The 115,096-nt window shown below is 56.1% G+C and carries 102 protein-coding genes and 1 tRNA gene (1 of these 103 only partly in view); 62 read left to right on the top strand and 41 right to left on the bottom strand.

Going from position 1 to position 115,096, the window contains the following annotated elements; genetic code table 11:
- The 4 genes from ABWV47_RS09385 to leuC all read right to left on the bottom strand — a co-directional run.
- On the bottom strand, window positions 1–447 hold the 5' portion of the coding sequence (locus ABWV47_RS09385; RefSeq protein ID WP_353311047.1) for a hypothetical protein. It extends 399 nt beyond the left edge of the window; the window shows 447 of its 846 coding nt (coding positions 1–447); its start codon is at window positions 445–447; the stop codon falls past the left edge of the window.
- A 340-nt stretch (window positions 448–787) separates the two neighbouring features.
- Entirely contained in the window at window positions 788–1,321 is a 534-nt protein-coding gene (locus tag ABWV47_RS09380) for a GNAT family N-acetyltransferase (protein WP_353311045.1), read from the bottom strand.
- A 91-nt stretch (window positions 1,322–1,412) separates the two neighbouring features.
- Window positions 1,413–2,018: a 3-isopropylmalate dehydratase small subunit gene (gene leuD, locus ABWV47_RS09375; RefSeq protein ID WP_353311043.1), complete on the bottom strand. Its 606-nt coding sequence runs from the start codon at window positions 2,016–2,018 to the stop codon at window positions 1,413–1,415.
- Window positions 2,018–3,424, bottom strand: coding sequence for a 3-isopropylmalate dehydratase large subunit (gene leuC, locus ABWV47_RS09370; RefSeq protein ID WP_353311041.1), 1,407 nt, complete (start codon window positions 3,422–3,424; stop codon window positions 2,018–2,020). Before leuC ends, leuD begins: the two co-directional genes overlap by 1 nt.
- Window positions 3,425–3,846: 422 nt before the next feature.
- On the opposite strand from leuC, the gene ABWV47_RS09365 reads away from it, so the two are divergent.
- The 3 genes from ABWV47_RS09365 to rlmH all read left to right on the top strand — a co-directional run bounded on the left by ABWV47_RS09365 (window position 3,847) and on the right by rlmH (window position 6,281).
- Window positions 3,847–5,130 carry a mechanosensitive ion channel family protein gene (locus ABWV47_RS09365; RefSeq protein ID WP_353312072.1) on the top strand — a complete coding sequence of 428 codons (1,284 nt, stop codon included), beginning with the start codon at window positions 3,847–3,849 and terminating at the stop codon, window positions 5,128–5,130.
- Between the two features lie 211 nt (window positions 5,131–5,341).
- Entirely contained in the window at window positions 5,342–5,758 is a 417-nt protein-coding gene (rsfS, locus tag ABWV47_RS09360; protein WP_422062865.1) for a ribosome silencing factor, read from the top strand.
- A 46-nt stretch (window positions 5,759–5,804) separates the two neighbouring features.
- Window positions 5,805–6,281 carry a 23S rRNA (pseudouridine(1915)-N(3))-methyltransferase RlmH gene (gene rlmH, locus ABWV47_RS09355; protein WP_353311039.1) on the top strand — a complete coding sequence of 159 codons (477 nt, stop codon included), beginning with the start codon at window positions 5,805–5,807 and terminating at the stop codon, window positions 6,279–6,281.
- Window positions 6,282–6,333: 52 nt separating this feature from the next.
- Here the strand turns inward: rlmH and ABWV47_RS09350 are convergent, their stop codons facing one another.
- On the bottom strand, window positions 6,334–7,032 hold the full coding sequence (locus ABWV47_RS09350; protein ID WP_353311037.1) for a DUF599 domain-containing protein: 699 nt from the start codon (window positions 7,030–7,032) through the stop codon (window positions 6,334–6,336).
- A gap of 84 nt (window positions 7,033–7,116) precedes the next feature.
- On the opposite strand from ABWV47_RS09350, the gene ABWV47_RS09345 reads away from it, so the two are divergent.
- The 7 genes from ABWV47_RS09345 to ABWV47_RS09315 all read left to right on the top strand — a co-directional run bounded on the left by ABWV47_RS09345 (window position 7,117) and on the right by ABWV47_RS09315 (window position 14,798).
- Window positions 7,117–8,556, top strand: coding sequence for an FAD-linked oxidase C-terminal domain-containing protein (locus ABWV47_RS09345; RefSeq protein ID WP_353311035.1), 1,440 nt, complete (start codon window positions 7,117–7,119; stop codon window positions 8,554–8,556).
- A gap of 75 nt (window positions 8,557–8,631) precedes the next feature.
- Window positions 8,632–9,768, top strand: a complete 1,137-nt coding sequence (locus tag ABWV47_RS09340; protein ID WP_353311033.1) for an FAD-binding protein — start codon at window positions 8,632–8,634, stop codon at window positions 9,766–9,768.
- Window positions 9,769–9,772: 4 nt separating this feature from the next.
- Complete coding sequence (gene glcF, locus ABWV47_RS09335; RefSeq protein WP_353311031.1) at window positions 9,773–11,095, top strand: glycolate oxidase subunit GlcF; 1,323 nt, start codon at window positions 9,773–9,775, stop codon at window positions 11,093–11,095.
- A gap of 83 nt (window positions 11,096–11,178) precedes the next feature.
- Complete coding sequence (locus ABWV47_RS09330) at window positions 11,179–12,000, top strand: trypsin-like serine peptidase (RefSeq protein ID WP_422062870.1); 822 nt, start codon at window positions 11,179–11,181, stop codon at window positions 11,998–12,000.
- Between the two features lie 37 nt (window positions 12,001–12,037).
- A complete protein-coding gene (locus tag ABWV47_RS09325) occupies window positions 12,038–12,865 on the top strand; it encodes a trypsin-like serine peptidase (protein WP_353311029.1) in 828 nt (275 codons plus the stop codon).
- A 121-nt stretch (window positions 12,866–12,986) separates the two neighbouring features.
- Window positions 12,987–13,460 carry an Hsp20 family protein gene (locus tag ABWV47_RS09320; protein ID WP_353311027.1) on the top strand — a complete coding sequence of 158 codons (474 nt, stop codon included), beginning with the start codon at window positions 12,987–12,989 and terminating at the stop codon, window positions 13,458–13,460.
- A 135-nt stretch (window positions 13,461–13,595) separates the two neighbouring features.
- Window positions 13,596–14,798, top strand: coding sequence for an MFS transporter (locus ABWV47_RS09315; RefSeq protein WP_353311025.1), 1,203 nt, complete (start codon window positions 13,596–13,598; stop codon window positions 14,796–14,798).
- 53 nt (window positions 14,799–14,851) lie between these two features.
- Here the strand turns inward: ABWV47_RS09315 and ABWV47_RS09310 are convergent, their stop codons facing one another.
- On the bottom strand, window positions 14,852–17,035 hold the full coding sequence (locus tag ABWV47_RS09310) for an esterase-like activity of phytase family protein (RefSeq protein ID WP_353311023.1): 2,184 nt from the start codon (window positions 17,033–17,035) through the stop codon (window positions 14,852–14,854).
- A gap of 165 nt (window positions 17,036–17,200) precedes the next feature.
- On the opposite strand from ABWV47_RS09310, the gene ABWV47_RS09305 reads away from it, so the two are divergent.
- The gene (locus ABWV47_RS09305; protein ID WP_353311022.1) at window positions 17,201–17,980 is read left to right on the top strand and encodes a hormone-sensitive lipase; all 780 of its coding nucleotides are present in this window, start codon (window positions 17,201–17,203) and stop codon (window positions 17,978–17,980) included.
- Here ABWV47_RS09305 and ABWV47_RS09300 read toward each other — a convergent pair.
- On the bottom strand, window positions 17,977–18,948 hold the full coding sequence (locus ABWV47_RS09300; protein ID WP_353311020.1) for a P1 family peptidase: 972 nt from the start codon (window positions 18,946–18,948) through the stop codon (window positions 17,977–17,979). The two genes, ABWV47_RS09305 and ABWV47_RS09300, sit on opposite strands and share 4 nt — an antisense overlap.
- 211 nt (window positions 18,949–19,159) lie before the next feature.
- On the opposite strand from ABWV47_RS09300, the gene ABWV47_RS09295 reads away from it, so the two are divergent.
- Complete coding sequence (locus tag ABWV47_RS09295) at window positions 19,160–20,368, top strand: aminopeptidase P family protein (protein ID WP_353311018.1); 1,209 nt, start codon at window positions 19,160–19,162, stop codon at window positions 20,366–20,368.
- An 82-nt stretch (window positions 20,369–20,450) separates the two neighbouring features.
- Here the strand turns inward: ABWV47_RS09295 and ABWV47_RS09290 are convergent, their stop codons facing one another.
- Complete coding sequence (locus ABWV47_RS09290) at window positions 20,451–20,876, bottom strand: organic hydroperoxide resistance protein (protein ID WP_353311016.1); 426 nt, start codon at window positions 20,874–20,876, stop codon at window positions 20,451–20,453.
- Window positions 20,877–20,997: 121 nt separating this feature from the next.
- Here ABWV47_RS09290 and ABWV47_RS09285 point away from each other — a divergent pair, with 121 nt between their 5' ends.
- The 10 genes from ABWV47_RS09285 to ABWV47_RS09240 all read left to right on the top strand — a co-directional run bounded on the left by ABWV47_RS09285 (window position 20,998) and on the right by ABWV47_RS09240 (window position 30,285).
- The gene (locus tag ABWV47_RS09285; RefSeq protein ID WP_353311014.1) at window positions 20,998–21,462 is read left to right on the top strand and encodes a MarR family winged helix-turn-helix transcriptional regulator; all 465 of its coding nucleotides are present in this window, start codon (window positions 20,998–21,000) and stop codon (window positions 21,460–21,462) included.
- Window positions 21,463–21,597: 135 nt separating this feature from the next.
- A complete protein-coding gene (locus tag ABWV47_RS09280; protein ID WP_353311012.1) occupies window positions 21,598–22,674 on the top strand; it encodes a coiled-coil domain-containing protein in 1,077 nt (358 codons plus the stop codon).
- 486 nt (window positions 22,675–23,160) lie between these two features.
- Entirely contained in the window at window positions 23,161–24,282 is a 1,122-nt protein-coding gene (locus ABWV47_RS09275; protein WP_353311010.1) for a hypothetical protein, read from the top strand.
- On the top strand, window positions 24,282–24,755 hold the full coding sequence (locus tag ABWV47_RS09270) for a hypothetical protein (RefSeq protein WP_353311008.1): 474 nt from the start codon (window positions 24,282–24,284) through the stop codon (window positions 24,753–24,755). Before ABWV47_RS09275 ends, ABWV47_RS09270 begins: the two co-directional genes overlap by 1 nt.
- A gap of 49 nt (window positions 24,756–24,804) precedes the next feature.
- Entirely contained in the window at window positions 24,805–26,742 is a 1,938-nt protein-coding gene (locus ABWV47_RS09265; protein WP_353311006.1) for an AAA family ATPase, read from the top strand.
- A complete protein-coding gene (locus ABWV47_RS09260; RefSeq protein ID WP_353311004.1) occupies window positions 26,743–27,120 on the top strand; it encodes a hypothetical protein in 378 nt (125 codons plus the stop codon). It abuts the gene before it with no gap.
- Window positions 27,121–27,122: 2 nt separating this feature from the next.
- Entirely contained in the window at window positions 27,123–28,001 is an 879-nt protein-coding gene (locus tag ABWV47_RS09255) for a putative phage abortive infection protein (protein WP_353311002.1), read from the top strand.
- On the top strand, window positions 27,994–29,349 hold the full coding sequence (locus ABWV47_RS09250) for a DUF6638 family protein (RefSeq protein WP_353311000.1): 1,356 nt from the start codon (window positions 27,994–27,996) through the stop codon (window positions 29,347–29,349). The genes ABWV47_RS09255 and ABWV47_RS09250 overlap by 8 nt, the downstream gene beginning before the upstream one ends.
- A 10-nt stretch (window positions 29,350–29,359) precedes the next feature.
- The gene (locus ABWV47_RS09245; protein WP_353310998.1) at window positions 29,360–29,623 is read left to right on the top strand and encodes a hypothetical protein; all 264 of its coding nucleotides are present in this window, start codon (window positions 29,360–29,362) and stop codon (window positions 29,621–29,623) included.
- 11 nt (window positions 29,624–29,634) lie between these two features.
- Complete coding sequence (locus tag ABWV47_RS09240; RefSeq protein WP_353310996.1) at window positions 29,635–30,285, top strand: DUF1523 family protein; 651 nt, start codon at window positions 29,635–29,637, stop codon at window positions 30,283–30,285.
- Here the strand turns inward: ABWV47_RS09240 and ABWV47_RS09235 are convergent, their stop codons facing one another.
- The 4 genes from ABWV47_RS09235 to ABWV47_RS09220 all read right to left on the bottom strand — a co-directional run bounded on the left by ABWV47_RS09235 (window position 30,286) and on the right by ABWV47_RS09220 (window position 36,081).
- Complete coding sequence (locus tag ABWV47_RS09235) at window positions 30,286–31,158, bottom strand: dimethyl sulfoxide reductase anchor subunit family protein (RefSeq protein ID WP_353310994.1); 873 nt, start codon at window positions 31,156–31,158, stop codon at window positions 30,286–30,288.
- Window positions 31,158–31,919 (bottom strand): 4Fe-4S dicluster domain-containing protein, encoded by a 762-nt coding sequence (locus tag ABWV47_RS09230; RefSeq protein WP_353310992.1) that lies wholly within the window; start codon window positions 31,917–31,919, stop codon window positions 31,158–31,160. Before ABWV47_RS09230 ends, ABWV47_RS09235 begins: the two co-directional genes overlap by 1 nt.
- Window positions 31,920–32,067: 148 nt before the next feature.
- A complete protein-coding gene (locus ABWV47_RS09225) occupies window positions 32,068–34,866 on the bottom strand; it encodes a molybdopterin oxidoreductase family protein (protein ID WP_353310990.1) in 2,799 nt (932 codons plus the stop codon).
- A gap of 66 nt (window positions 34,867–34,932) precedes the next feature.
- Window positions 34,933–36,081: a citrate/2-methylcitrate synthase gene (locus ABWV47_RS09220; protein ID WP_353310988.1), complete on the bottom strand. Its 1,149-nt coding sequence runs from the start codon at window positions 36,079–36,081 to the stop codon at window positions 34,933–34,935.
- A 36-nt stretch (window positions 36,082–36,117) separates the two neighbouring features.
- Between ABWV47_RS09220 and ABWV47_RS09215 the strand changes: the two genes are divergently transcribed.
- A complete protein-coding gene (locus ABWV47_RS09215; RefSeq protein WP_353310986.1) occupies window positions 36,118–36,969 on the top strand; it encodes a phosphate acyltransferase in 852 nt (283 codons plus the stop codon).
- A gap of 7 nt (window positions 36,970–36,976) precedes the next feature.
- On the opposite strand, the gene ABWV47_RS09210 is transcribed toward ABWV47_RS09215, so the two are convergent.
- From ABWV47_RS09210 to ABWV47_RS09190, 5 genes are all read right to left on the bottom strand, one after another.
- A complete protein-coding gene (locus ABWV47_RS09210; RefSeq protein WP_353310984.1) occupies window positions 36,977–38,137 on the bottom strand; it encodes an acetate/propionate family kinase in 1,161 nt (386 codons plus the stop codon).
- 3 nt (window positions 38,138–38,140) lie between these two features.
- Window positions 38,141–39,922, bottom strand: coding sequence for a sulfoacetaldehyde acetyltransferase (gene xsc / locus ABWV47_RS09205; protein WP_353310982.1), 1,782 nt, complete (start codon window positions 39,920–39,922; stop codon window positions 38,141–38,143).
- Window positions 39,923–40,038: 116 nt separating this feature from the next.
- A complete protein-coding gene (pdxR, locus tag ABWV47_RS09200; RefSeq protein WP_353310980.1) occupies window positions 40,039–41,499 on the bottom strand; it encodes a MocR-like pyridoxine biosynthesis transcription factor PdxR in 1,461 nt (486 codons plus the stop codon).
- A 45-nt stretch (window positions 41,500–41,544) separates the two neighbouring features.
- Complete coding sequence (locus ABWV47_RS09195) at window positions 41,545–42,129, bottom strand: GNAT family N-acetyltransferase (RefSeq protein ID WP_353310978.1); 585 nt, start codon at window positions 42,127–42,129, stop codon at window positions 41,545–41,547.
- 104 nt (window positions 42,130–42,233) lie between these two features.
- A complete protein-coding gene (locus ABWV47_RS09190) occupies window positions 42,234–43,634 on the bottom strand; it encodes an aminotransferase family protein (RefSeq protein ID WP_353310976.1) in 1,401 nt (466 codons plus the stop codon).
- Between the two features lie 402 nt (window positions 43,635–44,036).
- On the opposite strand from ABWV47_RS09190, the gene ABWV47_RS09185 reads away from it, so the two are divergent.
- From ABWV47_RS09185 to ABWV47_RS09170, 4 genes are all read left to right on the top strand, one after another.
- Window positions 44,037–45,032, top strand: a complete 996-nt coding sequence (locus ABWV47_RS09185) for a taurine ABC transporter substrate-binding protein (protein WP_353310974.1) — start codon at window positions 44,037–44,039, stop codon at window positions 45,030–45,032.
- Window positions 45,033–45,161: 129 nt separating this feature from the next.
- A complete protein-coding gene (locus tag ABWV47_RS09180) occupies window positions 45,162–45,968 on the top strand; it encodes an ABC transporter ATP-binding protein (RefSeq protein WP_353310972.1) in 807 nt (268 codons plus the stop codon).
- 1 nt (window position 45,969) lies between these two features.
- Entirely contained in the window at window positions 45,970–47,307 is a 1,338-nt protein-coding gene (locus ABWV47_RS09175) for an ABC transporter permease (RefSeq protein ID WP_353310970.1), read from the top strand.
- Window positions 47,308–47,695: 388 nt separating this feature from the next.
- The gene (locus ABWV47_RS09170) at window positions 47,696–49,003 is read left to right on the top strand and encodes a DEAD/DEAH box helicase (RefSeq protein WP_502959692.1); all 1,308 of its coding nucleotides are present in this window, start codon (window positions 47,696–47,698) and stop codon (window positions 49,001–49,003) included.
- Between the two features lie 73 nt (window positions 49,004–49,076).
- On the opposite strand, the gene ABWV47_RS09165 is transcribed toward ABWV47_RS09170, so the two are convergent.
- Window positions 49,077–50,504 carry an aldehyde dehydrogenase family protein gene (locus ABWV47_RS09165; protein ID WP_353310968.1) on the bottom strand — a complete coding sequence of 476 codons (1,428 nt, stop codon included), beginning with the start codon at window positions 50,502–50,504 and terminating at the stop codon, window positions 49,077–49,079.
- Window positions 50,505–50,779: 275 nt separating this feature from the next.
- On the opposite strand from ABWV47_RS09165, the gene ABWV47_RS09160 reads away from it, so the two are divergent.
- From ABWV47_RS09160 to ABWV47_RS09145, 4 genes are all read left to right on the top strand, one after another.
- Window positions 50,780–51,433, top strand: a complete 654-nt coding sequence (locus ABWV47_RS09160; protein ID WP_353310966.1) for a peroxiredoxin — start codon at window positions 50,780–50,782, stop codon at window positions 51,431–51,433.
- A gap of 205 nt (window positions 51,434–51,638) precedes the next feature.
- Window positions 51,639–51,944, top strand: coding sequence for a hypothetical protein (locus tag ABWV47_RS09155; RefSeq protein ID WP_353310964.1), 306 nt, complete (start codon window positions 51,639–51,641; stop codon window positions 51,942–51,944).
- A gap of 2 nt (window positions 51,945–51,946) precedes the next feature.
- Window positions 51,947–53,533, top strand: a complete 1,587-nt coding sequence (locus ABWV47_RS09150) for a methyl-accepting chemotaxis protein (RefSeq protein ID WP_353310962.1) — start codon at window positions 51,947–51,949, stop codon at window positions 53,531–53,533.
- 149 nt (window positions 53,534–53,682) lie between these two features.
- Window positions 53,683–54,882, top strand: coding sequence for a serine hydrolase domain-containing protein (locus ABWV47_RS09145; protein WP_353310960.1), 1,200 nt, complete (start codon window positions 53,683–53,685; stop codon window positions 54,880–54,882).
- Between the two features lie 64 nt (window positions 54,883–54,946).
- Here the strand turns inward: ABWV47_RS09145 and pnp are convergent, their stop codons facing one another.
- Window positions 54,947–57,079 carry a polyribonucleotide nucleotidyltransferase gene (gene pnp / locus ABWV47_RS09140; RefSeq protein ID WP_353310958.1) on the bottom strand — a complete coding sequence of 711 codons (2,133 nt, stop codon included), beginning with the start codon at window positions 57,077–57,079 and terminating at the stop codon, window positions 54,947–54,949.
- Window positions 57,080–57,444: 365 nt separating this feature from the next.
- Between pnp and ABWV47_RS09135 the strand changes: the two genes are divergently transcribed.
- The 3 genes from ABWV47_RS09135 (at window position 57,445) to ABWV47_RS09125 (ending at window position 59,164) form a co-directional block, all read left to right on the top strand.
- Entirely contained in the window at window positions 57,445–58,218 is a 774-nt protein-coding gene (locus ABWV47_RS09135) for an SGNH/GDSL hydrolase family protein (protein ID WP_353310956.1), read from the top strand.
- A gap of 224 nt (window positions 58,219–58,442) precedes the next feature.
- Window positions 58,443–58,664 (top strand): hypothetical protein, encoded by a 222-nt coding sequence (locus ABWV47_RS09130; RefSeq protein ID WP_353310954.1) that lies wholly within the window; start codon window positions 58,443–58,445, stop codon window positions 58,662–58,664.
- Complete coding sequence (locus ABWV47_RS09125; RefSeq protein ID WP_353310952.1) at window positions 58,661–59,164, top strand: hypothetical protein; 504 nt, start codon at window positions 58,661–58,663, stop codon at window positions 59,162–59,164. Before ABWV47_RS09130 ends, ABWV47_RS09125 begins: the two co-directional genes overlap by 4 nt.
- On the opposite strand, the gene ABWV47_RS09120 is transcribed toward ABWV47_RS09125, so the two are convergent.
- The 9 genes from ABWV47_RS09120 to ABWV47_RS09080 form a co-directional block, all read right to left on the bottom strand.
- Window positions 59,161–59,892, bottom strand: coding sequence for a sterol desaturase family protein (locus ABWV47_RS09120; RefSeq protein ID WP_353310950.1), 732 nt, complete (start codon window positions 59,890–59,892; stop codon window positions 59,161–59,163). The genes ABWV47_RS09125 and ABWV47_RS09120 overlap by 4 nt on opposite strands.
- Before the next feature lie 115 nt (window positions 59,893–60,007).
- Window positions 60,008–61,225, bottom strand: coding sequence for a GTP-binding protein (locus ABWV47_RS09115; RefSeq protein ID WP_353310948.1), 1,218 nt, complete (start codon window positions 61,223–61,225; stop codon window positions 60,008–60,010).
- Window positions 61,226–61,371: 146 nt separating this feature from the next.
- A complete protein-coding gene (rpsO, locus tag ABWV47_RS09110; RefSeq protein WP_353310946.1) occupies window positions 61,372–61,641 on the bottom strand; it encodes a 30S ribosomal protein S15 in 270 nt (89 codons plus the stop codon).
- A 141-nt stretch (window positions 61,642–61,782) separates the two neighbouring features.
- Window positions 61,783–62,700: a calcium-binding protein gene (locus ABWV47_RS09105; protein WP_353310944.1), complete on the bottom strand. Its 918-nt coding sequence runs from the start codon at window positions 62,698–62,700 to the stop codon at window positions 61,783–61,785.
- Window positions 62,701–62,870: 170 nt separating this feature from the next.
- Entirely contained in the window at window positions 62,871–63,383 is a 513-nt protein-coding gene (locus ABWV47_RS09100) for a DUF1643 domain-containing protein (RefSeq protein WP_353310942.1), read from the bottom strand.
- 19 nt (window positions 63,384–63,402) lie between these two features.
- The gene (truB, locus tag ABWV47_RS09095) at window positions 63,403–64,314 is read right to left on the bottom strand and encodes a tRNA pseudouridine(55) synthase TruB (protein WP_353310940.1); all 912 of its coding nucleotides are present in this window, start codon (window positions 64,312–64,314) and stop codon (window positions 63,403–63,405) included.
- A 152-nt stretch (window positions 64,315–64,466) separates the two neighbouring features.
- Window positions 64,467–65,981, bottom strand: a complete 1,515-nt coding sequence (locus ABWV47_RS09090; protein ID WP_353310938.1) for a tripartite tricarboxylate transporter permease — start codon at window positions 65,979–65,981, stop codon at window positions 64,467–64,469.
- A gap of 1 nt (window position 65,982) precedes the next feature.
- A complete protein-coding gene (locus tag ABWV47_RS09085; RefSeq protein WP_353310936.1) occupies window positions 65,983–66,465 on the bottom strand; it encodes a tripartite tricarboxylate transporter TctB family protein in 483 nt (160 codons plus the stop codon).
- Between the two features lie 69 nt (window positions 66,466–66,534).
- Entirely contained in the window at window positions 66,535–67,521 is a 987-nt protein-coding gene (locus ABWV47_RS09080; RefSeq protein WP_353310934.1) for a tripartite tricarboxylate transporter substrate binding protein, read from the bottom strand.
- Window positions 67,522–67,630: 109 nt separating this feature from the next.
- Between ABWV47_RS09080 and ABWV47_RS09075 the strand changes: the two genes are divergently transcribed.
- From ABWV47_RS09075 to ABWV47_RS09065, 3 genes are read left to right on the top strand one after another with little or no spacing between them, the layout of a single operon-like run.
- On the top strand, window positions 67,631–68,296 hold the full coding sequence (locus ABWV47_RS09075; protein ID WP_353310932.1) for a response regulator transcription factor: 666 nt from the start codon (window positions 67,631–67,633) through the stop codon (window positions 68,294–68,296).
- Window positions 68,289–69,656, top strand: a complete 1,368-nt coding sequence (locus tag ABWV47_RS09070; RefSeq protein WP_353310930.1) for a sensor histidine kinase — start codon at window positions 68,289–68,291, stop codon at window positions 69,654–69,656. Before ABWV47_RS09075 ends, ABWV47_RS09070 begins: the two co-directional genes overlap by 8 nt.
- Window positions 69,635–70,642 carry an ABC transporter substrate-binding protein gene (locus tag ABWV47_RS09065; protein ID WP_353310928.1) on the top strand — a complete coding sequence of 336 codons (1,008 nt, stop codon included), beginning with the start codon at window positions 69,635–69,637 and terminating at the stop codon, window positions 70,640–70,642. Before ABWV47_RS09070 ends, ABWV47_RS09065 begins: the two co-directional genes overlap by 22 nt.
- A 3-nt stretch (window positions 70,643–70,645) precedes the next feature.
- On the opposite strand, the gene ABWV47_RS09060 is transcribed toward ABWV47_RS09065, so the two are convergent.
- Window positions 70,646–71,374, bottom strand: coding sequence for a phosphodiester glycosidase family protein (locus tag ABWV47_RS09060; protein WP_353312064.1), 729 nt, complete (start codon window positions 71,372–71,374; stop codon window positions 70,646–70,648).
- A 7-nt stretch (window positions 71,375–71,381) separates the two neighbouring features.
- Entirely contained in the window at window positions 71,382–71,804 is a 423-nt protein-coding gene (rbfA, locus tag ABWV47_RS09055) for a 30S ribosome-binding factor RbfA (RefSeq protein WP_353310926.1), read from the bottom strand.
- Between the two features lie 101 nt (window positions 71,805–71,905).
- Between rbfA and dapB the strand changes: the two genes are divergently transcribed.
- From dapB to ABWV47_RS09030, 5 genes are all read left to right on the top strand, one after another.
- A complete protein-coding gene (dapB, locus tag ABWV47_RS09050) occupies window positions 71,906–72,715 on the top strand; it encodes a 4-hydroxy-tetrahydrodipicolinate reductase (RefSeq protein WP_353310925.1) in 810 nt (269 codons plus the stop codon).
- A gap of 194 nt (window positions 72,716–72,909) precedes the next feature.
- A complete protein-coding gene (locus tag ABWV47_RS09045) occupies window positions 72,910–73,863 on the top strand; it encodes an ABC transporter substrate-binding protein (RefSeq protein ID WP_353312062.1) in 954 nt (317 codons plus the stop codon).
- A 6-nt stretch (window positions 73,864–73,869) separates the two neighbouring features.
- The gene (locus tag ABWV47_RS09040) at window positions 73,870–74,922 is read left to right on the top strand and encodes a quaternary amine ABC transporter ATP-binding protein (protein ID WP_353310923.1); all 1,053 of its coding nucleotides are present in this window, start codon (window positions 73,870–73,872) and stop codon (window positions 74,920–74,922) included.
- Window positions 74,919–76,991, top strand: coding sequence for an ABC transporter permease (locus ABWV47_RS09035; protein WP_353310921.1), 2,073 nt, complete (start codon window positions 74,919–74,921; stop codon window positions 76,989–76,991). Before ABWV47_RS09040 ends, ABWV47_RS09035 begins: the two co-directional genes overlap by 4 nt.
- Before the next feature lie 349 nt (window positions 76,992–77,340).
- A complete protein-coding gene (locus ABWV47_RS09030) occupies window positions 77,341–78,597 on the top strand; it encodes a hypothetical protein (RefSeq protein WP_353310919.1) in 1,257 nt (418 codons plus the stop codon).
- A 9-nt stretch (window positions 78,598–78,606) separates the two neighbouring features.
- Here ABWV47_RS09030 and ABWV47_RS09025 read toward each other — a convergent pair whose 3' ends face one another.
- Window positions 78,607–78,792, bottom strand: coding sequence for a DUF1674 domain-containing protein (locus tag ABWV47_RS09025; RefSeq protein WP_353310918.1), 186 nt, complete (start codon window positions 78,790–78,792; stop codon window positions 78,607–78,609).
- 76 nt (window positions 78,793–78,868) lie between these two features.
- Here ABWV47_RS09025 and ABWV47_RS09020 point away from each other — a divergent pair, with 76 nt between their 5' ends.
- The 7 genes from ABWV47_RS09020 to ABWV47_RS08990 all read left to right on the top strand — a co-directional run bounded on the left by ABWV47_RS09020 (window position 78,869) and on the right by ABWV47_RS08990 (window position 87,684).
- Window positions 78,869–80,140 carry an RsmB/NOP family class I SAM-dependent RNA methyltransferase gene (locus ABWV47_RS09020; protein ID WP_353310917.1) on the top strand — a complete coding sequence of 424 codons (1,272 nt, stop codon included), beginning with the start codon at window positions 78,869–78,871 and terminating at the stop codon, window positions 80,138–80,140.
- 148 nt (window positions 80,141–80,288) lie between these two features.
- The gene (locus ABWV47_RS09015) at window positions 80,289–82,031 is read left to right on the top strand and encodes a heparinase II/III family protein (RefSeq protein WP_502959691.1); all 1,743 of its coding nucleotides are present in this window, start codon (window positions 80,289–80,291) and stop codon (window positions 82,029–82,031) included.
- A gap of 19 nt (window positions 82,032–82,050) precedes the next feature.
- Window positions 82,051–83,640, top strand: coding sequence for a bifunctional phosphoribosylaminoimidazolecarboxamide formyltransferase/IMP cyclohydrolase (purH, locus tag ABWV47_RS09010; protein ID WP_353310915.1), 1,590 nt, complete (start codon window positions 82,051–82,053; stop codon window positions 83,638–83,640).
- A gap of 163 nt (window positions 83,641–83,803) precedes the next feature.
- Complete coding sequence (gene lspA / locus ABWV47_RS09005) at window positions 83,804–84,277, top strand: signal peptidase II (protein WP_353310914.1); 474 nt, start codon at window positions 83,804–83,806, stop codon at window positions 84,275–84,277.
- Window positions 84,278–84,303: 26 nt separating this feature from the next.
- On the top strand, window positions 84,304–84,852 hold the full coding sequence (locus ABWV47_RS09000) for a DUF3035 domain-containing protein (protein ID WP_353310912.1): 549 nt from the start codon (window positions 84,304–84,306) through the stop codon (window positions 84,850–84,852).
- A 196-nt stretch (window positions 84,853–85,048) separates the two neighbouring features.
- Window positions 85,049–86,389 carry a M16 family metallopeptidase gene (locus ABWV47_RS08995; RefSeq protein ID WP_353310910.1) on the top strand — a complete coding sequence of 447 codons (1,341 nt, stop codon included), beginning with the start codon at window positions 85,049–85,051 and terminating at the stop codon, window positions 86,387–86,389.
- Window positions 86,386–87,684, top strand: a complete 1,299-nt coding sequence (locus ABWV47_RS08990; protein WP_353310908.1) for a M16 family metallopeptidase — start codon at window positions 86,386–86,388, stop codon at window positions 87,682–87,684. The genes ABWV47_RS08995 and ABWV47_RS08990 overlap by 4 nt, the downstream gene beginning before the upstream one ends.
- A gap of 22 nt (window positions 87,685–87,706) precedes the next feature.
- On the opposite strand, the gene ABWV47_RS08985 is transcribed toward ABWV47_RS08990, so the two are convergent.
- A complete protein-coding gene (locus ABWV47_RS08985; protein WP_353310906.1) occupies window positions 87,707–89,857 on the bottom strand; it encodes a putative bifunctional diguanylate cyclase/phosphodiesterase in 2,151 nt (716 codons plus the stop codon).
- A gap of 420 nt (window positions 89,858–90,277) precedes the next feature.
- Entirely contained in the window at window positions 90,278–93,061 is a 2,784-nt protein-coding gene (locus tag ABWV47_RS08980) for an AMP-binding protein (protein WP_353310904.1), read from the bottom strand.
- Between the two features lie 400 nt (window positions 93,062–93,461).
- On the opposite strand from ABWV47_RS08980, the gene ABWV47_RS08975 reads away from it, so the two are divergent.
- Complete coding sequence (locus tag ABWV47_RS08975; RefSeq protein ID WP_353310902.1) at window positions 93,462–94,562, top strand: mannitol dehydrogenase family protein; 1,101 nt, start codon at window positions 93,462–93,464, stop codon at window positions 94,560–94,562.
- Between the two features lie 79 nt (window positions 94,563–94,641).
- Here the strand turns inward: ABWV47_RS08975 and ABWV47_RS08970 are convergent, their stop codons facing one another.
- Window positions 94,642–95,547: a GntR family transcriptional regulator gene (locus ABWV47_RS08970; RefSeq protein WP_353310900.1), complete on the bottom strand. Its 906-nt coding sequence runs from the start codon at window positions 95,545–95,547 to the stop codon at window positions 94,642–94,644.
- 97 nt (window positions 95,548–95,644) lie between these two features.
- Between ABWV47_RS08970 and ABWV47_RS08965 the strand changes: the two genes are divergently transcribed.
- The 4 genes from ABWV47_RS08965 to ABWV47_RS08950 are packed head-to-tail and all read left to right on the top strand — an operon-like array spanning window position 95,645 to window position 99,532.
- Window positions 95,645–96,712, top strand: a complete 1,068-nt coding sequence (locus ABWV47_RS08965; protein WP_353310898.1) for an ABC transporter permease — start codon at window positions 95,645–95,647, stop codon at window positions 96,710–96,712.
- 28 nt (window positions 96,713–96,740) lie between these two features.
- Window positions 96,741–97,679 (top strand): ABC transporter substrate-binding protein, encoded by a 939-nt coding sequence (locus ABWV47_RS08960; RefSeq protein WP_353310896.1) that lies wholly within the window; start codon window positions 96,741–96,743, stop codon window positions 97,677–97,679.
- Window positions 97,680–97,739: 60 nt separating this feature from the next.
- Window positions 97,740–98,525: an ATP-binding cassette domain-containing protein gene (locus tag ABWV47_RS08955; RefSeq protein ID WP_353310894.1), complete on the top strand. Its 786-nt coding sequence runs from the start codon at window positions 97,740–97,742 to the stop codon at window positions 98,523–98,525.
- On the top strand, window positions 98,522–99,532 hold the full coding sequence (locus ABWV47_RS08950) for a zinc-binding alcohol dehydrogenase family protein (protein WP_353310892.1): 1,011 nt from the start codon (window positions 98,522–98,524) through the stop codon (window positions 99,530–99,532). Before ABWV47_RS08955 ends, ABWV47_RS08950 begins: the two co-directional genes overlap by 4 nt.
- A 221-nt stretch (window positions 99,533–99,753) precedes the next feature.
- Here the strand turns inward: ABWV47_RS08950 and ABWV47_RS08945 are convergent.
- Both ABWV47_RS08945 and ABWV47_RS08940 read right to left on the bottom strand, forming a co-directional pair.
- Window positions 99,754–99,829, bottom strand: a tRNA-Ala gene (locus tag ABWV47_RS08945).
- Window positions 99,830–99,938: 109 nt separating this feature from the next.
- Window positions 99,939–100,265 (bottom strand): TIGR02300 family protein, encoded by a 327-nt coding sequence (locus ABWV47_RS08940; RefSeq protein WP_353310890.1) that lies wholly within the window; start codon window positions 100,263–100,265, stop codon window positions 99,939–99,941.
- A gap of 108 nt (window positions 100,266–100,373) precedes the next feature.
- Here ABWV47_RS08940 and ABWV47_RS08935 point away from each other — a divergent pair, with 108 nt between their 5' ends.
- Together ABWV47_RS08935 and ABWV47_RS08930 are read left to right on the top strand one after the other, a co-directional pair.
- Window positions 100,374–101,072 (top strand): M48 family metallopeptidase, encoded by a 699-nt coding sequence (locus tag ABWV47_RS08935; RefSeq protein WP_353310888.1) that lies wholly within the window; start codon window positions 100,374–100,376, stop codon window positions 101,070–101,072.
- Between the two features lie 53 nt (window positions 101,073–101,125).
- Window positions 101,126–101,779, top strand: coding sequence for a GntR family transcriptional regulator (locus ABWV47_RS08930; RefSeq protein ID WP_353310886.1), 654 nt, complete (start codon window positions 101,126–101,128; stop codon window positions 101,777–101,779).
- Here the strand turns inward: ABWV47_RS08930 and ABWV47_RS08925 are convergent.
- The 3 genes from ABWV47_RS08925 to ABWV47_RS08915 all read right to left on the bottom strand — a co-directional run bounded on the left by ABWV47_RS08925 (window position 101,776) and on the right by ABWV47_RS08915 (window position 105,080).
- On the bottom strand, window positions 101,776–103,101 hold the full coding sequence (locus ABWV47_RS08925) for an MFS transporter (protein ID WP_353310884.1): 1,326 nt from the start codon (window positions 103,099–103,101) through the stop codon (window positions 101,776–101,778). The genes ABWV47_RS08930 and ABWV47_RS08925 overlap by 4 nt on opposite strands.
- A 214-nt stretch (window positions 103,102–103,315) precedes the next feature.
- Complete coding sequence (locus ABWV47_RS08920; RefSeq protein WP_353310882.1) at window positions 103,316–104,278, bottom strand: acetyl-CoA carboxylase carboxyltransferase subunit alpha; 963 nt, start codon at window positions 104,276–104,278, stop codon at window positions 103,316–103,318.
- 202 nt (window positions 104,279–104,480) lie between these two features.
- The gene (locus ABWV47_RS08915) at window positions 104,481–105,080 is read right to left on the bottom strand and encodes a LysE family translocator (RefSeq protein WP_353310880.1); all 600 of its coding nucleotides are present in this window, start codon (window positions 105,078–105,080) and stop codon (window positions 104,481–104,483) included.
- A gap of 72 nt (window positions 105,081–105,152) precedes the next feature.
- On the opposite strand from ABWV47_RS08915, the gene ABWV47_RS08910 reads away from it, so the two are divergent.
- Together ABWV47_RS08910 and ABWV47_RS08905 are read left to right on the top strand one after the other, a co-directional pair.
- Entirely contained in the window at window positions 105,153–105,605 is a 453-nt protein-coding gene (locus ABWV47_RS08910; protein ID WP_353310878.1) for an Lrp/AsnC family transcriptional regulator, read from the top strand.
- Window positions 105,606–105,764: 159 nt separating this feature from the next.
- A complete protein-coding gene (locus ABWV47_RS08905; RefSeq protein ID WP_353310876.1) occupies window positions 105,765–108,200 on the top strand; it encodes a GcvT family protein in 2,436 nt (811 codons plus the stop codon).
- On the opposite strand, the gene ABWV47_RS08900 is transcribed toward ABWV47_RS08905, so the two are convergent.
- Entirely contained in the window at window positions 108,197–109,156 is a 960-nt protein-coding gene (locus ABWV47_RS08900) for an L-malyl-CoA/beta-methylmalyl-CoA lyase (RefSeq protein ID WP_353310874.1), read from the bottom strand. The genes ABWV47_RS08905 and ABWV47_RS08900 overlap by 4 nt on opposite strands.
- A 306-nt stretch (window positions 109,157–109,462) precedes the next feature.
- Here ABWV47_RS08900 and dgcN point away from each other — a divergent pair, with 306 nt between their 5' ends.
- The 4 genes from dgcN (at window position 109,463) to ABWV47_RS08880 (ending at window position 113,410) form a co-directional block, all read left to right on the top strand.
- Window positions 109,463–110,464: an N-acetyltransferase DgcN gene (dgcN, locus tag ABWV47_RS08895; protein WP_353310872.1), complete on the top strand. Its 1,002-nt coding sequence runs from the start codon at window positions 109,463–109,465 to the stop codon at window positions 110,462–110,464.
- 105 nt (window positions 110,465–110,569) lie between these two features.
- On the top strand, window positions 110,570–111,535 hold the full coding sequence (gene dgcA, locus ABWV47_RS08890; protein ID WP_353310870.1) for an N-acetyl-D-Glu racemase DgcA: 966 nt from the start codon (window positions 110,570–110,572) through the stop codon (window positions 111,533–111,535).
- Between the two features lie 148 nt (window positions 111,536–111,683).
- Complete coding sequence (locus tag ABWV47_RS08885) at window positions 111,684–112,484, top strand: hypothetical protein (protein WP_353310868.1); 801 nt, start codon at window positions 111,684–111,686, stop codon at window positions 112,482–112,484.
- Window positions 112,485–112,549: 65 nt separating this feature from the next.
- The gene (locus tag ABWV47_RS08880; protein WP_353310866.1) at window positions 112,550–113,410 is read left to right on the top strand and encodes a D-amino-acid transaminase; all 861 of its coding nucleotides are present in this window, start codon (window positions 112,550–112,552) and stop codon (window positions 113,408–113,410) included.
- Window positions 113,411–113,655: 245 nt separating this feature from the next.
- On the opposite strand, the gene ABWV47_RS08875 is transcribed toward ABWV47_RS08880, so the two are convergent.
- A complete protein-coding gene (locus ABWV47_RS08875; RefSeq protein WP_353310864.1) occupies window positions 113,656–114,978 on the bottom strand; it encodes a ferredoxin reductase family protein in 1,323 nt (440 codons plus the stop codon).
- Window positions 114,979–115,096 lie beyond the last annotated feature (118 nt).

Here is a 115,096-nt window from a genome sequence, read left to right as displayed (position 1 = left end):
CAAGGAGATCAGGTAGCTCAGGCCAGACGCTGTGCGGACTTCGCGGATGAGCTCTGGTGTGGCGTTCTCCGGAAGCATGATCACCATCAGGCGGACCGGGGAATAGGGGAAATCAATCGCGTCGCCCACAATGATGCCGAGGGCATGTAGGAAGGATGTGAAGGCATTGGGTGCCAATTCACCGCGCGCGATGACCGAGAGCGCAAAGACTGTAAAGAAGATCGCCAAAAACCGCAGGCGATTGAACGGCGGCGCATAGCGGAATTCTATGATGGATGGCGCGCTAGAGACGTATTCGATGAACACCAAACAGGCTGAGAACAGAGCAAAAAGCATCATGATTTGAATGGCGTCAGCGCTGACCGACGGCAAGATGATTGCAGGCAATGCAAACAGCAATGCCACCAAGAGAGCACGCGTGCCCGCGCCTATGATTTTGCCTATCACTGCCCTTACCCTTTCAAACCGGATGTCGCGATTATGTGCCTCTGGGGCGTGCGATCTGTTCCAACTTGATCCCGCCTTTGCGACGGGGTGCCTCATTTATGCCTTATTGTGACATCGGAGGGTGGCAATCCTCAAGGATTTGTTTGGAAATTGACCATGTTTCCACGTGGCCTGAGCCGTACTGGTGCGCGAATGCATCATTTCGGGTGCGATGAAATCTCTTTTTTTCAAGGAGGTACCAAATGTGGTGGGGCGTCGGCTGTTGCGGCACTAGGCTGCAAAAGGGATTGGCAGGACAGTCTGGCGGTTGCCGTATTTGCGCCACATTTGCGGCAGCGGATCAGGTGGGCCTGTCCAAAACCCAAAACGTGCACGCCTCATGGCGCTGACGGGCCGGAGCCCACACCCGCTCGACACTGTCTTCTGTCATACCCAATTTTTGTAGGAGATTCAGCGAGGCTGTGTTGGTCACTTGGGCCCCTGCACGCACATTTTTTACCCCCAAGGTATCAAAGGCAAAGGCAATCGCCCCCTTGGACATTTCCATCGCGTAGCCACGGCGTTGGAAGGATTCACCAATCCAATAGCCCAGCTCGGTTTGCACGTTGTTCGCGCTGGTGATGTCCAGTTTCAACCAACCGATTACAAGACCGGTGGCTTTTTCTTCGACCAAGGCTGCAAAGGTGTGACCCGCATCCATCGCGGCGATGCACTCCATCAAGATCGCTTCCGTTGCACTCAACGAAAGAGGTGTCGGCCAAACGGCCACCCAGGCGCTGATGTCGGGGGTCATCAAGGCTTGCAATGCGGTGGCGTCTTCCATCCGACAACTGCGCAGAGTCAGGCGCTCAGTTTCAAAGGATGTGTTGTTCAAATCGAAAACTGAGTTTGTCCCTTAAAAAAACGCTGACCCCAAACGGAGCCAGCGTATTCGGTGTTCTAAGTAGATTTGGTGTGGATGGTCATCACACCCAAGGTCGTTCAGCCCCTGCTTTGGCTTCAAACGCATCGATGGATGTGACTTTTTCCATTGTCAGGCCAATGTCATCCAAGCCGTTCAGCAAGCAGTGCTTTTTGAATGCATCGACGTCAAACGCAATCACATCGCCATCAGAGGAGGTGATTTCCTGTGCTTCCAGATCGACGGTCATGCGCGCGTTGGAGCCTTTTTCGGCGTCTTTCATCAACAGGTCGACCTGCTCTTGTGGCAGCACGATGGGCAGGATGCCGTTCTTGAAGCAGTTGTTGAAGAAGATGTCAGCGAAAGATGTGGAGATCACACATTTGATGCCGAAATCCGCAATTGCCCAAGGCGCGTGCTCACGCGAGGAGCCACAGCCGAAGTTGTCACCCGCCACAAGGATTTGCGCGTCGCGGTATTGCGGTTTGTTCAGCACAAAATCAGGGATCTCGGTGCCGTCGCGGTTGAACCGCATCTCATCAAACAGATTGGCCCCAAAGCCGGTCCGCTGAATCGACTTCAAGAAGACCTTGGGGATGATCATGTCGGTGTCGATATTCACCAGCGGCATAGGTGCGGCGATGCCGGAGAGGGTTTCGAATTTATCCATTACATCATCTCCCGAATGTCGGTGAGTTTACCAGTCAGTGCAGCAGCTGCAGCCATGGCAGGTGACACAAGGTGTGTGCGGCCCTTATAGCCCTGACGGCCTTCGAAGTTGCGGTTTGAGGTTGCGGCGCAACGCTCCCCTTCCGACAACTGATCCGGGTTCATCGCCAGACACATCGAGCAGCCCGCCAGACGCCATTCAAAGCCTGCCTCGCGGAAGATATCCGCCAGACCTTCTTCTTCGGCCTGCGCCCGCACAAGGCCGGAACCCGGCACGATCATCGCCCGCATACCGTCTTTGATTTTCTTGCCTTTGACCACGTCAGCCACAGCGCGGAAATCTTCGATCCGGCCGTTGGTGCAGGACCCGATGAACACGGTGTCGATTTCGATGTCGGTCAGCTTCTGACCTGGTGTCAGCCCCATGTATTCGATGGAACGACGCGCGGCGTCGATCTTACCGCCTTCGAAATCTTCGGGGTGTGGCACAACGCCTGTGATTGGCAGCACATCTTCGGGCGAGGTGCCCCAAGTCACAACCGGCTGGATGTCTTCGCCTTTCAGCGTGACAACTTTGTCAAAATGCGCACCTTCGTCGGTGAAGAGCGTCTTCCAGTATTCAAGCGCTTGTTCAAACGCACCGGCCTTGGGCGCGTGTGGGCGGCCTTTAACGTAGTTGTATGTGGTTTCATCCGGCGCGATCAGGCCCGCGCGGGCGCCACCTTCGATGGCCATGTTACAGACGGTCATGCGGCCTTCCATCGACAGATCGCGGATCGCTTCGCCGCAATATTCGATGACATAGCCGGTGCCGCCAGCGGTGCCGGTTTCCCCAATCACAGCCAGCGTGATGTCTTTGGCGGTCACGCCGGGCTTCAGCTTGCCGGTGATCTCAACCTTCATGTTGAGAGATTTCTTCTGGATCAACGTTTGTGTCGCCAGAACGTGCTCAACTTCGGATGTGCCGATGCCATGGGCCAGCGCACCAAACGCGCCGTGTGTGGCTGTGTGGCTGTCGCCGCAGACCACGGTCATGCCGGGCAATGTCCAGCCTTGCTCTGGGCCAACGATATGCACGATGCCCTGACGCACGTCCGACACCGGGTAGTAGTGCACGCCAAATTCTTTTGCGTTGGTGTCCAGCGCAGCCACTTGAATGCGGCTTTCTTCGGTCATCTGTGTAGGATCGTTACGGCCTTCGGTTGTCGGGACGTTATGATCTGGTACAGCGATGGTTTTTTCTGGCGCGCGCACTTTGCGACCGGCCATGCGCAAACCTTCAAAGGCCTGCGGGCTGGTCACTTCGTGGACCAAGTGGCGGTCGATATAGAGCAGGCAGGTGCCATCGTCGGCTTCGTGTGCGACATGGGCATCCCAGATTTTATCGTAGAGCGTTTTGGGGGACATGGGTCCTCTCCATTCTGTTTTTGTAGCTGAAGTGTATGGCTGTCAGAAAGGCGCAGCTGTGCTGCGCCGCAAGCTCATAGCGCGGCGATGACGGATTTTGATTGGCCGAAGAAGCGCCAAGGCAAAAAGGCGCGGTCGGCGATGTCATAGATGCGTTTCATGCTCCCCGCTTACACGGGCCGACAGATTCCTTCAAGCAGAAGAGGAGATCGGGCAAATGACGGCTTCTATGTCGCGGCACTGGTGCGTTGCAGCGGGGGGCGTGGTCATGCAAGTATGCGGCAATGGAAGAAGAGACAACGACGACGTCGGAAGCTGTGACAGAGACAGCGCAATCCGAACTGGACCGCATCGCAGGTGTTGCGCGCGATGTTGTGGCCACCCCTCCGCAAGAGAACACCACCGAAACCACAGAAATCGCCATGGTCATATGGGGGCGAGTGGTCGATTTTTCGGAAACATTGCTGCGGCCATGGGCGGCGTATCAGATCTTGATCGCATTGCTGTTGCTGGCAGCGGCGCTTGTGGTTTCGATGATCCTAAAACCGCGATTTTATGACTGGCTCAAGACGCGCGACGGGTGGTCCAAACTGCGGTATCGCTATGCAATGATGGTGCATCGACGCATGTCGTTGATCGTGTTTAACGCTTTGATATGGTTTACTGTTTGGGTGATGCGTGCGGTCACATGGCCCAGCCGGTCCTATCTGTTGGTGGGGCTCGCCAATCTGGCCTTGGCTTGGCTGGTTGTGGTTGTGGTGTTGCGCGTGGTTCAGAACACTACGTTGCGAACGTTCCTACGGTATGGCGCTTGGATTTGGGTGACGTTGGTGCTGACGGGGCTGCGGGCAGATGCTGTGCGGCTGATGGACAGTATGGCTTTGGTGTTTGGCGAAACCCGGATCTCGCTGTGGATGATTGCTCAGGCTCTGCTGTTGTTGGGGCTCACTTTTGCAGTGACACGCTTGGTGTCTCGGCAAGCAGATGCGCGGCTCAAAAGCAGCGAAGACATTTCACCTTCAATGCGGGTGCTGTTTGGCAAGTTGCTCCAAGTGTTCATCTATGCGACCGCGTTCTTTGTTGGGCTGAAAATCATTGGCTTTGATCTGCAAGGACTTGCCTTTCTGACCGGTTTCATCGGTGTGGGGCTTGGATTCGGTTTGCAAAAAGTGGTGTCCAATCTTGTGTCCGGGCTGATCATTGTGATGGACAAGTCAATCAAGCCTGGCGATGTGATTTCGTTGGGGGAAACGTTTGGCTGGATCAACTCTTTGGGCGCGCGCTACATCAGCGTGGTCACACGCGACGGCAAAGAATTTTTGATCCCAAATGAAGATCTGATCACCAATCAAGTGGTAAATTGGTCCCATTCAGATGCCTATGTTCGGCTCGATATCTTTTTTGGCACGGCTTATGGCGATGACCCGCATTTGGTTCGGAAAGTGGCTGTAGAGGCTGCAAAATCCGTGGGGCGCGTGCTGACTTATCCCAACACACCCGTTTGTCATATTGTGGGGTTTGGTGACAGCAGCGTTGATTATGTTCTCCGGTTCTGGATCGAGGACCCAACCGGCGGGCTGACCAACATCCGTGGCAATGTCTATCTGGCGCTTTGGGATGCGTTTAAATTACATGAGATTTCGTTGCCATTCCCACAGCGCGAAGTGCGCATGTTGGAAGAGACTCCAGCGGAGGCCAGCCGCTAGCCAGCTTCATTTGGCTCGAGGTCTTGCCGGGATATGGGTGTCTTTCGCCAGCAACGAGCTAAGCTCCTGAGTTGTGTTGGGTGCAAAAAGCTCATGTTTTGTGCAGTCTCTTTTTGTATCGGCGCGAAATTCGCTTGCCTTTCGTTGAGAAATCGATCAACCGGTGCTATCTTGAAATTACACCCGGCACCGGGGTTTTGCGGTGTGCTATATGGAGGGCAGACTTCTGTCTCTTAACACTGACGTGGCAAATGCTACTGACACAGGTCCGATTGTGACGTCGGACTCTCCGGATGCGACAAGCGAAGCACTGCTTGCCCGTATTCTCACCTCTCTGGATGAAGATAAGGCCGAAGACATTGTGCAGGTCGACCTGCGCGGAAAGACGTCTATTGGCGATTACATGGTGATCTGCTCCGGGCGCTCCTCGCGTCAGGTGGTGGCTTTGGCTGAAAAGATGGTTGAACGTCTCAAACATGAGTTTGACCGCGCTTCAAAGGTTGAAGGCAAAGACACTGGTGATTGGGTGCTTGTGGATACCGGTGATGTGATTGTGCATATCTTCCGTCCAGAAGTGCGTGACTTCTATCAGCTTGAGAAAATGTGGGTGCCTGGCGGCTCTGCATGATCTGACGGCCTACGCGGTGTCGTAGGCCGAAGCCAGAGGGAATGGCATGGCACTTAAGGTGCATATCTGCGCCGTCGGGCGGCTTCGCCCCGGCCCTGAGCGCGACCTTCTTGACGACTATCTTAAGCGGTTTGACCGTACGGGCCGAGCCATGGGGCTTGGGCCGGTTGCGGTGCATGAGGTGGATGATCGAAAGGGCGGCGGTATGAGTGCCGAGGCAGGGTTGCTTGCTGGCGTGATTCCGAAAGGGGCTGTGATTTGCGCGCTCGATGAACGTGGCAAGCTCATGAGCAGCCCTGAGTTCTCCAACATGCTGGCCGGATGGCGTGACGATGGTCGCAGCGATCTTGCCTTTGTGATCGGTGGCGCAGATGGCATTGCGCCCGCATTACGTGCCCGCGCAGATGCGAAGCTGAGTTTTGGTAAGATGGTCTGGCCACATATGTTGGCGCGGGTGATGCTGAGTGAGCAATTGTATCGGGCGGCCAGTATTTTGGCTGGGGCGCCCTATCATCGGGTGTAGGCCGCCGAAAAGATCATTCCCAGAGGGAATCTTTCACCACGCACATCGTTTGCTAGCGTGGCTCTTGGAGCAAGACAGCGCGAGATTGCGACGCGAATTCGCGACGTCCCAAGACGATCACTGTAACGCACACACCCAGCATCAACATGATCGGACCGAGAAGCCACGCGGCGGCTGCAAGCCCAAAGTAAATCGCGCGGATGCCCCGGTTGAAGCTGCGTGAGGCGGTTATGTTGATGGCGCCAGCCTTTTGAGCGCGCGAGAGTGCGGCGGGGTGATTTGCGTCGTTTGGAACGGCAGCCATTAAGACGGCGCAGTAGCCAAAAAGCCGATGTGACCAAACAAATTTCAAAAATGCATTGCCGATAAAGACCAAGATAAGCACAAGTTTCAGTTCCAAAACGAATTCGGGTTCAGCCGTTTGTGTCAGGTCTTTGGTGACACCGGCAATTTGGTCAGTATTACCAATCAATGCCACCAAACCACCAATTGCGATCATGGATGACGACGCAAAAAATGCGGTGCTTTGGCGCAGGTTTCCCATGATCTGTGCGTCAAAGACCCGCACATTGCGTTCCACGTAATGCACCATCCATTCTTGTCGATAGAACGCCATAAGGCGGGAGACCGAAGGTCGGTTTTTGGGAGGGTTTTCAATGAGGTGTGTGGTCGCGAACCATGCCAGAAGAGTGGTGAGCACAGCGGCGGCATCTAGGCGCGAGAATTGGGCAATGAGCATGTCGATAGTCATAAAGGCACAGTAGCGTGATGTGATGACGCTTGCCAGCCTGCAATATTGGTTATATTAGTTTACCAATTGAAAGGGAGGCCCGCCATGGAAATGCCAGCACCGAACCCCGAAGTCTTGGCAAAGAAAGCGCGTGTTGTGGCGCAGTTGCAGGACGTGTTGCCGCGCAGTGCGGTGATTTTTGAGGAATCGGAAACGCGCGCCTATGAATGTGATGCCCTAACAGCATATCGCTGTCCGCCCCTGGCGGCGGTGCTGCCGAGCTCTACTCAAGAGGTCGCCGCGGTTTTGAAGGTCTGTCATGCCGAGGGTGTTCCTGTGGTGCCGCGTGGCGCCGGCACCTCTTTGGCAGGTGGTGCGATGCCGACCGCGGATTCGGTGATCCTTGGCGTTGCGCGCATGACCGAAGTTTTGGAGGCTGATTACGCGAATAGAACAATCCGCGTTCAAACAGGCCGCACAAATTTGAGCGTATCTGGCGCGGTGGAGGAAGAGGGGTTTTTCTATGCGCCTGATCCGTCCAGTCAGCTTGCATGCGCGATTGCGGGAAACATCGCCATGAACTCCGGTGGGGCGCATTGTTTGAAATACGGCGTAACGACCAACAATTTGATGGGCGTGACCATGGTGACCATGGAGGGCGAGATCGTTGAAATTGGTGGTGCTTATCTTGACGCGAGCGGGTTGGACCTTCTTGGGGTGATCTGCGGCAGCGAAGGCCAGTTGGGTGTTGTGACAGAAGCGACGTTGCGCATCTTGCACAAACCGGAAGGTGCGCGGCCGGTGTTGATGGGCTTTGACAGCAATGAAGTTGCTGGGGAATGCGTATCTGACATTATCAAATCGGGCATCTTGCCGGTGGCGATTGAGTTTATGGATCGGCCTTGTATTCGTGCGACCGAGGCATTTGCTGGTGCCGGGTATCCTGATTGCGAGGCCTTGCTGATTGTCGAGGTCGAAGGATCCGAAGAAGAGATTGCCGCGCAATTGGAGCGTATTCTTGCGATTGCGCGGACGCACAATCCGGTAGAATTGCGCGAAAGCCGCAGCGCAGATGAAAGCGCGCGCATTTGGCTAGGACGCAAATCCGCCTTTGGGGCGATGGGGCAGATCAACGACTACATGTGTCTTGATGGCACCATTCCGGTGAGCCAGCTGCCCTACGTGCTGCGCAGGATTGGTGAGCTGAGCAAAGAATACGGGTTGGACGTTGGCAACGTGTTTCACGCTGGCGATGGCAATATGCATCCTTTGATCCTGTTTGATGCCAATAAACCTGGTGATTTGGAGAAATGTGAAGCCTTTGGGGCGGATATTTTGCGCCTATGCGTGGAGGTTGGCGGTTGTCTGACCGGCGAGCACGGTGTTGGCATCGAGAAACGGGACTTGATGGTGGATCAATATGCGCCCGCAGATTTGGACATCCAGATGGCTGTGAAAGACGTGTTCGATCCGAAATGGCTGTTGAACCCTGCCAAAGTGTTCCCGCTGGCATCCAGTGAAACGCGGCGCATGGCGGTAGCGTGATCGATATAAGGAGGGGGCGCTGCCCCCGTCACACCCTTGGTGTGCCCACCTGATTTTTGAGGCCAGAAGAAGATGATGAGACCAAAAAGTGAGGCCGAATTGGCCGATATGGTGGCGGGTGCGACGGCCGCGTTGCGTATTCAAGGCGGCGGCACGCGGGACATCGGTGCGCCGGTCGCAGGGGCCGTATTGTCCACAGGCGGCCTGTCAGGCGTGTCGCTCTATGAGCCGGGGGCGCTGACACTTGTTGCTGGGGCTGGAACACCGGTGGCGGAGATTGAGGCAACTTTGGCCTCTGAGAAACAGCGGCTTGCGTTTGAGCCGATGGATCATCGGGGGCTTCTGGGTGGGGACGGTGTGTCGACAATTGGTGGCGTTGTGGCCGCCAATGTGAGTGGGCCGCGCCGTATTCAGGTGGGGGCCTGTCGCGACAGCCTTTTGGGTGTGCGGTTTGTTGATGGGGCCGGGCGCGCGCTTAAGAACGGTGGGCGGGTGATGAAGAATGTTACAGGCTACGATCTGGTAAAGCTGATGGCTGGAAGCTGGGGCACGTTGGGTGTTCTCAGCGAGGTGAGTTTAAAGGTGCAGGCGATGCCGGAGGCGGTGGGCTGTGTTTTGGTACACGGCCTGTCTGAGGTGGATGCTGTGAGCGCGATGAGCGCGGCGTTGGGCTCGCCCTATGATGTAAGCGGAGCCGCACATGCGCCTGTTGGTGCGGATGGGCATCCGGTGACGATGATCCGGATTGAGGGCCTTGAGGCCTCTGTGGCGTATCGCGCAGCAAAGCTGACGGATGTTTTGAGCAGTTTTGGTGGTGAGGTCTCTGTTGAGCGTGATCCCGACCGGGTGGCCGCTGGATGGACCTGGGTGCGGGATGTGGCGGTGATGCACAATACTGTCGGGGACGTGTGGCGGTTTTCCGTAAAGCCAAGTGAGGCGTCAGGCGTGGTGGCAAATCTACGTGCCGCGCAACCGGATTTGGTGGTTCTGTACGATTGGGGTGGCGGATTGGTTTGGGTGAAGATGCCGGAGGGCGTTGATGCGCGGCAGGTTGATTTTCATGGGCACGCAACCTTGGTGCGCGGCTCTGAGGCTACACGGAAGTCACTGGCTGTGTTTCAGCCGGAGCCTGCGCCTTTGGCCGCGTTGAGCAATGGGTTGCGGGCGCAGTTTGATCCGCGCGGAATTTTGAATCCGGGATTGATGGGGTAGGCAGATGCAAACGACATTCACCGATGACCAGCTTAAAGATCCGGGTATTCAGCGCGCTAATGACATTTTGCGTGCCTGTGTGCACTGTGGGTTCTGCACGGCGACTTGCCCGACATATCAAGTGCTTGGCGACGAGTTGGACAGCCCGCGGGGGCGAATCTACCAGATCAAAGATATGCTAGAGAACGAGCGTGTGCCGGACGCCAAGACGGTCATGCATATAGACCGTTGTTTGAGCTGTTTGGCTTGTATGACCACCTGTCCCAGTGGGGTGCATTATATGCATCTGGTAGATCATGCGCGTGAGTACATTGAAAACACCTACAAGAGGCCTTTCACGGATCGTGCCCTGCGTTGGATTCTGGCGCAGATTCTGCCCTACCCGATGCGCTTTCGGTGGGCGTTGATTGGCGCCAAAATCGGCCGACCGTTTCGATTTTTGATGCCAGATGCGCGCCTGAAAGCGATGCTGGATATGGCGCCCCGGTCAATCCCGCCAGTGAGTCGCAATGATGATCCTCAGAGCTTTGCTCCGGTTGTGACGAAGAAAATGCGCGTGGCGTTGATGACGGGCTGCGCGCAGAAAGCGCTCAACACTGATATCAACGATGCTACCATTCGTTTGCTCACGCGGTTGGGCTGTGAAGTGGTTGTGGCAGAGGGTGCGGGCTGTTGCGGTGCACTGACCCACCACATGGGCAAAGCCAAGGAAAGCCATGCGACGGCAGCCAAGAACATTGCGGCGTGGTGTGCGGAGATGGATGGCGCCGGGTTGGACGGGATTGTGATCAACACCTCGGGCTGTGGCACAACGGTGAAAGACTACGGGCATATGTTCCGCAATGACCCGCTTGCCGAAGATGCCTCTCGCGTCAGTGGACTCGCGATGGATGTGTCTGAGGTGTTGATGAAGCTGGACCTGCCAGAAGGCGACGCGAAACACACGGTTGTGGCGTATCACGCGGCGTGTTCATTGCAGCATGGACAACAGATCAAGACCTTCCCCAAAGAGCTGCTCAAAAAGGCCGGTTTCACTGTGGTTGAACCCGCAGACAGTCATTTGTGTTGTGGGTCAGCGGGCACATACAATCTGATGCAGCCGGAGATTTCAGGGCAGCTGAAGGCACGCAAAGTCAGGACTTTGGAAGCGAAAAACCCTGATATTATTGCGGCCGGCAACATTGGGTGCATGATGCAGATAGGCAGCGCGACAGACGTGCCGATTGTACATACGGTTGAATTGCTGGATTGGGCCACGGGTGGTCCACAGCCACGGGCGTTGACGGAACCGGGTAAGAAAGTTCCGGAGATCCCAATTCTGCGCTAAGCTGGCGCGCTTGCAACCCAGAAGAAGGCTGTGACATCGTCGCGCCCTATTTCCGCCTTAGGCGAGAGATAGGTCATGTACCAATGACTTGGCATTCTGGTGGAGACCTGATGGTGGTTCGGCTTTTAACATTTGTGTTGGCTGCGTTTTGCGCGACCTTTGTGGTGGCGCAAGATTCCGCTCTGCAAAGGCTTGATACCGGAGAAGACAGTCGGGATTGGGGCGCGGTAGGCCGTTTGGAATTAGACGGTCGCGGTTTTTGCACAGGTGCTTTGATCGCTCCCGATTTGGTGCTGACGGCGGCGCATTGTTTGTATGAAAAAGAAACGGGCAAGCGCCATGACGTGGCGCAGATTGAGTTTCGCGCAGGATGGCGCAACGGGCGGGCAGAGGCATATCGCTCTGTGCGTCGCGCCATTGCACATCCAAAGTATGTGCCCGCATTGAAGTCTGAGATCAGCAACATTCAGAACGATTTGGCGTTGCTGGAACTGCACCACCCCATTCGCAACACAACGATTTTGCCATTTGAGACCGCATCAGGTCTGCGCAAGGGGGCCCATATCGGCGTGGTGTCCTACGCTGTAGGTCGCGAAGAGGCACCGTCATTTCAAGAAATGTGCCAAGTGATGGGCCGTCAGCGCGGGATATACGTGCTGTCCTGCAACATTGATTTTGGCAGCAGCGGGGCGCCGGTATTTGTCTTTGAAGATGGCGCAGTGCGGATTGCCTCTGTGGTTGCGGCCAAGGCTGAAGTGCGCGGCGACAAAGTCGCGCTGGGCGCAGCGTTGGATCATAGCTTGGCAGAGCTTTATGCGGCGCAAAATGACACATCGCCAAAAGTGCGCAAGTTGAGCCCGCTTCAAGACCGCAATAGCACCGGTGCGAAATTCATTCGCCCCTAATTCGGCATGTCTACCTTAGGCGTTGAGAGAGTGTCTTATGCGTTTTCCAATTATTCTTAGTGTGTTGGTTGCGTTGATTTCGGCGTTGCCCGCAGTTTCAGAGCAACGTCTTCAACCCTTACGCACGCGGGCAGATTTGCTTGGGTGGGAAGCCTTGGGACGACTTGATTTGGCGACCACAGGGTATTGTTCCGCGGCTTTGATTGCACCGGATCAGGTTTTGACGGCCGCGCATTGTCTTTTTGACGGTGAAGGGAAGCGCGTTGCCGCGGACAAAATCACCTTTCGTGCAGGATATGTGGAGGGCGTCGCATTGGCAGAACGGGGTGTGGACCGTGTGGTTGTCGATGCCGGATATCTGGACGATGCGAGCCCCAAAATTCGACCTCAAATGATGCGTCACGATGTGGCCCTGCTGCGTTTGTCCGCGCCGATATTAAGCGATGTTGCTGATCCATTTGTCATCCATACGGACCCTCAAGATGGCGACGAAGTGTCGGTGCTCAGCTATGGGCGTGGTCGCAGCGAGCACCTGTCATGGCAGCGAGATTGCTCTGTTTTGAGCCAAGGCTGGGGTCTTTTGACGCTGGATTGCGATGTGACCTACGGGTCATCGGGCGCGCCGGTGTTTGTGCGCCATGGAAACCGTATGCGCATATTGTCGGTGATTTCTGCCACTGGTGAAACGGCAGAGGGCATAAAGCGGTCCTATGGTATGGCGTTGACTGACGCTGTGGCAGAGCTAAAACGCCGGTTGCGAGTGGAGGACGCCCCGTCGGTGCGCTCCACTGGAGGGGCAAAGCGGATTCAGATTGGTAACAGGTCTGGCACCGGTGCAAAATTTATCCGGGCCGACGGGGGTTGAAACCCCAAAATACCTTCCCAGATTGAGTAACATGAGGCGCCGATGATCGGGTCTCACATACCACAGCCTGTCCGAATGGAAGGCATCTAACATATTGTTGTCGCTCAATGGAGGATAACCCATGCGCACTTTTGATCTGGCACCCCTGTACCGGTCGACCGTTGGTTTTGACCAACTGGCAAACATGATGGACCGCGTTCTGTCCAACGACGTGGCTCAGCCGAGCTACCCCCCTTATAACATCGAGAAGACTGCCGATGATGCGTATCGCATCTCGCTGGCTGTGGCTGGGTTTTCAGCTGCTGACTTGAGCCTTGAGGTCAAAGAAAACTCTTTGATCGTGACTGCGAAGAAAGGCGATGAGCCGACTGGCAAGACGTATTTGCACCGTGGTATCGCCACTCGTGCCTTTGAACGTCGCTTCCATCTCGCGGACCATGTGCGTGTGACAGGTGCAAGCCATGAAGACGGCATGCTGCACATCGCGTTGCAGCGCGAAATCCCGGAGGCGCTCAAACCACGTCGGATCGAGATTTCCACCGGCGGCGCCAAAGCCGTTGAGCAAGACGTTGTTGACGCTAAGGCGGTCAACTAACCCTCCCTGAACTGACATAATCCTTCCCTTGTTGTCAGGCGCGCGTCCCGTTGGGGCGCGCGTTTCTCTTTGGGGTTGTGTTCTCCATTTGTTCAAGTCAAGGTGGCGCGTGTTTTCAAAAAATTGGAGTGGCACGTGAACCTTGGGGCTTTGAAGTCGGGCAATTTCCGAGCCTATGTGTTTGGTGCGGCCTTTGGGCTGTTGGGATTGTGGATGCAGCGCGTGGCCATGGGATGGTTGGCGTGGGAGATGACAGGGGCGCCAAGCTTTGTGGGTTTGGTGGCGATGTTGCTGTTTGCACCAGCCATTGTGCTGTCGCCGCTGTTTGGCGTCTTGGTCGATCGGGTAAGTGTGAAACGCGCGATTCTGGTGGTTCAGGGGAGCAATTTTCTACTATGTCTGTTGCTCTGGGCGTTGGTGTCATTGGGGAAAGAAACACCATTGATGCTGGCAATTCTATCGTTGCTGATTGGTGTGGTGATGGCGGCGAACCATCCGGTGCGTATGGCGCTGACGCCGCGATTGGTGCGGCGTGAATATGTCAGCTCGGTTGTGACCATTGTGGCGATCAACTTCAACGTTGCGCGTATGGTGGGGCCCGCTGTTGGCGGGGTGCTGATTGCCACGATTGGCGTGGGCCATACGTTGATGGTGCAGTGGCTGTTGTTTGTGCCGTACCTGTTTGTTTTGACTCGTGTGACAGTGCGGCCCAGACGAGACACAGGCCATGCGCCCGAGCCGTTTTTTAAGGCGCTGCTGACGGGGCTGCGCTATGTCTGGCAAGCCGCCCCTGTGCGAGAGGCGATGTTTTTGGGCGGCGCTTTGGGTTTGGTGGCGCGCGGCGCGTTGGAAGTCCTGCCACCGCTTGCGGATGGTGTCTTTGGGCGCGGGGCTGATGGGCTGGGACTTTTGACCAGCGTCAGTGGCGCCGGGGCGGTTCTGGGCGGGTTTTCCCAAGCGGCGTTGCCACCACAGGCACCTGGACGTTTGCCATTTTTGTCGCGGTTGTCGATTGTGATGGGCCTGTTTTTGGTGGTGCTGCTTGGGATGGCGGGAACATGGGGCATGGCATTGACCGTGGCGGCATGCATGTCCTTTGTCACAACGTTAACGGCGATTTCGATCCAGACCGCCGTTCAGCTTGATCTGGAGGATGACATGCGCGGACGGGTGATGAGCCTTTGGGCTGTTGTGGCTGCCGGTGGGGCGGCACTTGGGGCGGGCGCCATTGGCGTGTTGGCGGATTGGTTGGGATTTCAGACCGCCCTGATCTGGACCGGAAGCCTGTCGGCTATTTGCGTGACCACGTATCTGTTTTTGGCCCGTTTAAAAGCATAGGCCTCACTGTCTTGCGACAATGAGGCCCGGTCTGTCTGACGGGCAGCGACAGATCAGTTGGCAGCAGGTTCGATGTTGCCAATGTTCACGAAAATGGTTTCGCCCGAGTGGTCATCCACACCGTCGTTGTCGGTGGAGAAGAAGGCGGTGCCATCTTCCATGATGGCAAGGCCTTCAACCTTATCCAGCACGTAGCCGCCGGTAGATGTCAGGTCAGGCAGCAGGTCACGCACCAGAGTTTTATTGACCACTGGAAGTGGGCCACCCAGTGCTGCAGGCACCATTTCGGAGGCAGGAACGCGGTAGATCTTCTTGGTTACAGCCCGGTGGTCGTGTTGGTTGTCACGCTCCACGATGTAAACCCAATCGGCGTGGTACACGATTTCCGACAGCCCCACCCAGCCCGTTGCTGGCTCAGCTTTTGGATAGTGCACGGCACCCCATTCTTTGGTGTTGAGGTCGTAGGACACCAGTTTCACGTGGTTCTTTGGGTCGTCTTTCCACTCGCGCTGAACTGCCATCCACAGGGTGTCGCCAATTTTGGTGACGCCTTCAAAGCCGAAGCGTTTTTCAGCGGCTGCCAGCTCTGCGGGGATGCCAAATTCGCCTTTCAGGTTCTGGATCGAACCGTCTGCGGCAACGTGGTAGATTGCGTGTGGGATCAAGCGCTCGGTGCGGCCCTCAGACGCCACGTAGAAGCCACCTTTGCCGTCCAGCGTGATGCCTTCGAGGTCCAGTTTCTGTGCTGGTGTGCCGTTGCGCGTCACGCGAATGACGTCCACGATTTTGGCCGGTGTTTGGTTGGTGTCGATCTTAAAGATCGATGGCTGGAAGCCGTAGAAGCTGTCATTCACAGCCCAAACGATGCCGTCCTTGTCTGCCACCATGCCAGAGATTGCGCCCCAGCCGATCAGTTCGTCAGCACCTTCGGATGTCAAGTGCGGGTAGGTTGCCGGAGCGTCCTGATATTCAAACAACATCACGTGAGCCCGTGCGCCGTTGTCTTCAATGAGGTCTTTCTCGTTGGCGGAGATCAGCAGGTTGCGCTCTGGAATGGCCACGTAGCCTTCTGGTCCAACACCGGATGGCAGCAGCTGTTTCAAAACCGGAGCTGCTGGGTTGGTCACGTCGTAGACACCGACAACAGAAGCGCGCTCAGCCCCCACAAACACATAAGGTGTGCCGTCGAATGTTGCGAAAGTCACACTCTCAGGCTCAACGCCTTTGCTGTCAGAGCGTTTGTCAGGGTAGTGACCGATCTGGATGATGGCCTTTTCAAAGTCGGTGCCGTTTTCATACACAACGGTGCCGTCTTTGCTGAAGATGGTCCAGCCGCGTGAGCCGCCATCCATGTCCCCTTCGTTGGCTGTCGCAAAGTGGGTGTCATCAATCCAAGTCACGGCATCAGGTTCGCGCAACCGGCCTTTCTGAGACTCGGTGAAGATCAACGCGCCGCGCTCGTCCGTGGCGTCGATGCCCTCTAAATCAACTGTGCCTGCGGAGAAGTGGTTGAGTATCACCCCGTCTTTGGAAACAACAACCATGTGGTTGTTTTCCTGAAGAGTGACAACGGTTTCACCAAGGTTGTTGATCGACACGTATTCGGGCTCTGGATCTTCCGGGGAGACCTCAGCCAAGCCGGTCATGTCGACAAAACTCAGAGTTTCACAGTCCAGAGCACCGTCTTTGAGGTCGACCATTGCGAGCATACCGGCGGGCATTTGGCCGGTGCGGCCGTCGCCGAGGTCTTCGTCGCGCTCGTTTTCAATGGCGACGGACACAAAGCTGTGGTCCGGTGCGATCGCAACGCTGTCGGGCTGACCACCCAGGTCACAGGATGTCACCACAGTGCCGTCGGCAATGTTGATCGCCTGTAGCACGCCGGACGGCGCTGTGTAGCTCTCAGAGGTGTTCACGCCAACGAGGGCGAGATCACCCACAACGCCAACCGACGTGGGTTCGCCGTCCAGCGCGATGTTGCCCAATGGCTTAGGGTTGGTGGGATCCGTGATGTCGATCCGTCCAAGTGCGCCCAAGGGGCTGTCAGTGTAAACCAAGGTCATGCCGTCAGCTGTGGCGGCGATGATTTCAGGGGAGGTTTCGCGTTTGGTGTCTTCGCCATCGGCCATGTTTTTAACAACAGGGAACGAAGCGATGCGGTTGAAATTCATATCTGCGACGGCGTGACCAGCGGTCAAGGCAAGAGCCGACGTCAGGCAAAGGCTGCGAAGCAACATTTGGCATCTCCATGTTTATAATGTCGCGTGGGTCGCATGTGCAGATGACGGGTCCGTAACGGTAGGGTGACAGAATTGTTAAGGGCGTAGTTTTCGGGGTGCCGAAAGGTATTTGAAGTTTGAAGTACATTGAAGCAAAGTGGCGTGGCACAGGGGAGAAAGACAATGGACTGGGATGATGCTTATGCGAACGCTGCCTATATTTCGGGTGCGGCGGATTTTCCGCCACGGTGGGCCAAAGAGGCCGCTGCGTATCGTTTGGAAACCAACGCAGAGGTGGACGTGCCATATGGCGACGGAGATCGCCTCAAGTTCGATTTGATCCGGCCTGAAAGCACGCCAAAGGGCTTGTTGGTGTTTGTGCATGGGGGGTATTGGCTTCGATTTGATAAATCTTATTGGAGCCAGTTTGCACGGGCTGCGGTTGTGCATGGTTGGGCGGTGGCGCTGCCTTCATATGAGCTTGCTCCCAAAGTGCGCATTTCCGAGATCACCCAGCAGATTGCCGCAGCTGTAAACGCGGCGGCGGAGGTCGTTGCTGGGCCGATCCTGCTGGCTGGGCACTCTGCTGGGGGCCATTTGGTAGCACGGATGATGTGTGAAGGGGTTTTGCCGGAGGGTGTGGCCGGACGGATCACGCGGGTTGTTCCAATTTCGCCGGTGTCTGATTTGCGGCCTTTGATGAAGACCTCGATGAATGCAGATTTGAAGCTAGATGACGCGGAATGTGATGCGGAAAGCCCAATGCTATTGCCGGCCCGGAACGGCATTGAAGTGACCGTTCTTGTGGGCGCACAAGAGCGTCCTGTGTTTCTTGATCAAGCGCGGTGGCTGGCGGACGCGTGGGGCTGTGATATGATTGTGGCAGGCGGCAAGCACCACTTTGATGTGATTGATGCCTTTGCCGATCCAGACAGTGATATGGCGCGGATGTTGTTTGCTTAGGCGCTAAAGCAAGGATGTGTATCGCCGGTCGCTGGAGTGGCCAGCCAAACACCTCGCGCGATGGCGCGTGCAAGGCATGTGGCGGCGGCATGGCCGAACCAAATGGTGTTGGTCTGCTCGGCGCTTAAAGGCATCGTGCCCATGCTCACCCCAAAGATCAAATCGCCGTCCATCGGGGTATGAGATGGCACCAGCGCGCGCGCCATGCCGTCGTGAGCTGCGGTGGCCATGCGGGTACATTGAGCTTGGGTGAGATCTGCGTCCGTGGCCACGATGGCGATGGTGGTGTTTTGGGTTGCGCCTTTGATTTTGGGGAAGTCTGTGGCGGGGGATGATATCAGTCCTTTTCCGCCAAATTCCTCCTCTATTTCCCATGGGGCGGCCCAGAAATGCGCCCCATCCGGAGAAGCGTCCCCAATGGCGTTTACAGCGACCAACGCGCCAACTGTGTGGCCAGATGGCAGGACCATAGAGGCAGAGCCGAGCCCACCTTTGTGCGATGCAAGTGTGCCACCAGTCCCCGCGCCAAAGGAGCCCAGATTGAAGTCTGGCGACGCCGCTTCCAGCGCCGCTTTGCCGAGGGCTTTGTACGGGTTTTCGGTCCAGTTTTTGTCGCCGCCATTGAGCAGATCAAACAGAATCGCGCCCGGCACAATGGGGACGGTCTGATCACCAACCGGAAAGCCGCGCCCTTGGGTGCGCAGTGCATCCGCGACGCCGGAAGGGGCGTCCAACCCAAAAGCGGAGCCGCCGGACAGGGTCAGCGCGTCCACTTGTTGTACAGTCTTGTCGGGTGCCAGAAGGTCGGTTTCGCGCGTGCCCGGTGCGCCCCCCATCACGGAAACGCCACAGGTAAACGGCGCATCTGCGACCAAAACGGTTGTCCCGGTCTTGATCGTGGAGTCTTGGGCATTTCCGACGCGCAGACCTGCGACGTCTGTAATCAGATTTCGGGGTCCGGTTTGCATGGCGCGCCTCCTGTTGCCTGTCACAGTAGGCGCGGAATTTTTGGGCGCAAGGTCGCGGGTGGGCTCTGAATGTCGGAATCTTGTTGTCTTTGCGGTTTGGTCTTTGGCAAAAAGCCATCAAGCACCGGCGATGGCGTCGCCACATTTCCTTTGAAATGCGCTTGATTCTTTCCAGTCCTGAACGCCGGGACCTCTTTTATCGGAGGTCAAAATGACTGCACGTCCAGAATTCTATCGTTTTCACAATGGTGAAAAAGCCCCGCTGCAATTTGCGGAAGCCGAGTATGCTGCGCGCGTGGCCGGGCTGCGCGCCATCATGTCAGAGCAGGGTGTCGATGCGGCTGTCTTCACGTCGATGCACAATGTGTCTTACTATTCGGGATTCACTTATTGCGCCTTCGGTCGACCCTATGCGGTGGTGGTCACGCCAACGGAGTGTGTGACGATCTCCGCAGGCATTGACGCAGGACAGCCTTGGCGACGGTGCTACGGTGACAACATCACTTACACGGATTGGCAGCGCGACAACTACTGGCGTGCGATCAAATCTATCACCGGCGCGCGTGCCGTGATTGGTTTTGAAAGCGATCACTTGACGCTGTTGCAGCAGGGTAAAATGCAGAGTTTTCTTGCGCCGTCAAACGTGGTTGACCTTTACGAGCCGACCATGCGGCAGCGGATGCACAAAAGTGCTGCGGAGATTGAATTGATCCGTGCAGGCGCTGCTGTTGCGGACGTTGGCGGTTATGCAATCCGAGATGCCATCAAAGAAGGTGTCCGCGAGATTGATGTGGCGATGGCGGGGCGAGATGCGATGGAATTGGAGATCGCCAAACGGTTTCCAGACGCAGAGTACCGTGACACATGGGTGTGGTTCCAATCCGGTATCAACACGGATGGGGCGCACAATCCAGTAACGTCTCGTAAGCTGCAGCGAGGGGACATCTTATCTCTGAACACTTTTCCGATGATCTCCGGCTACTATACAGCTTTGGAGCGGACATTGTTTGTGGGTGAAGTGGATGAGGCCAGCCTAAAGCTCTGGGACGCCAACGTGGGGGCGCATGAATTGGGCATTTCACTGCTACAGCCGGGCGCCAGCTGCGCAGAGGTGACGGAACAGATCAACGACTTCTTTGCGGAACGGGATTTGCTTCAGTATCGCACCTTTGGGTATGGTCACAGCTTTGGCGTTTTGAGCCATTACTACGGACGCGAAGCCGGGTTGGAATTGCGCGAAGATATCCCAACGGTACTTGAACCGGGCATGGTGATTTCGATGGAGCCGATGTTGACGATTGCAGATGGTCAGCCCGGTGCCGGAGGATATCGCGAACATGATATCTTGGTCATCAAAGAAGATGGCAATGAGAACATCACCGGCTATCCCTATGGGCCAGAGTTCAATGTTGTTGGGTGACCCAAATGACGCCCCCTGACGGGTGCGACCCGATTTGGCCGCCCTATTAGGGGCGGCCAGTTTGGCGCTGAGTGCCGATTGGTTACGCCAATTCAGGCGTGATGGTCAGGCTGCCTTTGGTGGCGTGGCTGTAGGGGCAGGTTACGTGCGCATCCGCGATTAGTTTTTCGGCGACATCTTTGTCCAAGCTTGGGATGGCGATTTTCAGGGCAACGTCGAGACCAAAGCCGCCATCTGTGCGTGGACCGATGCCAACAGTTGTGGTTACGGATGTGTCCTCGGACAGGGTTTGGTTTTGTTGGCTGGCCATCAGTTTTAGCGCCGATAGAAAGCAGGCAGCATACCCTGCGGCGAACATCTGTTCTGGGTTGGTCCCCGAGCCGCCTGCACCGCCCAGTTCTTTGGGGGTGGACAGCATGACATCCAATTTCCCGTCAACGGATGTGACGTGGCCTTCGCGGCCACCTGTCGCGATGGCCGAGGTGGCGTAGAGCGTGGATTGCAACATGATCGTCTCCAATTTAAGTCGTGTGCGATTTAATTGCGCACGTCTTAATGCTGCCATCTCGATTCGTCAATCCTTGCGATTTAATCGCGTGCGATTTATTTGGGGCTTAAGGAGATATGATATGAACAACGCCCCCCCGTCGGTCTTGGAGCGCATGCTGTGTTTTGAAGTGTACAGCACAGAGCATGCGTTTTCGCGGCTCTATAAAACCCTGTTGGCGCCGCACGGGCTGACGTATCCGCAGTTTCTGGTGCTGGTTTTGTTGTGGCAGCAGGACGATCAGACTGTAAACGGGCTCGGCGTAGCCCTTGGATTGGAAAGCAGCACGTTGACGCCTCTGCTTAAGCGTATGGAAAGAACGGGGTTGGTGGCGCGGGCGAGAGATGCAGAGGATGAGCGTCGGGTACGTGTGTCGCTGACCGAGGAGGGGTACTCCCTGCAGGCCAAAGTGAAAGGGATTGCCAGTTGCGTGGCAGACGCCACCGGCATGTCTGAAGAGGAACTGATGACGGTGATCGCATCGATGAAAAAATTGCGAGGTGGGCTTGAAGCCAGCGTGCGGGGCGGTGCCAAATTGCCCCAATAGCGGGTGTACCATCACGAGCTCTTTCTTTTGTCGGGTACATTTGCAACACTCTGCGCAAATTGAATCCGAGTCCGATGTAAATGTGAGTAACATTACCCATATCAGGCTCAATACATTGGAAAGAGGGAGTGTTTTATGGCGAATTTTGAAACGCAGGTGCGCGAGTCTCAGGCGCAAGTGGCCGAAGCACAGAGCAAAATTGCAGAACTGACCGGCCGTATTGATGCTGCGCGGGCGAAGATGAAGACCGGCGAGGATGTGGCGATCGATATTGAAAACGCCACGTTGGATGAAGTGCATGCGCACACAGATGTGATGAACAGCAATATTGCGGAGTTGATCATGGGGCTGGATGACGTGACTGCTGCGTTTTCCAAAGACTTTGACCAGATGCGCGACAAAACCGGCTGGGAAGCTTTTGTTGGGGTGTTCAGCCGCGGCAAATCAGAAAGCATGCGTGCCGAGCGGATCAAAACCGCCAGCATCGATGACAAGCTGCAAGATTTGATCGCAAAGTCGGATGTGATCACCAAGCTTTTGGAGGGCCAATTGGGGGTTCTGGAAGAGCAGAAGGTGAAGGTGGAGCAGAACCTGACCGAGACGTTGGATGAACGCGAATTCACGGTAGGGGAGTTGGAAAGCCTGCGGGCGGAGATCCTCGCCATGGACCCCGATATCATCGCCGTTGAGAATAAGATTGCGGTTGAACAAGACGCGGCGGCGCGCACCAAACTTGAGACCGAGTTGGCGGATCTGAACAAGGCCTACAACGAGATGGTGCAGCAGGAGCAGGTGAAGCTGGCCAAAAGCCAGACGCTGGAGCGCTATATCGAAAAGGGTAAGACCTGGGTTGATTCACTGCAGAACCAAGCGGCGACGCAGATGGTGCTGATCAACAAGCTGCAGACAGACACAAAGCAGCGCGTGGTGCTCTATGACGCGTTGACCAAATCGCTTAAGACGGCGCAGCAGCAGGACATTGCGCACCGCATCAACGAGATTGGTGTGGAGACCGACAAAGAGGCGCAGGCGTCTATGGCGGCGATTGGGACGGCGACCAACCAAAAAATGGCAGACATGATGGAGGCGCATGAAGAACACATGGTGTTTGCGCGCGATGTGTTGGAAGCGAAAGCCAAGGCGGATGAGCGTTTTGCGCGTCGGTTCCAGAAAATTGTCGAGAAGCACGATAAGAATTTGTATGGGGCGTAACTTGCTGCCGATCTCATGAAGGTAACGAACTCCTATATTGGGAATTTTGGGCGTTCTTCATGGCGCTCCATTGTCTGTACGGTCGATGTAGTGGCTGCTCTTTTTGTAGGGAGAGCCGACAAGTGGTGGTCGGGTTTTATAACCTTACTTTTTTTGCAGATTCTTGGTGTTTCAGCATATGTCGGCCAAGAAAGCGTTGAAGTTGATACCCTGATGTGGGCGGGCGAATCTGCGCTTTTGGCCGTATTGATCGTTATCAGTGTTTTGGTGAGACGCGGGTTCTTGAAGCGAAGGAGACCCACCAGTGAAAGTTGAGACACTTAGTGCGGTGGGATTGCGCCCGGGCCCGCTGGCGGCTGTCGGATTGACGCTGCCTAACCTTAAGTTTTTAGGGGTTTTGACTGTTGCCAGCGTAACTATCTCGTGCCGGCTCTGGGCGGCGGTGGCAGGTACGATCCGTGACACTGCGTGTCCCGGAGGAGGAAAATGACTGACACAACCAAAGACCAAACCGCTTTGATGGAGACCCGCGCGTCGCGGCGGTATTTTCAGAAGTTTGAGCGCATCACCGAGCATCTGACGCAGGTGGCGGCGGCGCGGGCGGCTGAAGGTGCGTTGGGCGACAATGAGGTAGAGATCCTCACGCGCTATTTGGCGGCGATTGGCTATACGTTCAAAGCACTGAGCATGAAGTATCTGCTGGTGGGGCGTGCGACCGGGCAGTTCTTTGGCAGCCTTGCTATGGATGCGGTGGAGAGCGGTTTTCCGATGTTCAATGAGCTGTTGGTGATGGCCAATGACGCGCAGCAAGCGCAGAGCCATCTGCGCAATATGCCAAGCGCGGAGCAGCTCAAAGACGACATGCTGCGCGCCATTATTGGCGATCAGGAAGTGCCGACGAAGCTGCAATTCGCGCTCAGCCAGCGGCTCTATTATGAAGAGCTTCTGAAAGGCGAATTGTTCTGGGCACAGAATCATCCGGAGGTGCGTTGGCAAGGCAATCTGTCAGAGCGGCGGCGCAAGTTCTTGCTGCATTGGGCGGTCTATGACAGCCAGATCAACTTGCCAACGATTTACCTGATGGATTTGGAAGACACTGGGCGGCGGGCTTTGCCCAAAGATGAGCGGCGGTGGCCGGAGGTGCAGGCGCATTTGATGGCGCAGGCCGTGGCGGGGCTGAAGCTTGTGACCATCGCCAAAGGGTTTGATGAGAGTTTTGACGATCTGCATCCCAAGCGGCTACGCCGTATTCATGTTGGGCCGATGTATTCGAGCGCTTTCACCCGACAAAGCGGACCGATCCGGGAAGTTTTGGAGGCAGCACGTGCACCGGAGGGCGAAGACTGGACGTTGGCCTGGACCACGGAAGATCTGGTGAGTGAGCGGGTGCAGGATGAGCGCTCTGGCTGGTTTGGGAGCGTGGAGCGGCAGGTCTTTGCACTGGACCCCTTTGCTGGGCACGGCGCGGACACGGGGGCAACCAGCATGGAGCGCTCGATCATCCTGCCACAGCGGCCGTTTCAGGCGCTTGAAGAGCTCAACCCGCCGGGCTTTGGCAGTGTGACGAAGTATGTGGTGAGCCCGCAAGGGCGGGTGTTGCGGTATTGATGAAAGGGGTCTCCATCTTCTTTATAGTGGTCACGGTCGCTGTTTTTTGCACCTCTGCGTTCTTTCGGGCCGCGGACTGGGATGAGCTTCAGGACCTTCAGCAAGCGTTGGAACGTTCAGATAGCCTTTCGGAGTTTGAGGTTTGGGCAAATGACGTCGGGTTTTTTCCGAACACTTGCGGCTATGAAGAAGTTTCAGGTGTTTGGAAGCTACCTTGTGGATTGGCACCAAAAGAGTGGATGTTGCAGAAAGCCGGGGATGTTCATTGTGTCACCAAACCTCTGAACGGCCCCCGCGACTTGGCTGATGACTTTCTGGTAGCCTTCGTCTTGGCCGATGAAGCCCAAATGATTGAGTACGCCATCGCTCATGTCGATCAGCGCTGGCCAGCAGGGACTTGGGAAGGATTACTGTTGCCAGAAGACTATGGCGAGAAGCGTTGGTGCGAGTTTCAGCCAACAGGTGACGCCTAAAGGCGAGCGTCGGTGGTAATTTGAAAAATATGCTTAAGGTAGAAATGAGATGAGCCTGACAAACGATCAGATGGAGCTGCGCGAAGAGGATATTCGCAAGCATTATGACGCGGCTGTGGGGATGCTGGATGGGTTTGATCACACGCCGCGGATTGCCAAGGGCAAAGACCCCGTTGCCGCGCCGGAGCGGTCCAGCGGGATTGGCACACGGCGGCGGTTTCGCAGCACCACGCCGGGGTTGGTGACGCGCTCGACCGCGCGGCCGGAAGGGGTGCATCTGGTGGAACGTATTGAGGGCGCAGGCGGGGACGATCCGTTGGTGTCGCCGGTGCAAGCCAATGTGATGCATGGGTTGCGGCGCGCGTTGGCGATTGCTTTGGCGGTTGGGGAGAATTTTGCCGAAAGCTCTGGCCTGGCGGATTTGAAGCGTGACAATCTCGCAGGGGCGCTGGGGGCGGACAAGAAGACCGAGTTTTCTGAGCTTTTGGCGGCGGAGGCTTTGGCGGTGTCTTATGTCTTTGCCAATGCGACGTCGTTCTTGTTGGCGCCATTGCTCGGCGAGACGCAGGTTGAGGTTGGCGAAGTCGAGGAGGTTCTGACCGACAATGCGCAGTTGGCCTTGCATGGCGCGTTGTGGGAGCTGGATCAGGATATCGCAGCGCTGGTGTCTGATGAAGACCGGCTGGTCGCCTGTGTCTGTGCCTTTGCCGAGCAGCTGATGGAGAAAGTCGCCTTGCGGGCGCAGAATGCGCCGCAGTTGGGGGCCTTTGTTGGGGCGAGCTGGAAGGTTGAAGCGGATGATCTGACCATCAACGGGTTTACGCCAGCGCGGGCCGCCAAAGGCTCCACGCTGACCATGAGCTTCAAGAAACCCAACGAAGTTGTGGGCAACCATATCGCCAAATATCAGGCGATGAAGCTGGCCAAAATGCTGATGGCCTATGACTTTGACCGGCGGCTCAATCCGTTTGCGGAGCTGGGTGGGTTTATCTTCACCTTCATGGGTGATGGCGCGCCGGGGACCGGGAAAACCACACTCATTCAGATGATGGCGGGGCTGATCAACGACTATTGTCAGGTGGCTGGCTATGCCTTCCGCTATCAGAACTTTGGCATCGACAATATCGACAGTTATCAGGGCAAGTCAGGGCAGAACGCCAAGGCCTTTGTGCAAAATGTGCTGGACCCGCAGGTGATTGGCTTTGGCACCATTGATGACATTGACCAGATCGCGGGCAAACGTGGGGATCGGCAAAGCTCGGCAGGACAGCAGGAGGTCACGGCGGTGTTTATGGAGGCCTTTGCGGGCGCCAACACCGTGGTGCGTGGGAACTGTACCTTTGGCATGTTCTCCAACTATCCCGAAAACGTCGATGATGCGCTGCGACAGCGGGCCGGGGCGCGGTTCTTGGTGGATGGGCCGCAGACGCAAGAGGATTACATCGATATCCTTGCGCTGTTGATGGGCAAGAACCACAACATTGCGCTGGGCGATCACGAGTTGTTTGAGGCGCAGGCGATTCAGAAGGCTGTGGCGGCAAGTTTTGAGAGCCATTCGCGGCCACATGAGCCGGGGTTGATGAACGTTTTTGATAAGGTGCATGGGAAGGTGGGCGAGTTGGACACCATTGCCAAGATGGGCACCTATCTGAAGGCGATTCAGGAGGCTGATCCGCGCTTTACGGGGCGGGCGATCAAGAACATCACCGATGCGGTGAAAGTCCGCGCGATGGACTTTGAATTGCCGGACGAGTGGATGGAAAACCCGGAGCTGTTCTTGGCCAAAGACTACGACACCAAGAAGGTCATGATTAACGAGCTGCGCGTGCCGATCACCACCGACATGGTGGTGCAGGAGATCAACCGCTATGCCGATAGCGAGTTCCGCTATGCCGACAAATCCGATGAGGTTGCGATCTCCAACATGGTGCGCGACATGCAGCGGTCCGAGGCGGCGAAGCGGCGGTATCTGGAGGGCAAAACGTAAGTGTTTGTGATCGACAGCATCGGGTTTTTCAACACGGCGGTGCCGCTGAGCGTTTTGGCGCTGTTGGCGGTTCTGTTGCCGCGTGTGCTGGTCGATCGTCAGACACGCTCGCACGGCAAGGTGCTGCACGGGATCGCGCTGTCGGCGGCGTTTTTGCTGGCGATTGGGTTTATGATTTCAATTGGCGTCAGCCAGATGCGTGGGTTTGAGGCTGTGGGGCAGTTTGAGATTGACCCGCTGGGCGCGGCTTGGGTGCATTTGCGGCTGTCGCTGATGGCGGCAATTGTCTGGGCACCGATTTTGGGACTGGTGTGGTTTGGCCATGCGCAGGGCGTGGAAGCGCGGCGCGGGCAGGACATTGCGGTGGGGGAGCGGTGAGTATGGCGACGACTTCCGAAGGGATCAACGAGAAAAAGGAAGCCTTTTGGCGTGCTAGCAACCCGATGGTATGGGGTATCGTAACAACCGCCCTTATTTTGGGGACAATGGCTTTGATGGGCCTTCATATTACCTGCGCTTCTGATTTTTGGGGAAGGCAGATTTGTGAACCAAAGTGGAAGTTGTTTCTGAATGCGCCCCCCAATGAAGTGGGCGACGCATTGGCTGGTTTTGCGGGTGCTTTAGCCTTTGTCTGGATCATCGTGACTGTGATGTTGCAAAGCCAAGAATTAGCCGAGCAGAGAAAAGAACTGTACCGAACCAGAAAAGAGTTCGAGACAATGAACAAGCTTGCTCGACGCCAACGGTTCGAAAGTACTGTTTTTGAACTGATTGCTACCCACAATAACATAGTCGAAGCGATTGACCTGCAAAGTGACGAGTTTGGATTAACTTCCGGACGAGACTGCTTTTCCATTTTTTATGGGCGGCTAAAGAGAAAGTACGAGAACTACAAAGCAAACGACTGGAGCGAATTAGAGAAAATTCGCGTTCCCTACGACTTTTTTTGGGAAAAAAATCAACCAAACCTTGGTCACTATTTTCGTTTTCTTTTTAACTCTTTTAGAGTGGTTTCTGAATCTTCGGATGCGGCCGAGCACCACGCAAAATTGTTAAGAGCTCTGCTTTCTAACCAGGAACTGTTGCTTCTTTTTTACAATTGTCTTGTTTCGCATGGCGAGGACTTTCAGGAGTACGCTATCGAGTTCCGGCTATTTGACAACTTGCCTGTGTCGCAACTTCTAGACCCTGCTCACAGAAAGTTTGTTCATTCCTTCTTGAGAGGGGAAAGGGTACCATTGGAGGGAACCGATGCATAGACTGATCCAACGTGGTCTGATGTTTGGCAACCTGATCGAAGTGGCCTCGCCGGTTTTGGTGGAGCGCTACAACCGGGCGCTTAAACATCTGACGGGCAAGACCACCAACCTCACCGATTTTCACATCGATATCTCGGGGTACTCGCCGGAGGTTGGCGATGAGCTGGACGACCATCTCTACCTCAATCACGGGGGCTGCAACCGGCAGTTCATTCTGCTGACCACGGATCAGAAATCCGCGCCGCTGTTGAACATCAAGTTCTCCACCAGCCGCGAAATTCTGCGGCATTTCATTGAGGAAAATGAGCCACAGCTTTTTGCCCTGACCGCGCGGGATGCCGTCGCAGGCGAGCTGGTGAACTCCGTGTTTTCGGTGAGCGAGCCAAGCCGGTTGTTCGACATCCGCAAGGTGTCCATTGAGGCGGACACCACCGAAGGTACGCTGCGCGATGCGGAAAAACTGGGGGCCTTGGCGGATCGGTTTAAGCAGGACGAAGACGGTTGGTTTGACGATGTGCTGATTGCCGACATGATCACGCTGGCCAAACGCACCGGTGACGTGACCCGCAACCCGGTGACGCTCAAGCACATGGCCTTTGATCAGCAAGACTACTGGACGTCATATTTTGGCGGGGTGTATCTGTTCCGTGGTGTGGCGCATCCAGCGGTGATCACGGCAGGTGACAAGACCGACTTGGGCAAGCTTGCGATCAAATACACCTTTGATTTTTCAGACCGCAACCAGATTGCAAAATTCTTGGACTACAACGATCTGGCTGAGCCGATTGTAAAAGCGCGCAGTGTGGATGGCAGCGCGATCCTGCGCCAGAAGATGGATTTCATTGTGGTGGATGCCGCCCAAGAAGCAGGTGTTGATCTGACGGACGCGACGCGCAGTGACATTCGTCGTTTGGCACGCAACCATGCCGACGCCTTGCCACCAGAGTACCACGCGCTGCGTCAGATGGTGGATTGGGCGGACAACAATGGCAAATGGCCCAAGGTCACCAGTGATCATCCGGCCTATTTCTACACTTTGCGGGCAACAGAAACGGATCAAGCTGATTTGGTGAACATGCTTCTGGCGGAACTGGCACCAAAGGATATTCGCCAGCTGTTCATTTGTCACAAAGAGCTATTTTACGCACTGTATGGCCGCTGGTCTGAGACCAAGAAAAGCTTCGTCGCGGATTTCTTGGAGCGGGAGTATCAAGTGGACAAGGCCGGGGCGCGTGAGGCGCTGTTTGGATTTGACGAACCGCTGGACATGCCAAGGGTATCGCGTCGACGTGTGTCTGACGATATGATCGCGCGGGTTGGACCATGGGGCGCGATTCAGCGGAAGTAAGGAGGGGGATATGGGATTGGTTAGATTGGTGGTCATCGGGTTCATCGTATTGACGGTGATCTATTTCTGTCTGTCCTTGTATTCCCGCGCTGTCAGGCGCGCTAAGCTCAAAGCGCAGTGGGACGACGAGGGTATGACGGGTGATCAGGATGCTTTTGTGACCCACGGATTGGAAGAGTATGACAACTCGCTGCGTCGCAAATTGATTTTGGGTGTCTATATTGTTCCTGTGTGTTTTGTCGCCATTCTGATCTACGTCATCAACTTCATGTAAGGGCCGCTTAAATGGTTTATGTAAAATGGATTTTCCGGATCCTGTTTTGGGGTGCCTTTGCCGCCTGGCTACACTATACGCTGCCGCAACGTGACATTGTGCGGATTGTCGGTACTTACGAGGAACGTCAGGAACTTGGCGATTGGACCCGGATTTTCTGGTCCAAACCAGACACGCAATCTGAAGGGCTGATCAATCGCGATGTGCAATTCATTCAGGGCTTTAATAGCAAAGACAAAGCATGGGTCTATCGCAATGAAGATACCGGCTGGAGTTGGCCACCGTATTTCAAATTCGACACAGCGAATTTGTACACCGAAGCCAATGACGCGATTTCCACAAAGGATGCCCCCGAGTGGGTTGTGATCACCCACTATGGGTGGCGCAACGAGTTCTTGTCAGCTTTCCCGAATGCCGTAGCGATCAAACCCGCGACCGGGCCAGATATGCGGGTCATCCCGTGGTTCAACATCATATTCCTGACGCTGTTGGCAGCGATTTTCTGGGCCATTTATGTGCGCTGGCGGCGCTTTCGAGAGGCACGGATTGATCCGGTTCTGGAAGATGTTGGTTACAGTTGGGATGCCGCGAGTGACAACGTCGCGGAAAGGCGCGGACGGTTCCGCGCCTGGCTTGATACGTTCAAGGGTAAATCTCGCTGACTATCGCGCGCCGTAGTAGAGGCCGACAACGTGTTCGGCCTCTGCGAAGAACAGCCATCGAGATGTGGCTACCCCTGCGACGTGACTGAGAACAGCCAGCACGCCAAACACGTGATTGAACGGCAAAACCAGCAGGATCACGGGTATGACAAACGTCAATCCAAAGGCGATCACTCTCAGTTTTTGCGCGTGTTTTCGACCTATGATGTAGATGAATTCCTTGACCAAGTAGTTGGGCGCAGTGTGGGGATGCGCCATCGAGCGTACGGTTCCACGTTCGCCAAGGCCGGTGGCTGTGCCGAGATCCGAGCCGCTGTCCGCAAGGGCTGTGTCGCCCCGCTGCCACCAGACAAACTGGATGATTGCGGCAACAATGAGCAACAGGATGGCATAGTTCACCCGGCCTGACAAAAGTGCGCCGCCAGCCAGCGAAAAGCTGAGATAAAGCGCTGGCGTCAAAGGGGTTTTCCAACGGGGCACGGTGTCGAGTTGCGCATAAATCATCGATGTGGTGAAGACGGTAAACAGCGACAATCCCGCACCTATCAACCCTGTGACAGGCGCGTGGAAGCCAAAGAAGATCAAGGCTGCCGCATACAGACCCATGATGCATAGGGCGACAACGGCACAGACGCCTTCACGAGACAACCAGCTGGTACGCCACTGACTCAGCGCGCGCCAAGCCCGCTCGGGATGTCCTAGATGGAAGGTAGAGGAGAGCAAGCCGCCGACGGCGAGTGCATAGGCGATTGCAAAGAAAATAAAGCCTGACAGGCCTTTCGGAGGGCTTGAGTCTACGCCAAGCCAGAACAGCAAACCAAAGCCAAGGCCGGAGAGGGTAGAAAATACGATGACGGATGGTGCTGGGTGCATCAGGCGGACCCTCCGGGCAGTTTGTCGAGGGCGTTGTCAAGCCAGCCAAGGAAACCTTTGGGCTCATCTGCGACGGGCTCAAGAAGTGGGGCCAGCAGGCTCTGGTCATCCCAGGAATCTTTCCGACGCGGCGGCAGGTATTTGTTCACCGGCGCCGTGCCCATTTCTGGCATGAGGTCAAAACCGCCTCTATTTTCAACCAGTTGGCTTACATTTGATTGCGGATCGGCGAAGTCTCCGAAGTGGCGGGCACCGGCGGGGCAGGTGCGCACGCAGGAGGGTTCACGGTCTTCTTCGGGCAGGTTTTCGTTGTAGATGCGGTCCACACAAAGCGTACATTTCTTCATCACACCTTCGGCTTGATCAAGCTCGCGTGCGCCATAAGGACAGGCCCAAGCGCAGAGACCGCAGCCGATGCAGTTGTCTTCATTCACCAGCACAATGCCGTCTTCGACCCGCTTATAGCTTGCCCCCGTCGGGCAGACCGTGACGCAGGGCGCATTTTCACAATGCAAACAAGACTTTGGGAAGTGGACAGTTTGAGCAGAGCCTTCTTCGGGCTGGACTTCATAGCTGTGTACCCGGTTGAGAAACGTGCCCATCGGTTCGGTGCCATAGGGGCGTTGATCACTGAGCGGCGCGCCGTAGTTTTCGGTGTTCCAGCCTTTGCAAGAGATCACGCAAGCGTGGCAGCCGACACAAGTGTCCAGATCAATCACAAGGCCGAGTTTGCGGTCGGTTGAGGTGGGTAAATCGGTCATTTTGCCCCATCGGTATTGCGTCGGTATTGCGACTGTATTGCGGAGGTGCGGATTTTGCGCAGCAAGTGGTGGACTGTGGCGGGCCCATTCACAGCGAGGCTGCGATTTTCAAATGAGACCTTTTGCCAAAAGAAATAAGACGCGTGGGTCATTTGCCGACCTTCCATTTGAGCTCACCCGGGCCTTGAGGCACTGGAGACTTTAGCGGGTCCATCGCTGGTTGGCTTTCGGTTGGGGCGTCTGCTTTCTCGAGTTTCACACGCAGGTCAAACCAAGCGGCCTGGCCGGTGATGGGATCGGAATTGGCCCATCGCAACCCGTCACCTTTGGGCGGGAGTAGCTCGTGGATCAGATGATTGAGCAGGAAGCCTTTTGTGGCTTCCGGCGCATCGTCTGACAGCGCCCAAGCACCTTTGCGTTTGCCAATCGCGTTCCATGTCCAAACGGTGTTTTCATTCAGCGCGGCCTGATGGGCCACGGGCACGGTGATTTCGCCATGGGCAGAGGTCACGCGGGCCCAGTCGCCCTCTGCAAAACCGTGTTTCTGCCAGAGTTTGGTGGGCAGGTAGAGTGGGTTTTCGCCATGCAACTGGCGCAGCCAAGCGTTTTGCGTGCCCCAGCTGTGGTACATCGCCATGGGGCGTTGGGTGAGCGCGTGTACGTCAAATTCTTCGGGATCGACGCGGCTGTCCTCAAGGGGGGCGTACCAGATAGGCAGGGGATCCATGACCTCTTTGAGGCGCTCGCGCAAATGATCCGGAGGTTGGCGATCACCATGACCCTCCGCAGCGCGTTGGAATTTACGCATCGGTTCCACGTAGAGCTGGAACAGGAAAGGTTGGGGCGCATCAAACAGGCCGATTTCTACCGCCCAGTCTTGGTAGTTTTGGTTCCACGGTTTCATGTAACGGGCTGCATCTGGCACATGCTGGATCGCAAATCCGCCGTTTTCGATGTATTTGTCCAATTGCTCGGGATTTACGGCGCCACGGCCAAATTGATCACCGTTTTCGCCGCGGAAACCCGCCAGTGGGCCAACACCGGGCCGGCGCTCGTGGTTCACGATATAGTCGGCGTAGTCTTTCCATTTTGGCGTGCCATCCTCGTTGAGAAAATGCGGCAGGCCGATGCGGGCACCCAACTCGATCAACACCGACTGGAAGCCGCGCACATCGCGGTCAGGCTCCACAACGGGCCAGCGAATGGCGTCTGCAGCGCCGTCAGCCTCACAAATCGGGCGGTCCAGCAGCGAGATACAATCGTGGCGTTCCAGATAGGTGGTGTCGGGCAGGATAAGGTCGGCATAAGCGACCATTTCAGAACTGTAGGCATCCGAATAGATGATACGCGGGATGCGGTAACCACCATCGTCGTTGCGGTCGGTTAGCATCTTGATCACGCCTGAGGTGTTCATCGAGGAGTTCCACGACATGTTGGCCATGTACATGAACAGGGTGTCGATCGGGTAGGGATCTTGGGCGTGGGCGTTGGAGATCACCATGTGCATCAGGCCGTGCACAGACATAGGGTTTTCCCATGTGAAGGCCTTGTCGATGCGGCAGGCAGAGCCGTCTTCGTTGATTTGCAGATCTTCAGGACCGCGCGGGAAACCGAGGTGGGGGCCGGCAAGGGGTTTGCCGGGGCGGCCGTAGCCGTGTGGCGTTGGGTGTGCCTCAACGGGTTTGGGGTAAGGCGGCTTGAAGCGGAACCCGCCGGGGACTTCGACTGTGCCAAGCAGAATTTGCAGCACGTGAAGCGCGCGACAGGTCTGGAAGCCATTGGAGTGGGCGGAGATGCCGCGCATGGCGTGGAAGCTGACCGGGCGGCCTGTCATGGTTTTGTGGGTCTCGCCGCGGAAGTCGGTCCATTCCTGGTCGAGTTCGAAAGCCTCTTCAAAGGCGACGCGGGCGAGTTCGGCGGCGATGGTTTTGATTTTCTGCGCAGAGATGCCTGTGCGCTCTGCCACGTTTTCCGGCGCGTATTGTGGGTCGAGATACTTTTCGGCCATCAGGTGCATGACGGTCTTGTTGCCCTGATAGGTGGCTGACAAATCCGGACGCACCCCTTTTTGATCAAAGGGGGTGGGCTTACCGGTGGTGCGATCAATGACCAGCTGTTTGCCATCCGCATCGCGCATCAGAAGGCCGGTTTCCGCATCCACCAGCCCGGCGGCGTTGGTGTATTGCGCAAGGTAGTGCAGGTCGATCTTGCCGGCTTTCATCAGCTCGTGAATCAGCGCAAGGATGAACAGCCCATCTGTGCCGGGTGTGATGCCAACCCATTCGTCAGCCACAGCATTGTAGCCAGAGCGCACAGGATTGACGCCGATCACTTTGGCACCGTTGGCCTTGATTTTGCCAATGCCTGCTTTGATGGGATTGCTGTCGTGGTCTTCGGCCACGCCAAAGATCATGAAGAGCTTTGTGTGATCCCAATCGGGTTGGCCAAATTCCCAAAAGGCCCCGCCCATTGTGTAGATGCCTGCTGCGGCCATGTTGACCGAGCAAAAGCCACCGTGGGCCGCGTAGTTTGGGGTGCCGAAATGCTGGGCCCAGAAAGAAGTAAAGCTTTGGGATTGGTCGCGACCGGTGAAGAAGGCCAGTTTGTGTGGTGCGGTTTCGTGCAATTCCGTGAGCCAGCCCACCGCGGTGGACATGGCCTCTTCCCAGCTGATCTCTTCGTATTCACCTGAGCCGCGCGGGCCGACACGTTTGAGCGGCTTTTTGAGGCGCGAAGGTGCGTTGACCTGCATGATGCCCGCAGAACCTTTGGCGCAGAGCACCCCTTTGTTCACCGGGTGATCACGGTTGCCTTCGATATAGGCGACTTTCCCGTCCTTCATATGCACGTTGATGCCGCAGCGGCAGGCGCACATGTAGCAAGTTGTCTGGCGTACCTCGTCCGAAACTTTGGGTGAGGTATCAAGCTGGGGCTGCTGAAAGGTCATGTGGGGTCTTTCGGTGTTTTTGTCCCGGTTCGGGCCATATTGACGGGAAATCTGTCCAGTGCAATGTCAAGTTATAGACGAATCTCTGTCTTTGAGTGGCGTATATGGGCGCATATCTGGTCCGTTGTAGAGAGTTAGGGGCCGGATCAGGATGTTGCTTTCCTGCTGATCGATGCATTGGATGATCCATCCGGGCATGCGACCGATGGCAAAGATTGGCACGTAGAGATCCATCGGGATGCCGTGCAATTGATAGATCACACCGGAGTAGAAATCGACGTTCACGTTGAGGCCGTGACGGGCGTATGGCTTCATGGCGTCAACGACACCTTGCAGAATTTCGTACCATTCCGGTGCGCCCATTTCTTCGCCAAGCTTTTTGACGCCGTCGCGCATGTGGCGCGCGCGTGGGTCTTCGGCGCGGTAGACACGGTGGCCAAAGCCAGTCACAGCTTCGCGGTTTTTGCGTTTGGCTTTCACGTAGGCCGCGGCGTTGTCGGGCGTGCCGATCTCTTGCACCATTTTCATCACGTCTTCGGCTGCGCCGCCATGGGCGGGGCCTGTGAGCGTGGACAGCGCGGTGACGATGCCGCCGTGCAGGTTGGTGTCGGTGCCGATCGTGACGCGGGCGGCAAAGGAACTGGCATTTGCGCCGTGCTCTGCGTGCAGGATAAAATCGACATCCGCGAGTTTGGCGGCGTCGTCAGAAGGTTTTTCTCCCTTCAGCATCCACAGCCAGTTGGCAGCATGGCTGAGTGTCTTGTCAGCGGGCACCGGATCGCGACCGTTGCGGATGTGTTCATGGGCGGCAATGATCATCGGCACCTGTGAGGTCAGGCGCAGACCATTGGCAAGGAACGCCTCTGGACCCGTGGTTTGGCTGTCGGCCTCAAGAGCTGCGAGCGCAGAGACGGCGGTGCGCAAAACATCCATCGGGTGGCCATCTTTGGTGGCCCGGATGATGTCATAGACCTGATCTGGCAGCTCACGCGCGGCTTTCAGGGTGGCGTCAAACGCGGCCAATTCCATCTCTGATGGCAGCTCGCCGTGGATCAGCAGATAGCAGACTTCCTCAAACGTGGATTGGGTGGCGAGATCGTGGATGGAATAGCCGCGATATGAGAGTTCGCCTTTTGCGCCATCAATGTGAGATACGCCGGAGCGCTCGAAGTAAATGCCTTTGAGGCCGCGGTTGATCTTGACGTTTTCTGTCACGGGTGGCTCCTTAGTCGCGAAAATTGGGGAGAAGACATGTCAGCACTTGAGAGAGCCATCGACCGCGCCAAGGGGCGTGATGCTCGGGTTGTGATGCCCGAGATGGAAGACGCGCGCATTGCACAGGCGGCAGAGCGGCTGCGGGCTGACGGGGTGTGTGAACCTGTGACGCTGGGCAACAATACGGATGCGTATGTTGCGGCGCTTGTTGAGGCTCGTGGAATAAAGGAGGCGCTGGCGCGGCGCATGGTGAGCCGGCCGTTGTTTCGCGCAGCAGCCATGGTTGCCGTAGGCGAGGCAGATGCCATGGTCGCGGGGGCCGTGGCCTCCACCAAAAAGGTGATTGAGGCCGCAAGCATCGGCATTGGGCTGGCCGATGGTGTGTCGGTGGCGAGCTCGTTTTTCCTGATGCGTTTCCCAGAGGGGCGCGAGGTGATTTTTGCCGATTGTGGCTTGAACGTAGATCCCGATGCGGAGGCTTTGGCCGCAATTGCACAGGCTTCTGAGCGCTCTGCTGCCGCGCTTTTGGGTGAAGCGAAGGTGGCGTTGTTGTCGTTTTCAACTGGCAGTTCTGGCGCAGGGCCGAGTGTCGACAAAATACGCGCAGTGGCCGAGACCACTGGCTTCGTTGGGCCCGTGCAAGGCGATGCCGCGCTCAATCCGCGCGTGGCCGAGAAAAAGGGTTTGGGCAACGGAGATGCTAACGTGCTGGTTTTTCCGTCGCTAGATGCTGGCAACATTGCGTATAAGCTCGCACAAGAGCTGGCAGGCGCACAGGCGTTGGGGCCGATCTTGCAGGGCTTCCGGAAACCGGTGTGTGATCTCAGCCGGGGTGCAACCGTACAGGACATTGTCGATGCGACTGCGGTGACATTGGCGTTGGGATAAACTTGGGTCATGCGGCCTCCATCAAGGTGGCCGCATCCTTGGCGATCATGCGTTCTTCTTGTGCGGGAACCACCCAAACGGCAATCTTTGATGTTTGCGCATGCAGCCGCGCTTTTCGGGCGTGATTGGCATCAGGATCCATGCGCACGCCGATCCATTCCAAAGACCGCAGAATACGGGCGCGTACGCCCACAGCGTTTTCGCCAATGCCGCCGGTAAATGCGATGGCATCAAGTCCTTCCATGGCGGCAATCAGCGACCCGGCATGACGCAGCGACCAATAGCAAAAATGCTCAATGGCGAAGGCGCTGTCTGCTGAAGGATCGACCATCAGATTGCGCATGTCTGATTTGCCGCCTGAGAGGCCCAACAGGCCACTTTCGTGATTTAAGATCGCCTTTGTACGGTTCAGCCCGTTTTCCTCGACCAACCGCAGCACGGCATTGGCGTCGATGCCTCCGGAGCGGGTTCCCATCGTCAGGCCATCCAGCGGGCTATAGCCCATGGTGGTTGCAATGGATTGCCCGTTCTTAATGGCACAGAGCGACGCGCCATTTCCGAGATGAAACGCCAACAGGCGGGAGGGCAGTTTTTCGCCGGAAATCTGTGGCAGGTTTTGCACAAGGGACGCATAGCTGAGGCCATGGAAGCCATATCGGCGGATGCCTTTGGTTTCCATCATCCGTGGGATGGCGTAGCGGGTGGCGGCGTCTGGATTGGTGGCGTGAAATGAGGTGTCAAAGCTCGCATATTGCGGCAGCTCTGGTGCAATCTCAGCCAACGTATCGACAGCGGCGAGATTGTGCGGGTTGTGAAGGGGCGCGAGCGGTGTGCAAGAGGCGATTTCGGCACGGACGTCTGCGGTGATCTTCACTGGTGCCGTGAGCTTTCGCCCGCCATGCACCACGCGATGGGCAGCTGCGCTCAAATCAGCAACGGCGAGTCCTTTGCTTTTCAGCGCGTCCAAGACAGCCTTCAATGCGGCCTTGTGGTCTATAAATGGCGCATCGCGGGATTGCCCCGCGACGGTCAATGATGAGGCACCGCCGATCCCCTCGGCGATGCCTGTGATGTGTTCGGTCATATCGCCGTCAAAGACAGCAAATTTGATCGAGGAGGACCCAGCGTTGAGCACCAGAATAGGGCTTGAGAGGCTGGGTTGCACCATACCTTACCCGGCTTTCTGCGGAACCATGTCAGCGGCATCGATGCCTGCCACAGCCACAGGCTTTTTCATCGCATCGCGACGGAAAGGCTCGCCCAGCTCCTGGTTGATCATCGCTTCGATCAAGGTGGTCTTACCGTGGTTCATTTGATCGTCGATGGCTTTGTTCAGCGCAGCGGTCAGCTCGCTCATGGTGCGTGCGACCACACCTTCCAAACCACAGGCCTGAGCGATGCCAGCGTAAGACACCTGTGTATCAAGCTCCGTGCCCACAAAGTTGTCGTCAAACCACAGGGTGGAGTTCCGCTTTTCGGCGCCCCATTGATAGTTGCGGAAGACGATTTGGGTCACAGCGGGCCATTCGCCGCGTCCAATGGCGGTCAACTCGTTTACGGAGATGCCAAATGCACCGTCGCCGGCAAAGCCGCAAACCGGCACGTCAGGCTGGCCGATTTTGGCGCCAACAATCGCTGGCAGACCATACCCACAGGGGCCAAACAGGCCGGGCGCGAGGTATTTTCGGCCCTGATCAAAGTCAGGGTAAGCGTTGCCGATGGCGCAGTTGTTGCCAATGTCGGAACTGATGATTGCTTCGCGTGGTAGGGCCGATTGGATCGCGCGCCATGCCATGCGCGGGGACATCCAGTCAGGCTTGTCTGTGCGCGCACGTTCGTTCCAACTGGTGCCCGGATCGTCGTCTTCGTGATCCATCGAGCTAAGCTGTTGCGCCCACGCCGATTTGGTTTTTGCGATTAGGCTTTTTCGATCCGCGCGTCCGTCATCGCCTGCCGTTTCTGCAAGCTGCTCAAGAATGCCGGTCGCCACTTTGGCGGCGTCGCCGACAATGCCCACCTCGACCTTTTTGGTCAGGCCAATACGGTTCGGGTTGATGTCCACTTGAATGATTTTCGCATCCGCTGGCCAATACTCCATGCCGTAGCCCGGCAGGGTGGAGAACGGGTTCAGTCGGGTGCCAAGGGCCAGCACGACGTCTGCACCTTTGATCAATTCCATCGCCGCCTTGGAACCGTTGTAACCCAGTGGGCCGGCAAACAGCGGGTGGTTGCCGGGGAAGGCGTCGTTGTGCTGATACCCAACACAGACGGGGGCATCGAGACGTTCGGCCAGCGCCATAGACGCAGGGATGCCGCCAGCGGAGAGCACGGTGCCTGCGCCGTTCAAGATCACTGGGTTCTTGGCAGAAGACAGCAGGGCTGCGGCGTCAGCCACGGAATTGGTGCCACCGGAGGAGGCTTCAAATTCGATTGGTGCAGGGATGTCGATGTCGACAACCTGTGTCCAGAAATCACGCGGAATGTTGAGCTGTGCCGGGCCGCAGAGGCGTTTGGCTTGGCTGATCACACGGGTCAGCACCTCAGCAACACGCGTTGGGTCACGCACCTCTTCTTGATAGGCCACCATATCTTCAAACAGTTTCATCTGTTCGACTTCTTGGAAGCCACCTTGGCCAATTGTTTTGTTGGCCGCTTGTGGTGTGACCAACAGCAGCGGGGTGTGGTTCCAATAGGCGGTTTTCACAGCAGTGACGAAGTTCGTGATGCCGGGGCCGTTTTGGGCGATCATCATCGACATTTTGCCGGTAGCGCGGGTGTAGCCGTCGCTCATCATGCCTGCGGAGCCTTCATGGGCGCAGTCCCAGAACATGATGCCCGCTTTGGGGAACAGATCTGAAATCGGCATCATGGCGGAGCCGATGATGCCAAAGGCATGTTCAATGCCATGTCTTTGCAGCACTTTCACAAAGGCTTCTTCGGTGGTCATTTTCATGAGGCAAACTCCAAGCTGCGCCCGACTCCTGTGGTCGGGCGGTCGTTTTGATGAGAAATTACGGATTGCGGCAACGTGGGGTTAGGGCCAAAACTGATGGCCGGATAGGTCCAGAACTAGGGAGACTTCAAAACTGAGGCGATCCGCGCAATGCCATCGGGGATGCGGTCCGCGGGAATGGAGGAATAGCCGAGCCGGTAGAAGTGTTTTGGCGCCTGCTCACCTGAGAAGAAAGAGCTACCGGGTTCGATCAGAACGTCATGGTTTCGCAACGTATCGGCTAGATCCTGAGAGTCTCTATCTGCTTGAAGTTGCATCCAGAATGATGAGCCGCCAAAGGCACCTGCGCAGGCCACGTCTAAGCCTGATTGATTAATTGCGGTTTGCATAATCGCGCGTCTTGTTTTGAGTGCCTCGCGGATGCGGCGGATGAGTGCGTCGTAGTGGCCTAGCGAGAGGAAATACGCGGCGGTGCGTTGGATGTGACCCGGGGGATGACGCAACACAGAGGCCCGCAGGGCGCGCGCCTCACGGATGAAGCTTTCAGAGCCCACCAAATATCCCAGGCGCAACCCGGGAAAGAGCGATTTTGAAAAGCTGCCCACATAGATCACACGGCCTTCCGTATCGAGCGATTTCAGCGCTGGAGAGGGGGAGTCGGTGAAGGACATCTCAAATTCATAGTCGTCTTCCACCACCAGCGCGTCGATGTCGCGCGCATGATCCAGCAGGGCGTGACGACGGGACATCGGCATGGTGGCGGTGGTGGGGCATTGATGGCTGGGGGTGGTGAAGATCACATCCGTTTCCGGGGGGATTTGTGCTGGGTCGAGCCCGTCGGTGTCGACATCGATGGGTTCCACATGGCAGCGCGATTGGTTCAGGATGTCGCGCAAAGCATGGTAGCATGGATTCTCGATCGCAGCAGTGCGACGTTGGGTGAGCAGGATTTGAGCCGTGATCCAGAGTGCGTTTTGTGCGCCAAGGGTGATCAGAATTTCTTCGGGCCGCGCAATGATGCCACGGCGCGGCAGGGTGTTGCGCGCGATGAATTCGACCAACTCAGGATCGTCTTGGTCATAGTAATCAGAGGTGAGCGCAGTGAAGTCTTTTTGTCCCAAGGCTTGCAGAGCACAAAGCCGCCAATTGGCGTGATCAAACAGGCTCGGATCGGTTTGACCATAGACAAACGGGTAGCGATACTTTGCCCAGTCTTTGGGTTTGTCCGGCGTCACCCCTCCGGTAAACCGTCGCCCCAAGGCACGGGTCCAATCAACGGTGTCCTCCCGTTTTTTGGGCGGGGAAAAGCTGGGCGGAACCGGGGCATTTTCGCTGACAAAGTACCCAGAACGGCCGCGCGAGGACAGGTAGTCATTTGCCAGAAGTTCGGTATAGGCCAGTGTCACAGTGATGCGGCTGACGCTCAGGTGGCTGGCCAATTTGCGTGAAGATGGCAGTTTTTCACCACGCCTGAAACGTCCCGACAGGATGCCTTCCGCAATCATTTGCTGGATCTGCGCCTGAAGCGTGCCTTGAGAGCCAGGTGCGAGGAAAAAGGTTTCAACCGATATAGCCATAGTCGCGACGCTATACTGGACTTATCTGGGTTGCAAACTGGACTTCTATGATTTTGGCATTGTTGCCAGCTTATGCTCAAGGTTTGCCCTCACAGCAGGCCATTCATGTTGGCAAATCGAGTAGACAGCGGTATCGCGCAACGTGCCATTGGCCATGATTGAGTGATTGCGCAAAACACCGTCCAGCTTTGCCCCGATCCGTTCAATAGCGGTGCGCGATTGCCGGTTTAGAAAATGGGTGGTGAACGTCACCGCAATACAATCGAGTGTTTCAAACGCGTGGCGCAACATCATCAGCTTGCACTCAGTATTGATCGGGCTGCGTTGTACGGACTTGCGGTACCACGTAGAGCCGATTTCGACGCGACGGTTTGGTGCGTCCGTCTTCATGTAGGTGGTCATCCCTATGGGCTTGCCTGTCGTATCCAAGATGGCAAAGGGTGTCATATCTGGCAAATTCAGCCTGCGGGTGATTTCTTTTGGCACCGCCTCAGGGCTGGGCACGGAAGTGTACCAGAGTTGATGTAGGTCGCCGTCCGCAGAGGCCTCTGCCAAATCGGGCGCGTGTTCTGCAGAAAGTGGGACAAGAGTGCAAAATGCGCCGGTGAGGGTGACGGGAGCGGGCCACATCGGAGATTTCCTTTCAAACGAAGCGCGCCGACCAACCCCGCAAGAAGGTTGATCGGCGCGGGGAAACGCGGCGATGCCCCGTCTCCCAGACAGTTGGTGTGGTGTTAGCCAAACACTTTGGTAAGTGCGTTGTCCACAGCAGTGGTGATGGCGTCGATGTCTGCAGCCGTCGCGATCAGAGCTGGCGAAAATGCAATCACATTGTTGCGGCCTGGCACGGAGCGGTTCGCCGCACCAATGATCACGCCTTGGGCGCCACAATCGCCAACGACTGCAGCAATGTCGGCCTCATCCACGGGCTCTTTGGTCTCGCGGTCTTTTACCAGCTCGCACCCAAGGAAGAGACCTTTGCCGCGCACATCGCCAATGACATCGTGTTTCTCCATGAGGGCCCGCAGGTTGGACATCATACGCTCCCCCATTGCTGTGCAGTTTTCGAGAAGGCCTTCTTCTTCGATGATGGCCATGTTCTCCAAAGCGGCTGCCGGGCCGGCAGTACATCCACCAAACGTTGAGATGTCGCGGAAATGGTCGAGCTTATCAGCAGGGTCGGACTTGAAGAGCTCAAAAACTTCTTCTGTGGTGACGGTGCAGGCGATGGCGGCATAACCGGAAGCGACCCCTTTGGCCATTGTGACAAAATCAGGTTTCACGCCGTAATGCTGATAGCCAAACCAATGGGTGCCGGTACGGCCAATGCCGCAGACAACCTCGTCGATGTGCAGAAGGATGTCATACTGCGTGCAAATCTCCTGCACACGCTGCCAGTAGCCTTCGGGGGGGGTGATGACACCACCACCTGCGGTCACGGGCTCAAGGCAGAGCGCGCCAACGGTGTCCGGGCCTTCTCGCAGAATCACTTCTTCGATCTGGTTTGCGGCGGCTATGCCGAACTCGCGGCCAGAGAGGTGGCCCAAGCCAATTTCGTCTTTGCGATACTCCATACAGTGCGGCACACGCACAAAATCTGGAGCGAAGGGGCCATACTGAACATTGCGTTCATCTTGGCCGCCCGCAGACATCGCAGCCAAGGTGGACCCGTGATAATCGCGGTCGCGATACAGGATTTTGGTTTTTTTGCCGCCATATTTCTTATGGGCGATCTGGCGGATCATCTTGAAGGCCTTCTCGTTGGCCTCTGATCCTGAGGTTGTGTAGTACACCCGGCTCATGCCCGGCATTTTTTCGATCAGCTTTTCCGCATAAAGTGCACCCGGTACGTTGCCGGCTGCATTCGCGAAGTAGCACATCTTCATCATGTTTTCATAAACAGCATTGGCGATACGCTCACGTCCGTAGCCAACGTTTACGGTCCAGACGGCGCCGGAAACAGCATCGATGTACTCTTTACCGTTCTGGTCCCAAACGCGCATACCTTTGCCTTCGATAATGATGCGCGGGTCATTGGTTTCAAACGGTTTATGCTGCACCAGATGATGCCAAACGTGAGCCTTGTCTGCATTGACGACGTGGCTGATGTCGTTGTCTTTCAGTGTGCCGTCCATGGCGTTAGACTCCTTGAAGGTATGCAACTTTAAGTTGTTTTTTGTGCTCATTTGAGCGCATTGTGATGATTTCCACGACATCCTCGCGACTTTTTCAAGCAGGATTATAGGGCCAAACGAGGAGCCCGTGTAAGGCCAGACAAGATGCTCCAGAATGAGAAAAACCGTGTGAAATGGATGCAAACACCTAATTTATAGGGGTTTTGACCAGATAGTCAAATATAGAATACCCCCCAAAAGGGGTGTGTGCGCTGGTGGAATTCCCTAAAAAAACATTGATCGATGGGCGAAATTCCGTTCCGATCAAGAAGGACGCGCTGTGTCAGTGATCAAAAAAGAGGCCAAAACGCCCGCTGGTCCCGACGTGCTGTTGCGCCACTATAGACAACGGGAGAAAGACATATGAGCTTTAAAAAGACGCTTTTGGGCGCTACAGCCGCCACAGCAATGCTGATGGGAGCACAGGCGGCAACCGCAGAGATCACTGTGGCCTATTTCTTGGAGTGGCCAATGCCGTTCCAATACGCCAAGCAAACTGGCATGTATGAAGAAGCGCTGGGCACCACAATCAACTGGGTCAGCTTTGACACGGGTACAGCGATGAGCGCGGCGATGGCGTCGGGTGACGTTCAGATTTCCGTCAGCCAAGGTGTTCCTCCGTTTGTTGTGGCCGCAAGTGCTGGTCAGGACATCCAAATTGTTGATGTGGCTGTCAGCTATTCAGACAACGACAACTGTGTTGTGGCCTCTGGTCTTGAGATCGACAAAGACAGCGCTGGCGAATTGGCTGGCAAGAAAGTTGCAGTGCCGCTGGGTACCGCAGCGCACTATGGTTTCCTGAGCCAGATGAATCACTTTGGGGTGGACGTGGCGTCCATGGAAGTTGTGGACATGGCACCTGCTGAAGGTGCTGCTGCGCTGGCGCAGGGTTCGCTGGACATGGCCTGTGGTTGGGGTGGCGCGCTGCGTCGCATGACCGAACATGGCAACGTGCTGCTGACTGGTGCTGAAAAAGAAGAGTTGGGCATCTTGGTGTTTGACGCGACGACAGCCCCAGCTGGCTTCATTGCGGAAGAAGGCGACATGCTTGCCAAGTTCCTCAAAGTGACCGCAGACGCGAATGCGATGTGGGCCGACGAAGCCAATCAAGCCAAGATGTTGCCAGTGATCGCCAAAGATGCTGGCATGGATGAAGACGCCACCGCGTCTACATTGGCGACCTTCAAGTTCCCAACCGTGGATGAGCAGTTGGGCGAAGCTTGGCTGGGTGGCACGGCGCAGAGCTTTATGAAGGGTGTGGCAGGCGTATTCGTTGACGCAGGGTCTATCCCAGCGGCTTTGGACAGCTATGATGGCACCGTGAACAGCGCGCCATTGGCCGCTGCCAAAGGCATGTAAGATATCCAAGAACTGATCGGTGCCCGCTTCCGGGCGGGCGCCGACTATTTTCAAAATTTCCTAAAATACAGGCGGGCCAACCGTCGTGCGCCGAGCAAAATCATTGGCGCCTAGATCCAGATAGGGACCATGACCGGATTATCCATAGAGAACCTGTCCATGCGTTTTGACCTGCCCAATGGAGGGCATGTGCAAGCGCTTAAGGACGTGAGCCTTGATTTGAAGCAGGGCGAACTTTTGAGCGTGTTGGGACCCTCGGGTTGCGGTAAGACCACGTTGCTCAACATTGTAGCGGGATTTTTGGCCCCAACTGAGGGCCGGATCATTTTGAATGGGCACACAGTGACCGGACCGGATGCTGAGCGGGGCATGGTCTTTCAGCAAGGCGCCCTGTTTGAGTGGATGAGCGTGCGGGACAACGTACGGTTTGGTCCAGATATGAAAGGCATGCCCAAGTCCGAAAGTGCGGAGATCGTGGATCATCTGTTGGATGTGGTGGGGCTGCAGGATTTCAAAGAAAAGATGGTCTATGAGCTGTCTGGTGGGATGCAGCAGCGTGTGGCGTTGGCCCGTTGTCTGGCCAACGACCCGGACGTGATCCTGATGGACGAGCCGTTGGGTGCGCTTGACGCGCTGACACGCGAGAAGATGCAGAGCCTTGTGCTCAAGCTTTGGAAAGAGACCGGAAAAACGATCATTCTGATCACGCACTCTGTGGAAGAGGCTCTGTTGCTTGGGGAACGGCTTTTGGTGATGGCGCCCCGGCCTGGCCGCATTCACAAGGAGTATCGTTTGCCGTTTGCCGATATGGGTGTGGGCGCTGATTTGCGGGAAGTGAAGAAACATCCCGACTATGCGCCAACCCGCGAAGAGATCCTCAATATGATTTGGAACATGGAAGAAGAGATCATGGGCCGTACCGAGGAGAGCGCATAAAATGGGACAGATTTTTGCAGACCTAGGCGGTGAACTGGGTGCGTTGATTTTGTCGGTGGTCGGGGCGTTGCCCTATTTGGCCCTCTACATCGGCCTCATCTTGCTGACGTTTTTCCTGTTCACACAAGTCAAACAAAGACTGTCGCCGGTTCAGGATTACACGTCGCTAAAAACGGTGACTTTCGGAGACGAAAGTGCGGTGATCTCCAATAAGGCCGCCTCGGTGATTTCGGTGGTCCTGATCTTTGTGATCTGGGGTGCATTTACCGGATCGGCATGGTTGCCAAAGTTCTTGCATGCACCGGGCCCCTTTGTGGGGGAAGCGGCGTTTACCTACACATTGGAAACAGAAAGCGGGGAGACTGCGGAAGCAACCGTTGATGTGTTGGTGCATGAAGCCGGGCAGACACCGGAAGCGCCTGTTGCGACAGAGAACGATGGGGTGGCCAAGAACGACGTTCTGGTGGTTCAGGCCTATCGCTCCAAGTTGTTGCGCTGGGATGCCAACGACGCGGTGACGCGCAAAGACGGCGCCAAGATTGTTGCCGTGGATGGTCAACCGATCAGCCGGGATGCGGATGTAGAAGTGGGCTTTGGGCGTGTCGCTCTGACCGACAAAGGCACACTGAACTTTGAACCCGCCAAGGGGTGGCAGATGGAAGATATCTGGCTGCCCGCACCTGAAAGTGTTTGGAAACGACTGATTTCTGTCAGCAAAGATGGCTATCAGAACGTCACACTTGCAGAGCACTTGAGCTACTCGTTGTTCCGCGTGATTGTTGGGTTTGCTCTGGGTGCGGCGGTTGGCATTCCGCTGGGCTATGCGATGGGCCTGTCCAACTGGTTCCGCGGCTGGTTTGATCCGATTGTGGAATTCATGCGTCCGGTGCCTCCTTTGGCGTTGATCCCACTGGTGATCATCTGGGCCGGGATTGGCGAGCAGGGCAAAATTATCCTGCTGTTCCTTGCAGCACTTTGGATCATGGCGATTGGGGCGCGTTCCGGTGTGTCCGGTGTGAACATCACCAAAGTGCACGCAGCCTATTCTTTGGGGGCCAGTAAGCGGCAGATTCTGCGCCACGTGATCATTCCAAACTCCTTGCCGGAAATCTTTACGGCTGCGCGTGTGGCGATGGGGGTCTGTTGGGGCACGGTTGTGGCCGCAGAACTTGTGGCGGCGGAAAAAGGTGTTGGTAAGATGATCGTGGCGGCGTCCAAATTTCAGGATACGGACATCGTGTTGATGGGGATCATCCTGATCGGGATCATCGGCTTTGGCATCGACATGTTGATGCGCTGGGCCGAGAAATACCTTGTGCCATGGAAAGGCAAAGGCTGATCTTGACGCAAACCGTGGCGCATTCTGTGCGCTGACACCTGTGTCTTCGGACAAACAGGACTGCTTTTAAACACTGAAGAGAGCCGCCATCACAATGGCGGCTTTTTTCTTTTGTCGGGTGGGGGAGTTGACTTTGTGCGTACGAGCTTTATGTGGAGGCTGTCGCTGCGCAGCCGCGTGAGCATGCCGCGCCGGGGTTTGTCTTGAAATAGAAGACCTGACTGGCGCACCAGCGACATATCTCGTTCCCATCACGCAGGGTTCCAACGGACAGGCCGGATGTGCGCAAAATGGTTTTGCGGCGTGGCGGTGCTGCCGAACCCGATTGCGGCCTCCGATACTGGGGGTTGTTGACGTTTTGCCGCAGTGCGCCAGAGGTGTGTGCGGCGTGAAAGGACATTTAGTGTCAGAATTTGAACAGCTGGGCCTGTCGTCTACGCTTGTAAAAGGTCTTATCCGTGCCGGATTTGACAAGCCAACTCCCATTCAAGCCAAGGCGATCCCTTTGGCACTGGAAGGCCATGACATCATGGGCTTGGCCCAAACAGGAACCGGTAAATCGTTGGCGTTTGGTCTGCCGATGATGGACAAGCTGCTGGCGATCCCAGGGCGACCTGCACCGCGTTCGGTGAAAGCGTTGGTGTTGGCTCCGACACGTGAGTTGGTCAATCAGATTGCCGAAAACCTACGCCCTATGGTGCAGGGCACGCCGATGAAGGTGATGACCGTGGTGGGCGGCCAATCGATCAACCGTCAGATTTCGATGCTGTCGCGCGGCACCGATATCTTGGTCGCAACGCCGGGCCGGTTGATTGACTTGCTGGATCGCAAAGAGGTCAACCTTTCCACGGTGAGCTATCTGGTTCTGGATGAAGCGGATCAGATGCTGGATATGGGGTTCATCCACTCTTTGCGACAGATTGAGCCACATTTGGGTACGCCACGTCAGACCATGCTGTTTTCTGCGACCATGCCCAAGCAGATGGCGGAGCTGAGCAGCAACTACTTGACCAATCCGCAACGTGTGGAATGCGCACCTCCGGGTAAAACGGCGGATAAGATCACACAGTCCGTAGAATTCTTGGAGAAGCCAGGCAAGACCGTGCGGTTGCGTCAGATTCTGTCGGAAAACATGGAAGAGAGCACGCTGATCTTCTCGCGTACCAAACATGGTGCCGAGCGGATGATGAAACAGCTGGTGGCGGATGGATATAATGCTGCGTCTATCCATGGTAACAAGAGCCAAGGACAGCGCGATCGGGCGATCAAGGCGTTTCGCAACGGCGAAGTGACCGTGTTGGTTGCAACGGATGTGGCCGCGCGCGGGATCGACATTCCGGTGATCTCTTTGGTGATCAACTACGACCTGCCCAATGTTGCAGAAAGCTATGTGCACCGGATTGGTCGCACAGCACGTGCCGGTCGGGACGGCCGCGCGATTTCTTTCTGTGCGTTGGATGAGCGCGACTATCTGAAGGACATTGAAAAGCTGATTGGGCGTCGGTTTGAACGCCCAGCTGGTGAACCGCAGGACCCACCCAAGAGTTTTGGTCGTGGCCCGCGTTCTGGTGGTCAGAAGAACCGTGGTGGCGGTGGTGGCAAAGGTGGTGGCAACGGCGGCGGTGGCAATGCAAACGCCAAGCCCGGTGCACGCCGGCCTCGACGTCGCAACCGGACGCGCAAGCCTGCGGCGTAAGACAAAAAACAGCCGCTGCAGTGATGCAGCGGCTGTTTTTATTCAACGGACGCGGTACGCCCATTGGGGTGGCTTAGGCCATTGGAACGCCGCTGATTGCTTTGGTTTCGCAGAACTCATCCAAGCCCCACGTGCCGCCTTCGCGACCGTTGCCGGATTGGCCATAGCCGCCAAACGGTGAACCGTTGATACGGCCAACCCCGTTTGTTTCAACCATGCCGGAGCGCACTTGGCGAGCAACCCGAAGGCGCTTTTCGTCGTCCTGAGTCTGGATGTAGTTGGTCAAACCATAGACCGTGTCATTGGTCATTTGTACGGCTTGCGCCTCGGTTTCAAATGACGAGATTGCCAAAACAGGGCCAAAAATCTCTTCACGGTAGATGGTCATATCGGGTGTCACGTCGGCAAAGACCGTGGGGCGCACGAAGTAGCCTTTGTTCATACCCTCCGGACGGCCCAGACCCCCAGCAACCAAAGTCGCCCCTTCCTTGATCCCGGTCTCGATCAGGCCTTGAATTTTGTTGAACTGCAGCTCTGACACCACAGGACCAATATGGCGGCCGGGTTCGGTGGTCGGTCCAACTTTTGTGGCCTCTGCTGCAGCTTTGGCTTCTTGGATGGCATCGGCGTAGCGGCTGTGTTCCACGATCATGCGGGTGGGTGCGTTACAGGACTGCCCTGAGTTGTTCATGCAGTGGATCACCCCACGTTTGACCGCTTTTTCATCGGCGTCCGCGAAGACCAAGTTTGCGCCTTTGCCACCCAATTCAAGGCTCACACGCTTAAGACTGTCAGCCGCGGCTTTTGAGATCGCGATGCCAGCACGTGTGGACCCGGTGAAGCTCACCATATCCACATCTGGGTGGGCGGACAGTTGTGAACCAACCCCGATACCGTCGCCGTTGACCATATTGAAGACGCCAGCGGGAAAGCCCGCTTCGTGCATCATCTCCGCAAAGACAATGGAGGAAAGTGGCGCAATTTCTGAAGGCTTAAGCACCATAGTGCACCCCACCAGCAGCGCGGGTATGGCTTTCAGGAACACTTGGTTCATGGGCCAGTTCCACGGGGTGATCATAGCGCAGACGCCAATGGGCTCTTTGCGCATGCGGTCTGCCCCCATCGCATATTCGAATTCAAAGCTGTCGAGGGCCTCAAGGAAGCCGTCAAGGTGCCAGGTGCCACTGCCCCATTGGCCGTTGGTCGCCAAATCAATCGGCGCGCCCATTTCCATTCGCATGGCTTCGGACATGTCGTCACGGCGGGCCATATAGATGTCGCGTAGCTTCTTCACCAAAGCGACACGCTCCTGCAGGGAGGTGTCAGCCCAAGCCGGGAAGGCGTCGCGCGCGGCGGCGACGGCGGCATCTGTGTCAGCTTGATCGCCGAGCGAGATCACTGCGCAAACCTCTTCGGTGGCGGGATCAATGACATTGAGGTCATTGGCTGCAACAGGATTTACCCATTGGCCGTTGATGTAGAATTGGCGTTTCTCGATCATGGTTTCACTCCCTATCGATCTTAGTCGGCACTCTGCCTGCGCATATGCGGCCACGCAAGCCCGGCACTTGATGTGGTGACGTCCGGTCACTGATAATTTGATCAAATTATTTATTCTGGCAAGGGGCTGGCGTTCAAAAACGACGGATGTAGTCTGGTTCTTGTCGCTGAGCGACGGAAATGTATTCTACATGCTGCCCCATCCGTAAGAATTTTCTTGCCTCTTTTTTGAGACACCGGGGGTGACATGTGCGAGCCAATCAGAGGGAGACACCCATGGGCCTGCGAATCAATGATGTTGTGCCAAATTTCACCGCCGAGACGGATCAGGGCACGATCACTTTTCACGACTGGATCGGCGATAGCTGGGCGATCCTGTTTTCACACCCCAAAGATTTCACACCGGTGTGCACGACCGAATTTGGTGCAGTGGCACAACTGGCGGAGGAATGGGCAAAACGCGGCACCAAAGTGATAGGCGTGTCCGTGGATGGTGTGGAAGAACACAAAGGTTGGAAAAAAGACATTGAGTCTTATTCGGGCGCAGATGCAGGCTTCCCAATTATTGCGGATGATGGGCTGAACGTTTCTAAGGAGTTTGATATGTTGCCCGCCGAAGCGTACCTGCCTGATGGGCGCACGCCAGCCGACAGTGCAACCGTTCGCTCTGTGTTCATCATTGGGCCGGATAAGCAGCTGAAGTTGTCCATGACCTATCCGATGAATGTCGGACGCAACTTTGCTGAAGTCTTGCGGGCGCTTGATGGGTTGCAAACCGCAGCCAAAGAGAATGTCGCCACGCCTGCCAATTGGACGCCCGGTGGGGATGTGGTGATCCCGGTTGCGGTGAGTGATGCCGACGCGACCGCCAAATATGGCGAATTCACCACCCATTTCCCTTATCTGCGGACCACAAAGCTGCCGGGATAAGTGGCTTAGCTGGCTGCCACAGCAGTTAATGTGTTAAATTGTAAGAAAGCACGCCGGATGCATCCAGCGTGCTTTTTTATATGGACAAGACGCGTTTGGGAAGCACCGGTGTGGGGCGCACTTTCGCGATCTGGCGTTGGAGGATGACGCCCTATTCAGCATCGGATTAATCCACTGGAAACGCCTGTTCTGGCACAAACAGCGCATGACACGGTCAGCTCAATTCATTCCTGCGATTCTCGCGAGCTTTTTCTGCGTGACGGTTTTGCCCGTCATGACAGTGCTTGCCGCACCTTTGAAAGAGGGTGGAACAAGGGTGGTTGTGGCTGGTCCCGGCGTAGATCTGATGAACATTGTCGAAGCTTCGGGTGGCCGAGTGGTTGGCGTATCACGCGCACCGCTGGCGGTTCTGGGCACATCGGATGCGGCGGATTTTGAAGAACGACTTAGGGAAAATGGGGCATGGGCCATTCTGGACGGCGACTCGCTGGCTTGGCTCTGCGGAGTGTAAGTATGAATGAACATCCGAAACTGATTCAATCGCGCAAGACTGGCGTTAAGGTACTGGCCACGATCGCGGTGATTTTGGGCGCGCTGGCAGGCGGCATGGCCGTCATGAATGGCGGCAACATACCGATGCTTGGCGGCGCTGCAGCCGCTTTGGCGGGTCTTGGGTTTTATGCCACACGGCTGGGCGGTAACCTTGCAGCACGCCTAAGCGTCTCAGTGGCCTGTTCCGGTCAGATTATGGTGATATTGGCTGCGATGGCTGGGCATGCGTGGCAATTGGATGTCCATATGATGTTCTTTGCCATGTTGGCCATGTTGTCTTTGATGATCTGCCCCGTGTCGATCATCGCAGCGGCCGGCGTGATTGCCGTACATCACTTAAGCATGACCTTCCTATTTCCGACACTGGTGTATCCATCGGTCGATCTTCTGGAAAATGTGGGCCGTACGGTGGTGCATGCGGTGATTGTTGTGGCTGAAACCGCCATTCTGGTGGGGTCAGTATTAAATTACCGCCGTCAGCTGGATGAGCTGTCCAAAGAACAAGAGTTACAGGCTGAATTGATGCAAACAGTCCGTGGTGAAAAGGCGGTTGTTGAAACCAAGGAAAAGGCACAGTCTCATGTTGTGGCGACATTGCATGAACGGTTGTCACGCATTGCACAGGGCAACCTGGATGCCTTGATTGATGAGCCTTTTGAAGCTGGCTACGAAGATTTGCGTAAGAGTTTCAATGACTCCGTGCATTCGCTGGGCGGTACTGTCCGTTCTGTGACCCAGCTTTCCAGTCAAATCGAAGTAGACAGTCGCGAGCTATCAGAGGTGTCGCTGAACGTAGCACATAGCACCGAAAAACAAGCGGGTGAGTTGCAGCATGTGACCGAGGCAGTGGAGCGGATTGCCGAGGCGATGCAAGGGGCAGTTGCCAAGGCTATGGACACGCAAACACGGTTTGATAACACCACATCGTTGACCCAAAACGGTACGGAAGTTGTACGCCAAGCTGTGTCCACCATGGACGAGATCGAAGCAAGTTCCAGCCAGATCGATCATGTGGTTACATTGATCGAAGACATTGCATTTCAGACAAACTTGTTGGCGCTCAACGCCGGTGTTGAGGCCGCGCGTGCAGGGGAAGCCGGTGCAGGTTTTGCCATTGTGGCCTCTGAGGTGCGTGAATTGGCGCACCGATCAGCGGAGGCCGCGCAGAACATCAATGGTCTGATCACGCAAAGCAACAGCCATGTGGTCAATGGCGTGACGCTCGTGCGCCAGGTCGGTGACGCTTTGGAAACCATTCTGGGGGATGTCAGCGAAGTGCGGGGCAATATCGCCGAGATCTCTGAAATCTCTGATACGCAGGCGCAATCGGTGGCTCAAATTCGCGACAGCATGCAGACCATCGGGTCAGAAACGCAAGCCAATGCGGCGCGGTCTGAAGAAGCGTCTGCAGCGACCTCTAGCCTTGATATGGCGGTGGATCGATTGGTTGATGGGCTGTCAGGTTTCCGTGTTGCAGAAGAGGACCAAAAGGCCAGTGATGCAGGCGCGGCGTTTGACGATGAGGACGAGGAATGGGCGGCCGCCTAGTCTCTGTCATACGGTGATGATTTATGTCCGCTCCGACCATCTCGGGGCGGGCGTTTTTATTTTTGTCAGGTACGGCAATCCCGAAATTGATTTCGCGAGCACGATGCCATAGGCCGAACCCAACAGGTTTGTTTTTGGGATTTTGGTCTATGCGAGTTTCTGGTCGTAAGTCGTTGTTGCTGCGCGCGGTTTTGGGGCTGATTTTGATCATCAGCCTAATCGTTGGGGCAGGTTTTCTGGGCTACAAGAGGTATTTGGCGCCGGAACACCCCACGCCGACACAATGGTCTTTGGAGGGGGATGTTTCAGAGGCGCTGCAAAGGAATTTGGAGGCGGATTTAGAAGCCAATCCGACGCGTAATTCTTCGTCTCTTCATGTGATTGCGCCTCAGTTGGGATTGGACGCAGGGTTCGTGGCAGGGCTGGCTGACCCCAAGCGCGGAGAGACGATGCGTGTTGATCACAGTTTGCGGATCGCGAGCGTGACCAAATCCTATGTTGCGGCCACCGCATTTGCGTTGCAAGAACGTGGCGTTCTATCCCTGCAAGATACGGTGCGGGAGCGCGTGTCACCCGAGTATATCGATATGCTGGTAGCTGATGGATTTGATGTGGATGCCATCACGTTGTTTCACTTGGTGAGTCACCGATCAGGCATCGCGGACTACGCGTCTCATTTGTTTTATCAAGCTCAGATCCTCTCTTATGATGTATTTGGACGCGGTCCCAAGTGGACAGTCGAGTCGCAGCTTGCATTTGCAATGAAACACGAAGATCCACTTTTTGCGCCAGGCCTGCAGGCTTCATACTCTGACACCGGGTATATTCTGCTAGGTGATGCGATCGAGCGAGCCACCGGCATGTCGCTTTCACAAGCCGTTCGGGAGACGTTGGATTTTGACGCACTTGGTCTGAAAAATACGTGGTGGGAAGTCTTTGAAACACCAACAGGGCCGGATGATAGGGTACATCAATACGTTGGCGGTTTTGATGCGACAGAGGTCGATGCCTCCATTGATCTGTTTGGCGGTGGTGGACTTGTTGCCACGCAACGTGATCTGGCACATGGCATGAGAGCCATTGTGAATGGCGAGATGTTTGCTGACCCACAAACCATAGAACTGATGCGCACGGCCACCGAGCCGCACTTTGGTGCAGGCCTATACCGGATGAATTTCAATGTCGGTCTTTGCTTTGGGCATGGCGGATACTGGGGGCTTTTGGTGGTGCATTGCCCGGATGACGACCTCACGGTGGCGCTTACATACACGCAGGCCAATGCAAATGGGCAGGGGCGCAATATCAACGAGATTTTGAAAGGTCTGGTTGCGCGGCAGGATGCGCAATAACAGCCCATAAAGCAAAAGCCCCGACCAATGGCCGGGGCTTTTCTATTTTCGAGAGGAGAAGCGCTTAGTCTTCTTTTTTCTCTGCAACGACTTCTTCGCCGGTTTCTTGATCCACAACCTTCATGGACAGGCGTACCTTGCCGCGGTCGTCAAAGCCGAGCAGTTTGACTTTCACTTCCTGGCCTTCTTTCAGAACGTCGGAAGGGTGGTTCAGGCGGCGGTTCTCAATCTGAGACACGTGCACCAGACCGTCGCGCTTGCCGAAGAAGTTCACAAATGCGCCGAAGTCGACGATTTTGACAACTTTACCGGTGTAAACCGCGCCTTCTTCAGGCTCTGCGACGATGGAGTAGATCATGTCGTAGGCTTTTTTGATGGCTTCGCCGTTTGGCGATGCGATCTTGATCACGCCTTCGTCGTTGATGTCGACCTTTGCGCCGGATACTTCAACGATTTCACGGATGACCTTACCGCCAGAGCCGATCACTTCACGGATTTTGTCGGTTGGGATGTTCATGGTCTCGATGCGTGGCGCGTGTACTGAGAACTCAGCAGCCCCTGTGATCGATTTGTTCATCTCACCAAGGATGTGCATGCGGCCGTCTTTGGCTTGAGCAAGCGCTTTTTCCATGATTTCCGGTGTGATGCCCGCAACCTTGATGTCCATCTGCAGAGACGTGATGCCGTTTTCGGTACCCGCCACTTTGAAGTCCATATCGCCGAGGTGGTCTTCGTCACCCAAGATGTCAGACAGGATCGCGTAGGAGCCGTCGTCTTCGAGGATCAGACCCATCGCCACACCCGCAACTGCGGATTTCAGAGGCACACCTGCGTCCATCATCGACAGAGAGCCGCCACATACGGACGCCATGGAAGACGAGCCGTTGGATTCGGTGATCTCAGAGACGATGCGCACTGTGTATGGGAAATCGGTGGCGGCCGGCAGAACGGCCTGAAGGGCGCGCCATGCAAGTTTACCGTGACCGATTTCGCGGCGGCCGGGAGGGCCCACGCGACCAGCTTCACCCACAGAGTAGGGAGGGAAGTTGTAGTGCAACAGGAAGTTGGACTTGAAGTTGCCGTGCAGCGCGTCGATGAATTGCTCATCATCGCCGGTGCCCAGAGTGGTCACAACGAGGCCCTGTGTTTCACCACGGGTGAACAGCGCAGAACCGTGGGTCCGTGGCAGCAGGCCAGTTTGGCAAACGATGTCACGGATTTCGTCAGTCTTACGACCGTCGATACGTGTACCGGTTTTGACAACGTCACCGCGCAGGATGCCGCCTTCGAGTTTCTTCAGAGCCGATCCGAGGTTTGCATCCTCCAGCTGCTCTTCTGTCAGAGCCGCTTTGATTGCTTCACGTGCCGCAGCAACGGCGGACGTGCGCTCTTGCTTGTCGGTGATTGCGAAAGCCGCGCGCATCTGCTCTTCGCCCGCAGCTTTTACGGCCTCATAGAGATCGGCGTAATCAGGCGCTTGGAAGTTGAACGGCTCTTTTGCGGCGTCTTCGGCCAGATCAATGATCAGGTCGATAACCGGCTGGATCGCATCATGGGCAAATTTCACTGCACCCAGCATTTCTGCTTCGGACAGTTCGTATGCTTCGGACTCAACCATCATGACGGCGTCTTTGGTGCCGGCCACAACAAGGTCGAGACGCTGCTCTGGCTTGGTGCGCAGGTCCTGCATGTCGTCAACAGTTGGGTTGAGGATGTAGTCGCCATCTTCAAAGCCAACACGTGCCGCAGCCACGGGGCCCATGAACGGTGCGCCAGAGATGGTCAGAGCCGCGGATGCCGCGATCATAGCAACCATGTCTGGGTCGTTGACCAGATCGTGGGACAGCACGGTGCACATCACCAGAACTTCGTTTTTGAAGCCAGGGACAAACAATGGGCGGATCGGACGGTCGATCAAACGCGCAGTCAGTGTTTCTTTTTCGGTTGGGCGCGCTTCGCGCTTAAAGAAACCACCCGGTACTTTACCGGCGGCATAGTATTTTTCTTGGTAGTGCACAGTCAGAGGGAAAAAGTCCTGACCGGGCTTTGGTGCCTTTGCAAAGGTCACTGCGGCCATTACGGAGGTTTCGCCCAGAGTGGCGATCACGCAGCCGTCGGCCTGGCGGGCAATCATACCCGTTTCCAGCGTGAGCGTCTCTTCGCCCCACTGCATGGATTTCTTTGTTACTTCGAACATCATCGTATCCTAGCTGGGAGATCGACCGAGCGTATCCCGGGCCTCCCGTTTGAAATGGCGACCCCATTGCCGCCGATCCCGTTTATCTTGCTTCGAGCGCCGGGATCAGAGCGCAAGCTTTCAGATGGTCGGCCCATATCGGAAATTGGGCCATTTGGAAACCTGATTTTACAAAGTTTACAGGGCTTAGCAGTCCGACAGCGAAAGCCTCGGCGCATTCAGGCCGATGGGTGCAACAGATTGTTGACGTCTCAGACGTGGCAATTTGTCTAAATTTGGGTGATACTGCGAACAACCTGCGCGGCTTGGGGGCTTGCTGCGCGATTCGTAATGCGCCGTTTTGCGCTAGAGTGAGTGGATTGGTCATGACAGCCCCATTTCGTTTTTTTGTCTCTTTTTTTGCGGTTCTGCTGTTTGCGGCAGGCTGTGCGGAGACAGTTGATATCGCAGAGATGACACCACCTGCGGTGTCAGAAAACGCGGATGTGGTGTCCAAGAATGTGGTTGAGCCAGCGCCTACGGGGCCACGGATTTTGGCCATGGGCGATAGCATGATGGCTTGGCATTCTTTGACGCAGGCATCGGTGCCGCATTCGATTGAAAAAGCGTTGGATGAGCCGGTCGCCAGCATGGCCGTGAGTGGGGCGCGGGTGATTTACAACTTGCCGATCACCGGTGCGATGGGACTGAAAATTTCTAGCCAGTATCGCAAAGGCGAATGGGATTGGGTCGTGTTGAACGGTGGCGGCAACGATCTTTGGCTGGGGTGTGGGTGCGGAGCCTGCACACGCAAAATGGACAAGATGATCAGCGAGGACGGCAAACGTGGTGCCATTCCGCAGATGGTGCAGAAGGCCCGAGAGACAGGCGCACAAGTGGCTTGGGTCGGGTATTTGCGCAGCCCAGGCGCGTGGTCGCCCATTGAGGGCTGTAAAAAGACTGGCAATGAATTGGAAACCCGGATTCAAAAGCTCGCTGCGCTGGATCGCGGGGTTCACTATGTGTCATTGGCGGATCTGGTTCCGCAGGGCGATCGGAGCTTTCATGGGTTGGATATGATCCACCCGTCGCTGAAAGGATCTCGGGAAATCGGCAAGCGTGTGGCAGCAGTGATTGCGGCCAATGACGCTGTAAATTAGCCCTAAGATTTTGTGAAATAAAGCAGATTCACGGCGAGTTTTCTCTCGCAGGCCTTTACATAGTTTCAACTTGCAATTCTTGATTAATTTTGTCAGATAAGGCGCGCCTAGCCAGATATCCTCTGGATCAGCCGGGGTTTCCAATCATGTTGTGATAATGTCGGGGCTGCGATTTGGCCCTGACATTGTCCGTTTGAGATCCGCTGTGAAGGAGTGGAAATACAATGGCCAAAATTTTTGCCGATCTTCTGGCAATGGATGTGCATGCTCAGAAAGCTGGTTGCGGTTTGAACCCCAAACTCCGTGCCGCAATGGACGCGAGCTTGCGGTATCCGACGACCGCAGCATCACCGATGCCTTCTGAAGCGGATATGTCGGGGGAGATGCCACCGAACGTGATCAAGCTTGAGCAGAAAATCAAAGACGCTGAAAGGAAACTGGCATGAGAGACGTGACCTCTGGACCGCCAAATGACCTTGAGACGTTGCATCGGATTGGGTGTGATGACTTTGAGGTGGGGCTTTTGCCGGTGTTTCGGCATATCACGTTGAGCATTCTTGAAGCGGACCCGAAGGCATGGTCTCGGGCCTACGATCTTGCTGTGGAGCGTTATGGCGAGGCCATTGGGCTGCCGGCGGCGCTGGGACTGCACAAGATTGCTCTGTGCCTATTGAATTGTCGCGAGGACGGGCCAGCCTTGCAGGATCCGTTGTGTCCGGAAGCAAAACAGTTTGTCACAGACGACGAGGTACAAGTCATCTCCATGGTGCATCACATGCGCCGAGACAATGCATCTGCAGCGCGGTCTGCAGTGGCTTTTGTCACGCATGGTAGGATGGACCCGGATTTGATCCGGACCGCGCTCAGTTTTGCGCACCGATTTCCTGCAGGTGTGCGGCGCCTCTCTAAGAGTGAGGCGCGGCCTCGGCTGTCTGTGGTGGCCTAGGTTTGATCAACCCGCGCGCGTTTGGCGCCGGGGCGTTCGGTGATCCCAAAAGCTTTGCGCGCGGTCACCAGACGGAGATCTTCGGGGTCCATACCCATTGAAAGCATGGTTTTGCGATCAAACCGTGCACGAGCAGTGTCTTTGTGGTGCGCGGTGCCAAACAGTCGGTCGATCCAGTCAAATCCAAAGCTGACCTGAAAAGTCGCGTTGTGATCTTGGAAGTGATGCGCCAAGTGTTTGCGTGTGATGTACTGTCCCAAACGGCCTTTGGGCACGTTTAGATGCGAAATAGTGTGGCAATACTCATAGAAGGTGAAGGCTGAAACTGAGCCAACGAACAGGGCGATGTAGGACAGTGAGAGCGCGAACTGCAGGCCAAGGAATGGCCACAGGACCAGCGTGTGTATCGCGACTGAAACAAATCCAAAGCGCACAGCATACCAGTGGTCGTCTCCGGTAAAAAATTCGGGATCGGTAGGGTATTCGTGGTGTCCGATATGCGCCCGGTAGAGGTCGTTGAAAGTGCCCTGCGCCGTCGGAGGTGCACGGTGATACAGAAATCTGTGCATGGCGTACTCGACAAAGAGTTGTGCCACATAGCCATAAACCAACGCAAAAGGGATCCACCAAGACAGATTTTGCGATATCAGCCAAATGCCAAACAGCCAGAACGGCAGCAATCGGTGCAGGCTGCCCATTCGGATCAGAACCGACAGAGTTTCTTTCATGACATTCTCCCTTAGTCAGGAAGTTTGACGCCTAGACCGACGCACTGTCAAATTTGACTTTGCGTAAGGTGGCGAGGCGCCGTGTAAATCGACGCCTCGCTTTAGCTGTGACCTATCAGGCCCGGCGCCACATGGGGAAAGGGTCCGGCATATCTTCAAAGGTCGGCAGCATTTCAGGCGTGGCATCGTGGATCAGGCACGCATCCAGCCGAGATTTTAGTGTGGGCCAGTCGATGCCTGCACCAATAAACACCAGTTCTTGCCGGCGGTCGCCGAACGGTTCGGCCCAATGGGCAGTCATATATTCAAGGGCCTGGGGATGTGTGGGGCGGCGGTCTTCGGGGACAGTGGCCCACCACGTGCCAAGCGGCGCCACAGAAGACAGTGCACCGGCAAGTGAGAACTCTGCGACCCACTCGGGGCGCGTAGCGATCCAGAAGTGGCCCTTGGCGCGGATCACTCCAGACAATTCACTGTTCAGTACCGCATGGATTTTTTCTGGGTCAAAGGGGTGGCGCGCCCGATAGACATAAGAGGCTATTCCGTACTCTTCGGTTTCGGGGGTGTGGTCGGCAAAGCCATAGAGTTCTTTGGCCCACATCGGGTGCTCATGCGCCTGTTCAAAGTCAAACAGGCCGGTGTTGAGCACTTCGAGGGCGGGGACGTCGGAATGGTTGGCTTCGATGATTTTGGCATCTGCGTTCAAGCTTCGGATGATTTTGCGCGCGGCGTCCGTTTTGATGGGGCCCGCATCGTCCACCTTGTTCAGCACCACCACATCTGCGAATTCCAACTGATCCGTCAGCAGATGTACGAGGGTCCGTTCGTCTTCTTCGCCCAAGGTCTCGCCACGATCTGCTAGCAAGTCGTGGCTACTATAATCGTTGAGCAAATTCACTGCGTCCACAACCGTGACCATTGTGTCCAGTCGGGCCACATCAACGAGGCTTTCTCCGTCTTCGTCGCGAAACTCGAACGTGGCGGCCACGGGCAATGGTTCGGAAATACCGGTGGATTCGATCAACAGGTAATCAAAGCGGTTTTCGCTTGAGAGGCGGCGCACTTCGGTCAGTAGGTCATCACGCAGGGTGCAGCAAATGCAGCCGTTGGACATCTCGACAAGAGTCTCTTCGGTCTGGCTGAGCTCCGCGCCGCCTTCGCGAACCAGATCAGCGTCAATGTTCACTTCGGACATGTCGTTGACGATCACCGCAACCCGCAGGCCATCCCGGTTGTTCAGGACCCGGTTCAACAAAGTTGTTTTGCCTGCACCAAGAAATCCGGAAAGCACTGTGACGGGGAGGCGCGAGTCTTGAGTTTGGGTGTCTGGCATGGGGAGCTCTTAAACATTATGTTATAACGTAACAATCACAATCAACACAGATGTGCAATAGGGAGCGGTTGGAGAAAAGTTTAGGTGACAACAAAAAACCGCGCCCCAATAGGACGCGGTTACAAATCAAACTGTAGCAGAGCGTCTTAGCGACGGATGCCCAGACGCTTGATCAGGTCCTGATAGCGCGCTTCGTCTTTGCCTTTGGTGTAGTCCAAAAGCTTACGACGCTGAGCAACCATTTTCAAAAGACCACGACGACCGTGGTTGTCTTTTTTGTGGGTTTTGAAGTGCTCGGTCAGGGTATTGATGCGGGATGTCAGTATCGCAACCTGGACTTCCGGAGAACCGGTGTCACCTTCTTTGGTTGCGAATTCTTTCATCAGGCGTGTTTTTTCTTCAACAGTGATCGACATCGGGGTCTCCTATTCAAAAGGGTTTCGGGCACAAGCCGGGATGTCGTCCAGCAAGGTCCATAGAGATGTCCTTCAAGAGATTCCCTTGAAGGATGGGCGTACATAGTCTCAAACGCCCTAAAAGAAAAGGGAGAAAAGCCGCTACGTAGCCCGCTGCGGTACAAGCGCAATGTCCTGCGGGGACAGGCCAATGGCACCATGCACAACGGCCACTTCAACGCCGTTCACAAAAACGCGGGATGTGTCTGTTTCAGACTCATCCGCCAAAACGGTGATTTCTGGTGTTGGCTCAGTATCGTCAAAGATTAGTGCAAGCTGATCTTGGTCGTTGTCGAAATCCATGACTGTCAGACTATCACCGTCGGTTTCACCGATTTGGAAGCTATCAGCACCGCTGCCACCTGACAGAATGTCGCCGGCGCCGCCGATCAAAGTGTCGGCACCTTCGCCGCCGTTGAGGTAATCAATGTCTTGGGCAATGTCATCGGGGGTGAGGCCGTAAAGCAGATCTGCCCCGGTGCCACCAAACAACGTGTCAAAACCGATGCCGCCATCAAGCGTGTCGTTGTCATGCCCGCCGTGCAAAGCATCTTCGCCGCGTCCGCCAAGCAAAGTGTCGTTGCCCATACCACCGTGCAAAGAGTCATTTTGCCCACCGCCATCCAAGAGGTCATCCCCGAGGTGGCCAAAAAGCGTGTCTGCCTCTGTGCCGCCGGAGAGTGTGTCGTGACCATCTTCGCCATGCAGAAAATCAGCTCCCGCTCCGCCAAAAAGGGCATCCTGTCCTGCGGCACCAAAGAGATAATCTTCGCCGGCTCCGCCAAAGATGGTGTCGTCACCCGCGTAGCCATTGATCTGATCATTGCCGACGCCTCCGGCAATCACCTCAGACCTGTCTGACCCTGCGAGAATATCATCATCAGCTGTTCCCGTAAGTATATCCAGACCGGACGGTGCATCGGTGTCGGAGGGTTCTGAAAGAGGGGCGTCTTGCGGCGTGTCGTCGTCGCCCTCTTCGGGGCTTGTGTCGCCCAAAACGAAGGCGGCAGCGCCCGCCATAATACTAAAGATACTTGCAAATAGGAGCAATTCTAACTCCCCCAATCAACTGGGCATCCTGCCCGAAAAACCTACCAACCACGCGATCTATTAGGCCACACAACCACTTCTGCGTAAATTGATCCTTGCGGCTGTGGTTAATAGCCAAGGGGACTAAGGGCGCATTATTGTCAAGAAAGGTGCCAAATCTCAGGCTGTTGAGCATACGCAATATAGAGCGGATGGCGTGGGTGGCCCGCTTTGGTCAAGCCCAGACAATGGATGACCTCACCCGTGTCGCGCAAAACATCGCGCATTTGAAAGCCGCGATCGAGATGATCGCCATGCGCACCCCACGCTGCGATGATGGTGTCTGCCCAAAGGCAGCTTTCGGCAACCACTGCATCGTTGTCTGCTCCGGTAGGCGCTGTGTCTCGGCGCATCTTTTTCGGGTCGGTTTCACGCAAGGCAAAAATATTCACGGCGCGAAAGCCGCCATATCCCAGAGCTCGGGCGCGGCGTTCACAGCGCTCAATCGTTGGGTCGTTCTGTTGCTCCGTCGCTTTGGAGGGATTGAGCATAATGAACAGAATACGAGGCTTGGCAGTGTCCCATATACGGGTCAGTGCATAGCGATACGTTTCGCACTCTGAGTAGATTGCGGAGGAGGCGGCATCGTCTTTTTGATGGTGGCGCGTGATCATGGACGCGTTTGTGCCAGAGTCAGTCAGCTTTCACAAACACGCGGCTGGGGTGCAGCTCACCTGCTTTAAAAACACCGACGGCGACGGCTTCGCCCTCAAAGCTGGCCCAGCATTCTTCGCCGTATTCAATGTCGTGTGCCAGAACCATGCCTGGGTTTCCGTTGCGCAGGCGCGCGGTGCCTTCGGCGGTGGCTTTGACTTCGGGCAGATCGATCAGGCCTTGCTCTAACGGGCGCAGGTGTTGGTCGATTTCGGGTTGTTTGGCAAGGTCGCTGATTTGCTCGATGGTGAGCCCGTCAGAAGCATCAAAAGGACCCGACCATACACGGCGCAATTCGCGGACATGTCCATGACAGCCAAGTGCGGCGCCGAGATCACGCGCGATAGAGCGCACATAGCCACCTTTGCCGCAGGTCATTTCCAGAGTGACATGATCGTCGTCTTCGCGGTCAGTCATCAGCAGTTCTTCGACCCAAAGTGGGCGTGCTGCTATTTCCACATCTTCGCCGTCGCGGGCCAGCTTGTAGGCACGTTGACCGTCGATTTTTACAGCCGAGAATTTTGGCGGCACCTGCATGATATCGCCTACGAACTGGCCTAGCGCTGCTTTGATTTCGTCATCTGTCGGACGCAGGTCAGACTGTTCAATCACCTCGCCTTCGGCGTCATCGGTGTTGGTCGCTTGGCCCAAACGCACAGTGAAAGTGTAGGCTTTCAGCGCGTCAGTGATGTAAGGCACGGTCTTGGTGGCTTCGCCAAGAGCCACAGCCAGAACGCCGGTGGCATCAGGATCAAGCGTGCCTGCGTGGCCCGCTTTTTTTGCGTCAAAGGCCCAACGCACTTTGTTGACCACAGAGGTGGAGGTCATACCAGCGGGTTTGTCGACGACAAGCCAGCCAGAAATGTCACGTCCCTTGCGTTTGCGTCCCATGCCTTTGACCTCATGCTTTCAGGTGAAGGCGGCGAGGTATCGGATTGCCGCAAGCCTGTCAATTTAGCCGGCGTGAAAAAGCGACTTAAAATGCAATGGGCCGCTCTGGAATTGTTCAGCGGCGGCCCATTCCTATTCGTTTGTTTTGGGGATCAGTCCCCGTCAGCGATACCATCGGCGCGCAGGCGTGCGCGACGGGCCCGGTAGCTCGGCAATACAACAAGAATTGCCGCAATCAGCAGAAGGCCCAAGGTCATCGGGCGTTCCCAGATAAAGGCAATGCCATCATAGAGCTGCATTGAGCGTGCGAAGTTGTCCTCCAGCATGCCACCCAAGATGAAGCCGATGAGCAAGGGGGCAAGCGGATAGTCGGCAAACCGAAGAGCGGTGGCGCAGACCCCGAACCCGACCAGCAGCAGAAGCTCAGTGGCGTTGTTCTGGCCGATGTAGGCTCCCATCAAAGTGAAGAATAAGATGAATGGGATCAGATAATTGCGCGGCACCGACAACACTTTGGCGATGTAGGGGATCAAAGGCAGGTTCAGGATCAACAACACAAGGTTGCCGATGAACATTGACATGATCACCGCCCAGAACACCTGTGGCTCGTCAATCATCAGACGCGGTCCCGGTGTGACGTTGAGCGCAATCAGTGCACCCAACAGGATGGCGGTGGTGCCAGAGCCAGGGATACCCAACGTCAGAAGCGGTACAAAGGATCCAGTACAGGCCGCGTTGTTGGCGGTTTCTGGTGCTGCGAGGCCTTTGATGGAGCCTTTGCCAAATTGTTCTTGTTCTGCTTTGGGGGCGATATTGCGCTCTACTGCGTAGCCAAGGAAGCTGGCGATGGTGGCACCTGCGCCCGGAAGAACACCGATAAAGAAGCCTTGTAACGATTGGCGGCCGATCACCGGTGCAATGGCTTTCGCCTCACTGCGGGTGATGCGCAGGTCTTTGATTTCGCCTTCACCGCCTTGGCTGTTGGTGCGCGGTTTTAGCACAAGAAACAGCGCCTCAGGCAAGGCAAACATCGCCATTGCAAGGGTGATAAAACCAAAGCCAGATTGCAGATCCATGATGCCCATAGTGAACCGTGGCATGTTGAACAGCGCACCTTCACCAACGGTGGCCATCATCAGGCCAAGCACGGTCATCATCATTGCTTTGGCGACTTGGCCGGTTCCGGCAAACGCGGCAATGGCCGATAGGCCGACGACCATCAGTGCGAAGTATTCAGCCGAGTGGAACAGCAACGCCACAGACGACAGCATCGGCGCGAATATCATCAGTAGGAGTGCGCCAACGGTGCCGCCTGCAAAGCTTGCGATGGCAGCAATGGTCAACGCTTTGCCAGCTTTGCCTTGTTTGGCCATTGGATAACCATCAAAGCTTGAGGCAACCGTGCCTGCGACCCCTGGCGCGTTTAGTAGAATGGAGGAGGTGGAACCGCCAAAGATCGCGCCATAGTACACGCCTGCGAGCAAGATGAGTGCAGCAGAGGGGTCGCCCATGGAAATCGCGACGGGGATCATAATGGCGATGATCGACATGGGACCGAGGCCCGGCAGCATGCCGATGAAAGTGCCGATCAGACAGCCGCCGATCACCATCAAAAGGTTTTGGAATGAGAAGGCCGTTTGCAGGCCGATCATGAGTCCTTCGAGCATGTCAGCCTCCTAAAAAGCCCGGGAGCGGGCGTAGGTAGATGCCAAGCACCTGTTGAACAAGGTACCAGACGATCAGCGTGGCAATGACGGAGATCGGCACCATGATGTGCCACTTGCGTTCGCCCAAAATGAACGAACCCAACATTAGAAATCCGGTGGTGGACAGCAGGAAACCTGCGGGGCGCAGCAATAGCGCGTAGGCTACCATCAGGCCGAGCAGTAACAGAGCCTGTCCAAGCTTGTATTCGTGCAAACGCCGGTAATCTATGTCGCCGATTTTTGCGTCGCCTTTTTCAAACCCGAGCAGAATAACCGCCGATGCGGCGATACCCAAAAGCGAAAGCACTTTGGGGAAGGTGCTGGGCCATATGGGGTTGCGTTTCATAAACGGCGCCAATCCGCCATCCATAGTGAACCAGGCGGCATACCCGTAGGTCAGACAGATGCCCAGCAGGACCAAGGCGATCCAACGATCAAGAGCCATTCAGCTCTCCTCCCTCTCAAAAAGCAGGCAGAGCGGGGGTGCCGCTCTGCCTTGTCATGGGGTTTCGGATTATAGGAAGCCGAGTTTTTTCATCAAATCACCGATGACTTTTTCCTGCCCTTCCAAGAAGGTTTGAAAGTCGTCACCGTTGTTGTGGATGTTGACCCAGCCGTTGCGCGCACGGACGTCTTCCCATTCGGGCGTGTCATACATCTTTGTCAGCGCTTCTTGATACATGCCAAGTTTGTCCTCGGACAGGCCCGGTGCGGCGAAGAACCCACGCCAGTTCACAAAAGATGTGTCGATGCCCTGTTCTTTCATGGTCATGGCATCTGGTGCGGCGGAGACACGATCATCCGCAGTCACGCCAATGATCTTGACCTCACCGGCATTGGCCAGATCCACGGCTTCAGAAAAGCCGGTTGAAAGCGCAGCAATTTCGCCGGACAGCAACGCGGCCATGGCTTTGCCACCTGCGTCATAAGGGATGTATTTTACACCCAAGGCATCTTTGCCAGCCGCTTCCATCACCATAGCGGCCACAAGGTGGTCCATGCCGCCCGGCACAGAACCGCCGCCGATGGCGGTTGCGGATGGATCAGCGTCGTACGCCGCCATCAGATCATCCATGGAGTTGATCGCGCTGTCTTTGCCCACAACAATGGCGGCATAGTCGCCGATGGTGCCTGCGACGAGTGTGAGATCACGGAAATTGTGTGGAAACACACCAGTCAGAGACCGGATCACGATGGGGGTCGAGTTGACCATCAAAGTGCCTTGGTTGCTGTCGGCGTTTTCGATTAAGTAGCCGATGGCCTTGCCGCCGCCGCCGCCAGACATGTTCTCGTAAGACGCGTTGCCCACGATGCCAGCTTTGGTCAGGGCCTCGCCTGTGCCACGTGCGGTGCCATCCCATCCGCCACCGGCGCCGCCGGGGATCAAGAAGTGGATGCTGTCCAGGGTTTTGTGCCCGTCCGCCAGAGCAGGACTCGCAAAGGCCATTGCGGCCACAGCGGTCGCCATCAGGGCGCGGCGGCCCAGTGTGAATGTCGTCATGATTTCCTCCCAATTTGACAACTGAACGAAAGCTGGCTCAGTTGGGGCGCAGTCAAACACTGTAACCTGTCACAAACCTGTCATGCCGACAGAAAGGCGATCTGGGCCTATGAAATTCCTTTTGGTCGAAGACAACTTAGAGCTTGCAAACGCGGTGAGTGCCCGTTTGCAAATGGATGGTCATGTTGTTGATCATGCTGACAGAATTGCGGATGCATCTGCTTTTGTGGACACTGGGGATTACGATCTTATTCTCCTCGATATTATGTTGCCAGATGGAGATGGGCGGACGTTTTTGAAGCAGCACCGAGCAGGCAAAAACGACACACCGGTGATCGTGTTAACCGCCCGATCTCAGGTCAGTGACAGAATCAGTATGCTGGATTTGGGAGCGGACGACTACGTCACCAAACCTTTTGACCATGAAGAGCTTCAGGCGCGGTGCCGTGCTGTTTTGCGCCGCAATGCGGGGAATGCGCAGCCAGATATTCGGTTGGGCGATGTGACCCTTGATCCCGTGGCGGGGCAACTGAAAATTGGCACCCAAGTTGTGACACTGCGAAACCGAGAACTGCGTCTTCTGGAATTGTTGATCAACGCACCGGGGCAGATTTTTTCCAAAGCGAAGCTGGCGGACCGGCTGTTTTCGTATGATGAGGATGCCTCCGAAAACGCGATTGAAGTCTATATCGGACGTTTGAGACGTCATTTGGAGACATCCACTCTGCGCATTACAACTCTGCGCGGTTTGGGGTATCGGCTGGATCATGGGTGACGCGGCCAATGTTGCTGGCTCGTTACGAGCGCGGCTGGCTCTCACTTTGATCGGGGGCGCCGCTGGATTGGCGGTTTTGTTGTTTTTTGTGGTGCGCAGTTATGCGGCCCAAATAGCGCAACAAGGGCAGGACAGCATCCTTCAAGCCTCGGTGACGTCGATTTTGGATGCTGCGATTTTACGGGACGGTGTTCTGGAGGTGGATTTTCCTTATGCGGCGTTTTCCATCCTGAGCACAGATCAAGATGACCGGGTGTTTTACGCAATCCATCAGGACGAGCGTCTGCTGTCCGGATACGAAGCTTTGCCGAAGATCGATCCCAAATTGGGCAACGGTGTGTCGCATGCTTCAACCACCATCAATGGCACATCGGTGCGCTCTGCAGCTGCCGCGCGCACTTTGGTTGGCGCAGATGCTCGGACGCGGGTCACGGTAACAGTGGCTCAGACTCAAGAAGCGCTTGCGGTTACGCTGAACCGAATTTCGCGCAACGTGGCGCTATTTGGGACTGGGTTTTTCTTTCTATCAGTGCTTGTGGCGTCGTGGGCGACCTCGACCACCATCCGGCCACTGGAACGTTTGACAGATTCCATCACCCGGCGCGGTCCCAAAGATCTCAGCCCGGTGTCTCAGCCTGTGCCCTTGGAAATGGGGCGTATGGTCACCTCACTGAACAGCCTAATGGGGCGACTGGATACTTCGCTCAAACAGTCAGAGGACTTCATCGCCGAAGCGGCACATCGGGTGCGCACGCCTTTGGCCACGGTGCGGAGCTATGCGGAAACTACCTTGCAACGGGTTGAGCGGGAAGAAAACCGCCAAGCTTTGCGTGCAATGGTGCGGGCGATTGATGAAAGCTCGCGTGCGGCGGGGCAGTTGTTGGACCATGCGATGATCACGTTTCGCGCGGATCATTTGGAACGGGAGGAGCTTGATCTGGTCGTGCTTGTACAGGATTTGGTGACACGTCTGACGCCAATTGCGGAAATGAAGGACATTGCTTTGACTGTGGTGAGCCCGCCCAACGTAGCGGTTTCGGGTGATCCGATTTTGTTGCAGAACGCGCTGCGCAATCTGGTGGACAACGCGCTCAAATACTCTCCGGTGGAGAGCGAAATCGTCATAGAGGTCAGATCTGAGCCAGGGCCATGTGTGATTGTGCAAGATGAAGGCCCAGGATTTCCGCCGGATCAGATGACCACGTTAGCAGCACGATTTTCGCGAGGTGATAATGCGAAGGGCATAATTGGTTCGGGATTGGGGCTGACCATCGCTCAGGATGTGGCACATGCGCATGGTGGAACATTGGTGTTGAACAATCGAGAGAAGGGGGGCGCATGCGTTACGTTTTCTGTGTGATGTTGTGGGCTTGGCCGATCTTGGCCTTGGCGCAAGAATGGGAAGATGAACGTTTGTTTGAGGGGGTGCATGCAGCGCGCACGCTGCGCGTGTTATCCAGCACTGACACCTCCTTTTTCGAGCCGGTCATCGACGCGTTTGTTCGTCAAAACCCAGACGTTTCCGTGGCTTACTATGTAAATGGTACTGCCCGCATCAATGAGATTTTCCGAGAAGCTCCAGAAGCTTTTGACGTTGTGATTTCCAGTGCGATGGATTTGCAGCTCAAGCTCGTAAATGATGGGATGGCGCAACGGGTGTCAAACATGTCACAGCCTGATTGGGCGCAGTGGCGAGAGAGCTTGTTCGCTTTCACAACAGAGCCCGCGACCATCGTGATGAACCGGACGGCTTTTCCCGATGGCGATATGCCGGGAACACGACAGGAACTGATCCAAGCGTTGCGTGCGCGGCCTGACGTGTTTCGCGGTCGCGTGGGCACGTATGATGTGCGCCAGTCTGGGCTGGGGTACTTGTTTGCGACACAGGACGCGCGGGCATCAGAAACCTATTGGCGTTTGATGGAAATAATGGGCGGCCTTGATGCGCAACTGTATTGCTGCTCCGGTGACATGATTGACGACCTTGTCACAGGTGATTTGCTTGTGGCCTACAACGTGCTCGGCAGCTATGCTGCTGCGCGTGTTGATGTCGCACAAGTGCTTGAAATCGTGTCGCCTTCAGATTTTCCCACCACGATGATGCGCACGGCTTTTGTCAGCGCGGACACCAATGTTCAAAAGGATGCCGAAGCGTTTGTGCGCCATCTGCTCGCTGTGCAGACCGGGCCGGGGGATCCGGATGTGTTCCCGCTGCCATCTTTGCAAGGCAGCGCTGATGCGGCGGGGCAGCCGGTGATATCGCTAGAGCCTGCTTTGATGACGTATCTAGATCCGTTAAAACGACGCACCTTTATCAAAGAGTGGAGCAGCGCGGTCATTCAATGACGCTCAGTTGTGATCGATCACACCTACGATTGGCCCCATCCAAAAGCCTGCGTCTGAACGTTCGAGTTGCGGCGCATGGAGGCGGCTGACTTTTCCGTCAAAATACAGGGCATTTGGGGTGTTTAGGACATCACGGAAAAAGCTGCCGAACTGGTGAAATGTCACTGGCCCTTTGGATATCACGAAATGTGCTTTTTCCCCATTGGCGGTTGTGCCTACGCCGTTGCGTAAAAATTTCGATGTGCTGTTTGGCAGAAAACGGGGATGCAACTGGCCATCGATGACCAGCATTGGACCAGATTGGCTGGCATCTCGGCACTGAGGAGACTTGGAGGCAAAGTCCAGCGTCTCGTAGACCTGCGCGGTGGTGTTGGTGATGCAGAAGACGCCGTTTGGCAAGAGGCCAAAGTTGCCACTGCTTGCGCCGGTCAGAAGGCGGGTTTCTTCGATGTTTTTTTCAACATAGTGGCCCACGGGACGGCGATCGGCATGGTACATGCCGGCGTTCATCGCAAAGCTGAGGGTTTCTCCTGCGCTCAAGCTGCGCTCAAGATCGCGGAATTGGCCCAAAACAGTGCCGTCACCGGAACGCAAGAACAGCCGAAGATCTTCGGTGGTGGCATCCACGGTGCAGACAGTGAAGCTGCGTCCGTCGTGTGATTGATCCTGACATTCCACAGCGCTTGCTATCGTTGGGAGTGTTAGGGCCAGAAAACAAAGCGCGACGCGGATCACGGGTTTAGGTGTCCTCTGCGTTTGTGTCGTCAGATTTGGTGACGTCTGCTTGGACGCGTTCATCAGACAGCATACGGCGGGTGGCATCCATTTGATCGAACGTTGTGTCGATGCGAAAGCGCAGGTCTGGTGCGTGTTTCAATTGGGCTTTGCGCCCAACAATACGGCGCAACTCCCATTTGTGCCGAGCCAACAGTGTGATCGCCTCTTCTTTTTTGTCACCACCCAGTGGCAGCACAAATACAGTGGCAATGCTGAGATCCGGGGTGACACGCACTTCGCCGACCGTAATCGACAGACGTGTAAGATCCGGATCATGCAGTTCATCGCGCATGAGGACTTCGGATAGGGTACGCCGGATCAGTTCGCCTACACGTAACTGACGCTGGGAAGGGCCGCGGCCCTCGGAGGAGGAGTTCTTTGCCATGTGTTCCACTTAGGCTTTCTGACAGGCTTTGCCAAGCTGGATTGCTTTCTGTAAGCAGGGTCAAACGTCTGAACTTTGGCGACACGATTGGAGAGACCATCATGCAAGATCTGCCCGGAATCGTTATTACAGGGGCTTCTGGCCGCATGGGCCAGATGTTGATCAAGACGGTGTGTGAGAGCGATAAGGCGCGTTTGGTTGGCGTGGTCGAGCGTAGCGGACACGATTGGGTTGGCCGTGATATCGGCGAAGCTATGGGCCAAGGTGCGTTGGGCGTGACCGTGACGGATGAGCCACTTGAGGCGTTCGCCAAGGCGCAAGCGGTAATCGATTTCACAGCTCCCGCAGCCACAATTCAATTTGCGAAGCTGGCAGCACAAGCGCGTGCGGTGCATGTAATCGGCACCACAGGTATGACCGAAGAGGACATTGCACAGCTTGAGCCCTGTGCACGTCATGCCGTCATTGTGCGGGCCGGCAACATGAGCCTCGGCGTGAATTTGTTGACCAAATTGACGGAGAAAGTGGCCGCCGCGTTGGACGAGGATTTCGACATAGAGATCATTGAGGCCCATCACCATCACAAGGTGGACGCGCCAAGCGGCACGGCGCTCATGCTGGGGGAAGCTGCAGCACTGGGGCGCGGTGTAAATCTATCTGATGTTGAAGATCGTGGTCGCGACGGAATCACCGGCGCGCGCGGACGAGGGGACATCGGATTCACCGCCATCCGAGGCGGAGACATTGTTGGTGAGCATGATGTGTTGTTTGCGGCAGCAGGTGAACGAATTGTGCTACGCCATCTAGCGACGGATCGTGCGATTTTTGCGCGTGGCGCGCTCAAAGCCGCGCTTTGGGGGCAGGGACAGAAGCCAGGCGAGTACGACATGATGGATGTGCTTGGTCTCTGATACATCAAAAACTCTGTGAGTCGATTTGGTCTGCGTCGCTTGGTTTTGTAGCTTGTGCGCGTTACCTTGAGCCCTGAGGTGCCAAAAGGCGCATTTTTTGTTGGCAGCTGCAGATCCTTATGTTCTTATGCCGCCAGTCAAGAACTTAAATGATCATTTAAAAAATGACTCACAGGGAGACTCTGATGACCAAGATGTTGAAAACGGGCCTATCCGCATTGGCGGTGACTGCTGTCGCGATGTCCGCACACGCGGCCGAATTGGGCGCGACGGACGAACCAATCAAGCTTGCGCTGAACGAGTGGACTGGCCAGCATGTCACCACACATGTTGCTGGCGAAATGCTCAAAGCTGCCGGTTATGAAGTGGAATATGTCACCGCTGGCATGATGAACCAGTTCCAAGCGATTGCAGATGGGGACATCCACGCGACGCTTGAGATCTGGTCCTCCAATGTGTCCGATCAATATGCCGTGCTGAAAGACGAAGGTAAGCTGGAAGAGCTTGCAGACTTGGGTCTGAACGCACGTGAAGGCATTGCCTACCCAGCGCATGTCGAAGAGCTTTGCCCGGGCTTGCCTGCTTGGGAAGCGCTTCAAGAATGCGCAATGAACTTTGCGACTGCAGAGACACTGCCGATGGGCCGTCTGGTGGATTACCCAGCGGATTGGGGCACGCCGGGGGCCGACCGGATGACAGGTCTTGAGTTGCCTTTCAAAGCGGTGCCTGCCGGGTCTGAAGGTGCGTTGATCGCAGAGCTTCGCGCGTCCACAGAGAAGAAGTCGCCACTGCTGATCACCTTCTGGCAGCCACACTGGGCGATGTCTGCATATGACGTGAAATTCGTGGATCTGCCTGCGGGTGAAGAGGCCTGTTTCACAGACCCAGCATGGGGGCCAAACCCCAATGCCATCAACGATTGCGATTTTGCCGCAAGCCGTATTTTCAAAGCGGGTTGGCCAGGTTTGGAAGAAAAATGGCCAGCAGCCCATGAAATTCTCGTAAACTATCAACTGGCTGTGGAAGACCAGCAACCCATGATGGGCGCTGTGGATGTAGACGGTCAAAAAGTCGAGGACGTTGTATCGGCTTGGATGAGCGCCAACGAAGCCACCTGGAAGTCGGTTGTCGACGCCGCCATTAAGTAACGTCGAATGACCGATACAAACAGCACCGCTCCGGCGATTGCCGTCGAAGACCTCTGGCAGGTCTTCGGCGAAGACGCGGCCTCGTCTCTGCGTGATGCACGTGGATCGGGAGACGACAAAGCCATTGCAAAGGCGTTGAAAGACCAGAAGCTCATTCCTGCTGTTCGGGCAGCGAATTTCGAGGTCAAGTCCGGCGAACTCTTTGTGATTATGGGGCTTTCAGGCTCTGGCAAATCGACTTTGATCCGCTGCATTTCGCGGTTGATTGAACCGACGGCCGGGTCGGTGCGCATTGACGGCGAAGATATTCTTCAAGCGAACGAAAAACGCCTTATTGAACTACGTCGTCACAAGCTGGGCATGGTGTTCCAACATTTTGGTTTGTTCCCGCATATGACAGTGGCGGACAACGTGGCCTTTCCGCTCAAGATGCAGGGTGCAGGGAAAGTGGAACGCCGCAAGCGTGCGCTTGAGGTCTTGGAGTTGGTCGGCTTGAACGGACGAGAAGATGCGTATCCGCGCAACTTGTCAGGAGGACAGCGGCAGCGGGTTGGTATCGCGCGATCCCTCGCAGTGAACCCCGATATCTGGTTTCTTGACGAACCCTTCTCCGCGCTTGACCCGTTGATCCGGAGACAGCTTCAGGACGAGTTCCTCAACATTCAGGCCACACTGAAAAAATCCATTGTTTTCATAACGCACGACATCCAGGAGGCCCTGAAACTTGCCGATCGGATTGCGATTATGCGCGATGGCGAGATTGTACAGATTGGCACGCCGGAAGAGATCGTGTTGCATCCGGTGGATGACTATGTGGCCGAGTTTTCCAAGGACGTGCCCAAGGGGCGCCATGCCTGTGTCGAGTCGATCCTGATGGATGGCATTCCCGACAACATGCCAGACGACCCGGGCATCAAAGTCGGTATGACGCTCGACACCGCGCTGACCAAATGCATGGAGCTTTACGAACCTGTCCCGGTGCGTGATGCAGACGGAGTAGTTGTGGGCGCTGTACATCCGCATGAGCTTGCCAATGCGCTGCAGGCGGAAGAGACATGAGTGCCGTAGACAGTGCGCCCTCAGGGGCGCCCTTCGGCCTCTCTCTGAGTCGGGGCAGTCAGGCGGCGGTTTTTGTGCTGGTGGTGGTCCTTATCTGTCGCCTTCTGGGGGCGCAGTTTGAGTGGCTGGTGAAATGGCCGGTGGCGCTGACTGTGCCGATGACAGATTGGATGAGCTGGCTCGTTGGCGGCTTTTTGGATCTTTTCAAACCAATTGCGCGGAGCTTTACGTTTCTGGTGAACTACCCGATGGAGTGGGTTGGCGCGCTCTTAAACCTGGTGCCTTGGCCAATGACCGTGGCGATTGTCACTGCCCTCGGATGGATGATCGGCGGCGCACGGATGGCGGCGCTGGGATTTTTTGGCCTGATGTTCGTGGTGTTTTCCGGGTATTGGTCACAGGGCATGAACACGTTGGCGCTGGTCGCCGTTTCGGTTCCTCTGGCCTTGGTCATGGGCGCGGGCATTGGGATACTGGCATTTGAGTACCCGCGTTTCAAAGGTGCCGTGAATGCGCTTCTGGATGTGATGCAGACCGTGCCGACCTTTGCCTATCTTACGCCTCTGCTTGTGCTTTTTGGATTTGGTCCCGTTGTGGGACTGATCGCTTCGGCAATTTATGCCGCCCCTCCTATGGCACGCAATGTGCTGCTGGGGCTGGAGCGCGTGGATACGGAAATCCGCGAAGCAGCCGTGATGTCAGGCGGCACGCGGCGGCAGCAATTGTTCCTTGTGGAGCTGCCCGCAGCGACCCAGCAGATCATGGTCGGTGTGAACCAGTGCCTGATGGCCGCGCTCTCGATGGTGATCATCGCAGCGGTGATCGGCGGCTTTGACGATATCGGTTGGGAAGTGCTTCAGACCATGCGCAAAGCTCTGTTTGGTCCGGCCTTTCTTGCCGGTTCGGTGATTGTGGTTTTTGCCATCATCATCGACCGTATGTCCGCGGCGCTGGCTGAACCCCGACAATCTCAGGACCGCAGGGTCGCCTTTGGCATTCTGGCCGCGGGCTTGGCGGTGACGGTCTGGGCCGTGGTTGCCGGCTGGCCGCCCTCCGGAGTGGCGGCGATGGACGGTCTGGCGGATCGGGTGGATGCGGGTGTTGGCGCCTTCACGGCCTCCTACGGTACCACCTTGGACAGCATCAAGAACACATCGATGTTCTACGGACTGTTGCCGCTGCGTATTGGTCTGGCCGAGGCGGTTCTGCCCTTTACATGGGGCTTTGCCTGGACCGCGCAACACACTGCGATGCTCTATGGCGGAGCTGGTGTTATTGCGTTGATTTTGTTCTGGAAAGGCCACGTCACGGGCGGTCTTTTGGTGGTCATTGCCGCCTATGTCGCGGAAATCGGCGTGGCGCATCTGGCGTGGCCGGTGGTGATCCTTGGGGCCGGTGCGATTGGCTGGGTTTCCGGTGGTTGGAAACTGGCGCGTCTGGCAGTTTTGTTGCTGGCGCTGGTGCTGATCTCAGGTTTGTGGGAGCGGGCGCTCCTGTCGCTTTACCTGTCGGGCGCGGCGGTCTTTGCCTGTATGCTCGTCGGCGGCGCACTGGGGCTTTGGAGTGCCATGAGCACAACCGCCTGGGCCGTCATCCGGCCGATCTGTGACATCTTGCAGACGATCCCGCTGTTTGTCTTCCTGATCCCTGTGCTGATGTTCTTTCAGATCGGGGAATTCTCAGCGTTTATGGCGATTTGCATGTATGCGGTGGTGCCGATGATCCGCTATACGCGGCACGGTTTGACCAGCACGCCGGAGGAGTTGATCGAAGCGGCCACGGCGAACGGTGCGGGCAAATGGCAGACCATGTTTGAGGTGCGCGCACCCTTTGCCGCGCCGACCATTCTACTGGGTCTCAACCAGACCATTCTCTATGCCTTTGCGATGCTTGTGATCGCGGCTCTGATCGGTACAACGGGGCTTGGGCAGTCTATCTATCTGGCGCTTGGTCAATACGATGTTGGACTGGGCATCACTGCGGGGGCGGCGATGGCGATCCTGGCGCTGGTGGCGGACCGGCTGGTGCAGGGGTTTGCTGAAGAACGCCGGCAAGCGTTGGGGCTTTGATCTGATTTTTGCGGCGCGTTAACGATTCTAAGACGGGCCTTTTCGCATGTCGGTATTGCGTCGGTTTCGCGGAGGTATCGCGACTGTGCGTCAACATGCGGGTTCAAGGTTAATGCGTGGACGCGGGCCATCTTCATGATGAAGCCTGGTTGGCGTTGAAAAACCAGAGGTTCTAAGCAATACTTCTTTTGGATGCTTTGGAGGAAGGCACATACGAAAGCGGCATTCATCAGAGATTGATACAAACGTCGGGGGCAGCGAGACCTCTGAAGTCGACTTCGGCGGCGTATCTCTTTCCGCAGACCAAGTAAGGTTCACGGCAGCTCAGATCTGTAAAAGTGAAGAGTTTATGCATGCCACTGATCATCAGAATTTTTTGAACTTTCTGATTGAGGAGACGATCGCTGGTCGAGCTGGTGATCTATCCGTCGAACGGATTGGCGAGCATCTGTACGGCGACTTGGATGAGAAGGTGACAGCCAGCAGGGTCACCGGAAGTATGATCCGTCTGAGAGCACGATTGGCCGACTATTATCGAGACGAAGGACACTATGATCCCCTGCGGGTTGATATCGATGTCGATACCTGGGAGCCGACCTTCGAAATCGTTGACCTTGAGAACAGGACGGTGTTGGGGGTTTGCCTAGAGAAACTTCAGAAGCACTGGGCGTTAGCGATGGGCCTATGCGTTTGTGTGTTGTTGGTGGCCATTTATGGCACAAGCATGAGCCGAGAGCCGTTGGTTGTTCAACCACCCATAGAGCAAGAAAGCTCGTTGGAGGCTCAGTCGCCCAACGGCGCTGACGGGGGGCTCGCAGTGCCGAACACGGACGGTATGAGCGCGCGTGACATAGAGGCATTGGCGCAAGACTACTTGATTCAGATGCCAGATATGAAGCGTCAGTACGTTGCGCTTGAGCTGGCCAGACGCGCCTTAGCAATGGAGCCCGCCGACGTAGAGATGCAGACAACGTTGGCTGTGGCCATGTTAAACATTGCGCTTTTGGCGTTTGATACAGGTCGGGCCAAATCCTTTCTGCTCGAGGCAGAGGGGTTGCTGACCGTGGCACTGGAAGCGGAACCGGACTCTTCCTGGGTGCTGATCGGAAATGCCACTTTGGCCTATGCTAAACGCGATTTTGAGCGAACCATCGATTTTGCCAATCGCGCCTACCGCGGCGGTTTGGTCGGCACACAAACCGAGACCTATTTTGCCATGCTTATGAGTTTTTCTGGTGAGTTTGAGGCTTCAAACCTTGTTGCGACACAAAAAGTGGATCCGAGTCTTGTGAACACGGTGGTGGTGCGCCGGACGGCTTTTCTTTCGAACTCATTTTATTTGGGAGACTACCAAACGGTGGTCGATCATGCGGAAGCTTTGGGTGCGGATATGTTGACGTTAAACGCACTGCAAATCACGCTTGTGGCCGCCGCATACCAAATGCTTGGGGAACAAGAGACGGCGCGTGCGCTCACAAAAAAATCGCAAGATTTGTTTCCAACCTTTCGGCCAGAGAATCTCATAGAAATCTTCTATCGTAACCCTCAAAGTCGCTATCACTTCCTTGAGGCCTTGGCGGAAGCTGGCTGGGATTTTGATCGCTAGAAAGCGTGCTCAAAAGTCGATTGCCAACCCTTTTTTCTCCCAATCGCCATAACGCACGGGATCTGGCCCGTCACGGCCGCCAAGCTCAGTGGGCATTTGCAAGGCTTTGGCCTTTTGGCGACGTTCTTCGGCTTCGGCCAAGGCGCGTTTTGCGGCGTCGGGCAGGTCGGTGCGTGTCTCGGGGGCGTCACTCATCAGAGGGTTCCTTTCAGGCTTGCCCCTTGATATACGCGCCCGTCTGCTGTTCTCAAGCCCGTAAGGAAGCCTGATCATGTCCAATTCTGGTTATCACCCACGACGAAGCGCTGTGTATTTGCTTGATCAGGTTTTGGGCGAAGGCCGGATGATGACGGAATTGATTGCTTCGGGAGCGCTTCAGAAGCGTGATCCGGCGGACCGTGCACGCGCACAGCGATTGGCGACAGACACATTGCGTGGGCTGGAGCGTGCTGATCGGATTTTGCACAAACATCTGAAAAAGAACCCACCCTTGACGGTGCACAATGTGCTGCGGCTGGCCACGGTGGAGCTGTGTCAGGGTGGGGCTGCACATGGCGTGGTCAATGACGCGGTGGAGATTGTTGGCAAGAACAAAGGCATCGCCAGCATGAAGGGGTTGGTGAACGCTGTGCTTCGCAAAGTGGATGCAACAGGGCGAGAGGACTGGGACGCCTTGCGTGTTCCGCGCATGCCGAAGTGGCTGCGCAAACCCTTGGCGCAGGCCTATAGCAACGAAATCATGGCGGAGATTGACGCTGCCCATTTCGCCGGTGCGCCGCTTGATCTCACTGCAAAGTCAGATCCCGAAGCCGTTGCGGCAGCTGTGGGCGGCACGGTGTTGCCGACCGGATCTATTCGTGTGACGGATGCGGGTCAGGTGACAACATTGGATGGTTTCAAGCAGGGCCACTGGTGGGTGCAGGATGCTGCGGCTGCGTTGCCCGCCAAAGTTCTGAATGCGCAAGCGGGGGAAAAGGTCCTTGATCTGTGCGCCGCACCCGGTGGGAAAACCATGCAGCTTGCTGCGACAGGGGCAAAGGTCACCGCCGTAGACGACAACCCCACCCGCATGACGCGGGTGCGCGAAAATCTGAAGCGCACCCAGTTAAACGCCAATGTGGTGGTTGGCGATATGATGCAGCAAGAGGGCCAATGGGACGCGATCCTTTTGGATGCGCCTTGTTCGGCGACGGGGACGATTCGGCGTCACCCTGACTTGCCATATGCCAAAGATGGCAGTGAGTTTGGCGATTTGATTGGCCTGCAGGAGGTGTTTCTTGACCATGCGATTGGGTTGCTCAAACCCGGCGGGCGGTTGGTGTTTTGCACGTGTTCCTTGCTGCCGGACGAAGGTGAAGTGCAGGTCGAAGAAGCGATAGAGCGCTGGGCGGATATGTCCGTGGATCGCGATGCGGTGTTGGTGGATGGTGTTGATCCGGCGTGGGTCACCGAAGAGGGTGGTTTGCGTTTGAGACCAGATTTTTGGGCAGACAAAGGCGGAATGGACGGGTTTTATATGGCCCTGCTGCGCAAAGGTATGTGAACGAGCTGCGTCGTGCGGTGCCTGATCAGCAGGCGCAGTTTGTGCGTTTGAGTGCGGACCATACACAAGCATCGATTCAATCGGTGACTCATGGCTGTGACCTCGCTACACTCTTGTCAAAACGCCAAAGAGCGTAGAGGCAGAGTGGATGTCCAACCCAGACAGTATATCAGCACGATGGACCCGGCTGATGCACCGCGTGTCAGCGCGGACTGCAACGCGTGCGCGCCCCGCGACGGGGTTTACCAGCATGCCGGAACCGCGCACGATTGGGCTCTATGCCCGCGGCAAACAGTTGGTTGCAGGCAATTTTCTGTTCGCGGGACATTTGGTAACCGCGCCAAAGACCTCGATCTGGGACATAGAGGTGCCCGACGAAATCTTTGCAGAAGAGCAGCACGGATTTGCCTGGCTGGATGATTTGGCCGCAGTCGGAGATGCGCTTGCGCGTGAACGCGCGCAGGAATGGGTCTGGCGCTGGATAGACCGGTATGGGCGTGGACAGGGGCCGGGCTGGATACCTGATTTGGCAGGCCGGCGGTTGATCCGTTGGATCAGCCACGCGATTTTTTTGCTGCGTGCGCGGGATTCAGCGCAATCGGAGGACTTCTATCGCTCGCTGGCACAGCAAACGATTTTTCTCAGCAAACGCTGGCATAAGACCGCACCGGGTTTGCCGCGTTTTGAAGCGCTGACCGGATTGATTTATGCGGGGTTGGCGCTCGAAGGTATGGAGCAGCATGTCGATCCCGCATGTAAGGCCCTGGACAAAGAATGTCAGCGGCAAGTGGATGCCCAAGGGGGGATTCCGACTCGCAATCCTGAAGAGCTTTTGGAGGTGTTCACGTTGCTCACGTGGGCGGCCACGGCGCTCAAGGAGTCAGACCGCACGCCATCAGACACCCATCTTCAAGCGATTGAACGCATCGCCCCGACGCTGCGAACCTTGCGACATGCGGATGGTGGATTGGCGCGGTTTCACGGAGGTGGCCGCGGTTTGGAAGGGCGACTGGACAGTGCTTTGGCGGAGAGTGGCAACAAGACGCGGCAGGCAGATGGGCTGGCGATGGGGTATGCGCGGCTGAGTGCGGGACGTACCAGTGTGGTGATAGATGCCAGTCTGCCTCCGTCGGGGGCAAGTTCATTAAATGCGCATGCCTCGACCTTGGCGTTTGAGCTCACCAGTGGGAGGCGCCCGTTGGTGGTGAATTGCGGGTCCGGTGCAAGTTTTGGCGAAGATTGGCGCCGGTTTGGTCGCGCCACACCGTCGCACTCCACGGTCACCATTGACGAGCTGTCAAGTGCACGGCTTGGCCAAGAGGGCAAAGGCTGGCGCGAAGAGCAATTGGTGGATGGTCCCACGAATGTGCCGATTCAGATGAGCCAAGCCAGCGACGGACTGCGGTTTGAAGGGGGGCAAGACGGCTATGTTGGCACACATGGGCTGACCCATGCGCGCACGTTGGAGTTGACGTTTGATGGGCGCGGTATGGCCGGAGAAGATTTGTTGGTGGCGATGGATGATTCCGCCAAGCTCCGGTTTGACAAAGCGATGGACGAAGGTGCGTTGCAGGGGATTCCGTTTGAGATCGCTTTTCACCTGCACCCGGAGGTCGATGCGTCGCTCGACATGGGGGGCGCTGCGGTGTCCATTGCTCTCAAAAGTGGCGAATTGTGGGTGTTCCGACATGATGCGATTGCCAAAATGCGGCTTGATGCCAGTGTTTTTCTTGAAAAAGGCAGATTAAAGCCACGTGCGACCAAACAAATCGTTCTATCTGGCGTGGCAATGGAGTATGCGACCCGCATCCGGTGGTCGCTGAGCAAAGCGCATGAGACCAATGTGGCAATCAGGGACCTGAACCGGGACGAGATGGATTTGAACACCTGAGCCCAAGGATCACGCCACTATGACCGACCTCCACCCCATTCGCCGCGCCCTGATTTCTGTGTCTGATAAGACCGGACTTATTGATTTGGCCACTGCATTGTCTGACCGCGGTGTTGAGCTCCTCTCCACCGGCGGGTCCGCCAAAGCGATGCGCGATGCTGGTCTGGCCGTGAAAGATGTGTCTGAGGTGACCGGGTTTCCTGAGATGATGGATGGCCGGGTGAAGACGTTGCACCCAAAGGTGCATGGCGGTTTGCTGGCGTTGCGGGACAACGACGATCACGTGGCTGCGATGGATCAGCACGATATCGGCGCGATCGACTTGTTGGTGGTGAACCTCTATCCGTTTGAAGCCACCGTGGCGGCGGGTGCGGATTATGACACCTGTATCGAAAACATCGACATTGGTGGCCCGGCGATGATCCGCGCGGCGGCCAAAAACCATGGGTTTGTGAACGTCGTGGTGGATGTTCAGGACTATGACGCACTGTTGACAGAACTGGCCGACAATGAGGGTCAAACAAGCTACGCTTTCCGTCAGAAGCTGGCCCAAAATGCCTATGCGCGCACAGGGGCCTATGATGCGGCGGTGTCCAATTGGATGGCCAAGTCTTTGGCGCAGGAGGCCCCACGCCGCCGCGCCTTTGCCGGAGAGCTGAAACAAACGCTTCGCTATGGTGAGAACAGCCACCAGAAAGCGACATTCTACACCGATGGTAGCGGCCGTCCGGGTGTGGCAACCGCCACCCAGCTTCAGGGCAAAGAACTGAGCTACAACAACATCAACGACACCGATGCGGCGTTTGAATTGGTATCTGAGTTTGATGCCGCCAACGGGCCTGCGGTGGCCATCATCAAACACGCCAATCCCTGTGGCGTGGCCGTGGGTGCAACATTGGTTGAAGCTTACCAGAAGGCATTTGACTGTGACCGCACCTCCGCGTTTGGGGGCATTGTGGCGCTGAATCAGCCGCTGGATGCAGAGACCGCGCGCAAGATTGTTGAGATATTCACCGAAGTGGTGATTGCGCCGGGCGCATCTGAGGAAGCCAAAGACATTTTTGCGGCGAAGAAAAACCTGCGTTTGCTTTTGACCGATGGGCTGCCAGATCCGCGTGCGCCCATCACAGCTTATAAACAAGTGGCTGGCGGACTTTTGGTGCAAGACAAAGATGTCGGTACGGTTGCCGCAGATGCGTTGAAAGTGGTCACCAAGGTCGCCCCAACAGAGGCTCAAATGGCGGATCTGCAATTCGCTTGGAAAGTGGCCAAGCACGTGAAATCGAACGCGATTGTTTACGTCAAAGACGGTGCAACAGTGGGTGTGGGCGCTGGGCAAATGAGCCGCTTGGACAGTGCCAATGTGGCGGCCTCCAAAGCGCAGCGCATGGCAGATGAGTTGGGTCTGGATGTGAGCCCGGCGAAAGGCTCTGCGGTGGCCTCTGATGCGTTCTTCCCGTTTGCGGACGGTCTGCTTGAAGCGGCGGCTGCAGGCGGCACATGTGTGATCCAGCCCGGCGGCTCTATGCGCGATGAAGAGGTTATCAAAGCGGCTGACGAGGCCGGTTTGGCGATGGTCTTTACCGGCATGCGCCACTTCCGGCACTAAAGCTTACGTCACGATCTGTGGTTGGCGTAATGCCGACCACAGGTAATACCCTTGTTGCATTGGCCTAAAGTGGCGTAACATGGCGTTCAATACGGCGCGCAAGATTCTGCGACCAACGCGGAGCGGCGCACAGAGGCAGACAGGCAGAAGGGGGACGCGATCTATGCGTCTTGTGTTTTGGGCAGGCTTTTGGGCCTTCATCACCGATCAGGCGAGCAAATTTCTTGTGCTCAACGCGCTGAACCTGCGCGAGGTGATCCATATCGAAGTTTTGCCACCTTTCTTACAGTTTCACATGGCGTGGAACACCGGCATCAATTTTGGCCTTTTCTCCGACAGCCCAGCTGCGGCCAAGTGGATTTTGATCGCTATGGCGATTCTGATATGCGGATTCGTGTTGCACTGGGTGCGCAAAGATCCGCCGGGCAGGTGGGGCATGATCAGCGCCGGTCTTCTGATCGGCGGCGCGTTGGGCAATGTCGTGGATCGACTGTTGTTTGGCGCGGTGGTGGATTTTCTCAATATGTCCTGCTGTGGCATTCAAAACCCCTATGCTTTCAACGTGGCAGACATTTGGATTTTTGCGGGCGCCTTTGGTTTGATCCTGTTTGGCAGTGGGCACAAAAGAGAGGCGTGACCTTGCCGGTGTGATCGGGTAAAGCTGTGCTCAAGATACTTGAAGAGGTGGACATGGGCGTGGCACGTCTGAACATTCTGGTTGTGATTGTGGCGGCTTTTGTAGCTGGCTGCACCAGCGGCGGTACCCTGCATTCCAACGTCCCAAGTGGCGAAGGCCCGGACGAGTTTGCTATTCTTCCAAACAAAGAGCTGACTCAACCGTCGGACTATTCGGCCTTGCCAGCGCCGACACCGGGCGGTGTGAACCGTACGGATCAGGATCCTTTGGGGGCTGCAGTGGCGGCACTGGGTGGCTCTGCGACCGCGCGCAGCCCTTACACCACGGGCATCCCCAGCAGTGACGGCGCTTTGGTCAACCACACATCACGCTTGGGACGGGACGCCAATATCCGTCAGGTGGTGTGGGAAGAAGATGAAGCCTTCCGCGCCAAACGTGGACGGTTCACGAGCATTCGCATTTCCAAAAAGGGCCTGTATGAGCAGGTCTATAAGCCACAAGAGCTGGATTACCGCCAAGAGTGGTGGCGTTGGAAACGGGCGGGTGTTCGTACGCCTGCTGCGCCCACGCGGTAACAGTGCGCGCTACGGTGCACATGTGTCGTAAAGAGGCCGTTCTGTTTGGGTGTGCAAATAACCGCGCAACTTAGCTCACTTTCGCGTTTGATCTCTTGCGGTGCCGGATGGGTGGCGTAACTATCTGACAAATGGTTTTGGCGACCGACGCCTGCAAGGTGTTGTGCGCGCGCAATTTTTGCTTGGGAGGCATGGTATGTTGGCACGCTCAATCTTGGCGCTTGTTGTGGGGGTGTGCCTGTCTGCACCTGTGGCCGCTGAGGATCTGGTCACCGATTTTACCTTGGACAATGGCATGCAGGTCGTGGTGGTTGAAGATCACCGTGCGCCGGTTGTCATGCACATGGTCTGGTATCGGGCCGGGTCAGCAGATGAGAAACCCGGCGTTTCAGGGGTGGCGCATTTCTTGGAGCATTTGCTGTTCAAAGGTACGGACACGTTGGAGCCCGGTGAGTTTTCGGCCACGGTTGCAGCCAATGGTGGGCGTGACAATGCCTTCACCAGCTATGACATGACGGCCTACCATCAGCGTGTGGCGTCAGATCGACTGGAACTGATGATGCGGATGGAAAGCGACCGGATGGTCAATATCCGTTTGGGTGAGGAGGAGATCCTGACTGAGCGTGATGTGATCATTGAGGAGCGCAATCAACGGGTTGAAAACAATCCCGGCGCGTTGTTTCGCGAGCAGCTGAGTGCAGCACAGTATTTGAACCACCGATATGGCGTGCCTGTCATTGGTTGGCGGCATGAGATGGAAGCGCTTGATCTTGACGACGCATTGGATTTCTACGGAACCTACTATGCGCCAAACAACGCCATTTTGATTGTGGCCGGGGATGTTGAGCCCGACGAGGTCAAAGCATTGGCGGAGCAGTATTACGGAGTGATCCCCGCAAATCCGGACTTGCCAGAGCGAATGCGGCCCAGCGAGCCGCCGCAGACCAGCGCGCGGCGCATGGTGTTTTACGATCCCCGCGTTGCACAACCATACGTGACACGCAGCTATCTGGCGCCTGAGCGCAATCCTGGTGATCAGCGCACGGCGGCGTCGCTGATGTTGCTTGCAGAGCTTTTGGGGGGCGGGCAGACGTCGGTTCTGAGCCAAAAGTTGCAGTTTGAGAGCAAGCAGTCGATCTATGCTGCTGCGTGGTACCGAGGCACATCGTTGGATGCGACCACCTTTAACCTTCTGACGGTGCCAGCGCCGGGCATTGAGATGCAGGCCGCCGAAGATGCCATGGACGCGGTTGTCGCTGAATTTATGCAGACCGGTGTGGATGAAGCGCATTTGGCAAGGATCAAGATGCAATTGCGCGCCAGTGAGGTTTACGAACGCGACAATGTGGAAAGCGTGGCCAATCGCTATGGTCGTGGGCTGACGGCCGGGCTGACAATTGCGGATATCCAAGAGTGGCCCAACATTCTTCAGTCGATCACGCCAGTGGATATCATGGAAGCCGCGGAGACGATTTTCGACGAGCGCAATTCAGTGACCGGTTGGTTGATGACGCAAGAAGAGGAGGCCACCCAATGATCCGTTTTGTTTTGACCGTTGTCGCATTTGCTTTTGCGGCGCCTGCGTGGGCAGAGATCGATATCAAAGAGGTCACTTCGCCGGGCGGAATCAAAGCCTGGTTGGTTGAGGAGCCATCGATCCCGTTTGTGGCGTTTGAGTTCCGCTTTAAGGGCGGAACGGCATTGGATGCACAAGGTAAGCGCGGCGCGACTCATTTGATGGTGGGCCTTTTAGAAGAGGGCACCGGGGATATGGATGCGCAGGCCTTTGCCAAAGCGAGCGAAGAGCTTGCGGCGCAGTTTGGCTATGACAGCCATGCAGATGCGGTCTCGATTTCTGCACGTGTTTTGAACGAAAATCGCGATGACGCGTTAGATTTGTTGCGCCGGTCCCTTGTTGCCCCAAGCTTTCCGCAGGACGCTTTGGATCGGGTGCGTGAACAGGTGCTGTCCGGGATTCGTTCAGACCTGAAAGACCCCGAGAGCATTGCAGGGGCGCGGTTGGCAGAGCTGATTTATGGAGATCACCCATATGGCTCTGGCGGTGAAGGCACCCTTGAAAGCGTTGCCGCGCTGACGCAAGCGGATATGATCGCCGCGCATGCAGGTGCGCTGGCGAAAGATCGGTTGTTCGTCGGCGTGGTTGGCGACATCACGGCTGAGGAGTTGGGGCCGGTATTGGACCAACTGCTTGGAGAGTTGCCGGAGACTGGTGCTCCGATGCCGAGCGCCATTGATGTGAACATCAGCGGTGGCGTGGACGTGGTGGATTTTGAGACACCCCAATCGGTTGCTGTGTGGGCGCAGAATGGCATCGATCGTGAAGACCCGGACTTTTTTGCCGCTTATGTGCTCAACACAATTCTCGGCGGCGGTGGCTTTGAAAGCCGTTTGATGACTGAGGTTCGAGAAAAGCGTGGCCTGACCTATGGCGTCTACAGCTATCTGGTGCTGCGTGATCTGGCCAATGTCTACATGGGCAGCGTGTCTTCGGCCAACGACCGGGTCGCTCAAGCTTTGCAGGTTGTGCAAGACGAATGGGCGCGTATGGCGGAGCAGGGTGCAACGGACGAAGAGGTGGACAAAGCCAAGGCATTGTTGACCGGGGCGTATCCACTGCGTTTTGACGGCAACGGGGCAATTGCCAACATCATGGTGTCTATGCAGATGGATGGCATGCCTATTGATTACATCGCCACGCGCAACGACAGAGTGAATGCAGTGACCGCCGATGACGTTTCTCGGGTGGCCGCTGATTTGCTGAATCGCGACGGTATGTTGTTTGTGGTGGTTGGTCAGCCTGAAGGGCTCTAGGCGCTGATCACAACAGCAGTGACTATCCGGCCCCGGGCACGCTTTTGGGGCTGGAGTCATACCCGTGATAGGCTGCGATCAAATCTGCTAAGGGCATCGGCCGGGCAAACAGATATCCCTGCAGGTAGCCGCACGCTGTCTGACGCAGGAAGGTGCGCTGTTCTTCGGTTTCGACGCCTTCGACCACCACGGACATGCCAAGAACCTGTCCAATGTTGATCATTGTCGTCAGCAGGCCTCTCTTGTTTGCGGTAAACGTGTCACCCTGAAGAAAGCTTCTGTCGATTTTCAGGACTTCAAAGTTATAGAGGTGCAAGTAGCTGAGGCTGGAATACCCAGTGCCAAAATCATCTAGCGCAAAACGCACGCCGAGTTTGTTGAGGTTTTCCTGAACCGCTTGTGTGTCTTCGACTTGGTCTAGAAGCTGGGATTCGGTGATCTCAAGGGTCAGCTTTGTGGCCGCCAAGCCATGAGAAGACAGCAACGCGCGGACCTCTGTGGTAAATCCGGGCTTCAAAAACTGGGAGGTTGTGATGTTGACAGACACGCCAAACTCCATTGGCCAATTTGAAGCGTCTTTGATGGCCTGTTGCAGAACCCATTCGCTAAGTTCGGGCATAACGCCGACGGTCTCAGCCAGTGGCAGAAACCTGCCCGGCGGTAGAATGCCGAGCGTTGGGTGGTTCCAGCGCAGCAGGGCCTCAACCGTCATAGGCGCCTCACCCATGTTGCGCACGATGGGTTGATAGTAGAGCATCATCTCGCCGTTGCGCACTGCGGTGAGCAAATCGTGGCGTAGGAGACGATTCTCCAACAACCCGTCGTCCATGGACGAGTCAAAAACGCAAAACGCGGCGTGCAGATCGGCCCCGGATCGGCGCAAGGCGATGTCTGCTGCATGTACGAGATCCCGGATGGTTTCACCGTGATCCGGAAACTTCGCCACACCAGCGCGGCAAGAAATTTCAACCCAGGTGCCATTGATCAGAATGGGTTGATTTAGAGCTGTTATATATTCACGCGTGATGGCATGGATTTCTTTGATTTCGGAGGGATCGCTGACGAGGATCATGAACTCGTCACCGCCAATGCGCCCGGCGAAGTGGCTGTCGTCTAACTTACTCTTGATGCGTTGACCCACCGTGCGCACAACCGCATCACCGGCGGAGCTTCCCCAAGAGTCGTTGATGAATTTCAGTCGATTGATCTCTACAAAAATGAGATGCGTCAGATCTCGGTCCGGATCTCTTAGAATGCGTTCCGCTTCTTCAAAGAAGTGGCCTCGCCTCGGAAGGTCCGTGAGGCTGTCGTGGTCTGCATCGTATCGAGATTGATCGGCAACTTTTGCCAACTGTTGCCGTGCCTGCGCGTTGCCACGGATCGAGGTTATCGCAAGGAGAACGATCACGGCGAGAAACAGGATCAGCATCGGGGTGGTTGCCATAAGAATGGCCATACCTTGGCTCATGGGCCGCCAGTACAGATAGCCCTTTATTTGTCCGTCTGCCCCCGAAAGCGGAAAGCTGTTCATGCCAGCGGGAACGGTTTCTCCGTGGTTGAGATCCGCCAATGACAGGTTTTGCAAAATGAGATCCAGATGGGGCCGGTCCAGTATGTGCACCGTGGACAGAACATAAGGAATGGGGGCGACAATGGGGATGCCGCCCGGGTCAGGCACGATAGCAAAAACCGACACCAAAGCGACAGCGTTGTCCAGCGAGACCACTTGAATATCTGACAACAGTCCCAGTTTCCCCGCGAAGTTGATTTCAGAGACGGGCAAGCCTGCGGTGAGCTCAGTAAACTGCGTTTGCACCTCGTGTATCGAGCGCTGAACCGTCGGAATTTGCGCAATACGGCTGGGAAAGGTCAGGGATGGGTCGCGCGTGTTTTCAAAAACAAGGCTGTTGTCCGGGGCCAGCAGAAAGGCGGCGCTGTGTTCAAACTCGCGTGCCATATCATCGACAAACCGTGTCTTGATCCAAGGTCCAGAGATCAAGGTCGACGTGTTGAGGTAGGCGGCGTTGGAGGCGGCATACCGTTCGATCTCATTGAGGATCGCACGTTCATGGTTTTCAAAGACACGGGCGACGGACGTCACCTCACGTGCGGTGGCACGGTCTTCGGCCTCCCAGATGCGGAAAAACACAACTCCGAAGGCGAAAATCAGCATGGCGATTGACAAAAACATCACGAGACCAACCGGTGGCGCAAAGGGGATTTTCTCGAGTCTCGGTTGCAATGTTACATGGCCTCTGGTCACTCAGCACGGCGTCACCCGTTACTTCATCTATAAGAACGCAGCGCCGCTTTCGCGAGTTGCGTTGAATTTGCTTTGGTCCATAGTCGAAAGACTTTGCGTGAAAAAACAATGAAATTCAATGATTAGAGTGGTGAAAGGGGGTTTTACATACCTCGAATGGTAATGTTCCCTTGGGTAAGCACGACGGTTAGACGCACAAAACCTTCCATGGTTGTACGCCAAAATTTGCAGCAAACGCCCGGTGAGTCGCCCGCCAAATGGGGGTGATTTGCCCCCGTTTGCCTTGCCTTTTGAGTGCAAACACTGCGCCGTTTTTGAGGGACGGAAAAGTCAGGTGTGCATGGCTTCAGTTTGGGCCTGACCCGTGCGGCGCGACAGCAGGCGTGCTCCGTCGCTGATGTCGCTGAATGGCCGGTTGGTGAGCCGACGCCATGCGGCGCTGGCGGCGACGTTTTCAAAACGGGAATTTGCACATAGTGTATCGGGGTGGGTCTTAAGAACTTGGGCGATGCCCGGCGCCAGATCAACGCTGTTCAACCAAGCGGATGTCGAGCATGTTTGAACCCCCTCCAGCGTGATGGGCTTGTCTGCGATGAGATTGTAGACCGGGGCCATTGGGCTGGTGATGTCGCTCAGAAGGAACCTCGCTGCGGCCGTCACGTCAGACATCGGAAATTCAAGTGCGTGTGGGAAAGCTCCGGCGGCGTGCGACGCCTCGAGAATGATCTCATAAATGTCGCGTGGATTGGGCGTATCCAGATCGTAGAGCGAGGGCAGGCGTACAATGGCGGCTGGCACGCCTGAGGCTGTGATGGCTGCTTCCGCTGCAATTTTGGCGGCCCCATATCCGGTACAGTCTTTCCACGTGGTTGCTGGTGCCTCTGGCCACGGCCCGCCGCGGTCCGGAAACACGGAGGTGGATGATGTAAACCGCAGGTCGGCCCGTGCGGCGGCACAAAACGCCAATACGGTTTCCAACCCACGTGCGGACCAATCCAGCATCTCGCGCCGTCCGATGGCCAGATTGACCATGGCTGCGCAATGCACAACCTGTGTCACCACGGCGCTCAGGGCCTTGTAGCTGTGTTGTTCCAATCCGAAGTTATCAGCGTCCAACGTGCCTGCAACCATGACATATCGGTCTGAGCTGATGCCGTGGTGGCGCGCCACATCATCCAGTCGATCACGCGCGCCGCGGTTCTTGTCACGCACAAGGCAATAAACGACCTGATCAGGTTGCAGGTCGCGGGCAGCCCGTGCCAACACGTGCCCCCCCAGAAAACCCGTGGCGCCGGTCAGCAGTATGCCGGGGCGGGTGAAGTCATGGGCTGGCGCGGGGGCATCCGCCTCATGGGTCATCAATTGATCGAGACGGTGCAAGGGCACTGTCATTGCCAGTTCAAAATCGATGGGTGTGTGGAAGACCTTTTCCAGTTCCAACATCAGCGTCACACACATGAGTGAGTCACCACCCTGATCATGAAAGCTTAGCGCGGGGTCTATCTCAGAAGGGGCACATCCCATCGCGGTTGCAGCAGCTGTCACCACGGCACCCGCTGAACAGGGGGCATCATAGATTTCGGCGTCAACACGAGGCAGTGCGCGCAAGTCCGCTTTGCCGGAAACAGGATGCAGCGGCAGTGCGTCCATTTGCACAAAGAACGACGGCACACAGTAGGCGGGCAAGGCCGCGCGCAGAACCGCAGACAAGGCCGCAGGTGTTTTGTTTGTCCCCGCGTCAAATCCCCAAGCGCGTTTGTTCTCTTTCTTCTGATCCGCATCGGCCGCGTAGTAAAAAATCAGGCTTTGGCCACGTTCGCCGACCTCCGACACCCAGGGTGCCGCTGCCGAGAACGCCAAGTGTTCGCGGAGGGTGTCGGTCAGTTCTTGGGTCTGGATCGAATACCCACGCAGTTTGAGCATGTGGGCGATCCGCCCCTCGATGTGCAGCGCGCCAGTGTCGTCCAACCAGGCTTGATCGCCAGTGTCATAGAGCCGCGTTGTACGTCGGTTGAATGTAAGTTCCCGGAAGCGCAAGAGCGTTTCCTCTGGGCGGTTGATGTAGCCGCGCCCAAGCATCCGTTGCCCTTCAAAGTGTAATTGCCCTGAGGTTCCCGGCGGGCAGGGCCTGTCGTTTTCATCCAAGATAACCGCCTGCAGATGTGGCATGGGCTTGCCAACGGAGGCTGGTGCGTCACCAGCAAGCGCGGTCAACTGAGACATGCAGACATCATGCGTCTCGCAAATGCTGTAGAGGTTCCAAAGGGCGGCATTGGGCAATGTCTTCAAGGACGCGCGGATCAGATCGTCGGTGACGACTTCGCCATTTAACACAACGCGGGACAGGGGTATGTGTGCGGCTTTGTCAGGATCAAGTGCTGTGAGGAAGCTGTCATAGAAAGAGGGCGTGAACAGCATCTCATCGATGTCATGTGCGATCAAAAAATCCGCCAGTTTTCCGGGAGCAAACAACGTGTCGGCGTCGGGGAACCACAGCTCAGCACCTTTGCGCAATGGACGGAACATTTCCCAAATTGCAAAGACATAGATGCCAACACGCATGCCGGGGCCGTAGGGCGTGAAGGCATCGCGCCATTCGTAGGATAGAAAGGCGGCGTCATTGGCCACGGGAATGCACTTGGGCCGCCCTGTGGTTCCCGAGGTTGCGACCATGTAGATCGGGTCATCCGGTGAGACTTCGGTGGCGTGAAGCGGCTGTGCGGGCGCGGCGGGATTGTCCAGAAGGGCGCTGGCGTCAAAGGTTGTACACTCCCCCGGCAGTTGTCCGGGAGCGGCCGGTTGGCAGATCAACACAATCCCGACCTTCAGTTCAGACATGATGTTGTGCAACACCATTTGAGGCATCGCGGGGTCTAAGTGAACAAAGGGCCGCCCATGCACCACGCACGCGGCAGCGCTTGCGGCCATGGCCAACCCCGGGGCGCCAAAAATACCGACAACCTGATGTGTTGAAAGGGGCGTTTGCAGCTGACCAATGAAATGACCTAGGCGCCGATATGTAAGAGATCGGTTGCGGTCTGACATTGCCGCGCTCTCAGGAAACGAGGAAATGGCAAGCACAAGCTCACCTGCAACGGAGAGAGGTTTGGTCATGAACACGGCACCTTACTGGGGCGCACACGGGGGTGCGTCGCTGAGTTTGAAGGCCCATACGGTTGGTGCGGACCGGGATGGATACCTTTAATAAGCGGGACTTGAGGATGGCTTCAAGGAAGAACGGTCCCAGACAAATCTGAGGCAACCTCAAACCCTTCTCGATCGTTGTGATCGGCGAAATCCTTCACAGAATGCGCGTGTTGTGGGAGCCATGTGTGAGGGGCCAGTGCGTCCTGCAAGTCAGACGCAAGCTTAGCCACCTTGGCTTGGACGCGTCGCACACTGTCAAACTGGGAGGTGGGTGTTCCAATTGAATTCCAAATTACCCGTTGTATTTATGTTCTAAATAATTAAGAACATACCGTAATTCTTATGTAGCTGGGGATAGAGAGCGCTGATGACGACACCTGTTTTGCAATTTGGGACCAGTCGATTTTTACAGGCACATGCTGACCTGTTTTTGTCGCAGGCGCGCGACTCAGGGCAGGCTGTCGGTCCGATCACGGTGGTGCAAAGCTCTGGGGATCAAAGCCGATCCAACCGGTTGGCGGCTTTGGCGCAGGGATTTCAAGTTCGGGTCGAAGGCATAAGGCAGGGCGCGCGTGTGCAAGAGACCATCGACGTCACAAGCATTGACCGCGCGCTGTCTACGGCCACGGATTGGGACGAAATTCGGCGCATCTTTGTTGATGAGGTCGATATCGTGTTGTCCAACACAGGCGATACCGGGTTTGCAGTGCAGCCAGAGGATTCGTCGCGCACGTTTGATCAAGCCATGTCATACCCGGCAAAGCTGACGCAGCTTTTGCGCGCACGATTTGCCGCAGACGCGCGGCCGATCCAGATCATGCCGATGGAGTTGATTGTCGACAATGGTGCGGTGCTCAAAGCGCGCGTGCTGGAGTTGGCGCAGGATGATGCTGCCTTTCAGAGCTATCTTGAGACAGATGTGATTTGGGTGAATTCTCTGGTGGACCGGATCGTTTCGCAGCCTTTGGAGCCTGCTGGTGCGGTCGCTGAGCCTTATGCGCTTTGGGCGATAGAGGATCAGCCCGGCTTGATCGCGCCCTGCGTGCATTCGGCGGTTCAAATTGTGCCTTCGTTGAGCGAAATCGAAGCGTTGAAGTTGTTTGTATTGAACCTTGGGCACACGGCATTTGCGGATCGTTGGCTGGCATCACAGGGTGATCCGGCGGAGTTGGTGCGAGACGTGATGGAAAATGCAGAAGCGCTGAACTGGTTGAAAGACATCTATAAGAACGAAGTGCGGCCCGCATTTGCGCTCGCTGGATTGGCGGAAGCGTTTGATGCCTATGTCGAGACAACGCTTGAACGGTTTGCCAATCCGTTTCTAGACCACCGGATCGCGGACATAGCTCAGAACCATCCTCAGAAAGTGATGCGCAGGATTCAGGCCATGTTGGATTTCGCTGCGGACAATGGTGACACAAGCCCAAAGCCCGTGCTCACAAGCATTGTGGCCAGATGTCGCCCATAACAGAACATCAGGAATGACCAGAGCCCGCGTGGAGCGACGGAAGGGATATTGGCGAGGGCCAGAGCATCAGGGTCGCAAATTAGGTTGCCCGGTCGTGGGCTCTGAGTGAACTCACCAGTGTTTGGCTTGATGTCGCAAGGTGGTCGCGTGCGGCGCTTTCGGCGCGGTTGGGATCGCGACTGCGCAGGGCGTCCAGGTACGCAAGATGTTCGTGGATCGCGCATTCATTGCGCACACGTTCATCAGATTTGTTCCATTGAAAGTGATAGTGAAAGATCAGAGAAATGATTTTCTGGAACTCATCCACAAAGCGGTTCTTCACCACGGAATTGATGGCCACGTGAAAGTCCTCATCCAGACGAGAGAACGCATGATAGTCGACATCGATACGTGCCAGCAGCGCATGGTGGCGGGCTTCGAGGTCATCGAGTTTTTTCCAGATCGGATGCGTATTGGGCAGGGCGACAAGCTGCGTCACCGCGTTGAGCTCAAGGATGGTGCGAAACTCGGACAGCTCTAGTGCGAAAGCTTCGGTGAAACCTTCGAGCTGCCATCCCCCTTTGGGACGTCGGACCACAATGCCATAGCGGCTGAGCGAGGAGAGAAACTCCTGAAGTGTGTGGGTCGCAACCCGAAAGGTCTTGGCCAATTGGGCAACGTTCAAAACTGTGCCAGATGGCACGTCCATGCGCAGCACCCAATCAAAGAAGCGCGATTCGAGGTCTTCGATGCCGAGGAGCATTGGCGGACCCTGCATTCGGTCATCGTCTTGAGATCGGCGCTGGACGGTTTTGCGTCTGCCGTTCAAGGAGATTATCTTGTGCGTGCTCAATCGGTCCAATGCGCTGCGGACAACTGTTCGGCTGACGCCCAGTTGCGTGGAAAGCGCATTTTCGGAAGGCAAAGAGTCTCCAATTTCAGTTTTGTCGCAGATGGTTAAGAGGTTGTTGTATGCCTCAATCAAGCGGATGTTTGTGCGCGCCATACGTCGTGCCCCTGTATCAATCTAGGCCCTACATAACGGTTTTTATTGGATTGTACATAAAAATTAAAAACACTTGACCGACAATGAAGGACTTGTGATGTTTAAAATAATTAAAGACCAAAGTGATATGGTCGAGGAGGAACTAGTGACGATGACAATGCCTTCAGAGCCCCGCCGGCGTCGTGTCTTGCCGTCAGGGTCAGCGCTTTACAGATTGTCAGCTGTGCTGACATTGGCGCTTTTGATTGTGGCGTTTTCACTGACGAGTTCAGCTTTTTTGTCGGTGAACAACGGGCTCACCGTGCTGCTTCAGACATCGGTCATTGGATTGTTGGCGATCGGAATGACGCTGGTCATCATAACCGGCGGGATTGACCTGAGTGTCGGGTCGGTTTTGGCTTTGTCCGGTGTTGTGGCAGGGCTGACGATTAAGTTAGGTCTGCCGGTTGTTCCTGCCATGGGGTTGGGCATCGTGGCAGGGGCCGCATGTGGCGCAGTAAATGGGTTTGTCATCACAAAGATGCGCATCACGCCGTTTGTCGCAACGCTTGGCATGATGTTGATTGCGCGAGGGCTCGCGTTGCAACTGACCGGAGCGGCCCCGATCAGCCGCTTGGGAGAGGCTTTTGGCACCCTGGGAAATGGCAGCTTGTTTCGTGTCGTTGAAATGCAAGCCAACGGATTTCCCAAGGTGGTTTTCCCCGGCATTCCGTATCCCGCGATCTTGCTTTTGGTGATGGCCGTTCTGGGGGGATACCTTCTGAAGAAACGTCAATTTGGGCGTCATCTTTTCTCAGTTGGATCAAACGAAGAAGCGGCGCGTCTGTCCGGGGTGAGCGTCGATCGCACCAAGATATGGGCCTATACGCTGTCCGGCGCTTTGGCTGGCCTGGCCGGTATGGTCCTGATGTCGCGGCTTGTGACGGTGCAGCCAAACGAAGGGGTGATGTATGAGCTTGATGCCATTGCAGCATCTGTGATCGGTGGGGCCTCGCTGATGGGTGGGGTGGGCAGCATCACAGGCAGCATGATTGGCGCGTTCATCATCGGCGTTCTGCGCAACGGGCTCAATATGGCGGGCACATCAGCCTTCATCCAAATGATCATCATCGGGTTTGTTGTGATTGGCGCAGTCTATGTCGACCAAATCAGAAACAAATCCTAACACCCAATTCTTCATAAGGGAGGTAACAATGAAGAAGCTACTGACAACGGCTTTGGCCACAGGACTATTGGCAACGATGGCGTCGACATCTTTTGCTGGCGAAATTGCAGTCATCGTCAAGACGACAAACTCCAACTTCTGGCAAAACGTCAACAAAGGCGCGAGCGCGGCGATTGAGACGCATCCAGAGCACACGATGAGCTTTAATGGTCCTGCCTCGGAATCTGCTATCGCCGATCAGGTTGCGTTGGTGGAGAACGCGATCAACCGCGGTGTGTCGGGCATTGTTTTGGCACCATCTGATCCGGAAGCCCTGGCCCCGGTTGTGAAGCGTGCGTTTGAGTCAGGCATTCCAGTGACCATCATTGACAGCGGATTGGCGGAAGGCAGTGAGAAACACTACCAAGCGTTCTTGTCCACAGACAACTGCGCCGCCGGTCAACAAGCCGCGGCCATGATGATCGACGAAGCCGGCACATCTGGCAAAGTCGCTGTCATGTCCTATGTGGCTGGTGTGGGTTCTGAAATCGGTCGTGTTGGCTGTTTCGTTGAACACCTTACCGAAAATTCCGATCTGGAGATCGTTGGCCCGTTCTACTCGCAGTCACAAATGGCGACCGCATTGAACCAGACCACCGACATTCTAGCAGCCAACAAACTTGTCGGCATTTTTGGCGCAAACGAGCCGACAGCCATCGGCATGGGACGTGCGCTGGAGCAATCAGGCAAAGCTGGTCAGGTCACAGCCATCGGCTTTGACGGCAACGCGGATCTACAAGACATGGTCAAGAGCGGGACATTGCTGGCAACGGCGGTGCAAGGTTCCTTCCAGATGGGTGAGCTTGGCGTAAATGCGGTTGCGGATATTCTGGACGGCAAAAGCGTCGACACCTTCATCGACACAGGTGTTGTGTTGGTGACCAAAGACAATATCGACGATCCTGTTGCACAAAACGTTCTCTATTAAACGCTTCGGGCCAGCGCGCAGAGGCGCGCTGGCCCGCACGTAATTTGCTAAGGAAAAGCGATGCTAGACGGCTCACCTCCGCGAACTCCACTGGTTCAGATGGACAATATCTTCAAGCAATTTGGTGGCATTCACGCTGTCGAAGGCGTTTCGGCTGATCTGTTCCCCGGCGAAGTGGTTGGTGTACTTGGGCACAATGGGGCCGGGAAATCGTGTTTGATGCGGATTCTTTCAGGCGCCATGGCAGCAACCAAAGGTGAGATTTACGTCAATGGGCATGAGGCGATCCTGAAGTCGCCCCAAGACGCGCGTAAATATGGCATCGAGACAATTTATCAGACCCTTGCTTTGGCCAATCATTTGGATGCGCCAGCCAACCTCTTTATGGGGCGTGAACTGAAAACGCGGTTTGGCAATTTAGACGAGCGGCGCATGCTGAAGGAGGCAACAGAAGCGTTGCGTCAGCTGAACCCGAATTTCAAAAACTTGCGTGATCCGGTGGCAAAGCTGTCTGGTGGTCAAAGGCAGGTGATTGCGATTGCCCGGGCGATCTATTTCCAAGCAAAAATTCTGATCATGGACGAACCAACGGCGGCGTTGGGCCCGTCAGAGACAGCGATGGTGGCCGATTTGACGGTTCGCTTGAAGAAAGAGGGCATCGGGATTTTCTTGATCAGCCACGATATGCATGATGTCTTTGAGCTCTGTGATCGGGTTATGGTGATGAACAAGGGGCGCAACGTTGGATCGTTCCGAATTGAAGACGTGAACAAAGATGACATTCTGAGTTTGATCATCAAAGGCACACTGCCAGATGATTGGACGCCGCGAGGTGGCGCTACATGACGTCCCAAACAGCCCCTTTTGGCGTTGTCGCAGAACCTGGAAAATTTGTTGTCCAAACCCGACCCAAGGTGGATACCCCCCCGGACGGATGGGTGTTGATCGACATTTGCGCGGTTGGGCTGTGTGGCACCGACTATCATATTTTTGAGGGCAAACACCCCTTTTTGGACTACCCACGCGTTATTGGTCATGAGCTCAGCGGGCGTGTTGCACGCGATAGTCTCGGCTGGAAGGCCGGCGAATTGGTGGTCATAAACCCGTATCTGACCTGTGGGACATGTCGGTCGTGCAGGCGCGGGAAGCCGAATTGTTGTTCTAATATAGAGGTGTTGGGGGTGCACCGCGATGGGGGGCTGACTCCGCAACTCGCGGTGCCTGCGGGCAATCTGATTGCGGCAGAGGGACTGACGCCGCATCAAGCGGCGATGGTGGAGTTCCTTGCCATTGGCGCACACGCCGTGAAACGCTCGATGATCAACGAGGGCGATGAAGTGCTTGTGACCGGGGTGGGGCCGATAGGTATCGGGGCAGCCTTGTTTGCCCGCCTAAACGGGGGGCAGGTGACGCTGCTGGACCTTGACAGAGCAAGGTTGGAAATGGCCCAAAAGACCTTCGGGTTTGATCGCGGCTTTGACAGCATAGAGGCCACGCTTCGGGACACAGACGGGTTTGATGTGGTGCTGGACGCGACCGGGCACCAAGCGGCAATCGAGTCTGGTTTTGTCGCTGTGGCGCATGGGGGAACCTATACGCTTGTGAGTGTGGTCAAAGACACGATCAGTTTTAGTGACCCAGAATTTCACAAACGGGAAATGAGCCTTCTTGGAAGTCGCAACGCGCTGCGTGAGGATTTCGACTGGGTCATGGCGGCGATTAGAAACAAAGACATTGATACAGATGCGCTGTGTTCTGATGTGATTTCCTTGGAGCAATTGTCGGAACGGTTCAGCGCCCTTGCATCGGATCGTACGGAACTGATCAAAGTGATTGTCCAGCTGCAAGGCTGACGGCCGCGGCCGCCAAAAGCAACTAGAGCCCGCTGCGGGTGATCGCGCACATGGGGCATCTCTTCGGTGTTGTGTTGATTGTAATGAGCGCGCTCCCTAGCGGTTTGGGGCGCGCAGCCTTGATGCGATAGCTGGTCGAATGTGGATATACCTATACCGCGACGACGCAGGTCATCTGGGACCAAATCATGTGCGATATTTGTCGGTAAATTTAGGGGGTTTGGTGGAGCCTAGGAGGATCGAACTCCTGACCTCTACAATGCCATTGTAGCGCTCTCCCAGCTGAGCTAAGGCCCCAAACCAGTGTGGCGTTTTCCGCCTGTGCGCGCCTAATTAGGCGCTTCCCGGGGCGGGTTCAAGCGAAAAATTCCGCCCCTGAGAAGATTTTTATAGGACGATTCAGCGATCAGCTGTCGTCGTCTTCAGATGCCACATCCGCGATTTCTTCGAGCGAAACATTGTCATCTTCGTCGTCATCCAGAACATCATCTTCGAGGTCCAGATCCACGTCGTCATCGTCATCCAATACGTCTTCTGCATCAGCAGCTTCAGCGGACTTTGCTTTTAGTGTCGCAGCATCTTCGGCATCGGCAGCAATCATGCGGCTTTTGCCTGCTTCTACTTCTACTACGTCGCCGGTATAGGGGCTGACGACAGGATTCTTGTTCAGGTCATAAAAGCGCTTGCCTGTGGTTGGGCACACGCGTTTGACGCCCCATTCTTCTTTGGGCATGGGTAATCCCCTTCAATCGGTTGAGTCGGGCTCGACGGTTTGGGCGACGTGCCATATCAAGGGCCGCGTGTCAAAGGGTATAACACCATTCTCGGCTCAGGAGCGCGTATGACGCAACATATCATCCCCGGATCGCCACCAATCGTGGTGATGGTGCGACACTCCAAACAAGCGCGCCGTATCAGTCTGCGTGTGTCACGTTTGGATGGCAAGGTCACTTTGACCGTTCCGCGTGGCGTGAGCGACCGGGAGGCAATGGGATTCGCGAGCGAAAAGCAAAGCTGGCTGCGGCGTCAATTGCAGCAGCAACCCGAACTGGTCACTGTGGCGCAGGGAGCCGTTGTGCCGGTGGCTGGACGTGAGCGGCGCGTGGTGGCCGGTGCAGGGCGTTCCGTGGTCTTGGGGCAAGACGAGATCGCAGTGCCCGGTAAGCCCGAACACACCGCGCGGCGGGTTCAAGGATTTTTAAAAGAATTGGCGCGGCACCGGCTGTCTGAGGCTGTGGATCACTATGCCGCCCGTTTGGGGACAATGCCAACACGCTTGACCTTGCGAGATACGCGTTCGCGCTGGGGATCTTGCTCCTCGGCAGGAGCATTGATGTTTTCTTGGCGGCTGGTGATGGCGCGACCTGAGGTGCTGGACTATGTGGCCGCGCATGAGGTGGCACATCTTAAAGAGATGAATCATTCGCAAGCCTTTTGGGATGTTGTGACGGGGCTGTACGGGCCCTACGAGGCAGAACGCGGGTGGTTGCGCACAGATGGGCAGCAGTTGCATCGGTATCGGTTTGAGGCGGCTTCATAGCGCATTGCACCGTGCCCATTGACGCCCGTTGAATTTGTGATCACATACGGGGCATGATCACACAAAGTCGCCCGCAACAAGATGTATCCTCCTCCGCCCATGACCGGGTATATCGCGCGCTGCGCGCCCGGATCATGTATGGCGAACTGGCGCCAGCAGAAGCGTTGACGTTGCGCGGAATTGGTAAGGATTTCGATGTCTCCATGACGCCGGCCCGGGAGGCCGTTCGGCGTCTTGTGGCTGAGGGCGCGCTCACACTGTCAAGCTCTGGCCGGGTTGCCACCCCTGAGTTGTCCAGCGAACGGCTCGAGGAGTTGGCGGCATTGCGGGCCTTGATCGAGGTGGAGCTTGCAAGTCGGGCGCTGCCACGCGCTCACATGGCTTTGATCGACCGACTGGTGACCATAAATGGCGTTGTGGCGGAGGCCGTACATAAAGGGGATTCCGTTGGCTACATCCGAGCCAATCTGGAGTTTCACCGCACTTTGTATTTGCGCGCTCAGGCGCCCGCGATGCTGGCGATGGCGGAGACGGTCTGGCTGCAGCTTGGACCCACCATGCGCGCGCTCTATGGGCGGCTACGGCGCACTGAGCCACCGCACTACCATCGACTGATCATTGCAGCGTTGAAAGCGGGGGATGAGCCGGGCTTGCGATTGGCGGTGCGATCGGATGTGACACAAGGATTGCGGCTCTTGGCGCGTTAACCGCTTGTGGGCCAAACGTGGTGTTCGTCATCGATCACAAACACATGTGCATGACCGCGACCACCGTGAGCTTTCAGGTGGGGATGGTCTTCGGGCAAATCGAAATGTGTGTGGGGGACAATCTTTGGTGCCGGTGTCCAGAGTTTGTAGCCGAGCAGGGCGCTGACCAATGCAATGCCGCCCATAACGATGAGTGACACGGTTTGGGACCCACTTGTCGCGGTCCATCCCGCAAGCGGATAGGTGAGCAGCCAGCAGGCGTGGCTCAGCGCAAAATGGGCTGTGAACACGGCGGGGCGATCTGTCTCGTGCGCGGAGCGACGCAAAAGGCGCCCGGAGGGTGTCATGATGGCGGAATATAGCAGTCCGCTGAGGGCCCAGACCGCTAGGAAGTGCTCCCATGACAGCGGCCCTTGTGTGCCCAACCATGCCGCATGGCCCAATTGCACAAGTGCCAAGGTGAGCGCCGCGGTGCCCATCACCCAGCGATCTGACAGATGGGTCAAAAGGCGCGGCAAAGCAAAGGCCGCGCACATGCTTCCCGCGCCAAAGGCCCCCATGGCCAACGCAAGGCCGCTTTCGCCCATGCCATATGTTTCGCGTACCACCACCACTGTGTTGACAAGCACATAGGCCACGGCGGCCGCGCCAGCCATGTTGAACGCCAAAAGCCCCCTTAGGCGCGGTGTCGCCAAATAGATCCAACTGCCACGGGTCAGGCGTTCGCGAAAGGGACGGGTGACACTGTCGCGCTTCGCAGGCAACGTTGTGCCTAAGATCAATAGGGTTGAAATGAGAAAGCCCAAGGCAGTTCCGACAAACAATCCGCTGAAAGACATGACCAGAAGCAATGCGCCTGCCAGAGCGGGTGACAGAAGATTCTCCAAGTCATAGGCCAAACGGGAAAGCGACAAGGCGCGGGTGTACTCTTCTTCTTTTGGCAAAATATCTGGAATGGTTGCCTGAAACGTCGGGGTGAAGGTGGCTGAGGCTGCCTGCAGCACAAAGATCAATACGTAAATCTGTGCAACAGTGTCTACAAAAGGCAGACAGAGGGCGACGCCCATCCGCAGAAGATCAGCACAGACAAGCACAAGTCGGCGCGGGAGCCGGGCAACCAATGCCCCCATGACCGGTGATAGGCCAACATAGGCGATCATCTTGATGGCATAAGCCGTGCCCAAAACGGCACCAGCCGCCGGGCCAGCTAGGTCAAACGCCAGAAGCCCCAATGCAATGGTGAGCAACCCCGTGCCAACCAAGGCGACCACTTGCGCCGCAAACAGCCGCGCAAAAACACGATTGGTCAAAACGTTCCACATGACCTTAGCCTATCTCACCCACCCCCAGTGACAAGCAATCCTTCCACTTTGAACTGGGCGACATATCCGGGTCGGACATATGGCAGGTGTGGCAAAGGCCGTGCCCTAATGGCATAGAGCATGGCTTTGAACCCTGCGTCGGAGTCACAGCGTGTTTTTCTGGAATGCGGCTGTCTGGCGTGGCGTGAGAGCGGGAAGGTGGCGCTCTCAGGTCTTACGCGGCCAAACCTTTGGCGCCGATATTGAGGAATTTCTTGCGACGGTTGGAGATCAACTGATCGGCAGGCATCTCGGCAAGTTCTCCAAGCATCTCACTGAGCGCTTTGCGCACGTTTTCCATCGTGGCAGCACGGTCGCGATGCGCACCGCCTTTGGGCTCTGCGATCACGCGATCAGCCACGCCCAGCTGTTCCAGATCTTGAGCTGTGATGCGCAGCGCCTCTGCGGCTTCGCGCATTTTGGTGCTGTCTTTCCAGAGGATTGATGCGCAGCCTTCAGGGCTGATCACCGAATAAACCGAATGTTCCAGCATGGCGACACGGTTGGCAGTGGCAAAGGCGACAGCTCCGCCGGAGCCACCTTCGCCGATGATCACCGACACCAATGGCACACCGATTTGCAGGCACATCTCCGTTGATCGCGCAATGGCTTCGGACTGTCCACGCTCTTCAGCGCCCTTGCCCGGATAGGCACCCGCCGTATCCACCAACGTCACCACTGGCAAACCAAACCGGCCCGCCATTTCCATCAGGCGCACGGCTTTGCGGTAGCCCTCTGGGCGTGCCATGCCAAAGTTATGCGCAATGCGAGATTTGGTGTCATTGCCCTTTTCCTGACCAATCACCACAACAGGTTTGCCGTCAAAGCGCGCCAAGCCGCCCATGACCGCGAGGTCGTCGGCAAAGTTGCGATCTCCGGCCAGCGGTGTGTAGTCGGTGAACAGAGTGTCGATGTAGTCGCTGCAATGTGGGCGATCGGGATGACGTGCCACTTGGCATTTGCGCCAGGGAGACAGGTCTTTGTAGAGTTCTTCCAAAAGCTCCGCTGCTTTGCGATCAAGCGCGGCGGCTTCGTCTGTGACATCCATCTCTTTGGTTTGGCGCGCCATGGCGCGCAGCTCTTCGGCTTTGCCTTCAATCTCTGCGAGCGGCTTTTCGAAGTCGAGATAGTTGGTCATTGGGCACTCCCGGCGCTTGTCTCACTTCCCAGCTATATGACGCTGACCAAAGGTAATTGCAACGGTTGAGACACGGAGGTTGGCTGTTGAGAATGTCAACAAGTTGTGGCCGCAGCGGTGTCGCTGGCTGGGAGGCGTTGGTTTGTGTCTTGTCAGGCGTGCGCCATCTCAAAGGCGACAGGGCAACCTGCCGCCTCCGCGCTTACGTTGAGGTGAAAAACACCGGGATCAGAGATGTCAGCAGGAGCGCAGCCATGGTCCAGTTGAACGCCGTGAGACGAGCGGGATTGTTTAGGATGTGTCGTATGCCAGTGCCCAAAACGGTCCAAGTTGTGGCGGAGAATGTGCCAATCAAAAGATAAGTGCCTGCAACCATTATAATCGCGCCAAAGTCGCGTGTGGTGGCATAGAGCGTGATGGCCCCAAGCGCCATCGACCAGGCCTTTGGGTTCACCCATTGGAAGGCAGAGGCTTGTAGATATGACAGCGGCCTGCTTTCGGATGTGGCTTCTTTGGGGGGGGCTGCATGGGCAATTTTCCATGCCAGCCATAAGATATACGCCACAGATATCACGCGCAGAATGACATAGCTTGGCGGCCAGGCGTCAAACACCTGCATCACCCCAAGTCCCACAAGGACGACCATGGCAGGGAAACCAGTGGCTACACCCAAGAGGTGCGGCACAGAGCGGCGCAGACCAAAGTTGGCCCCTGAGGCCATGAGCATCAGGTTGTTGGGGCCGGGTGAAAACACCGTGGCGAGGGCAAAAATGGCGAGGGCAAGGAGTATGTCATAGTTCATGACGCAATTCTGCGCCAAACCGGGCGCGATGGAATTGCGTTTTGCATCGTCTTGGGTATATTTTCACAATTAATGGCGAAAATTGATCATATTGATGAGCAAATATTGCGTGAGCTCGGCCGCGACGGGCGGATCAGCAATCTTGCGTTGGCGGAGAAGGTGGGACTGTCGCCTTCGGCGTGTTTGCGCCGCGTGGCAACGTTGGAAAAGACCGGAATTATTGCCGGCTATCGTGCTGTGATGAATCCTTCTGCTTTGGGCAAAGGGTTTGTGGCCTACATCACGGTGGGGCTTAACACCCATACGAAAGCTGCGCAGCAGGCGTTTGAGCAGGCCATGGAGAGTGCCTCAGAGGTTCGAGAGTGCCACAATATTACGGGCCAAGTGGAATACCTTCTGCGGGTGGAGGTGGCTGATATCGCTGAATACAAGCGGTTTCACACGGATGTTCTGGGCACTGTGGAAAAGGTGCATGCAATCACCTCCTATGTGGTTATGGGCTCTCCAAAAGATGAGCGCGCTTAAGAAAAACCGCAGTTTTTTGGGCGCGTTACAGCCCAAAGCCAAACGGACCTACGATCGGTCAAGTTTGCTGAGTCTGATGTCGCGAATGAGACAGATGTGGTTGCGGCCTCTCAGGTTAGGGTTGGGAGCATCGCATTTTTGTATGGTCGGGAGCAGAGCATGAAGACACGCACCAAAGTGGTTGTGATTGGAGGCGGGATTGCAGGCTGTTCTACGCTGTACCACCTGACGCAAGAAGGTTGGAGCGATGTGATGCTGTTGGAGCGCGACGAGCTGACCTCTGGCACCACTTGGCATTCAGCGGCGCAGGTCACAAATTTTGGCATGACCCAGACAATGGTTGGCCTAAAGAGCCACTCCATCAAGCTCTACCAAGAATTGGCTAATGATCCTGAATACCCAATCAATTACCATCACGGCGATGGTGGTATTCGATTGGCCAACACCGAGGCACAGTTAGATGGCTATCGCCATTTTGCGTCCATGGCGCGCGGTATGGGGGTGGAGTTCGAGGTGATCGATGCCGCGGAATGCGCCCGGCGACATCCGTTGATTGCAACAGACGGATTGTTGGGTGGGCTATGGGACCCGATGGATGGCGACATTGACCCGGCGCAGCTCTGCCAAGCGCTGGCGCGGCGGGCGCGCAAAGCCGGGGCAGAGGTGCATCGCCACACACCTGTGACAGCACTGCGCCAATTGAAAGATGATACGTGGGAGGTGGAAACTCCGAAGGGCACAATTCATGCTGATATCGTGGTCAACGCTGGTGGGTATCGCGTGAACGAGGTTGGGGCAATGATGGGCGTGCATCATCCAGTTGCCTCTATGGAACACCAGTATTTCCTAACCGAGGAGATCCCGGCCATCAAAGATCTGGATCACCGCGTGCCGCTGCTGCGCTGTCCGATCAGCGACTATTATTCTCGGCAGGAGAAGAACGGTTTGTTGGTCGGGTTTTATGAGCAGGATTGTAAGACCTGGGGCATGGATGGGATTGACCCAAAATTTGTGAATGCGCTGTGCCCGGATGATCTGGATCGGGTGACGGACGTGCTGGAGGGGGCGTTTGAGAGGATGCCTGCGCTGATGGAGGTGGGCATTCACACAGTGGTAAACGGGCCGATAACCTATACCATCGATGGTGCGCCGCTGGTGGGGCCGATCCCGGGCAAGCGCAATGCATATTGCATAATTGGGTTGCGCGCTGGACTGGGGGAAGGTGGCGGACATGGTTGGCTTCTGGCGCAGCAGATTGTGCATGGCGAGGCGTGCTATGACACCTGGGTGATTGATCCGCGTCGGTTCACGACCCACGGCAATGTTGAGTTGACCGCGCTTAAGGCGATCGAAGACTATCAAAACGAGTTTCGGTTTCATTTTCCGCATGAACACCGCCCTGCGGGACGCCCAATCAAAACCACACCTCTGACGCCGGTTTTGGCGGCAGGGGGTGCAGAATTTGGTGTGGTGAATGGTTGGGAACGGGTTGAATACATCAAACCAACCCCAGAATTTGAGGAAACTCTGGGGTTCCGGTTCAATGAAACCCACGATGTGATCGCCGCCGAAGTGGCCGCAGTGCAGACCGGTGTGGGACTTACCGAGGTCAACGGCTTCAACCGTTTTGAGATCACTGGCGCGGATGCGCATGATTTCTTGGATAGGATGTTTTGTGGCCATGTGACCCGTAAGAAAGGCCGCGTGGGGCTCGGGTATCTTTTGAACGAACAGGGGATGCTCAAAAGCGAAGCGACAGTGGCAAATTTACCAGCGGGCAACGCGAGCTCTGCGCGCATTTGGTATGGCTCTGCGGCGGCATCAGAGTTCCATGACATGGATTGGTTGGCGGCACACATTGGCGACAAGGAAGACGTCACAATCCGGTCTTTGACCAACGACTGGACCATCCTTGTGCTGGCAGGGCCAAAAGCGCGGGATGTGTTGGCGGCGGTGGCACGTGGCGATTGGTCCGCAGAAGCCTTTCCGTGGTTGTCAGTACGCGAAGCTTTTGTTGGCATTGCCCCTGCCATGGTGATGGCCGTGAGCTTTTCCGGAGAGCTTGCGTATGAAATCCATGTGCCCAATGCACAGCTTTATGCGGCCTACTTGGCGCTGCGTCAGGCGGGGGATACGCACGGTCTGCGGCTGTTTGGATCGCGCGCGGTAGACTCGATGCGGCTTGAGAAAGGTTTCTTGCACTGGAAGTCGGAAATACTGACGGAGTTTGATCCATTTGAAACTGGGTTGGGCCGGTTTGTGAAAATGGAGAAGCGAGCGTTTATTGGCAAAGCCGCGTTGGAGGCCCGTCTGGCGGCGGGCCCAAGCAAGCGGTTGGTGACGTTGGCCGTTGATTGCACTGATCGGTGGGCGCAGCCGGGGGCAAGCGTGATGTTGGGTGATGCGGTTGTGGGGACCGTGACGTCGGGCGATTGGGGGCACCGGACAGGGCTCAATCTGGCGATGGCCTTTGTGGACCCGGAACAATCAACGGTTTCAACCCAAGTCGAGATCGACATGCTGGGTACAAGATACCCCGCCGAGGTGATCCCGGCGGGGCCATATGATCCTGATTTCGGTCGCGTAAGGGCTTAAGATCCTGCGATCAACTCGGCCTGTGCCACGATCACTTCGGCCTGTTTGATGGAGGCGATGTCCACCAGGCGGCCTTTGTAGACGGTTGCCCCCTCGCCGTTGGCTTTGGCCTGTTCCATGGCGGCGAGAATTTCACGGGCTTCGCTGACGGCTTCTTCTGATGGGGTGAAGACCTCGTTGGCCAGCGCAATCTGTTTTGGGTGAATGGCCCATTTGCCGACCATACCCAACGTGGCGGAGCGTTTTGCTTGTGCAACGTAACCCGCGTCGTCGGAGAAATCGCCAAACGGGCCATCAACCGGCAAGATGCCGTGGGTGCGGCATGCGGCAACAATCGCAGCCTGCGCCCAATGCCAAGGGTCTGACCAGTGCTTTTGGCCTTCGTGCAGCATGTAGTAGTTTTCTTGTGTGCCGCCAATGCCGGTGGTTTGCATGCCCATAGAGGCGGCGAAATCGGCTGCGCCAAGGCTGATGGCTTCAAGGCGTGGGGACGCCGCCGCGATGGCTTCGACATGGGCAATACCCGCAGCCGATTCGATGATGACTTCAAAGGCGATGCGCTTTTTGCGCCCCTTTGCGGCTTCGATGGCGGTGACCAAGGCGTCGACGGCATAGATGTCTTCTGCGCAGCCCACTTTCGGGATCATGATTTGATCAAGACGCTCGCCAGCCTGCTCAAGCAGGTCAACAACATCGCGATACCAATAAGGGGTATCGAGCCCATTGATACGCACAGACAGGGTTTTCTTGTTCCAGTCGATTGTGTTGATGGCTTCGATGGCATTTGCGCGCGCCAGGTCTTTGTCAGAAGGTGCAACGGAATCTTCTAGATCAATATTGATCACATCTGCAGCAGAGACCGCCATTTTCGCAAAAAGCTTGGTGTTGGAGGCGGGGCCAAACAGCTGGCAGCGGTTTGGGCGGGCAGGGGCAGCGGGCTGGATACGGAAGCTCATGTCGGCGCTCTCTCGGTAAGGAAATTACGTTTTAGTTGCTCGAAGTGTTAGGAAGTTGCGCATTGAAGTGCAAGTGTATTTTGCAGCTGCGGCAAGAGAACGCTGCAATGCGGCGTTCGGCGGCGAATGAGAATGATTCCGGGAAATTTCGCTACGTAAAGCTAATTTCTTCATCAAAATACACATGTTCTCGAATTTTCTTCACAAAATACCGAAAATGTTGGGCGCTTCACAAAGAAATTGCATTGGATGTGGGAGAATATAGGTCAACAAAGCTTACGCGGCTATCACAAGGAAGGACGCGCGATGATCGAGACACCGTATCTACTGTTTTTGGGCGATGCGCCTGACCAACTGGCCGCAAAAGTGGCGATTGGCATCCGCGACTGGCGTCCTGACAATGCCGTGGGCCAATTCCGCATGGAAGGCTGCGGCGCGGATTTGGGGCTCACTGACATGTCGCTGGTGGCCGCGCGCGAAGCTGGTGCCAAGACGTTGGTTATTGGAGTGGCCAACCGCGGCGGCGTGATCAGCCCAGAATGGAAAAAAGTGTTGGTGATGGCACTGGAAGAGGGATTTGATCTTGCGTCTGGTTTGCACAACCTGCTGCGGGACGAGCCTGATCTGGTTGCAGTGGCCGAAGCTTGTGGTCGCACCCTGCACGACGTCCGCGTGCCAGAAGTAGACTATCCGATTGCAAACGGCGTGAAACGTACCGGGAAACGTTGTTTGGCGGTTGGCACCGATTGTTCGGTTGGCAAAATGTATACGGCGCTCTGCATGGACGCAGAGATGCGCGACCGTGGCATGAAATCAAGTTTCCGCGCGACCGGACAGACCGGCATTTTGGTCACGGGGGACGGTGTGCCTTTGGATGCAGTGGTTGCAGACTTTATGGCGGGATCGGTTGAGTGGCTTACGCCAGACAATGACGCAGATCACTGGGATCATATCGAGGGGCAAGGCAGCCTGTTTCACGTGTCGTATTCCGGTGTGACCATGGCGTTGATCCATGGTGGACAGCCGGACGCATTGGTGTTGGCACATGAGCCAACCCGTGAGCACATGCGCGGCCTGCCCGGATATGACCTGCCAACGTTGCAGGCGCTGCGTGACATGGCGCTGTCGCTGGCCAAAGTCGCAAACCCCGCTTGCAAAGTGATTGGTGTCTCCGTGAACACGCAGCATATGTCGGAAGCGGACGCCACGGCCTATCTGTCCCAAGTTGAAGCAGAGATGGGGCTTCCGGCCACTGATCCGTTCCGTTTTGGGGCTGGCAAGCTGGTGGATGCGCTGGCAGCTATATAAGATCGCAAATGGTGGCCGGGGGCTGTGTCCCCGGTCCTCCGATGCGTTTAAGGCCAAATGAAGCAAATTGGCAGTGCCGGTTTGCGCATGTTTACGAGGATCTCCATGCAAATTTCCGTCACTTCCGATGTCTTCAAGCTGGCCCAAGTCTTCACCATCTCGCGTGGCTCTCGTACCGAGGCGAAAGTGCTGACGGTGCGTGTGGAAAACAACGGGTTTGTGGGATGGGGCGAATGTGTGCCTTACGCGCGGTACAACGAAACCCTCGACAGTGTGACCGCTGAAATTGAGGCTTTGCCAGATAACATTGATCGGGTGGGGCTTTATGATGTGTTGCCTGCGGGTGCTGCGCGGAACGCTGTAGATTGCGCGCTTTGGGATTTGGAATGCAAGTCGGCTGGGAAGCGGGCTTGGGAATTGGCGGGGTTGCCTGTGCCGGGCCCCGAGATCACAGCATATACATTGTCTTTGGCGGAGCCTGCGCAGATGCAGGCACAGGCGGCCAAGAACGCGCATCGCCCGCTTTTGAAAATCAAGCTGGGCACACCGGATGACATGCCGCGTTTAGAGGCCGTACGGGCAGGGGCGCCGAAGTCGACCATCATTGTGGATGCCAATGAGGGATGGTCTGCTGATGTGTATGCGGATCTCGCACCGCATCTCGTGCGTTTGGGGGTCGCTCTGGTAGAGCAGCCTTTGCCTGCGGGAGAGGATGATGCGCTTATTGGGATGGACCGGCCTGTGCCGGTCTGTGCGGACGAAAGTGCGCATGACTGCGCCAGCCTGCCAGACCTGAAAGGCAAATATGATGTTGTGAACATCAAGCTGGATAAAACAGGCGGGCTCACAGAAGCGCTTAAGCTGCGTGAAGCAGCCCTGGCTGAGGGCTATAAGGTGATGGTCGGCTGTATGGTTGGCTCCAGTCTTGCAATGGCGCCCGCAACGCTGTTGGCGCAAGGCGCGATGGTCACCGATTTGGACGGACCGCTGTTGTTGGCAGAAGACCGCAAAGTGCCGCTTGAGTTTGACGAGAATGGTGTTCACCCCCCAAAGGCCGTTCTCTGGGGCTGACATTGGACGTCCGGAGCGTCGTCAGAAATTTTGTTTACGCGTGCCTTTGGCATCGACTAAAGACAAAGGGATTGGCGCGAGGTCGTATGCAGCCTTTGGTAGTGAGGTGACGAGCGAAATGGTTCTGAGGACAAAGAGCAGACTTGTCATGCGATGTCTTTGCGTGGTTTTGGCCGCGTCATTTGGCAGCGCAGCGGTGGCACAAAGCGGGGAATGGACCGTGGTGCTGAACAAGAAGCAAGCAGCAAGTTATGAAGAGCATAAGACACGGACAGGACACAAGGCGTTTGCCCTGTCTCCGGACGGTGCATGGGGGCGGTCCCATGGATTTGAAACGCCAGCGATGGCGCAAACGCGCGCGCTTTCCTTTTGCCGAAGTTTTATGCGAGCAAAGCAACGTGACTGCATAGTGTTTTCAATAGACGGCAAGCGGGTCGCCCCGGCCGTCGTTCCAACTAAGAAAGTGACTGCGCTTTATAAACCGATCCATGCCAAAAATGCAGCGGCAGTGTTCGGTCTCGCTTTTGGCGACTTCACCGGCAACAAGACCAAGGCCAAAGCGGAGGCCGCCGCATTTGCTTCCGGCACGATCGACAAAGATGGGTTGCAGCGCAGTGCGCGGTTGGAGGATTTGCTGAGGGGCCGAAGTCTCATGACCAAAACCAACAAACCGTTTTTCCTGTGGTTTTCAGAGACGGGCGGGGAGCAAAATGGGCGTGCCAGCAGCGGGATATTGGTAAGCCATTTCGCAAGTTGGATCGCGACCCCCAATGGTCTGGTTTGTATGTTTGATGCCTTTTGGGACAATGGCAATCCGATCGGCGATCGTTGTTTGTACATCGATAGCATCGCAAACGGGCAGGTCCGGTTTGCTTGGACAAGTTCTATCGGCCGATCTCACAAGGCGCAGCTTCTGCAGGGGGATGCCCGCTTTGCAGCCGTACGATAATCTTATAGAGCTCCATATCACAATTTTGGCCATCCGCGCCTGAAACGAAAAGGAAGAACCAGAAAATGACACGCACGGTCTATGTGAACGGTGAATATTTGCCGGAAAACGAAGCCTCAATCTCGATTTTTGACCGCGGCTTCTTGATGGCGGATGCGGTGTATGAGGTGACTTCTGTGCTGGGTGGCAAGCTGATCGACTTTGAGGGGCACGCAGTGCGGCTGAAACGGTCGCTTGATGAGTTGGATATGGCGGAGCCGTGCACAAAAGAGGCGCTGCTGGAAATTCACCGCAAGCTTGTGGAGCTGAATGAGATCGACGAAGGGCTTGTGTATCTGCAAGTGACACGGGGCAGTGATGGGGATCGCGATTTTGCCTTCCCAAGTGAGGACACGCCACCTTCCATCGTATTGTTCACACAAAACAAGCCGGGTTTGGCCGACAGCCCGGCGGCCAAAAAAGGTGCAAAGATCATTTCGATCGAAGACATCCGTTGGGGCCGTCGCGACATCAAAACCGTGCAGCTTCTCTACCCGTCCATGGGCAAAATGATGGCCAAGAAAGTGGGCTGTGATGATGCGTGGATGGTGGAGGACGGTTATGTGACCGAAGGCACCTCAAACAACGCTTACTTTGTCAAGGACGGCGTGATTGTCACGCGACCTCTGAGCACTGAAATTCTACACGGTATCACACGTAAGGCCGTGTTGCGTATCGCAGAGGAAGCGCAGCTGAAAATCGAGGAGCGGTTGTTTACCATAGAAGAGGCGCAGAGTGCGGATGAAGCTTTTACCACTTCGGCCTCAGCCTTCGTGATGCCTGTTGTGGAGATCGACGGTGTTACGCTGGGCGAGGGTGTGCCGGGGCCAATCGCAAAACGTCTGCGCGAAATCTATTTGGACGAAAGCCAAAAGGCTGCCATCTAAATAAGGCGCGTTCATCAACAAGGGGCGTGTCCGATGGGCACGCCTTTCGTCTCAGATATTTGGCCTGTCAGTGTCTTGAGTGGTGGCTACAGCCCCGCGAGAGGCACAAATCTGAAGAGAAACGAAGGTGTCGCAACGATCCGAAATTGATCGCCGTGAGTGGTGAATTTGCGGCCAATACATCTCCTGAATTACCCCATAGTGGCGTGAATTGCGATTCCAGTCAACCATTGGTTGCTTAAGGCTCAGTGAGCGTTGTTTTGCGCTTCCTTCAATATCTGTTGCCCATGTCTGTCCCAAAGCCAGCGCCCAAAGCGGCGGATACCAAGACCCGTGCGGATTTCAAACTCTTCGAAGTGGAAGTCTTTTTGGGCAATGCCATATTTTGGTAGGTCCGAAGACAGCGCACGCCGCATCTGCACGGGGCCGCAGAAGAGCGCTTTGCGGTTGGTGCAATCTGGGACGATGTCTGGGAGTGCGGAGGCTGAAAAACGGCCAAGCTCAGAGGTTTGCCAAACGACAAGCGAGAGGTTGGCTTTGGAGGCCGCGAGGTTTTGCAGTTCCGCGATATGAGCAGCGCCGTTGGTGTCACGCACGCTGTACACCAAGGTGACTTGGGGGCCATCCTCGGCGAGTGCCTGCGCCAAAGCCACAAACGGGGTGATGCCAACACCCGCTGCAATCCAAATCTGTGGCCCTTTTGCGCGCCCGAAACGGCCATAAGGCCCATCCACTTGGACCGCCTGACCTGGTGCAAGATTGCGTGAGACACGGGTGGTCAAATCCCCAAGGGGGGCAATGGTCACGCGCAAAGCGCCATCATCCGCTGGTGCTGAAGAGATGGTGAAGGGATGCGGTTCGCCCAATCCTGCGCCGGAAAACCGAAAAAAGGCAAACTGTCCAGCTTGGTGACGCAAGGGGCGGCCTTGGCTGGTCATGTCTACAGCCACGGCATTGCCTTCTTTTGTAACACGCGTGATCTCATAAGGGCGTCGCGGTCGCAGGCCACGCGGCGCGGATGTCCAAATGTAGGCCAGTGTGCCGATGATACACACAGCCGCCATGTATAGGCCAAGCGGATCGCCGTTCTTGAAAGGTTTAAGAATGAAGAGGTAGTGAAATGCGCCAAACAGGAAGAAAATGCCAATGAACCGATGGGTCCATTTCCAAAGATGGTAGGGCACGAACGTGGCGATGGTGATGACCACCAGGATCAGAAGACCATAGAGGCTTATTTCCCCCAAGGTTTCCGCGAGCTCAACCAAGGCTGTTTCCCGGCCCAGACCGCGCATCTCCGCATCGATGGTGTCATGCAGCAGGATGGCCACCATGGCGCCGATGCCCAGCCATTTATGCAAGCGGTAAGACTGATCCAGCGGGCCAAAGAGCGCTTCGACACCGGGCCAGCGGGTGGCAATCAGGTGGGAGGAAGCCATCGCAATCAGTGCGCCTAGCCCAAGGTACTGGCTAAACAGCGCAATGCCGTCGCGGGCCTGAGAAATTGACGGCCACCACAGGAACGGCACCGCCAGAGCGATCACGACAACAAACAATCCCAATTTTTTCATAGCTCCGCCCCTGATACTTGGCCTCGGCACAGATCTGCACCAAATTTTGTGTCAGCCACATGCCTTACATATTGGCGTTGAGGGAAGCTATTTGTTGAAAAAAACCGAGATTTAGACC

It is taken from the genome of Shimia sp. NS0008-38b (assembly GCF_040370365.1).
Classification (GTDB): Bacteria; Pseudomonadota; Alphaproteobacteria; order Rhodobacterales; family Rhodobacteraceae; genus Shimia.
This window is presented reverse-complemented; position numbering and strand designations above follow the sequence as displayed.

Excerpts from the sequence above, each read along its gene's own strand:
- leuD (WP_353311043.1), bottom strand. The coding sequence starts at position 2,018 with ATGGATAAATTCGAAACCCTCTCCGGCATCGCCGCACCTATGCCGCTG.
- leuC (WP_353311041.1), bottom strand. The coding sequence starts at position 3,424 with ATGTCCCCCAAAACGCTCTACGATAAAATCTGGGATGCCCATGTCGCA.
- ABWV47_RS09365 (WP_353312072.1), top strand. The coding sequence starts at position 3,847 with ATGGTCATATGGGGGCGAGTGGTCGATTTTTCGGAAACATTGCTGCGG.
- rsfS (WP_422062865.1), top strand. The coding sequence starts at position 5,342 with ATGGAGGGCAGACTTCTGTCTCTTAACACTGACGTGGCAAATGCTACT.
- rlmH (WP_353311039.1), top strand. The coding sequence starts at position 5,805 with ATGGCACTTAAGGTGCATATCTGCGCCGTCGGGCGGCTTCGCCCCGGC.
- ABWV47_RS09350 (WP_353311037.1), bottom strand. The coding sequence starts at position 7,032 with ATGACTATCGACATGCTCATTGCCCAATTCTCGCGCCTAGATGCCGCC.
- ABWV47_RS09345 (WP_353311035.1), top strand. The coding sequence starts at position 7,117 with ATGGAAATGCCAGCACCGAACCCCGAAGTCTTGGCAAAGAAAGCGCGT.
- ABWV47_RS09340 (WP_353311033.1), top strand. The coding sequence starts at position 8,632 with ATGAGACCAAAAAGTGAGGCCGAATTGGCCGATATGGTGGCGGGTGCG.
- glcF (WP_353311031.1), top strand. The coding sequence starts at position 9,773 with ATGCAAACGACATTCACCGATGACCAGCTTAAAGATCCGGGTATTCAG.
- ABWV47_RS09330 (WP_422062870.1), top strand. The coding sequence starts at position 11,179 with ATGACTTGGCATTCTGGTGGAGACCTGATGGTGGTTCGGCTTTTAACA.
- ABWV47_RS09325 (WP_353311029.1), top strand. The coding sequence starts at position 12,038 with ATGCGTTTTCCAATTATTCTTAGTGTGTTGGTTGCGTTGATTTCGGCG.
- ABWV47_RS09320 (WP_353311027.1), top strand. The coding sequence starts at position 12,987 with ATGCGCACTTTTGATCTGGCACCCCTGTACCGGTCGACCGTTGGTTTT.
- ABWV47_RS09310 (WP_353311023.1), bottom strand. The coding sequence starts at position 17,035 with ATGTTGCTTCGCAGCCTTTGCCTGACGTCGGCTCTTGCCTTGACCGCT.
- ABWV47_RS09305 (WP_353311022.1), top strand. The coding sequence starts at position 17,201 with ATGGACTGGGATGATGCTTATGCGAACGCTGCCTATATTTCGGGTGCG.
- ABWV47_RS09300 (WP_353311020.1), bottom strand. The coding sequence starts at position 18,948 with ATGCAAACCGGACCCCGAAATCTGATTACAGACGTCGCAGGTCTGCGC.
- ABWV47_RS09295 (WP_353311018.1), top strand. The coding sequence starts at position 19,160 with ATGACTGCACGTCCAGAATTCTATCGTTTTCACAATGGTGAAAAAGCC.
- ABWV47_RS09290 (WP_353311016.1), bottom strand. The coding sequence starts at position 20,876 with ATGTTGCAATCCACGCTCTACGCCACCTCGGCCATCGCGACAGGTGGC.
- ABWV47_RS09285 (WP_353311014.1), top strand. The coding sequence starts at position 20,998 with ATGAACAACGCCCCCCCGTCGGTCTTGGAGCGCATGCTGTGTTTTGAA.
- ABWV47_RS09280 (WP_353311012.1), top strand. The coding sequence starts at position 21,598 with ATGGCGAATTTTGAAACGCAGGTGCGCGAGTCTCAGGCGCAAGTGGCC.
- ABWV47_RS09275 (WP_353311010.1), top strand. The coding sequence starts at position 23,161 with ATGACTGACACAACCAAAGACCAAACCGCTTTGATGGAGACCCGCGCG.
- ABWV47_RS09270 (WP_353311008.1), top strand. The coding sequence starts at position 24,282 with ATGAAAGGGGTCTCCATCTTCTTTATAGTGGTCACGGTCGCTGTTTTT.
- ABWV47_RS09265 (WP_353311006.1), top strand. The coding sequence starts at position 24,805 with ATGAGCCTGACAAACGATCAGATGGAGCTGCGCGAAGAGGATATTCGC.
- ABWV47_RS09255 (WP_353311002.1), top strand. The coding sequence starts at position 27,123 with ATGGCGACGACTTCCGAAGGGATCAACGAGAAAAAGGAAGCCTTTTGG.
- ABWV47_RS09250 (WP_353311000.1), top strand. The coding sequence starts at position 27,994 with ATGCATAGACTGATCCAACGTGGTCTGATGTTTGGCAACCTGATCGAA.
- ABWV47_RS09245 (WP_353310998.1), top strand. The coding sequence starts at position 29,360 with ATGGGATTGGTTAGATTGGTGGTCATCGGGTTCATCGTATTGACGGTG.
- ABWV47_RS09240 (WP_353310996.1), top strand. The coding sequence starts at position 29,635 with ATGGTTTATGTAAAATGGATTTTCCGGATCCTGTTTTGGGGTGCCTTT.
- ABWV47_RS09235 (WP_353310994.1), bottom strand. The coding sequence starts at position 31,158 with ATGCACCCAGCACCATCCGTCATCGTATTTTCTACCCTCTCCGGCCTT.
- ABWV47_RS09230 (WP_353310992.1), bottom strand. The coding sequence starts at position 31,919 with ATGACCGATTTACCCACCTCAACCGACCGCAAACTCGGCCTTGTGATT.
- ABWV47_RS09225 (WP_353310990.1), bottom strand. The coding sequence starts at position 34,866 with ATGACCTTTCAGCAGCCCCAGCTTGATACCTCACCCAAAGTTTCGGAC.
- ABWV47_RS09215 (WP_353310986.1), top strand. The coding sequence starts at position 36,118 with ATGTCAGCACTTGAGAGAGCCATCGACCGCGCCAAGGGGCGTGATGCT.
- ABWV47_RS09210 (WP_353310984.1), bottom strand. The coding sequence starts at position 38,137 with ATGGTGCAACCCAGCCTCTCAAGCCCTATTCTGGTGCTCAACGCTGGG.
- xsc (WP_353310982.1), bottom strand. The coding sequence starts at position 39,922 with ATGAAAATGACCACCGAAGAAGCCTTTGTGAAAGTGCTGCAAAGACAT.
- pdxR (WP_353310980.1), bottom strand. The coding sequence starts at position 41,499 with ATGGCTATATCGGTTGAAACCTTTTTCCTCGCACCTGGCTCTCAAGGC.
- ABWV47_RS09195 (WP_353310978.1), bottom strand. The coding sequence starts at position 42,129 with ATGTGGCCCGCTCCCGTCACCCTCACCGGCGCATTTTGCACTCTTGTC.
- ABWV47_RS09190 (WP_353310976.1), bottom strand. The coding sequence starts at position 43,634 with ATGGACGGCACACTGAAAGACAACGACATCAGCCACGTCGTCAATGCA.
- ABWV47_RS09185 (WP_353310974.1), top strand. The coding sequence starts at position 44,037 with ATGAGCTTTAAAAAGACGCTTTTGGGCGCTACAGCCGCCACAGCAATG.
- ABWV47_RS09180 (WP_353310972.1), top strand. The coding sequence starts at position 45,162 with ATGACCGGATTATCCATAGAGAACCTGTCCATGCGTTTTGACCTGCCC.
- ABWV47_RS09175 (WP_353310970.1), top strand. The coding sequence starts at position 45,970 with ATGGGACAGATTTTTGCAGACCTAGGCGGTGAACTGGGTGCGTTGATT.
- ABWV47_RS09165 (WP_353310968.1), bottom strand. The coding sequence starts at position 50,504 with ATGATCGAGAAACGCCAATTCTACATCAACGGCCAATGGGTAAATCCT.
- ABWV47_RS09160 (WP_353310966.1), top strand. The coding sequence starts at position 50,780 with ATGGGCCTGCGAATCAATGATGTTGTGCCAAATTTCACCGCCGAGACG.
- ABWV47_RS09155 (WP_353310964.1), top strand. The coding sequence starts at position 51,639 with ATGACACGGTCAGCTCAATTCATTCCTGCGATTCTCGCGAGCTTTTTC.
- ABWV47_RS09150 (WP_353310962.1), top strand. The coding sequence starts at position 51,947 with ATGAATGAACATCCGAAACTGATTCAATCGCGCAAGACTGGCGTTAAG.
- ABWV47_RS09145 (WP_353310960.1), top strand. The coding sequence starts at position 53,683 with ATGCGAGTTTCTGGTCGTAAGTCGTTGTTGCTGCGCGCGGTTTTGGGG.
- pnp (WP_353310958.1), bottom strand. The coding sequence starts at position 57,079 with ATGTTCGAAGTAACAAAGAAATCCATGCAGTGGGGCGAAGAGACGCTC.
- ABWV47_RS09135 (WP_353310956.1), top strand. The coding sequence starts at position 57,445 with ATGACAGCCCCATTTCGTTTTTTTGTCTCTTTTTTTGCGGTTCTGCTG.
- ABWV47_RS09130 (WP_353310954.1), top strand. The coding sequence starts at position 58,443 with ATGGCCAAAATTTTTGCCGATCTTCTGGCAATGGATGTGCATGCTCAG.
- ABWV47_RS09125 (WP_353310952.1), top strand. The coding sequence starts at position 58,661 with ATGAGAGACGTGACCTCTGGACCGCCAAATGACCTTGAGACGTTGCAT.
- ABWV47_RS09120 (WP_353310950.1), bottom strand. The coding sequence starts at position 59,892 with ATGAAAGAAACTCTGTCGGTTCTGATCCGAATGGGCAGCCTGCACCGA.
- ABWV47_RS09115 (WP_353310948.1), bottom strand. The coding sequence starts at position 61,225 with ATGCCAGACACCCAAACTCAAGACTCGCGCCTCCCCGTCACAGTGCTT.
- rpsO (WP_353310946.1), bottom strand. The coding sequence starts at position 61,641 with ATGTCGATCACTGTTGAAGAAAAAACACGCCTGATGAAAGAATTCGCA.
- ABWV47_RS09105 (WP_353310944.1), bottom strand. The coding sequence starts at position 62,700 with ATGGCGGGCGCTGCCGCCTTCGTTTTGGGCGACACAAGCCCCGAAGAG.
- ABWV47_RS09100 (WP_353310942.1), bottom strand. The coding sequence starts at position 63,383 with ATGATCACGCGCCACCATCAAAAAGACGATGCCGCCTCCTCCGCAATC.
- truB (WP_353310940.1), bottom strand. The coding sequence starts at position 64,314 with ATGGGACGCAAACGCAAGGGACGTGACATTTCTGGCTGGCTTGTCGTC.
- ABWV47_RS09090 (WP_353310938.1), bottom strand. The coding sequence starts at position 65,981 with ATGCTCGAAGGACTCATGATCGGCCTGCAAACGGCCTTCTCATTCCAA.
- ABWV47_RS09085 (WP_353310936.1), bottom strand. The coding sequence starts at position 66,465 with ATGGCTCTTGATCGTTGGATCGCCTTGGTCCTGCTGGGCATCTGTCTG.
- ABWV47_RS09080 (WP_353310934.1), bottom strand. The coding sequence starts at position 67,521 with ATGACGACATTCACACTGGGCCGCCGCGCCCTGATGGCGACCGCTGTG.
- ABWV47_RS09075 (WP_353310932.1), top strand. The coding sequence starts at position 67,631 with ATGAAATTCCTTTTGGTCGAAGACAACTTAGAGCTTGCAAACGCGGTG.
- ABWV47_RS09070 (WP_353310930.1), top strand. The coding sequence starts at position 68,289 with ATGGGTGACGCGGCCAATGTTGCTGGCTCGTTACGAGCGCGGCTGGCT.
- ABWV47_RS09065 (WP_353310928.1), top strand. The coding sequence starts at position 69,635 with ATGCGTTACGTTTTCTGTGTGATGTTGTGGGCTTGGCCGATCTTGGCC.
- rbfA (WP_353310926.1), bottom strand. The coding sequence starts at position 71,804 with ATGGCAAAGAACTCCTCCTCCGAGGGCCGCGGCCCTTCCCAGCGTCAG.
- dapB (WP_353310925.1), top strand. The coding sequence starts at position 71,906 with ATGCAAGATCTGCCCGGAATCGTTATTACAGGGGCTTCTGGCCGCATG.
- ABWV47_RS09045 (WP_353312062.1), top strand. The coding sequence starts at position 72,910 with ATGTTGAAAACGGGCCTATCCGCATTGGCGGTGACTGCTGTCGCGATG.
- ABWV47_RS09040 (WP_353310923.1), top strand. The coding sequence starts at position 73,870 with ATGACCGATACAAACAGCACCGCTCCGGCGATTGCCGTCGAAGACCTC.
- ABWV47_RS09035 (WP_353310921.1), top strand. The coding sequence starts at position 74,919 with ATGAGTGCCGTAGACAGTGCGCCCTCAGGGGCGCCCTTCGGCCTCTCT.
- ABWV47_RS09030 (WP_353310919.1), top strand. The coding sequence starts at position 77,341 with ATGCATGCCACTGATCATCAGAATTTTTTGAACTTTCTGATTGAGGAG.
- ABWV47_RS09025 (WP_353310918.1), bottom strand. The coding sequence starts at position 78,792 with ATGAGTGACGCCCCCGAGACACGCACCGACCTGCCCGACGCCGCAAAA.
- ABWV47_RS09020 (WP_353310917.1), top strand. The coding sequence starts at position 78,869 with ATGTCCAATTCTGGTTATCACCCACGACGAAGCGCTGTGTATTTGCTT.
- ABWV47_RS09015 (WP_502959691.1), top strand. The coding sequence starts at position 80,289 with ATGTCCAACCCAGACAGTATATCAGCACGATGGACCCGGCTGATGCAC.
- purH (WP_353310915.1), top strand. The coding sequence starts at position 82,051 with ATGACCGACCTCCACCCCATTCGCCGCGCCCTGATTTCTGTGTCTGAT.
- lspA (WP_353310914.1), top strand. The coding sequence starts at position 83,804 with ATGCGTCTTGTGTTTTGGGCAGGCTTTTGGGCCTTCATCACCGATCAG.
- ABWV47_RS08995 (WP_353310910.1), top strand. The coding sequence starts at position 85,049 with ATGTTGGCACGCTCAATCTTGGCGCTTGTTGTGGGGGTGTGCCTGTCT.
- ABWV47_RS08990 (WP_353310908.1), top strand. The coding sequence starts at position 86,386 with ATGATCCGTTTTGTTTTGACCGTTGTCGCATTTGCTTTTGCGGCGCCT.
- ABWV47_RS08985 (WP_353310906.1), bottom strand. The coding sequence starts at position 89,857 with ATGCTGATTTTCGCCTTCGGAGTTGTGTTTTTCCGCATCTGGGAGGCC.
- ABWV47_RS08980 (WP_353310904.1), bottom strand. The coding sequence starts at position 93,061 with ATGACCAAACCTCTCTCCGTTGCAGGTGAGCTTGTGCTTGCCATTTCC.
- ABWV47_RS08975 (WP_353310902.1), top strand. The coding sequence starts at position 93,462 with ATGACGACACCTGTTTTGCAATTTGGGACCAGTCGATTTTTACAGGCA.
- ABWV47_RS08970 (WP_353310900.1), bottom strand. The coding sequence starts at position 95,547 with ATGGCGCGCACAAACATCCGCTTGATTGAGGCATACAACAACCTCTTA.
- ABWV47_RS08965 (WP_353310898.1), top strand. The coding sequence starts at position 95,645 with ATGTTTAAAATAATTAAAGACCAAAGTGATATGGTCGAGGAGGAACTA.
- ABWV47_RS08960 (WP_353310896.1), top strand. The coding sequence starts at position 96,741 with ATGAAGAAGCTACTGACAACGGCTTTGGCCACAGGACTATTGGCAACG.
- ABWV47_RS08955 (WP_353310894.1), top strand. The coding sequence starts at position 97,740 with ATGCTAGACGGCTCACCTCCGCGAACTCCACTGGTTCAGATGGACAAT.
- ABWV47_RS08950 (WP_353310892.1), top strand. The coding sequence starts at position 98,522 with ATGACGTCCCAAACAGCCCCTTTTGGCGTTGTCGCAGAACCTGGAAAA.
- ABWV47_RS08940 (WP_353310890.1), bottom strand. The coding sequence starts at position 100,265 with ATGCCCAAAGAAGAATGGGGCGTCAAACGCGTGTGCCCAACCACAGGC.
- ABWV47_RS08935 (WP_353310888.1), top strand. The coding sequence starts at position 100,374 with ATGACGCAACATATCATCCCCGGATCGCCACCAATCGTGGTGATGGTG.
- ABWV47_RS08930 (WP_353310886.1), top strand. The coding sequence starts at position 101,126 with ATGATCACACAAAGTCGCCCGCAACAAGATGTATCCTCCTCCGCCCAT.
- ABWV47_RS08925 (WP_353310884.1), bottom strand. The coding sequence starts at position 103,101 with ATGTGGAACGTTTTGACCAATCGTGTTTTTGCGCGGCTGTTTGCGGCG.
- ABWV47_RS08920 (WP_353310882.1), bottom strand. The coding sequence starts at position 104,278 with ATGACCAACTATCTCGACTTCGAAAAGCCGCTCGCAGAGATTGAAGGC.
- ABWV47_RS08915 (WP_353310880.1), bottom strand. The coding sequence starts at position 105,080 with ATGAACTATGACATACTCCTTGCCCTCGCCATTTTTGCCCTCGCCACG.
- ABWV47_RS08910 (WP_353310878.1), top strand. The coding sequence starts at position 105,153 with ATGGCGAAAATTGATCATATTGATGAGCAAATATTGCGTGAGCTCGGC.
- ABWV47_RS08905 (WP_353310876.1), top strand. The coding sequence starts at position 105,765 with ATGAAGACACGCACCAAAGTGGTTGTGATTGGAGGCGGGATTGCAGGC.
- ABWV47_RS08900 (WP_353310874.1), bottom strand. The coding sequence starts at position 109,156 with ATGAGCTTCCGTATCCAGCCCGCTGCCCCTGCCCGCCCAAACCGCTGC.
- dgcN (WP_353310872.1), top strand. The coding sequence starts at position 109,463 with ATGATCGAGACACCGTATCTACTGTTTTTGGGCGATGCGCCTGACCAA.
- dgcA (WP_353310870.1), top strand. The coding sequence starts at position 110,570 with ATGCAAATTTCCGTCACTTCCGATGTCTTCAAGCTGGCCCAAGTCTTC.
- ABWV47_RS08885 (WP_353310868.1), top strand. The coding sequence starts at position 111,684 with ATGCGATGTCTTTGCGTGGTTTTGGCCGCGTCATTTGGCAGCGCAGCG.
- ABWV47_RS08880 (WP_353310866.1), top strand. The coding sequence starts at position 112,550 with ATGACACGCACGGTCTATGTGAACGGTGAATATTTGCCGGAAAACGAA.
- ABWV47_RS08875 (WP_353310864.1), bottom strand. The coding sequence starts at position 114,978 with ATGAAAAAATTGGGATTGTTTGTTGTCGTGATCGCTCTGGCGGTGCCG.